Origin of the sequence: Halobacillus litoralis, from assembly GCF_009856355.1 — a bacterium.
Classification (GTDB): Bacteria; Bacillota; Bacilli; order Bacillales; family Halobacillaceae; genus Halobacillus; species Halobacillus litoralis_B.
The window spans coordinates 114,304-227,884 of sequence record NZ_WMEW01000002.1 but is presented as its reverse complement, the minus strand read 5'-3'; the positions used below and the strand labels follow the sequence as shown (position 1 = coordinate 227,884).

Below are 113,581 nucleotides of genomic sequence, written 5' to 3'. Positions count from 1 at the left end.
AAGCAGATTCTCGCTCTTACAACCAATGGAATTGATGAGATATTAGCGAAAAGAAGCAAGGAATTTAAAGCTTTGGATATTAATGTAGAAGACCTTTCCCTCAATGAATTTTTAAATCTTGTGATTGAAAAGCCGAAACTGCTGCGTCGTCCCATTCTCACTAATGGAGATAAACTGGTCGTAGGATATGATCCTGATGGGTTGCGTGGGATTACAGATAAGCGTATGGAATACACAGAAAAAATATCATAAATCGTCTTTATGGTGCACCTGAATGGAGGTGCATTTTTTATTTGTCCGGATATTGATAGGTGACGACATACTTATCTCCCGAATCATGGACAGTTAATATCCAGCTGCATTTCCACAGGAGATCTGACTCTTTCATACAGTCGGCCTCTGCCGTTCCGTTAGCTGTGTGGTAGGTATAAGGGAAGCCTGCTTCGCTTTGTGGTACTTCCGCAAGCTCCGAATCGATATGCTGACGGGCCCTCTCCAATAGGTGTTTTTTCATAATACCGAAGTGATGACTTTGAGTAAGCCGCTGTTGGTTTTCATAGGAAGCAGCCCCCCTGGATATAAGGAGAATGAACACGAGGGTAACCATCAACACCCATGGGAAAACCATGCCGCCATTATTGGTTGTAAGGGATATGAAGGATCTTTTCAAATGACGCACCATTCTTTAAACCCACCTTTACAGAAACGGTATAGTCCTGCTCGGTAAATGACAGGTATTTAACCTGCTGCAGAAGAATCTCGTATCCTCTTCCATTTACTGTACGTTTAACAGAGGAGTCATTTTTGGAGATTTCGATGGTCCGGTCATCCTTGTCTTTAACGACAAGGACATCCCGGCTGAAGGTATAGGCCTTGGATTGGCTGGCCTCCTCATAAAGCACATCAACAAACTGCTCTACAGCAAATCCATCCGAATAGGTATCCCCTCCTTTAATATATGGAAGTATGGGGCTTAGTAAGGCAGTGATGATTGTCAGGATCGTCAAGCTGAGGACAACTTCCGTAAATGTGTAGCCTTTATTCTGGCGGAACATCATAAAGGCAGAACTCATTCTCGCGTTCGTTTGGGTTTTTCCAATAGGCACAGCCTCTTCCACCCCCTTCCTCTGTGAAAATAAGTGTTACTGGAATCTGGTTTTGATAAATTTTTGTATAAGGGTAGGGGCGGTTCTCTTTGAGGTGCAGGTGATATTCATGGTATAAGAGGGAAACGGCTTTTCGTTCTATGGAGAGAGAGGTTCTTCCGTGTTCAAGCGAGATGAGGGCAGGGAAGAGCGTGAGGAGAAGTACCAGCAGGACGCTGAACGCTGTGACGGTCTCCAGAAAAGTAAAGCCGTTATAATTCCTCAATTCTCATCCTGCTCGTCCCAAAAGGAAACGTGATTTTATAGGTTACATCACGTGTGGACAGCCTCATTGTCCCTGCTTTTCTAATGGTGCCCTGCTGGTTAAAGTAAACGACGTGGGGGAGTGTGAGCATTTCAATCTTCCACCCTTCAGGGAGCGTTGTTTTTACGATGGTCTTTCTATGGAGGGAATCGTAAATGGAGTAGTACCCTTGATCGGCATTGAACCGGAGGGAATGGTAGGCATGATCATTCATGGATAAATGTTGGATGAGGAATACATCTTCCTTGAACTGTTCGATCACGTGTGTTTCCATCACACTCTCATAAGTGGATTGGTGGATCGGCGTCAGGCAGAGGATCAGCACAGACCAAGCGAGAAGGACGAGCAGAGTCTCCGATAATGTGAAGCCTTTATTCCCCTGCAGCTTCTACGACCTTCCCGTCTACAATGGTAAGGGATGTCCCATCCGGGCACTCTTTTGTCTTGATGTAATCACCGGATTCCAACTCGTCGATGGTCGGCACGGCGTTGTTTTCTACTTGGTAGGCTTCCAGCTGCGCTTCAACCGTTACTTTTAAGGCATCACATCCCTTATTTCTGATGTTTTCCGTGTTTTGAGACAGGTTGGGGATGGTGATGATCAGCAGGACAGATATGACGAGCAGGACAATCAGCATTTCAATCAGTGTGAAACCTTTTTCATTTTTCCACATAGGTCGATCTCCTTTGTTTAAAGTTGATTCATCCATTGATAAAGCGGGAGCATAATAGCGGCATAGACCATGACAATGACAAGAGCAATGCCGACAAAAAAGACAGGCTGGATCCATTGGATGGATTTTTGGATTTTCTCCTGCATCAGGGTCATGAGAAAATCCGAGAACATATCCAGTTCGTTCTTCAGAGCATGCCTGTCATTGGTATGATGGAATAGATCTGTCAGCTCTTTTCGTAGTAAACGGCATTGGTGCAGAGAGGAAGAAATCGTGCTCCCTTCAGAAAGATCCTGGAGAATGTTTGTACAGTAGAAAGACAGGACATCATCCTGTTTATGCTCCTTTAACAAGACGAGGGCATCCTTCAGGGGCAGCCCGGCCTGGAAGAGGGAGGAGAGGTGGGACGAAAATAGAAAAGAAAGCTTATAGGAATGATACATGCGAAGCGGAGGAAGCTTTTCGATCCACTGCATTCTCTTTTTCAGGGGAAGCCTTGGTATGGACAGAGACAGCCCTGCACCAATAACAAGGACGAATACAACCAGGATTCCCACGATGTTTATGCTGTGATTCAGGAGAAGCATCAAGGTAAGAGGCGAACTTTCATGATCGGCGAACAGAGTGGTGAAGTTGGGGATAATCGTCCGTTTCATGATGATGAACGTAAGAAGGAGGAACAGGAAGAGAAAAACAGGGTAGCGGACAGCGGATAGAAATTTCTCTTTGTATTCCTTTTTCATGAGGAGGAGTTCGCGGCACTGCTTGAACGCTTTTGGCAGGTCATCCTGATACTGGCTGAAGGCAAGGTACTGGGTGACGGTATTGGAAAAACGGGCCTTTTCCAAAGCCAGGCTTATGGTGTCACCTCCTTTCAGTACTTCAATCAATTCGTGGCTGACCGGTTTGAGGCGTGCGTCCCACCCTGTCATGGAAAGGGCTTCAAGCAGGGGGTAGCCTTTTTCAAGAATATGACTGACTCTGTGGAAGAAATCGATCTGGAGTTGTACGGAAAGGACCGGTGTTCGATTAATCGGCCATTTCTTCTTTAGAAATGAAGCCGAGCGCATACGCTTTCCTCCTTAATTGATGAAAAGTATAAATGGAAGCGGGGCGGCCTTTTAGAGCCAGGTGAAGCTGCTCTCCCTCCAGTGTTTCCAGGATAGCTGCCCGTTTAGGGAGGTGTTTTTTTCCATTGATGGAAACCAGCTGTTGAGAGGCGACAGCAACAAGGGTCTGTTCCATTTCCACTTGTTGAATGTTCATTTCCCTCAGTCTGTGAAGCGTTCCCTCAGCATTCTTAGCATGGATGGTACTGATTACGAGGTGGCCGCTTAAGGCGGCACGGAAGGCGAATTGAGCGGTGGCCTTATCACGGATCTCACCAACCATTAACAGATCAGGGTCATGTCTGAGGGCTGCTTTCAATCCTGTATCATACGTAATGCCTGCCCGCTCATTCACCTGAACCTGAATGAGGTTGTTGATGTTTTTTTCAATGGGGTCCTCAAGAGTTATGGCCTGATAGGAGCTCTGCATCGTCAGGGCCTGGAGGAGGGCGTATAAGGTCGTGGTCTTCCCGCTGCCTGTCGGTCCCGTGAATAAAATCATTCCGCTGCGATGATGTAGCCAACGTTTCAATTGTCTTCCCTGGTGGGTGAAAAGAAATAATTGTTCCAATGGGGTGTGATCCATCGGGTTGAGGATGCGGACGGCGAGACTTTCGGAGTCCTGAATGGGTAGGGTGGACAGGCGTAAATCGAAGAAACTGCTGCCTGAGCGGTGTTGGAATGTTCCGTTCTGAGGTCGTTTCTGCTCACCAATGTCCATGCCTGATGTAAACTTGAAGTAGGAGAGTGTTTTTTGGTACAAAGGCATAGGAAGACTGGAGTGGAAAATTCTTTCGCCGTGAATGCGGAAATAAATGGAGCAGGATTCGCGGTAGGGGGAAAAATGGATGTCAGAGGCGGACTGCTGAACGGCGGAGACGACAAGGTCATAGGCATAAGTAGCAATGGATTTCAAAGGGTTATCACCTCATTTATATCGTGTTTAAATAGAAGTATTCGACATAAAGTGAAATAATCCTGCATTGAATTGGAAAGGGGAATGAAAATGATTTATTTGATTGGTTTCATGGGGAGTGGGAAGTCGACAGTAGCATCTAAGCTTGCACAGAAACTCCAATGCTCCTACATAGAAATGGACGAAAGTATTGAAAAGCAGGAAGGACTGACGATTCCGGAAATGTTCACACAGCAAGGTGAAGACTATTTCAGAAAAAAGGAACGGGAATTTCTCCGTAATACGAAGGGGGAGGCCGTAGTTTCCACTGGAGGCGGTGTGATCTTATCCCCGGAAAACCGGGAGATTTTAAGACGGGGAACGGCCGTTTATCTGCATGCTGACTGGGAAACCATTGTCGACCGCTTGAAAAATGATACTTCCCGGCCGTTATGGTCAGGGGATGAAGCAGAGAAGAAGCAGCGTTTTGAAGACCGGCTCCCCCTCTATAAAGAAACGGCTCATCATGTTGTGGTGGTGGACGACAAAGCCCCGGCCGTCATTGCGGAAGAGATTGCGGCACGTCTAAAATCATAAATCCCCGGGCATACTAGTTGTAACTGATGCTTAAAAAGAGGGGATCTTATGAACCAGAATGACTATGTGAAGTTTCTGACTGAGGAAATGGTCAAGTACATGCAGTTGTCCAAAGAAGAAAAGAAACAGCGGAAGCAGGAAAAGCCTTCGCGGAAATCGTCCGTTTACTGGTTTGGGTTGATTCCTCTTGCCATCCGCATGTTTCGAAGAAAACGAAATATTTCCCATCATTAATGAAGCCGCTGATAATCAGCGGCTTTTCTGCTGGATCCAGGGATCACTCGTTTCCTTAGAAATGTAAAACAAACCGCCATTGACCACTTCAAGCTTGATGCTTGGCTTATAACGGATATCCATCTGGTCACGTTCCTTTGTGAATGATTCGAGGTCGATGTCCTCCGACTCATAAAAGGATTCAAGCAGCGCAGTTTCTCTCTGAAGATGCTGGTGGGATTCCACCGCCCATTGATTATTTTGTGAAGAAATATATGTCTCCACATGCTTTTCCATCCTTCTATACGCATGGTTCAATGATATGACAGGAGTCATGGGAAAGGTATAGTCGGATACAGTGTTTCCGAACGGAACCATTCCCAGTTTTTCCATCATCTTCAGCATCATCGTTCCATGAATCAGGTTTAAGCCGATGGATAGTGGTTCATCCCTCGCCTGTTTCCCGCGGTAATGAAGCAGAAAATTGACGACAAGCCATGGGCTTACAGCTGTATGCCCTGCATTTTCCGGAGGGATCTGCTCATACAGCCGTGCAGTCTTTCCTTTATTGATAGCGGTTTGATAAAGCGTATGCAGTTTTGGGGTTCCGGCATGCAGGTAAATGCCTTGTTTATGACTGCTGTCTGTCTGGGTGAAGGTGAGACGCATCGGATCACCTTGACGTTTCATTTTTTTCATATAGTGCCAGTAAAAAGGACGGTTCATGATTTCTTCATCCATGTCACTCGTCAACTGGACAGTAAAATGCGTCGGACCTTTTTCAAGGACCGGACAGCCGTAGGCAGCGAAAAAACGTTCGACAAATTCAGCATATGGGTGGAGGGGACTCAACTGGACTCTCTCCTTTCATTCACGGAATGTTCGACATAACTGACAAGGTTTTTCAGCTTAATATCCATCTCCCCCTGGCTTTCGGACTGTTTGACGATCGATTGAATCTGCTGCTCAAACGTACCACCGGGGATCTGCTCCAAAATGTGATCAAGATCGCCGACGGCATTTTTAAAGACTTCGATTTTTTCATAAAGCATGTGCATAATATGGTCCTCAATTGTGTTTTCCACAGCAAAATTGTAAATGTTCACATCATATTCCTGACCAAAACGGTGAATTCTTCCGATGCGCTGTTCCAGCCGCATCGGGTTCCAAGGCAGGTCATAGTTGATCATATGGTGGCAGAACTGGAGGTTGATGCCTTCTCCTCCGGCTTCTGTTGCGACCATCACCTGTGCTTTGTTCTGAAACAGCTGTTTCATCCAGTCGCGCTTACTCTTATTAAACTTTCCGCTGAATGGAACAGAGGTGATCCCGTGCTGCTGCAGGTACCACTGCAGGTAGAACTGGGTCGCGCGGTACTCGGTGAAAACAATGAACTTCTCCTCTTTCTCCTTGATTAAATCCACCATCCGCCCGGCTTTAACATGATGAGGCAGGCTGCCGAGTGCTTCGATAAACGAATCGTAGACCGCTTGTTTCTCCGGAGCCGCTTTCTTCTTCAATTGATTTAAAGACATGTAGCAGGCTTCCCGTGAAGAACATAATTCTTTAGCCAGGGTCAGCCATGTGAACGAAGGGTGATCGGCTTTCAACTGTTCAAGGGATTGGTAAAGTTCCGCTTCTTCTTTGGTAAAGGTCAGTCTTTCGTTCCTTACTTTACGTTTGGAAGAATCCAGTCCTGTGTCTTTTCTGCGGTTACGAATCATCAGTTGACCGACAAGGGAGTGAATGTGCTGAATATGGTCCTCATCCCGGGCCTGTTTTTGGTATTTCTTTTTAAAGTCTGTCAGATTTCCTAAATAACCCGGCTTCAGAATGGATACAAGGTTAAATAGATCACTAAGCTTATTCTGGATGGGTGTGGCCGTTAGAAGGAGGCAGTACGTCTTTTTTAAAGACTGGACAAACTGATAATTCTTCGTTTGGTGGTTTTTCAGCTTGTGAGCCTCATCAATGATGATGAAATCGTATTTCTGAGAAAGGATTTCCTCTCTGTGATGCTCTCTTTTAGCCATATCAATGGATGTGACCGCCACATCCCATTCTTTCCAAGACGCCTGCTTTTTTCTGGGTGAAGCAGCCTGGATATAGAATTTTTCGTTCAGTTCCTGAATCCACTGGTTCACGAGAGAAGCAGGCGTTAGAATGAGCACTTTGCTGGCACGGCCGCGGATCATGTATTCCTTCAAAATCAGTCCGGCTTCCAATGTCTTCCCGAGTCCGACTTCATCAGCCAGGATCGCCCGGCCGTTCATTTGGTGGACGACGGTTTCTGCCGCTTCAACCTGATGCTCCATAAAATTGACATGAGGGAGGTGCTCAAGAGCCAGCAGACCTCCGAAATCCGGCACGGTTTTGAATTGGGCGGCCTGGTAAGCCAGCTTAAACCCTTCCCAGGACGCCAGATGTTCCGATTGGTCAAGGTGGCTGGACAGAGAGTGAATGAACGTTTGATCTGGATGAATGGTGAACATGGATATAACCCTCCGCATTCCAATATTTTAAGATTGTGAATTGTTGTAGAATTTTCGTGTTCTTTGCCGGTCACGCATGATATAATGAACGGGAAAAGAAGTGTCATCCATACATTACACGATAGTATGCCCGGTAAAATCTAGGAAAATACAAACGCGAATGACTGTAGAGGGAGAGACCCTGACAAGGGCGCCGAAGGAGCAAGCAGGATTGTGAATCTCTCAGGCAAAAAGACCTCTGCAGGACGCAGCTCTGGAGAGCGTCTGCCTTCTAGGGGCGGATCACCCAAGAAGCAAACACCATCAAATGGTGTGAAACTTTCTGGTTCACGGACAGAGACTCCCGCTGATAGCGGAGGAGTCTCTTTTTTTATGGGCGGAATGACGTAAAGGAGTGGTTGAATTGACAGAACTGAAACGAACACCTTTATATTCTGAGTATGAAAAGCTTGGAGCGAAGACTATTGATTTTGGAGGATGGGACCTGCCGGTGCACTTCTCCGGTATTAAGGAAGAGCACGCAGCTACAAGAAATGCGGCGGGTCTATTCGATGTTTCCCATATGGGGGAAATCCTTGTCAAAGGTTCCGAGAGCCTGGCTTTTCTCCAGAAAATGCTTACAAATGATGCCTCAAAGCTTGAGCCGGGAAAAGCGCAGTACACGATTATGTGCTATGAAGACGGCGGGACAGTGGATGATTTAATCGTTTATCATCTTGAGGAAAACACGTATCTGTTAGTCGTCAATGCGGCGAACCGGGAAAAGGATTTTGAATGGCTGGAGCGTCATGCCGTCGGAGACGTTTCCGTTGAAGATGTTTCTGATGCCTATGTTCAACTGGCTGTCCAGGGCCCGGAAGCAGAAAAGGTTCTACAGAAACTTACAGATACCGATTTGTCTGCGATCAAGTTTTTCCGGTTTGAGCAGAACGTTTCCCTGGAAGGTGTTCAGGACAGCGCGATCGTCTCCCGGACAGGTTATACAGGCGAAGATGGTTTTGAAATTTATCTTCCTGCAGATTCAGGGCCGGAGCTCTGGCAGACTCTCTTAAAAGCGGGGGAGCCGGAGGGGCTGCGTCCGATTGGTCTCGGTGCAAGGGATACCCTTCGTTTTGAAGCGAATCTCGCCCTTTATGGTCAAGAGCTGAGCAGAGACATTACACCGATAGAAGCAGGGTTGAACTTTGCGGTCAAGATAAAGAAAGAAGAGGAGTTCATAGGAAAGGACGTCCTTACCAAACAGAAGAAAGAAGGACCTGAACGCAAGCTGGTCGGTATTGAAATGATAGATAAAGGCATTCCTCGTACCCATTATGAAGTATACAACGAAGATGAAAGGATTGGATTTGTCACAACAGGCACCCAGTCACCGACGTTGGGGAAAAATGTCGGACTTGCTCTTCTTAACCGTGCGTATGCAGAGGAAGGGACAGAAGTAACCGTTCAAGTACGGAAGAGACGCCTGAAGGCCAGAGTCGTCCCGACGCCTTTTTATAAAAGATAAATACCTGAGGGGGATGGAACAATGGAATTTCGATATTTGCCTATGACAGAAACAGATAAAAAAGAAATGCTTGAGACCATCGGTGTCCAAAAATCCGAGGAATTGTTTGCTGATATTCCTGAACGCGTACGGTTTCAAGGCGATTTGAATATTAAACCGCCGAAAAATGAATATCAGTTAATGAAAGAGCTGTCGGATATGGCAGGTCAAAACGTCAACCTTAAGTCGCATACGTCTTTTCTAGGAGCCGGGGTTTATGATCATTACATTCCTTCCATTGTAGATCACGTCATATCCAGGTCTGAATTTTATACCGCTTATACTCCCTATCAACCCGAGATATCCCAGGGAGAGCTGCAGGCCATCTTTGAATTTCAAACGATGATCTGTGAATTGACCGGCATGGATGTCGCCAATTCTTCTATGTATGATGGCGGAACAGCGCTGGCAGAGGCTGTTAACCTTGCAGCCGGACAGACGAAAAAGAAGAAGGTTCTTGTATCCAGGGCAGTGCACCCTGAATCTCTTGCGGTGATCCATTCCTACGCAAAGGGTCCTGGGGTGGAAATCATTGAAATCGATCATAAAGAGGGGCTGACGGACCTTGAACAGCTGGAACAACACCTCGATGAAGATACAGCCGGCGTTGTCGTTCAATATCCGAACTTCTTTGGCCAGGTGGAGCCGCTCGAATCCATCCGCAGCCTGGTGGACCAGCAGAAAAAAACGATGATGATTACTTCAAGCAACCCCCTTGCCCTCGGTTATTTAACACCTCCGGGCACATTTGGCGCTGATATCGTTGTCGGTGATGCTCAAGTGTTCGGTATCCCTGCCCAGTACGGGGGACCGCACTGCGGTTATTTTGCCACAACGAAAAAACTGATGAGAAAAGTGCCGGGCAGGCTTGTCGGTCAGACGGTGGATGAGGATGGACGGCGGGGCTTTGTCCTTACGCTCCAGGCTCGTGAGCAGCACATCCGTCGTGACAAGGCGACTTCCAACATCTGCTCCAACCAGGCATTGAATGCGCTGGCTGCTTCGGTCGCTTTGTCATCTATAGGGAAACAGGGATTGAAAAAGATGGCAGCGATGAATATTAAGAAGACGTTATACATGAAGCAGCAGCTTCAAGCACAAGGGATCGACGTTTTGTATAAGGGCGCCTTTTTCAATGAGCTTGTCATCCGTTTGAAGAAACCGGTGAAAGAAATAAATCAACGGCTTTTGGAGCAAGGCTTCATCGGTGGGTATGATCTTGGACGAACAGATGAACGGCTGTCCGACTGTATGCTGGTTGCTGTTACAGAAATAAGGACAAAAGAAGAAATCGACACCTTTGCAGGGGAAATGGGGGATTTGAATGGCTAATCAAGACTTTCCATTAATTTTTGAATTGAGTCAGGAAAGCCGGACAGGATTCAGTCTTCCTGAACTGGATGTGCCGGATACCGATATTGATGAGATGTTTGATGATGCATATGTGAGGCAGGATGCTCCTCATCTGCCGGAGGTTAGTGAGCTGCAGATTATGAGGCATTACACAGGCCTGTCCAAGCGTAACCACGGGGTGGACTCCGGTTTTTACCCTCTTGGGTCGTGTACGATGAAATACAACCCGAAAATGAATGAAGATGCAGCCCGGCTGGCCGGGTTCAGCCATATCCATCCTTATCAGCCTGAGGAAACGGTTCAGGGCGCCCTCCATCTCATGTATGATCTTCAGGAATCCCTGGCGGAAATTACCGGTATGGATACCGTAACGCTCCAACCAGCGGCAGGAGCTCACGGCGAATGGACAGGACTTATGATGATTCGTGCCTTCCATGAAGCGAATGGAGATGATCAGCGGACGAAGGTCATTGTTCCGGATTCTGCCCACGGTACAAACCCTGCTTCTGCCACGGTCGCCGGATTTGAAGCGGTCACGGTAAAATCAGACGCGAGGGGTCTCGTAGATCTTGAAGACCTCAAGCGCGTCGTAGACGACCAAACGGCCGCGCTTATGCTTACAAATCCGAACACACTCGGCCTCTTCGAGGAGGATATCGAGGAAATGGCGTCGATTGTTCATGAAGCGGGTGGCAGGCTGTACTATGACGGCGCTAACCTTAATGCCATTTTAGGATATGCAAGGCCGGGGGATATGGGCTTTGATGTCGTTCACTTGAACCTGCACAAGACCTTTACCGGCCCTCACGGCGGTGGAGGACCAGGCTCCGGCCCTGTTGGTGTCACCTCAGAGCTTGAGCCGTTTCTTCCAAAGCCGATTCTCACGAAAAGAGAAGGGCGCTGCCAGTTCGATGATGAACGTCCCCGTTCCATCGGGCGTGTGAAGCCTTATTACGGAAATTTCGGGATCAATGTCCGTGCTTACACGTACATCCGGACCATGGGGCCTGAAGGGTTGAAAAAAGTAAGTGAATACGCCGTTATGAATGCCAACTATATGATGCGCAGGCTGCAGGCAGCTTTCGATCTTCCTTTCGACAGGCACTGTAAGCACGAGTTTATCCTGTCCGGCCGGCGTCAGAAAAAACTCGGGGTGCGGACACTGGATATGGCCAAGCGTCTGCTTGACTTCGGTTATCATCCACCGACCATCTATTTCCCGATCAACGTGGAGGAAGCGTTGATGATTGAGCCGACGGAAACGGAGTCCAAGGAAACTCTGGATGATTTTATTGACCGCATGCTTCAAATAGCCAAGGAAGCAGAAGAAGAGCCGGAAACGGTTCAGGATGCTCCTCATACAACGATTGTGAGCCGTATGGATGAGACACAGGCGGCTCGGAAGCCTGTGCTGCGTCATCCGATGGAATAAAAAAAACCGGCCCTCTTCCGAGGGGCCGGTTTTCCTTGTTCATTGTTACTTCTTCGTCTTGATTTTACCGGTCCATTTCTTGAACCCGCCTTCAAGCATATTAAGATCATTGTACCCTTTTTTATGAAGGGTCATGGCCGCACGTGCAGAGCGCGCGCCGCTTTGGCAGTATAAGTAGACCGGCTTGTCCTTGCGGATTTCTACGAGCCGGTTGTTCAGCTGTGAGAGCGGAATATTTCTCGCCCCGAGGATATGACCCCCGTCAAATTCCTTTGGTTCGCGGACATCGATCAGCTGAGCCTTGCGGTAGCCCTGGCGGAATTCTTCTTCAGATATCGTGTTCAATATTTTTCTTGTCTTGAAGAATCTATACAAACCGAAAGCAATGAGCAGAACAAGTGCTCCGAGTAAGATCCATAATTCCATTATCGTTTCCCCCTTATTTTCTCTATTCTTTTATCTATTATAGAAGGGAAGAACGGGTATTTCAAAAAAATTTTTCTTTCGGCCCGAAAAAAATGCCGATCTGCAGGGGATTATATCGAATTCATAGATGCAAGACAGGAAAAATCGAAAAAAGTGGACATGAGAGACGCTTTTCTCTTAATCCCTGCTTTTTTCTAACCATATCTTAAGATTTTCTGATTGACAAAATTCAACACGTTCGTTCAATAACACAATATATGGTGATCGAATAATAAACAAACACAATATATTGATTAAAAATCCGCACATGTGGTATGTTACATATATCAAATCAGGAATTGGTTTTTTAAGATAAGGGAGAGATGCGAACATGCAGACAACAACTTCTAAAGATGTGCATACAAAAATCAACGTAGACCGGCTGAACGCCGATATCAGACAGTTCCCCCAGGTACACCCGGTTACGGATACGATGTCCATTACCCACAAGGGAGTATCGAGGCTGGTCATGCTGGACCGATATGCGTTTAAAGATACAGAAAAACTGACGTTGTCTGAAGGAGACTTTGTCGTACTTACAGTAAAGGACGATCCCAAGTTCCCGGCACGCGGCTTCGGTTTTATCCAATCCATTGACTGGCAGGCCCATGAGGCTTTTGTAAAAGTGGAAGATGAATTTGTGAATGTGCTCGACCGCGAGGAGGAAAGGGAGACCGGCGTTATCAAAAGGAATCTGGATACAATCGATAAGCCGATGGAAGTGTATTATGAACAAATTGCTTTAAGAAATGCGACCGGACTTTCAGAGGTTGAAACAGATCCGGAAAGACAGGCGCAGAGCTTTGAGGAATTTTATGAGGAACTATCCAGCCTGAACTTCATCCCTGCCGGCCGTGTCCTTTATGGGGCAGGGTCCAATACGGATGTCACGTACTTCAACTGTTATGTTATGCCCTATATCCAGGATTCACGGGAAGGGATTTCCGATCACCGGAAACAGGTTATGGAAATCATGTCCCGCGGCGGCGGCGTTGGTACGAACGGATCCACCCTGCGTCCGAGAAATACGCTTGCCCGCGGGGTAAACGGAAAGTCATCCGGTTCAGTTTCCTGGCTCGATGATATTGCGAAGCTGACTCATCTGGTCGAGCAGGGAGGATCCAGACGTGGTGCCCAGATGATTATGCTGGCAGACTGGCATCCGGACATACTTGAATTTATTATTTCCAAGATGCAGAACCCGCGCATCCTCCGCTTCCTGATCGAAAACACAGAAGACGAAACGATTAAACAGCTTGCCAAAGACAAGCTGAAATTCACGCCGCTGACCGAAGTGGAAAAGGACCTTTATCAGAGTGTCGTCAATTACAAACACATTCAAGGTCAGGGTGGTTTTACAGATCAAAGCGTGCAGGAAGCACAGGAAAAACTGGCTCTTGGAGGCACGTATACTGTTCATAACTCCGAGTTCCTGACAGGTGCCAACATTTCCGTCTGTATTACGAATGAGTTCATGGAAGCGGTGGAGAACGATGCAGAATACCAGCTCCGTTTCCCGGACGTGGAGAATTACACCGCAGAGGAAATGAACGCCTATAACGAAAAGTGGCAGGAAAGCGGCGATGTACGTGAATGGGAAAAACGCGGCTTCGGTGTCCGGACATACAAATCCGTTAAAGCGAAAGAGCTGTGGAATCTGATCAATGTCTGCGCTACCTATTCAGCAGAACCGGGCATTTTCTTCATTGATAATGCCAACGAAAAAACGAACGCCACTGCTTATGGACAGAAAGTTGTAGCGACCAACCCATGCGGGGAGCAGCCGCTTGCACCGTATTCCGTCTGTAACCTGGCAGCGGTCAACCTCGCGTCTGTAGCAGATAAGGAAAATAAGACCGTTGACTTTGAGAAGCTTACTCAAACGGTAAAACGCGGCGTCCGTATGCAGGATAACGTGATTGATGCGACCCCGTACTTCCTGGAAGAAAATAAAGTACAGGCTCTTGGTGAGCGTCGTGTCGGTTTGGGTGTCATGGGTCTTCACGATCTATTGATTTATTGTGAAACGACCTATGGTTCAGAAGAAGGCAACAAACTGGTGGATGAAATTTTTGAAACCATTGCAGTAACAGCTTACCGTGCATCCATCGAACTGGCGAAGGAAAAAGGGAGCTTCCCGTTCCTTGTAGGAGAGACGGATGAGGAAACACAACAGCTTCGTGAAAACTTCATTCAGACGGGATATATGAAACAGATGCCAGAAGACATCCGACAAGATATCCTGACCTATGGGATCCGTAACTCCCATCTCTTAACTGTAGCCCCTACAGGAAGTACAGGAACGATGGTTGGAGTTAGTACAGGACTGGAGCCATATTTCTCCTTCTCCTACTACCGCAGCGGTCGTTTAGGGAAGTTTATCGAAGTGAAGGCGGACATTCTGCAGGAGTATCTGGATGCTCATCCAGAGCAGGATCCTGAACAGCTTCCTGAATGGTTTGTAACGGCGATGACGATGTCTCCGGAAGCTCATGCGGATACGCAGTGCGTCATTCAACGCTGGGTGGACAGCAGTATTTCCAAAACGGTCAACGCACCGAAAGGATATACGGTTGAACAGGTGGAGAATGTTTATCAGCGCCTGTACCGCGGCGGAGCCAAAGGGGGTACGGTGTACGTGGATGGAAGCCGTGACAGCCAGGTGCTTACTTTGAAAGCGGAGGAAAATGCTTTTGATGGTGAGCAGACGGAACTGTTTGAAGAGGACAAGAGCCCCCGCGTTGTCCTTGTCGATACGGTGCATGAACTGGATAAGACGAACGTGACGATTGGTTCGGAAGTTGGTGACACCTGCCCGGTCTGCCGTCAGGGGACCGTAGAAGATATCGGCGGATGTAATACGTGTACCAACTGTAATGCCCAGTTGAAGTGCGGATTGTAATACATGAGAAAACCGGTCCTTCAGAATAGAAGGACCGGTTTTTTATGTTGGGCAGGACTGCTTGTATCGCATAAGAAACTAGTGTATCATTTTTTTATGTAGTCATCAGCATGATCACAAGCGTTACATCTACATAAAGACAGGGTATTGGGGGTTCAACATGCCAACACCAAGCATGGAAGATTATATTGAACAAATTTATATACTCATAGAAGAAAAGGGTTATGCCCGCGTCTCGGATATTGCTGAGAACCTGGATGTCCACCCCTCTTCCGTGACGAAGATGGTCCAGAAACTCGATCGCGATCAGTATTTGAATTATGAAAAATACAGAGGATTGATTCTGACCCCGAAAGGGAAAAAGATCGGGAAACGGCTGGTCTATCGTCACGAGCTTCTGGAACAGTTTCTAGAGCTGATCGGCGTGGATAAGGAAAATATTTATGAGGATGTCGAAGGTATTGAGCACCACATGAGCTGGAATTCCATCGACCGGATCGGCGACCTTGTCCAGTTCTTTCATGAGAATGAAGGATATGTCGAGGCCTTACGGGAAGTGCAGAAAAAAACGGAAGAACAGAATAACGAATAGAGAATAGAAGACACGGACGTCCGTGTCTTTTTTGTTTCCATGCTGTCCGCACGAAGGAAGGACGCGTGGAATTATTCCACAGCGTTCTATTTAGCTTTCCCCCTGTTTATAATGAATTAAAGTGGGGTGGAGCATGGTGAATGTAGATGGCGTATTCTCCGGTGGGGGGGTGAAAGCACTCGCCTTTATCGGAGCGGTCGAGGAACTGCAGAATCAAGGCTACGTTTTCCGCCGGGCAGCCGGGACTTCTGCGGGAGCGATTTTGGCTGCGTTAACAGCCTCCGGCTACACGGCGGAGGAAATCAAATCACGCCTGATGTCCATGTCGTTTGAAGAATTAATCCATATCCCTCTCACGGACCGCGTCTTCCCCTTCATGAAATGGTTGTTTCTGTATTACCGCCTCGGCCTTTACAATGGGGCTCAGATGGAAACCGTACTGGCACAGTGGCTGGAAGAAAAAGGGGTGCGGACGTTTGCAGATCTACGGCCGGGGTCGTTGAAAATTATCTGCTCGGATCTTACTTTAGGAAGAATTGTCGTTCTCCCGGATGATCTAAAGAGCACCTATGGCATTGACCCGGCAACGTTTTCCGTTGCGAAGGCTGTACGAATGAGTTCGAGTCTTCCTTATTTCTTCATTCCCGTGAAAATTCATGGGAAGCGTGGTAAATCGGTGATTGTCGATGGAGGGGTCTTAAGTAATTTTCCTTTATGGATATGGGAAAAGCAGGATGGATGCCGGAAGCGACCTGTCATCGGCTTGAAGTTAAGCGATGAACCGGATAAGCTTCCCGAACAGAAAATCAGAAACGCCATCCAAATGTTTCATGCCCTCTTCAAAACGATGCAGCGCGCACACGACTCCCGCTATATTTCCAAATCCATCAGTAAAGATATTCTCTTTATCCCCGTAAGCGGAATAGAAACGACCGATTTTCATATGACGCATGAAGAAAAAGAACATTTAATGAATTATGGGCGTCAGCATGCATTGGAATTTTTAAAAAGATGGACAAAATAAAATCGAGCCTTTAAAAAGAGGCTCGATTTTTGTCTTTGTTTTTATTTCCTTCAATGACCCGGAGTTGCGGCCCGTTTGTTCTTCTGCGGTTTTTGCGTGTAAACGGAGCTGATTTGACAGCTGTCTTGGCAGCGGGGCTTTTCTTAATAGCTGGAGCGGGCTGTTTGTATTTTTGTTTGGATTGTTTTACGGCCTGTTTGTACTTTTTCATTTCTGTGCGGTTGCCGGAGCCTCCACTAAATCCGCGGCCGCGGAGGAAGAAGTAGTAGATGGCTCCATACAGGATAGCCGCCATCCCGATCATAATCACTATGTTAATTAAGAAACCTGATGTATTGGTGAACAGCTGAACGCCTACGAAGAAAATGGCAAGCCCGATCAAAATGTACATGACTGGTGTCATCCAGTTACGCATGTAAATGTCCTCCCTTCTAGTATTGGTCACCTGCACGCCATCTTTAGTTATATATACCCTGGATTGTACACTTTTCAACATGTTCTGCGGCTGGTATGTGTTATTTAAAATTGTTTCCGTACTAGATTAATTTATACAGTATTTATACTCAAAGTTCAGGTGAAAGATTCGGGGTTACTTCTTTCTTTCCTTCTGACTGTCGCCTTTAAACTAGAAACCTCTAGACCTTTATTTTACAACAAATGGAGAAGAATCACTAGGTCTATTATGAATGCAGGCATGAAAAAATGCGGGTTGGTTAAAATGAGGACAGAGGTGATGGAGATGGCAGAACAAACAAAAGATCAACGGAAACAAGAGCCGAGGCAGAGTGTAGCCACCAAGGCGGCAGCTACAGGTTTTGCCGGCGGGCTTCTATGGAGTGCACTGGGGGCCGGAGCCTATTATTTTCATTTTTCGGAAGTCTCAGCAGCATCCTTTATATTCCGTTCCTTCTGGCAGACAGACTGGACAGGAACATGGCTTGCAGAAGTTCTATCGGTGCTGATTGTTGCACTTCTTTCGATCGGCACAGCGTTCGTGTACTACTTTACTCTAAGGTCAAGAAAAGGCATATGGCCCGGCGCGGTTTTCGGGCTGCTTCTTTGGGGTGTGGTCTATTTCGTATTGACACCTGTATTTCCGGCGATTCCCGGGTTCATGGAACTGAGCAGTGACACGTGGGTGACCACGGCCTGTTTGTTTATCTTATACGGTGTGTTTGTAGGGTATTCCATATCTTATGAGTATCATGAATTTAATCAAACAGCAGATTCTTATTCAAATAAGGAAGGAGTATGATAAAATTTAACTGTATGATCCTTTGGGGAACGGTGGGGATATGGAATGGAAAAAAAGAAGATTTATTTATTAAATGGACCGAACTTGAACCGTCTCGGTATCCGGGAGCCCGGTACATATGGCACCGGAACGCTTGAGGATGTGGTCACGCTCGTTTCAGAGACCGCGCAGAAAGCCGGCTTCGAGGTGGAAGCGTACCAATCCAATCATGAGGGCGATCTTGTGGACTGGATTCACCAGGCCGACGCATCTGCAGACGGGATCATCATGAACCCTGCTGCTTACACTCATACGAGTGTAGCCCTGCGGGATGCGGTGAGTTCCGTTTCCTTACCAGTCATAGAAATCCACATTTCCAACGTTCACGCGAGAGAAGCTTTTCGGCATACGTCGATGCTGGCTCCTGTATGCGCTGGACAGATTGTAGGATTTGGGATGGATGGATACCGTCTGGCGGTAGAAGGGTTGATTCATAAGCTGAATGAGAGAGGAGATCGATAAGATGACGAAATTGACAGGACTGCGTACAGCAGCTGCGACAAAGGAACTGGATGCACTATTGATCACCAGTGCGAAAAACCGACGCTACCTTTCCGGCTTTACAGGTTCTTCAGGAGCTCTGCTCATTACAGATCGTGATGCTTTTCTAATTACGGATTTCCGATATACCAAACAGGCGGCTGATCAGGCGGAAGGTTTTGATATCATCGAACATAAGCGTCCGCTTCACGAAGAGGCAGCGGCAAAAGCCAGAGAACTTGGATTGAAACGGATCGGCTTTGAAAAAGATCATGTTACATATTCATCCTACGAGCAGTACAAGCAGGCGATGGATGCTGAACTAGTGCCGACTTCAGGGCTCGTGGAAAAATTACGCTTGATTAAGACCGATGAGGAGATTAGTATATTAAAGGATGCTGTTAAGATTGCCGATGATGCTTTTGACCACATTCTAAGCTACATAAAACCAGGTGTGAAGGAAATTGATATTTCCAATGAACTGGAGTTTTTCATGAGGAAGCAGGGAGCCGTTTCCTCCAGCTTTGACATTATTGTAGCGTCCGGTTACCGTTCAGCCCTTCCGCACGGCACAGCTTCGGAAAAGGAGATTCAATCCGGTGAGCTTGTCACCATGGATTTCGGTGCTCTCTATAAAGGGTATTGTTCCGATATTACGAGGACGGTCGCTGTTGGTGAGATCAGTGATCAGTTGAAAGACATTTATGATACGGTTTTACAGGCGCAGTTAAGAGGTATGGAAGGTATTAAAGCAGGCATTACCGGTAAGGAAGCGGATGCTTTGACCCGTGACTATATAAAGGAAAAAGGATACGGGGACTATTTCGGACACTCCACAGGCCACGGCATCGGTCTTGATGTTCATGAAGGCCCGGGGCTTTCCTTCCGTTCTGATCAGACCATTCTGGAGGAAGGAATGGTCGTCACTGTGGAGCCGGGGATCTATGTTCCGGATGTCGGCGGCTGCCGTATTGAGGATGATACGATCGTAACGAAGACCGGAAACGAGCGTTTGAGTCAATCAACGAAAGAGCTAATTACTTTGTAAGGAAAGAAGGAGGAGCAACGTATGATTTCAGTAAACGATTTTCGTACAGGATTAACAATTGAAGTAGATGGTGGAATCTGGCAGGTTATGGATTTCCAACACGTAAAACCAGGGAAAGGTGCCGCTTTTGTACGTTCGAAGCTTCGTAACCTTCGTAACGGAAACATCCAGGAAAAAACGTTCCGCGGCGGAGAAAAAGTAGAACGTGCTCACATTGAAAACCGTAAAATGCAGTACCTTTACGCCAACGGTGACATGCACGCATTCATGGATATGGAAACGTATGAGCAGGTTGAGATTCCTTCTGCAACCATTCAGGAACAGCTGAATTACTTGAAGGAAAACATGGAAGTGCAGATTCAGTCTTATCAGGGAGAAACGATTGGCGTTGAGCTTCCGAAGAACGTTGAACTGAAAGTAACAGAAACAGAACCGGGAATCAAAGGTGATACGGCAAGCGGGGGTACGAAACCTGCGACGCTTGAAACAGGATTAACGGTTCAGGTGCCTTTCTTCATTAATGAAGGAGAAGTACTACTTATCAGCACAACAGACGGCAAGTATGTCTCCCGTGCGTAATGAAATAGGAAACCAGGCGTGTTCCCGAAAAGGGAGCACGCTTTTTTTATGTCCTCCTTCACCCTTGAGCGGTAGAGGAGCGCTCTAGTAGAACTCTAGTACGGGCTGATGTTCTTCTACTTTTATATGATTTCATCTGTCATAAGTATAGACGTTGGACATACATATGAAGTAAACCAAACAAAGGAGCAGAAGAGGGATGAAAGAGATTTTACGTCTGTTTCCGCCTTCGTTTCAGAAGGTTTTACTAGAGAAGGTGGGTTGGGGGAGGGTACAGGAAATCCGTTTAAGGGTGGAACGTCCTATAGAGGTGATCAGCAGTTCTGGTTATTCCGTTTTAGACTCTCTGCCGGTGACTGCGGATCATCTCTCCTACGTATTGAATCAAATCAGTCAATTCTCACTCTATCGATTCAAGGATGAGTTAAAAGAAGGGTTCATTACCATTGAAGGCGGTCACCGTGTAGGCCTCGCAGGTAAAGCGAATACACAGGAGGATAAAGTTGAAACGTTGAAGCATATCTCTTTTATGAACATCCGTGTCGCTCGATCGACGAAGGGGCAGGTATCCTCCCTGCTTCCCCACCTTTATGACGAAAAGGGCTGGAGGAGTGCCTTAATCATAGGGCCGCCCCATTCCGGTAAAACGACACTGCTTCGTGAGCTGGCGTCTGTGATTGGATCCCCCACCGGTTCATACCCTTCCTCCAAAGTTGCAGTCGTGGACGAACGGTCGGAAATAGCTGCCAGTTTACGGGGGGTTCCACAGCTGGATGTCGGCGCACGCACGGATGTGATGGATGCCTGTCCAAAAGCTGACGGCATGATGATGATGATCCGGTCTATGTCCCCGGATGTCTTAATTGTCGATGAAATCGGTGGGGAAAAGGATGCACGTGCTGTCCAGGAAGCTGTTTATACAGGAGTGAAGGTCATCTGCAGCATTCACGGTACCGGAGTTGAATCTGTGAGCCGGAGACCATCTGTTTCGGGACTCCTGCACGACCAGGTTTTTGAACGTTATATTAATCTCGAACGTCTATCTGCAGGGTCGGCCATTACATGGAAAGTGTATAACCATGTTGGACAAGTTCTTGGTGAAGGAGAAGGAGGGCGGATGGATGGAGTGGATGGGCGCCGTTATCATTCTAACCGTTACAACACTGGGCGGGTTTGAAATCGCATCAAGGTTCAAGAAAAGGCCTGGTCATATCAGGCAGTGGAAGAACGCACTCCAGCTGATTGAAGCGGAAATGGTTTATGGTCAATCTTCTCTCTGGGAGGTGTGTGACACCTTATCGAGGCATCTGCCCATGCCTGTGGCAGGATTTTTTGAGCAGCTGCAAAAGGAGCAGGATGGATGCCGGGAATTTGCTGTTTTATGGGAGTCCATGATGAAAAAACATTGGCCGTGGAATGCCATGGGTAAAACAGAACTGGAAATTCTGCTTCAGTTTGGCCGGACACTCGGTCAGCACGATCTCGAGCAGCAGCAGAAGCAGATTCAGTTGACGATCCACCATTTGGACAGAGTGCTTCAGGAAGCATTGGAAGTAGGAGAACAGTACCAGAAAATGGCCAGAGGAATGGGGGTTTTAAGCGGTCTTCTAGTCATCATTCTAATTATATAGAAGGGGGAAGGACCATTGTGCTCCAAGATGCTACAATCCTTTTTCAAATAGCGGGAGTAGGAATTATCGTTGCCATGATTCACAGTATTCTAAAACAAATGGGAAAGGAAGAGATCGCCCAGGCTGTCACATTGACAGGATTCATCATTGTTTTGTTTATCGTCCTGCACCGTCTGGCTGACTTGTTCCAACAGATTAAATCTGTGTTTCTCTACCAGGGATAGCTTTATGGATATTATCCAGGTTGTTTCGCTGGGGCTCATTGCGGCTATGCTGATCATTCTGCTGCAGGAACAGAAATCTTCGGCCGCTTTTCTTCTTCTCCTTTTTACCGTCATCATTATTTTCCTGACCGTTCTCGATCAGCTGACCTATGTATTCACACTGCTTTCCTATATGGCTGACCAGGCGCAGGTGGAACCGATGTATTTTAAAACGATATTAAAAATCATCGGTATTGCCTACATCGCTGAATTCGGTGCCCAGCTCATCCGGGATGCCGGTCTGAATGCTTTGGCATCGAAAGTGGAACTCGCCGGGAAATTATTCATTCTTATGCTTGCTATTCCAATTGTCACAGCTGTCATTGAAACCATACTTCAGTTTATACCCGGAGGTTAGGGAGGCGGGGAGCAGATGAAACGTCTATGGATGTGTCTGTGTGTGGGAATCATAGGTGGCTTTCTGTTTCCAGCGGCTTCTGCGGCATCTCCTGAAGCTCCGGAAACCACAGTGCCTCCTATGTCCGAATACATTTCAACCGACGATATGGAAGCAAATTGGGAGGAACTGCAGCACCAGTACGGGAACTATATGCCGACATTTCAACACGACAATTTCAAGGAGTTTATTCAGAAAGAAGGAGCGCTGGAGTCCTCCGACTGGTATTCGGGCATCGTGGAGTTCTTCTTTCATGAACTTCTCTTGAATGGCCGGCTGCTTTCCTCATTATTATTTTTAACATTATTCAGCACACTGCTTCAGTCTGTACAGTCCGCTTTTCAAAATTCAGTCGTTAGTAAAGCGGCCTACATGGTCGTCTATCTGGTCCTGCTTACCCTGGCATTGGAAAGCTTCCGGCAGGTGATCGTCTATACGCTGGATGCTGTGGAGCGGATGAGCAGCTTCATGATCGGTCTCATCCCTCTTCTTCTCGGAATAATGGCTTCGTTCAGTCATTTAATGTCCATTTCATTTTTCCATCCCATCATCATCGCTCTCGTCCAGTCCAGCGGCCTGCTGGTGAAATACCTGCTCATCCCATTGTTTACATCATCCGCCCTTTTATTGATTGTCGGCAGTCTGAATGAGGATTTTAAGGTGGATCACTTAGCGGAACTGCTCCGGAAGACGGGGATGGCTGTTATGGGGATTTTCCTTACCGTCTTCCTGGGTGTTATCTCCGTTCAGGGGACGGTCACAGCTGTTCAGGACGGGATAACGATGAAAACGGCCAGGTTTGTAACGGGGAATTTTGTTCCTGTGGTTGGTCGGTTGTTTACAGATGCGACCGACACCATATTAGGAGCCTCCCTTGTATTAAAAAACACGCTTGGAATAGCAGGGGTGGTCATCCTCCTTGGAATTGCCGTCTTTCCGTCGATCAAGGTTCTTGCGATTGCGATTATTTATAAACTGGCGGCTGCGCTCCTGCAGCCGCTTGGTGACGGCCCGGTCATCCAGGCGATGGACGTAGTCAGCCGTCACATCTTCTATATTTTTGCTGCTCTGCTTATGGTTTCCATGATGTTTTTCCTCGTCATAGTCATTATGGTGGCGGCCAGTAATATCACAATGATGATCAGATAAGGGGATACGATAATGGAATTATTTATCGACTGGATCACAAGGATCGTATTATTCCTTTTATTGGCGATGGTTGCTGATGCCCTGCTGCCATCCGGTGTCATGAAGAACTATGCCAGACTTGTCATGTCCATTTTACTGCTCCTCGTTTTTCTCGGCCCCCTGCTGCAGCTTTTGCAGATCGACCCTGAACGCCTTCTGAAGTCGGCTGATCAGAAGATGGAAGAGCAGTGGGATACCGGAAGTTTGGATGACACTATTGAATCTAAGAAAAATGAAATACTGCAGGGACAAGATGCATATAAATTAGAACAGGTTACCGAAGCTCTATCTGCTGAACTTGCACCTTCGTTGAAAGAAGAGAAGGATGTCACGCTTCAGGATACGGCGATGACTTTTACTGGACAGCCATACAGCATGGAAACACTTGAAAAAGTAACCCTGACGATATCACGAAGCCAGGAGATGGGGGAAGTTGAGAATGTCGATATTTCCTTTATGGATGAGCCCTCACCAGCGGTTTCTCAGGAAGAAGATACAGAACTGGTGAAGTGGGTGGGTACAAAACTGGACTTGAAACCTGAACAAATTGAAATCCACTGGGAGGATCAGGATGAATAAATGGTGGAATAAGATCACTCTGTCGTCCGATAAGGAAGGGAAGAAGGTGAATAAGACCAAGTATTTGATTGGTCTTGGAATGATAGGAGTTCTAATCATTCTGGTCAGCAGCTGGTTCCAGCCGGATGCAGAGCCCCGTACCCCTCCTACGACAGGGGATACGCAGGAACAGGCTGTTTCAGAAACTTCTCCATCTCCAGAACAGACCGATTCCATCACACAGCTGGAAGGAGAGTATGAAAAGCAGCTCAAGCCGCTCCTTGAAAACATCCAGGGAGTCAGTGCTGTCGATATTATGATTAACCTTTCATCCACGCACAAGAAGGAGTATGACAAAAACTTAATTATAGGCAAGCAGAACACAAAAGAATCCGATAAGAATGGAGGAGAAAGAGAGATTGAAGATTATACGAGAGAACAGCAGCTGGTTCTGGTCCGTCAAGGCGACCGCGAAGTTCCACTGCTTACTCAGACGTCCAAGCCTGAAGTGAGCGGTGTATTCGTAACCGCTAAGGGGGTTGATCAAATACAAGTAAAGGAATGGGTGGTTGAAGCTGTTTCCCGGGTGCTTGATGTACCGACACATAGAATATCAGTTCTGCCTAAACAATAAGGAGGGATTCCCTTGGTAAAAAAACAAACCGTTTGGCTTCTGACAATGTTGAGTCTTTTGATCGTGCTGAGTGTGTACTATATGACATCCCCGGATAACGGAGAGATGGCCTTCATTCAGGAAGAGGACTGGGCTGAAATGACGAGTGAAGAGGCAGAAGGGGAAAACATTGAAACTGCAGGCGACGGTACAGTGATTTCTCAAATTTCCACGGACGAATTATTTTCAGCGATTCGTCTGGATATGAAAAACCAGCGGGATCAGGTTCAGGAGCAGCTTTCCGAGATTGTAGCGTCCAGTGATTTCACGACGGAAGAGAAAAATGAAGCTTTAGAGAAAATGGAAACAATCAAAACCAATCAATCAAAAGAATCCATCATTGAAAATACGATTCTGGCAAGCGCTCAGTATGATGATGTGCTCGTCCGCGCTGAAGATGACGTTGTGCACGTAACGGTGAAAGCTCAGGAATTATCCAAGGAAGAAACGAACCAGATTATCCAGATGGTCTCTGATGAATTCGGACATAAGCAGGTTCAGGTTCAATTCCAGCCTGCAGGATGAAATACGTAAGCTGCCGTTTTAACGGCAGCTTTCAGTCTGTAGAAAAAAGTTCGTCCTATCCAGTTAGAGTGGTCCATTTGTCGTGTAGAGGGGGCACGTTCTGCTTATCGGCGGATGCTTGCCGCGGGCACGGCCTCAGCTGACTTGGTCAAGAAATCATTTGACCAAGTGGATCTTCGGCTCGCGCTGTTCCCGCAGGCGTCACCCCCGAACACTCCTCGTGCCGGTCCCTGTGGAAAACAACTTTACGCTGCGATAAAAGGAAAAGGTAGGCATAGCTCCTTCGCCGTTTCAAAAGAACATTACAGGCTGTATTACTCCCGCTTGCGTGGGAAAGATCCTATCCATGACCAAGTATGGATGCCCGCTCCTTTGGAGTCACTGAAAAAAGGTTTCTCTCCAAGCTGTAAGCTGCCGTTTTAACGGTGGCTTTTTTTGTGCGGTTAAAACTATTCCTGTATGGAAATAGTGGTGAATATAGAAATCCGGGGACCTATAGAACTGCCAAATGTTAACGATTGAGGCCTGTCTTTCTACCTTCTTTCGGGAGGTTCAGTTGCAGGAATGCAGGAATCTATAATAGAATGTTAAGAGGAGTTATTAGTACCAGTTATAAAGCAACTATACATAAAAGGGGTGCCAGCTATGTTAAAGGTACAGGAAATCAGAGAAATCATTAAGCTGATCGATCAGTCTTCGATTGATGAATTCAGCTATGAAGCAAACGGGACGAAAGTTTCAATGAAAAAACAGCAGGAGCAGGTCGTTACAGAACCCGTACAGCCGCAGCAGACCGTACAGGCGCAGCCGAAGCCGCAGGCTCAGGAGCCGGTGGAGAGCAGGGAAGCTGCTCAGGAGCCGGCTGCAGAGGAAGCACCGAAAGCAGAAGCTGCTTCCAGCGATTACGATGCTGAAATCAAATCTCCAATGGTTGGGACGTTCTATGTATCGCCATCACCGGAACAGGATGCCTATGTGAAAGTCGGCGATGATGTCAAAGAGGATTCCGTTGTATGTATCGTTGAAGCTATGAAGCTTTTCAATGAAATTGAAGCGGAAGTATCTGGTGAGGTCGTAGAAATTCTGGCAAAAGACGGGGAACTTGTCGAATATGGACAGCCGTTGTTCCGAGTGAAGTCTAAGTAAGCGGGGGATGAGACGTTGATTAAAAAAGTTTTGATAGCAAACAGAGGTGAGATTGCTGTCCGGATCATTCGCGCTTGTAAAGAGATGGGAATTGAGACGGTCGCCATTTACTCTGAAGCTGATAAAGAAGCCTTACACGTCCAGCTGGCAGATGAAGCCTATTGTGTTGGACCTACATTAAGTAAAGACAGTTACTTGAGCTATACCAATATTTTAAGTCTGGCTACGCTGACACAGACGGATGCGATCCACCCGGGATACGGGTTCCTTTCTGAAAACGCGGAGTTTGCTGAAATGTGTGAAGAATGCAACATCACCTTTATCGGACCGTCCGCTTACGCCATTCAAAAAATGGGTACGAAGGATGTTGCCAGAGAGACGATGAGAGAAGCAGGGGTTCCGGTTGTTCCCGGTTCTGCGGGAATCATCAAAGGTGAGGAAGAAGGATTGAAGGTGGCGGAGGAAATCGGCTATCCGGTCATCATCAAAGCTACAGCCGGCGGTGGAGGAAAAGGAATCCGCGTCGCCCGTAATGAAGAGGATTTGAAGACAGGGATCCGTATGACCCAGCAGGAAGCGGAAACAGCTTTCGGCAACCCTGGTGTTTATATCGAGAAATTCATTGAAGACTTCCGCCACGTAGAAATTCAGATCCTGGCTGATAACCATGGAAACGCTGTTCACCTGGGAGAGCGTGACTGCACCATTCAGCGGCGTCTGCAGAAGCTGATTGAAGAAACACCGTCTCCAGCTATTTCCGAAGAGATGAGGAAAAAGATGGGGGATGCGGCAGTTAAAGCAGCCCTTGCTGTTAATTATTCAGGAGCCGGTACGGTGGAGTTCATTTTCGATAAAGAAGCCAATTCCTTTTACTTTATGGAAATGAATACACGTATCCAAGTAGAGCATCCGGTGACGGAAATGGTGACAGGCGTGGATCTTATCAAAGAGATGCTGCTGATCGCCAACGATGAAAAGCTTTCGTTTAAACAGGAAGATATCGAATTTGAAGGCTGGTCCATTGAATGTCGGATCAACGCGGAGAACCCTTATAAAAACTTCATGCCTTCCGCAGGGAAAATTGATATGTACCTGCCGCCGGGAGGTCTCGGAGTGCGTGTGGATTCGGCAGCTTATCCGGGCTATTCCATCCCTCCTTATTACGATTCCATGGTGGCCAAGCTTATCACATACGGCCGTGACAGGGATGAAGCCATCCGCCGCATGAGACGTGCGCTGGATGAATTTGTTGTAGAGGGTGTCCATACAACGATTCCTTTCCACCAGCGTATGATGGAGCATGAGGTTTTTGTAAATGGCGATTTCAACACCAAATTCCTTGAGAAATATACGATTATGAAAGACGAAGCTTAAAAGGAGTGGTCATGAATGACTGATAAACAATTGTTGAATGTGACAGATGGATCGACATTAGGCAATATTGAGATTGCTCCTGAAGTTATTGAAGTCATTGCCGGCATAGCCGTATCTGAAGTAGCAGGGGTTGCTTCGATGCGGGGGAACTTTGCCTCCGGTGTAGCCGAACGTCTAGGCAAGAAAAACCACGGTAAGGGTGTCAAGGTAGAGTTGACGGAAAGCGGCATTTTGATTGATGCTTATGTCGTTATGGATTACGGCATCAGTATTCCGGATACAGCTCAGAAAATCCAGGACAATACCCGTCAGGCCTTGAAAAACATGACAGCTCTTGAAATCAGTGAAATCAATGTTCACATCGTCGGTATCCAAATGGATGGGACGAAAGAGGAAGAAAGCGAAACAGAAGCCTATTCATAGGAATCAGAAAGGGGGAACCCTTTCTGATTTTTCTTTTTGCAGTCAGGAGACAACAGGCTTTATATCCTTGTTATCATGGCTTTTATCCCACTAAAATGTTATGATTCTAACGGATATTACCTTAAAGGAGAATGAACATGAAACGACGCACAGCACGAGAAAAAGCATTTCAGGCGCTTTTTCAGACGATTACTGAGGATATTGATACAGACGAGGCCATTCAGCATGTGGTAGAGGATCCGGAGGTGGATCCATTCCTGAACGATCTGGTCCACGGAGTCATGGACTACCGGGATGATCTCGATCAGTGGATCGCCGGCCACTTGGATAACTGGACCTTCCCACGGCTTCCGAAAGTGGAGAAAACCGTTCTTCGTATGGCCGCATACGAAATGAAGCATAACGAAGATGTCCCGACACAAGTAGCTATTAATGAAGCCGTGGAACTTGCTAAAATCTTCGGAGAAGAAGATTCCGGGAAGTTCGTCAACGGCGTTTTATCCAAGATGATCTAACATTGAACAGGGGGAATCGGAGATGGTAGCAGAAGTTATTTATGGAAAGCAGTTAGCAGAAAATTTACGGGAAGAGATGAAGCAGGAGATCACCACTCTTCATGAAAAAGGTGTACACCCGAAGTTAGTTGTGGTCATTATCGGAGAGGATCCTGCATCTAAGTCTTATGTAAAAGGAAAGCAGCGGGCTTCTGAAAAAGTCGGAATGGATTCCGATCTTATTGAACTTCCTGAGGATACATCGGAGCAGGACCTTCTGGATTTAATCAGCCGGTTGAACCAGGATGATACGGTTCATGGTATTCTCGTGCAGCTTCCGGTTCCGGATCATATTTCCGACCAGAAAATAATTGAAGCGATCGACCCGAGCAAGGATGTCGATGGGTTTCATCCTGAAAATGTAGGCCGAATGCTGACAGGCCAGGATACCTTTTTCCCCTGCACGCCATACGGCATTATGGTGATGCTTGAACGTGCAGCTATTGATGTAGAAGGAAAACATGCAGTCATTGTAGGTCGTAGTAACCTCGTCGGAAAACCTGTAGGGCAGCTTCTTCTGAATAAAAATGCAACAGTGACCCACTGCCACTCCCGGACAAAGGATTTAAAATCCCATACAAAACAGGCCGACATCCTGATTGTAGCGGCAGGCAGGCCGGGGCTTGTAACCGGAGAGCATGTAAAGGAAGGGGCCGTCGTTATCGATGTTGGTGTCAACCGTGTAGACGGAAAGTTGACGGGCGATGTTGATTTTGAATCAGCTCAGGAGGTGGCCTCCCATATTACTCCTGTTCCAAAAGGGGTCGGTCCGATGACCATTACCATGCTTCTCCACAACACCATTAAGGCGGCGAAGCGTATTCACCGCGTGTAAGGAGGCGTTATCGTGCAGGACCAGTATTTAACGGTAACGGCATTAACCAAATATATTAAGCGGAAACTATCCGGCGATCCCCATCTGAAGACCGTGTGGCTGAGGGGGGAAATCTCCAACTTCAAACATCATTCAAGAGGGCATATGTATATGTCCCTGAAAGATGATCAGGCAAGAATTCAGGCCGTGATGTTTGCAGGAAGCAACCGCTCGTTGAAATTCATGCCTGAAAATGGGATGAATGTCCTTGTGAAAGGTGAAATCAACGTATATGAACCAATGGGCCAGTATCAGCTGTATATTAAGGAAATGCAGCCGGACGGAATTGGAGCTCTTTATTTTGCTTTCGAACAGCTGAAGGAAAAATTGGAGAAAGAAGGCTTGTTTGCGAAGGAACGTAAGAAAAAGCTTCCTACATATCCGAAACATATCGGCGTCATTACTTCTCCAACCGGCGCAGCTGTCAGGGACATCCTGACGACGATAAAGAGACGCTATCCGATCGTTCCGGTGTCCATCCTTCCCGTTCTCGTACAGGGGGAGCGCGCGGCAGCGTCGGTTTCAAATGCCATCCGGTACGCTAATGAGCATCTCGATTGTGATGTATTAATCGTGGGTCGAGGTGGAGGATCGATTGAAGATCTCTGGGGATTCAATGAAGAAATGGTCGCCCGGGCTATTGCAGAGTCGACCATTCCGATCATCTCAGCCGTCGGCCATGAAACAGATACAACCATCAGCGATTTTGCAGCCGATCTGAGAGCTCCAACACCTACAGGAGCCGCAGAGGTGGCCGTGCCTTCCATTCAAGAACTAAGGGAGCAGGTGCAGCAGTTCAGACAGAGGCTGATAAGATCAATGGATGGGCGACGGGCAGAATCGAGACAGAAACTGAACCGGTTGAAAAAATCCTACGCGTTTAAGTATCCGGAACAGCTGATGCGTCAGAAAGAACAGGATTTGGACCGGGTGCTGGAGCGTCTGTCGAGACAGATGAGCACGCAGCAGTCGAGCCGCCGGGAACAGCTCAACTATCTCATCAAACGTCTGGAACAGCAGGGACCGGATAAAAAAATCAAGGAAGGAACCGAAGCGCTTCAAAGGGAGACGAAACAGCTTCAGAAAGCATTCGATACCATCGTCTCCCGTAAGAAAGACCGTTTTCGTTCCACGCTTGATAAACTAACACTGCTTAACCCACTGGAAATTATGAAACGCGGCTATGCTATTCCTTTTGATGAGGAAGATCAGGTCATTAAAAAGACAAGTCAGGTGTCAGAGGGAAGCAGTCTTTCCCTTAAGATCCAGGACGGTCTGATTCAATGTCAGGTTACATCGGTGAAGGAGGATGAAAATGGAGGAAAATAAGCAGGAAATCAGTTTTGAAGAAGCTATGAATCAGCTTGAGGAAATTGTTGAGAAGCTTGAAACCGGCGAAGTTCCCCTTGAGAAAGCTATCCAGTACTACCAGGAGGGAATGAAGCTTTCGAAAGTATGCAGTGAAAAACTGGGAACAGTGGAAGAGCAGATGCAGCAGATCATGAATGAACATGGGAACTTTGAGCCATTCACTGTACAGGAGGAAGAGTAGCCTGTGGAGCTGAAAGCCTATTTATCAGATAAACAGTCATTCATTAATGAGCAGTTGAGGATGTATGTAAGGGACTATACTGTTCCTGGAAGACTGCAGGATTCCATTCTTTATTCAATAGAAGCGGGCGGCAAAAGACTGCGGCCGATTCTGCTCCTTGCAACAGCCGAAGCCTTTGGTGCCCCGTCAGAAAAAGGGGTGACAGCCGCTGCTGCCCTTGAAATGGTGCATACGTATTCCTTAATCCATGATGATCTGCCGGCTATGGATAATGATGATTACAGACGCGGGATGCCTACCAACCATAAGAAATTCGATGAAGCGACAGCCATCCTTGCCGGAGATGCCCTGCTTACGATGAGCACCCAGCTGATTGCTGAGGATCCGTCTCTTGAACAAACAGAGAAATTATTTCTCATTCAAGAACTGACAAAGGCGGCCGGTCCAAGGGGAATGGTTGAAGGCCAGATGCAGGATATGCTGAGTGAAGGAAAAGAAATTTCTCTCGAGGCCCTGGAGAATATTCATAAAAACAAGACGGGGCGGTTATTGGATTTTGCTATCTGCGCAGGGGCGAGGCTCGGAAATGCATCAGAAGAATCGATGGAGCAGATGAGTGAAATGGCAGAAGCTCTCGGTCTCATTTTCCAGATTCAGGACGACATCCTTGATGTTACCGGCGATGCAGAAGTGATCGGCAAACCTGTAGGCAGTGATGTGATCAATGATAAGAGTACCTATCCCGGTCTCCTTGGCCTGGATGGTGCGGTAAATCAGAAGAACGATTACGTCGGAACCGCACAGGCGGCACTGAAAGAAGCGGGTGTGGAAGGCACGGTTCTGTCACAACTTATTCACTATTTGAGCACACGTGATCATTGATCCAGTGGATTTCGATTGAGGTGTCTGCTGAAATATGATATATTATTTTTACAAAAGGAATGGTGCAGTATTCTAGTCGGTCCTCCGTTCCTGAAGGCGGGCCTAAAAATCCGCCAAAGGGCACATCGATGAAGTTCCTTGTGTCGGCTTGAGGCGCCCAGCCTTGGGTCGATGCTGGGAGTTAAGGTTGCAGGGCGATCCACAAAGGCATGTGGGCGTTGACCCTGCTTCCGCGGAGGCCCATTCTTGTAACGGTCTCTGAGCCAGATACCGTTATGAAATGGGGTATGAACCTGCAGCACATGGAGTAACATCTATGTGCGCAGCGTAGCCTGCCTTGAGTGGTTCTTGAGGGGATTACAGTCCATGAGCCCCTGTGACTACAGATGGCCACTGTGGTCCTGGGACGTAAGCTGTATGAAATCAGAACTGCAAAAGAGGCTAAGGAACGGTCAAAGGCTGTCGGGGAAATCCCCTAGACTGTTCTATGGACATGAAACGGGAATTATAGTGCGGACTAAGTGGCAATCTAGTCCAGTTATCGGAAACGAGGCTGAGTCGAGTTTAAAGGGGAACCGCCAGAGTGGTGACACTCGGTACTTGATTGGGAAAACCTACTAGACCTAAGCCGCAATTTTTACCCGTTTTGTGACCATTCCTTTCTTTTACATAAACAATTTATGATTATATATGGATATAGAGGTTAAGAATGGATAATAAATTAAAAAAAGCCGTAAATTTCAGTTTGAGCATCGCCGTTATCACATTTGTGTTAGCGGCTATTTTTTCAGTTATCTCATCTTCCGTTTTAAGTGGAGTCATGTGGATCATTGGACTAATCATTGTATTTATCATCGTATTTACCGGTGTAGTCTTTGATATGCTTGGTATAGCAGCTACAGCTGCTGAAGAGAAGCCTTTCCATGCAATGGCTTCGGAGAAGGTCCCGGGCTCCAAGGAGGCTATTGCGATTGTCAGAAATGCGGATCGATTCGCAAGTTTCTGTAACGACGTAATAGGGGATATATCTGGTATAGTTAGTGGTACGGCCTCCACTGTCGTCGTACTTCAGCTCGCTTCGAGTTTCGGGTACACAGAAGGGTCCGCCGTTCAGATTGGGATCAACGTGTTCCTTACCAGCATCGTGGCAGCTCTGACAGTGGGAGGAAAGGCACTTGGTAAATTCTTCGCCATCAATCATTCCACGCGGATCATCTTTTTTGCTGCCAGAGTGATTGCCTGGTTAGAAAACAAATTAAATGTAAGAATATTATCAAACATGATGTCGTCCACTAAAAAATCAAGATAAATACAAGGGGGTCCTTCAATGGATCTGAGCAGAATCAACGACCCTTCGTTATTGAAGGATATGAATACGAAACAATTGGAAGAATTTGCAGCAGAAGTAAGACAGTTTTTAATTGAGAATCTCGCCACTACAGGCGGCCACCTCGGTGCGAACCTTGGAGTTGTAGAGCTGACGCTGGCTCTCCATAAAGTATATAACAGTCCTGTGGACCGCTTCATATGGGATGTCGGCCACCAGTCGTATATCCATAAAATTCTGACCGGACGTGGAGGACAGTTTGATTCACTCCGTCAATATAAAGGATTGTGCGGGTTCCCGAAGCGGGATGAAAGTGAGCATGATGTATGGGAAACCGGACACAGTTCAACTTCATTATCCGCTGCCATGGGAATGGCGATTGCACGAGACCTGAAAAAACAGGACCATTCCATTCTGCCTGTCATTGGTGATGGAGCCCTGACCGGTGGTATGGCGCTGGAGGCTCTGAACCATATCGGGCATGAGAAAAAGAATGTAACCGTTATCTTGAACGATAACGAAATGTCGATTGCCAAAAACGTAGGAGCTCTCCACGGGGCTCTCGGGCGGATGAGAAGCGCCGGGAAGTATAATCGTGCCAAAGATGATCTGGAATGGCTGCTGAAGAAGATTCCGGCTGTCGGCGGGAAGATTGCCCAGGCGGCTGAACGCTTGAAAGACAGTATGAAGTACTTCGTCGTTCCGGGCATGTTTTTTGAAGAGCTCGGATTCACGTACTACGGCCCTGTGGATGGACATGACTTTGAAGACTTGATGGAAAACCTGAACTATGCCAGAAAGACAGACGGCCCGGTCATCGTACATGTGATGACGAAGAAAGGGAAGGGGTACCATCCGGCAGAAACTGATGTGAAGGATAAATGGCATGGTGTCGGCCCCTATAAGATTGAATCAGGAGAAAAAATTAAGCCTGTCAATGCCCCGCCCGCATGGAGCTCCGTCATCAGTGATGCTCTAATTAAAAAAGCACACGGAGATGAGCGCATTGTCGCTGTTACACCTGCGATGATCCTTGGATCCAAGCTTGAAAAGTTCGGTGAGGAATTCCCTGATCGTTTGTTTGATGTGGGAATTGCCGAACAGCATGCGACAACGATGTCCGCCGGTCTTGCGACTCAGGGGATGAAGCCGTTTCTGGCTATTTATTCCACATTCCTGCAGCGAGGTTACGATCAGGTCGTCCATGATGTAGCCCGTCAGAAATTGAATGTGACTTTTGGTATCGACCGTGCAGGGCTTGTCGGTGCTGATGGAGAAACCCACCAGGGCGTCTTTGATATTGCGTTCCTCAGGTCTGTTCCAAATATGATCATCAGCATGCCTAAAGATGAGAATGAAGCGCAGCACCTCGTCCATACAGCGGCAGAATACGATGAAGGACCATTTGCGATTCGTTACCCGCGCGGCAACGCGAAAGGGGTCGAAACGGATAAACAGATGAGGTCCATACCCGTGGGCAGCTGGGAAGTTCTGAAAGAAGGTACGGAAGCGGTTATTCTTACGTTCGGGACAACCATCGATATGGCGCTTGACGCAGCGGACCGTCTTGAAAAGGAAGGGCGCTCTGTACGGGTTGTGAATGCCCGCTACATCAAGCCGATGGACGAGTCTATGCTGCATGACATCATGAAGCAGGGCCTTCCGATTTTAACGGTAGAGGAAGCTGTTCTACAGGGTGGATTTGGCTCAGCGGTGCTTGAATTCGCAGAGGAAAACAGCTATACCTCCCAGTGGGTGCGGCGTATGGGAGTTCCTGATCGCTTCATCGAACACGGAAGCGTACCAAAACTCTGGGAAGAGATCGGCCTGACTCCGGATAACATGGTGAAACACTTAAAAGAATTGATACCAACAAAACAGCAGAGGGCATAAACGATATGGGCAGAAAAGTACGATTAGATGTATTACTTGTAGAAAAAGGGTATATAGAAACCCGGGAAAAAGCGAAACGAACCATCATGGCCGGTCTTGTATTTCATGAACAAGTCCGCCTCGATAAGCCCGGCTTGAAGGTGGAGGAGGACTTGGAACTGACGGTTAAAGGTCGTCCTATTCCTTATGTCAGCCGGGGCGGTTTGAAACTGGAAAAAGCGTTGAAGCACTTTGACCTTTCTGTTCAAGATAAGGTTATGATTGATATCGGATCTTCCACCGGAGGTTTTACGGACTGTGCGCTGCAGAACGGAGCGCGGCTGAGTTATGCTGTAGATGTGGGATATAATCAACTCGACTGGCGTCTCCGCAACCATGACCAGGTGGTTGTCATGGAGCGTACCAATTTCCGGTATGTGACCAAAGAGGATCTGACTCACGGACAGCCGCAGTTCGCTTCCATTGATGTCTCCTTCATTTCCCTCCGCATCATTCTGCCGGTCCTTGCTGAGATTCTGGAGCAGCAGGGGGATGTGGCGGCACTCATAAAACCACAGTTTGAAGCAGGCAGAGAACAAGTAGGGAAAAAGGGAATTGTGAGAGACCCCGCGATTCATAAAGAGGTTGTGAAAACAATTCTTGATTTTGCTTCCGATCACGGATATTCTGTTTATGGACTCACTTTTTCTCCGATTACCGGCGGGGATGGCAATATTGAATTCCTCGTCCACCTGCGGCTGGATCATGCCGGCAGCAATGGAGAACAGGTGGATATCGATGCTGTAGTCAACGAAGCGCATGAGGCGCACAGCAGAAACGCATAATGAATGTAAAAGGGCTTAGTACAGGCCCTTTTCTTATGGAAGGACTTGAAACGGAGGATGGTCATGAACAAAGGACAACGTCACATCAAAATCAGGGAACTGATCACAAACGACGATATTGAAACCCAGGATGAGCTGGTCGACCGATTGAAGGGTATGGGATACAATGTCACCCAGGCAACGGTATCCCGCGATATCAAAGAGCTGCATCTTGTAAAGGTGCCGATGATGGATGGCCGTTACAAATACAGTCTCCCTGCAGATCAGCGCTTCAATCCCTTTGAAAAGCTGAAACGGCTCATGATGGATGCCTTTGTCAGTATAGATCGGGCCGGACATTTTATTATTTTGAAAACCCTGCCGGGAAATGCCAATGCTGTTGGTGCTCTAGTGGATAATCTGGAATGGGATGAAATTATGGGGACCATCTGCGGAGATGATACCTGCTTAATTATCTGCCGCAGTGAAGAACATACGGAGTCAATTAGTGAGCAGCTGCTAAATATGCTATAACTGAGGTGGATGGTTTCATGCTAACAGAGTTGTCTATTCGTGATTTTGCAATCATTGATGAGATCTCAATCACGTTCAAAGAAGGTTTGACTGTACTGACCGGTGAAACGGGGGCTGGGAAATCCATCATTATTGATGCGATTCAGCTTCTTTCCGGCGGACGGGGATCCGTTGAATTTGTTCGTCATGGAACAAAAAAGGCCGAAATTGAAGGTTTATTTACAGTACAGCCGGATCATCCGATCTATAAGGTCGGGCAGGATTACGGTGTGGATATTGATCAGGACGGCATGGTGGTACTGGAGCGGACCATTACCCATCAGGGGAAAAGCATCTGCCGGGTGAATGGAAAGCTGGTTACACTCGGGATCATGAGGGAGTTCGGACATTCCTTAATAGACATTCACAGCCAGCATGAGACACAGTCGCTTATGGACCCTGACCGGCACGTTGAACTGCTTGATGTTTTTGCCGGGGAAGAGCTCCGATCTGTGCTGGATGAATATGAAAGCGTTTATGACAAATACAGGACAATGAAGAAGCGCTATAAAGAATTAAGTGAGAATGAACAGGAAATGGCTCAGCGGCTTGATCTGCTCGAATTTCAACTCCGAGAGCTTCAGGGAGCTGAAATGCAGCCGCTTGAAGATGATGAGCTTGCGGAAGAACGGAAGAAACTCATGAATTTCGAAAAGGTCTATCAAGGGATTCATGATGCTTATTACTCCTTGTACGGGGAGCAGCGTGGACTGGACTGGCTTAGTCATGCGATGACCTCTCTGGAAAGCACCTCGGATGTGGATGATAATCTGGCGAAATTATCTGAAGAGATGACTAACACTTATTATCTGATGGAAGAGATGACTTTTAAGCTGAGTAACCATATGGCTGAACTGGAGTTTGATCCTGAGCGTCTTAACCAGATTGAGTCCAGGCTGAACGAGCTGAACCGGTTGAAGAAGAAATACGGGGCGACAGTGGATGATATGCTTCAGTATGCTTCCCGGATCGAAGAGGAGATCGACGAAATCCGCAACAAGGATTCTCACCTGAGCAAGATGGAGAATGAAATTGCAGAATTGTCTCAGGACGCCCTTCTTGAGGCGCAGGGGATGCATGAAATTCGTGCGAAAGCTGCCGAACAGCTCGCCGAATTCATCCATGTAGAGCTGCGGGATCTTTATTTGGAGAAAGCAGCCTTTGCAGTCGATCTGCAGACGAAACCAGGCAGACAAGGCGATCCGGAGTTGGAAGGATCGCCTGTCCAGCTGCTTCCAAACGGCATTGATCTTGTGAAGTTTTTAATTACGACCAACCCGGGCGAACCGCTTAAAGAACTACATAAAGTAGCTTCCGGAGGAGAAATGTCCCGTATTATGCTGGCTTTAAAACGGATTTTCTCAAGACACCAGGGCATTACCAGTGTGATCTTTGATGAGGTGGACACAGGTGTCAGTGGAAGAGTGGCCCAGGCGATTGCCGAAAAAATTTACGGCATTTCCGAGGGTTCACAGGTGCTGTGTATTTCCCACCTTCCACAGGTTGCCGCTATGGCTGATACACATGTCCGGATAGAAAAACGTGTGGAGGATGAGCGGACATCGACCGCTGCCAAAGAGCTCTCACTCGATGAAAAAGCAGATGAAATCTCCCGCATGATTACGGGAGCTGAATTGACAGCTACAACCGTAGAGCACGCGAGGGAACTGCTGACTATGGCCGATAAACATAAAAGTAAATCATCTTGATCAACCTAAGCGCATGGACGAGTCCATGCGTTTTTATTTGTCTTATGTTTTCCATGAAAACACCTATCTATACAACGTTTACCTATACGTTGGAGAATGTTTCAAAGCAAGGCAAACGGTACTATAATTACTCAGATTATGCTCGTTTAAAAAGGATACAGGAAGACCACATTATAAGTAAGCCATTTAGTTGGTACTGGAGTACAAGGAGAGTGAACCCGTGAAAAAACAAGCACTTAACTATATATGTGGTTCTGTTCTCCTGCTGTTTATGCTTATTTTGCCCTTTTACGCCCCCGTACAGCACTATCTGTCCATACCGGCAGAAGTAAAAGTCAGCGCAAGCCACGATGAACATTCGGCAGATCAGGAAGCGTGGACGGCTTTTTCCTCCACGAATGATCACGAAGTGTTCTATGAGTTTGCAGGTGTCCCGGTTAAGAAAACAACCCTTGAGAAGGTCAGGGATATCCGGTTGATCCCCGGAGGTCAGTCGGTAGGTGTTGAGCTTCATACGAAAGGTGTCCTTGTCGTAGGTCACCACCTCGTGAACGGACAAGACGAGCAACGGACATCGCCCGGAGAGCAGGCGGAAATCCAAATAGGTGATATTCTGCTTGAAGGGAACGGAGAGGAAATCAACAGTATGGAGAAATTATCCTCCATCGTAAAGGAAACCGGGGAAAGGAAAGAATCCCTCGAACTGAAAATTAAACGGGGGAAGGAAATGACGACGGCAAGTCTGACCCCGTCCTATAATCCGAGGGAGAAGGAATATCAGATTGGTCTGTATATTCGTGACTCTGCGGCTGGAATCGGGACGATGACTTTTTATGATCCGGAAACCAAGAAGTATGGAGCCCTGGGTCATGTCATTTCCGATATGGATACGAAAAAACCGATTGAAATCCATGAAGGTACCATAGTCAAATCGCAGGTCACTTCCATTGAAAAAGGAGCGCAGGGTGTCCCCGGCGAGAAAAAAGCAAAGTTCTCCTTGAGAAACGACCGCCTGGGCATCATTACCAAAAACACGCCGTTCGGCATTTTTGGTACATTGGATGATGATATGACGAATGAAGAATATCCGGAAGGACTTCCCATTGGTTTCGCCGAACAGGTGGAAGAAGGGCCGGCTCAGATCATGACGGTTCTTGATGGGGAGAAAATGCAGACCTTCGATGTGGAAATCGTCAGTAATATGCCGAAGAAAGCAGCAGTGACAAAGGGCATGATTGTTAAGATCACTGATCCTGAACTCCTGGATAAAACAGGAGGAATCGTTCAGGGGATGAGTGGGAGCCCGATTATCCAGAATGGGAAAATCATCGGTGCTGTCACCCATGTATTCGTCAATGATCCGACAAGCGGATACGGCGTCCATATCGAGTGGATGCTGCAGGAAGCAGGCATTTCCCTCCATGAAGAAGAGAAGAAAGCAGGATAGGAGCTCAACAGGGGCTCCTTTTCTTTTTGTCGACAAATTTCGACATACACATGGGCAGTTATGTCGAATACATACGAAAAATCGAGTAATTTTAAGCATTTGCCAGATATTCTCTCATTTATTATATTTTTTGTTATAATAAAAAGGGAAGTATCTTATGCCTGTCGAATACGTGTATTACGGAAATAAAGAGGACTACTCTCTTAAGGAGGAAAAAGGAATGGAAAAGATTCAAGTTTGTTTGGCTGATGATAACAGAGAGCTGGTAAAGCTTCTTGAAGAGTATTTTGAAGACACTCACGATATAGAAGTGGTCGGTACTTCGTACAACGGAAAAGATTGTCTGCAAATGGTCGAAGAGAAGAAGCCGGACGTGCTGATATTGGATATCATTATGCCACATCTCGACGGTCTTGCTGTATTGAACAAGCTGAGGGAGATGGACAAGCATCCCGAGGTGATCATGTTAACAGCGTTCGGACAGGAAGAAGTGACGAAAAAAGCCGTCGAACTTGGAGCGGCTTACTTTATGATGAAGCCTTTCGATCTTGACCACCTTGGAGAGCAGGTCCGTCAGATTAAACATGCGGGCGATCCAATCAACCGCGCCCTTGGCAGCAGTTATACCTCAACAAGATCGAAAAAACCGGATCTGGATACAAGCATCACCCATATCATTCATGAAGTAGGAGTGCCCGCTCATATTAAGGGCTATCAGTATCTCCGCGAAGCCATTACAATGGTCTATAAAGATTTGGAACTGCTCGGATCTATTACGAAGGTCCTTTATCCGGATATCGCCACAAAATATAATACGACCGCTTCCCGCGTCGAAAGAGCTATCCGTCACGCCATTGAAGTAGCCTGGAACCGGGGCAATATCGATGCCATTTCCTCCTTGTTCGGCTACACGATTTCCAACACGAAAGCAAAACCCACGAACAGCGAATTCATCGCGATGGTGGCTGATCGTCTCCGCCTGGAGCATCGGGCAAGCTGATCCATTCAAAAAAGCACGTATGTGTTCTCACATACGTGCTTTTTTATGTCATTAACTGTTTAATTTGTCCAGCAAGCTCTGCGTTATCGTAAACGCCTGCGTCAATGGAGCGGATTTCCTCCATTAAAAAGTCCTGGGCTTCCTTATCTACAAAGGCAAGGCCGTCAAGGTTAATCAGCCGGTAACTGAAAGGAAGGTCCAAATACTGAATAATGACATATCTGTGTCCTTGATCAAAATAGCTGCAAAGGACAGATATCTCGCTGTTTTCTGGATAATATCGTGTGCCGCCGAACCCGTCATTCATCAAAACCATCAGATCACCCTTCCTCCTAGTATCCATAATATAGGATAATGAACAAATATGTAACAGATTTATAAGGAAATTGTAAAAAACTTGTAGAAATTTAAGAGAAAAAGTTTTTTAAAAAATTTTGATAAATCTGTTCATCTTTCCGCCCCACTTGTGTTACAATTCTTAATTATTAATTACTTTGGTACTCTAATGAGGTGTTGTACATATGAAGGTCGTAAAATTTGGCGGCAGCTCCGTTGCCGATGCAGGACAGCTCGAAAAAGTGAAGAATATTGTTACAGCTGAAGAAGAACGGCGTGTCGTCGTCGTTTCCGCACCAGGAAAGCGATACAGCGGCGATCAGAAAGTAACGGATCTACTCATAAAGCTGGGGGAATCGATCCATAATGGAGAGGTCGACCATGATGTTTACAAAATGATCATCGATCGTTTCCAATCCATGGTTGATGAGTTGAATCTTCCGCTGGATGTATTGGAAGAAGTGAGAAAACGTTTGGAATTCTCTATGGAACAGGTGCAGAAGAAGGAAGCCAAAGCGATCGACTCTTTGAAATCTTGCGGGGAGGACGGATCTGCATTAATTTTAAGTGCCTATTTAAGGCAGGAAGGATATGAATCCTCTTATGTAAACCCGAAGGAAGCAGGTATCCTCGTCCGTGATGAACCAGGCGGCGCCCTTGTGCTCGAGGAAAGCTTCGAAAAGTTATACCGATTAAGAGAGCGTCAGGAGATTCTTGTTATTCCTGGATTTTTCGGCTATACGCCGGAAGGAACTCTCGTGACATTCTCCAGGGGAGGATCGGACATTACCGGATCTATTGTTGCTGCAGGACTGCAGGCAGAGCTGTATGAGAATTTCACGGACGTGGATTCGGTCTATTGTGTCAACCCAATGTTTGTGGATCAGCCGAAGGAACTGACATCCCTGACCTACAGGGAGATGCGTGAATTATCTTATGCCGGTTTTTCTGTTTTTCATGATGAGGCGCTTATTCCAGCATTTAAAGCTAAAATACCCGTCTGTATTAAGAACACGAATAACCCTTCAGCTCCTGGAACGATGATTACAGCCGATCTCCCTGACCGTGAATCTCATGTTGTGGGGATTGCCAGTGACAAAGGGTTTCTCAACTTGTATGTCAGCAAATATTTAATGAACAGGGAGCTTGGCTTCGGCCGGAAACTGCTGCAGATTTTGGAAGATGAAGGTGTTTCATTCGAGCACGCTCCTTCTGGAATCGATGACATGTCTGTCGTGCTGAGAGATCATCAGCTTCCACCGGAGAAAGAGGAGGTCGTTGTCCGGAGGATTAAGGAAGAGTTGAAGGTGGACACCATTATCATTGAACGGGATATGGCGATGATTATGATTGTGGGAGAAGGCATGAACCAGACGATCGGAATAGCCAGTCAGGCCGCTTGTGCCTTCAGAGAGGCTGATGTCAACATTGAGATGATCAACCAGGGATCTTCGGAGGTTTCCATGATGTTCGGAGTGAAGACCGAGGGACTGGCCGATGCTGTTCAGTCGTTATATCACACGTTTTTTGAATGAAATATAATAAAGACGAAGCCCTTATAATCAGGGCTTCGTCTTTTTTTGTCCATCTAATTGTCTATATAAATCATGCAATGTTTGTATACCGTGGTGTTCAGTTTTCTCCAACAGGAAACGGAACAATTCAGCGGTCATAATGGCATCATTCAAGGCATGGTGACGATCCCTCTTCTCGATACCGACATGCTTCAGTAATGGGTCGAGCTGATGCCTGACGTGAGGGAGGAGCCATTGGGCCATCACCTGGGAATCAATAACGTGGGGATCATATTCCGGAAGCTTCCAGCGCTTCAGCATCGTTTTAAGGAAACGCATATCAAATTTGGCTGGATGTGCGACTAAAACAGAACCTTCGCTGAATTCCATGAAGTTCTGAAATCCTTCGATAAAAGGGCTCGCGTTTTTCAACTGATCCTTGGTCAGCCCTGTTAACCGCAGAGTTTGTCTATTTACAGGACGGATCGGACGGATCACTTGATAAAACGTCTTCCGGTGACAGGCATTCAATCCATTCAGGCGGATGGCTCCGATCGATATGATTTCATGCCCGATTTCAGGCAGAAACCCTGTCGTCTCTAAATCGAAGATCGTAAAATCCAGAGAGGAGAGCGGCTTTTCCTTGAAGCATGCTTCTTTGTCCGCCTCATTCAGCCTTTGTTCCAGCTGGTGATACGTATTCCACTTTAAATAGGGTTTAATTTTGTAATAATATAAAGGTTTTTCAAAAAGCAGATACTTAATGATCTGTAAGTCAACAGGTAACATCAAACCACCCGATTTCGGTTATAACTCAGTTCAAGCACCTGCTGCAGCCGCTTGGCGATAATAAGCGCTTCTCTCAGAGAGCGGCGTTCTTCCTTCTTTAATGGAGTGAGCTTCAGGTCATTGGATAAGGTGTCCCCTTCCTCCAATTGATCAAGGTTGGACTGCAGGCGGAAAAGCATCAGCCTGTGAAGGGCTGTTTTGGCATTTTCCACGTCCCTGGGGTGGAAACGTTCATGTTCGGCCAGGGCTTCCAGGCGGTTGACTGTATTTATTTCTTCAATTCCATACTTCATACTGTAAATACGTATGGCGTTCACAATCTGCATGATCGCCGATTTCTTAATATTCAAGGTCCGTTTTTTACCGATACCTGAAATTCTGCCGAAGGGCTGGACGGGCACGCGGAACCGGAGGGTATCCTTCATCAGGAGCTGATGCAGGTTCAAGGATTTCTGAACTTTTTTGGTCACGTATTTTTTTAAATCATACGCCAGGGAGTAATCCCCGCTGATCGGTCTGAAATCCATGAAGATGGTAAAGTCGCGGATTTCTTCTGCATCCATCTTGGAGATCCATTGATCAATGTCGGCGTGCCATTCACTCGTTTGTTTTCTCCATTTTTCCTCTTTGGCCATAATCCCCCCTGTGCAGTAGGGGTATCCGCATTCATTAAGCATATCGTTGATCTTCTTGGAAAAAATGGAGAAGTAAGCATCGATTTTCTTTTTGTGCCTGGACTTGTCGTAATCCGCCATAATCATTGCATTATCCTGATCCGTGGAAAAGGCCTGTTCTTTCCGTCCTTCACTTCCGAGAACGAGAAAACAATAATTGACCGGCGGGGCTCCGTAGCCTTCGCGGATCATTTCATCCTCCGCAATCTGGACAATCTGCTTATGAATCCGGTCGTTATAGTTCGTCATTAATTCCGCGATATCATAAGCGAGCATTTTATCTTTAATCAAACTGCGGACGAACTGCTGAAATCGTTCATTGTAAATCGGGGACAGGGGCTTGACTGCCTCCACACTTGCGGCGTTGGATATTTTGTAGGTGAGATCAAAATAAACGGAATTTTTAATGGTGAAAAACGATGACTGCCTTAAAATGCCGACGACCTTGTCCTTATGGAGGACAGGGATGATTTCCGTCGGATGGTGTTTCAAATAACTAAGGGCGTCATAGATGAATTCCTGTTCACTAATCTCATACGCTTCTTCTGACATATAGGCCCGGACAGGGTTATTGTGGTCGTTTTCGAAGTAGGCCTTCAAAATTTCGCTGTATCCGATCATTCCGAGCATCGACCTTGTATCCTCACTCACGATAAGGGCTTCGATTTTCTGCTGCTGCAGCATCCGGGCAGCTTTTTCTATGGAAGCCTGAGGATGGATGAAAGTGGGAGGTTCCATATAGGCGTCTGCTCTTTTCTTATACAACTCACGGTCATCCTCCTCATCTGTAGAGGAGCTTTTATATTTGACCTCGTCATACAAGCTTTTCATCAGATGGCTGATCCCGTCCATAACCACCTTGGAAAACTGAGTATTGTTTGACATGATTTTCAGGAAGGATTCGCGTTCAAAACAGATGGTCTGTATCGGCTCAAGAGCCTGTACGGAGAACCTCATTTCTCCGCTGGTCAATAAAATCATGACTCCGATTAAGTCACCGGGATAATAAAAGCGGACAGATAACTGCCGTCCATTGGAACGGTGCATAATGTTTTTGGCAAGGCCGGAGATCATGAAGTGGATATCGATGGAATCATCTTCCTGGTCTTCATGGATGATAAATTCATTGGTACTGTATTCCTTTACGGAAGCTTTTCCAAAAACGTCCTGGAATTCCTCCTCAGACAACAGGTCAAACGGGTACTGCTGCCTGAATAATTCAAACTCTGTCACAGAGCAAAACTCCTTCATTCTGGATAGTTGGTTTGTTTGAACCTTCCTTTAGTCAAGTTCCTTTTTCTGTCCCGGTGGAGAATGAAGCCTCCAATGAACGCAAGTCCGCCTGCGAAAAATAGAACACCAGCCAGACCCTGGACGGCAATATGGAAATAAAGATCATGGAATTCTCCGAACAGAGCATCACGGATTAATTTTATGCCGTAGACGGCGACCAAACCCGGAGTAACTAATAGCAGTAGTGCTATGAGGCGCATGGGCATCGCTCCTTTTTATAGTCCAACCCCAGTATATCAAATGGGGAGGGAAGTGGGAACAATCCCATGCTTGCTAAAATATGCAGATTGGTATACGATGAAATTACGCAAAATATTGCAGGGTGTGGTGAAATGAAAAGAGTATTGATTGTCGGAGCTGGCAAAGGCGGCGCGGCACTGTTGAAACTGCTCAGTCAAGTGGACCGGATGCAGGTAGTGGCTGTGACAGACATCAATTCGGACGCCCCTGGTCTTGCTCTTGCTGAATCCTACGGAATTCCAGCGGGCCGGTACTGGGAGGATTGGATACATAAAGAGATTGATATCGTCATTGAAGCGACTGGACAGGAACGTGTATTTCAGTCGATCCGGGAGAGGAGAGACGAAGGCACGGTCGTTATTCCTGGGTCGGTGGCTTATGTGACAGCTGAACTTCTTGAGGAGAAGGAAGCCCTCGTTCAGGAATTGAAAAGACAGACAGATAACCAGCATTTTATTTTAAACAGCATTCACGACGGTATGATTGTTGTGGATAACAGGGAGAACATTACATTCATCAACCCCAGTGCTGCCCGGATACTCGGCAGAAGTCATCAGGAAGTTCTCCATCGTCCTGTTCAAGAGATCATCCCGGCCTCCAGGCTGCCTTACACCATGGCGTCAAAACACGAGGAAGTGAACAAAAAGCTGGAACTCGTAAACGGAAAAACGGTTGTAACGACAAGAATTCCAATGATCGACGAGGATGGGAGCGTCATCGGCGCCTATGCAGTTTTCAAGGATATTACAGAGGTGGTTCACCTGGCCGAGGAAGTTACCGATCTCAAAGAAGTAAAAACGATGCTGGAAGCTATCATACAATCGTCTGATGAGGCGATTTCTGTTGTAGATGAGAATGGAAGCGGTTTAATGGTAAATCCTGCATACACAAGGATTACCGGCCTGGCTGAAGAGGACATCGTAGGGAAGCCTGCGACTGTGGATATTTCAGAAGGGGAAAGTATGCATATGAAAGTCCTGCGAACCCGCAGGCCGGTGCGGGGCGTACGGATGAAGGTGGGACCTGCCAGGAAAGATGTCCTCGTCAATGTCGCTCCGGTCATTGTCGATGGGAAGTTAAAAGGGAGTGTCGGGGTTCTGCATGATGTGTCGGAAATAAAATCACTGACGAGTGAATTGAAGAGGGCCCGGCAGATCATCAGAAGTCTTGAAGCAAAATATACGTTTGATGACATTATCGGTGATTCCCCTGAAATGACCCTGGCGCTTGAACAGGCCAAAGTAGGTGCGAGGACACCGGCATCGGTGCTTCTGCGTGGGGAATCCGGTACAGGGAAGGAACTGTTTGCCCATGCCATTCATAACGAAAGCGGCCGACGTCATAATAAGTTTATCCGTGTGAATTGTGCAGCGATCGCTGAATCCCTGCTTGAAAGTGAGCTGTTCGGGTATGAAGACGGTGCATTCTCCGGAGCCCGCCGCGGTGGAAAAAAAGGATTGTTTGAGGAAGCGGACAATGGCAGCATTTTTCTGGATGAGATTGGGGAGTTAACCCTTCCGATGCAGGCGAAACTTTTGCGTGTACTGCAGGAAAATGAAATGATTCGTGTGGGCGGTACTAAACCCGTTCATATTGATGTGCGCGTAATCGCAGCTACAAATATTAATCTGGAAAAAGCGATTATGAACAAAAATTTCAGAGAAGACTTGTATTACCGGCTTAACCGGCTTCCCATTTATATTCCTCCCCTGCGGGAGAGGGTCGGGGATATACATCTGCTGACCTCCCATCTGATTCAGAAGCTCAATGAGGATTATGGGCGCAACGTAACGTCCCTTGATGATGAAGCCTATCAGCATCTGAAGGACTATCCGTGGCCTGGAAACGTAAGGGAGCTTGAGAACATTATCGGAAGAGCGATGATTTATATGGAACATACGGAAGAGATCATCAAGCCTGAACACCTGCCCAGTCTGAAAAGACAGGAGGGCTCCGTGGATCCCGGCCGGTCTGCCCCTGAGTGGGCGGGAGAGACCCTGCAGAGGGCTGTGGATGATTATGAAAAGAAACTCCTCGCTGAAGCCTATCGATCCCACGGATTTAATAAGACCAAAACAGCGAAGGCTCTGGGGATTTCTATTAGAAACCTTTATTATAAGCTTGAAAAGTATGGGTTGGACAAAAAAAGCATGCAATATTTTTCATAATGCAAGGTTCTGCATATGACTGAAAGCCTTGAGAGGCTTTTCAGAGTGGATCAAGGTTCTGGCATGAATGTTGCATAGATGAGGTTAGGGATGAGGTGAAGCTGTGAAATCATTAGATGAACTGGTAGAAGCAATTGACCGAACCAATAGACAAACAGTGGCTGTAGCACAGGCTGCTGATCTTGAAGTATTAAAAGCAGTGAAAATGGCGCTGGATCAGAAGCTGGCTCGTTTCGTCCTGACAGGTGAAGAATCTGCTCTGAAAAAGTGTGCGGCCGACGCCGGATTATCGCTGGATCATTCAGATATCCATTGGAAACGGGCGGAGGCGGGAGAAAGCGCCCGCCTGGCTGTACAAGCTGTAGCTGAAGGAGAAGCGGATGTCCTGATGAAAGGGCATGTGGACACGAAGACGCTGCTTCAAGCTGTGCTCCATAAGGAATACGGCCTGAAAAAAAGAAAGGTCCTTTCCCATGTAGCTTTATTTGAAATTCCTGGAAGGGACCAATTGATATACTTAACGGATGCGGCTATGAACATACAGCCGACTCTGGAAGAAAAAGTGGAAATTGTTCATAACGCGGTGGAAGTGGCGCGAAAAGCAGGTTGGGATAATCCGAAGGTGGCTGCGCTGGCGGCTGTAGAGGCTGTCAACCCGAAGATGCCGGCATCTACAGATGCAGCCCTGCTGGCCCAGATGAACCGGCGCGGTCAAATCCGTGGCTGTGTCATTGATGGCCCCCTCGCTTTTGACAATGCGGTTGATAGAGAAGCAGCCGAACATAAGAATATTCAGTCGGAAGTAGCCGGGCAGGCGGATATCCTTGTTGTACCTACAATCGAGACGGCTAATGCGCTGTATAAATCATTTGTTTATTTTGCCCATGCCAAAGTGGCAGGGGTGATCAGTGGAGCGGCCGCTCCGATTGTCTTAACTTCAAGGGCTGATGATGCCCAAAGCAAAATTTATTCGCTGGCTTTAGCATTAAAGGCCAGTCAATCTTAGGAGGAATACAAAATGGAAATTTTCAGCTATATGCAGGAATACGATTACGAGCAGTTGTTGTTTTGTCAGGATGAGCAGTCTGGTTTGAAAGCGATCATCGCAGTACATGATACGACCCTTGGACCTGCCCTCGGAGGCACGCGTATGTGGACGTATGCATCAGAAGACGATGCCGTTGAAGATGCCCTTCGTCTTGCCAAAGGGATGACCTATAAAAATGCAGCAGCGGGACTCAATCTTGGCGGAGGAAAAACGGTGATTATCGGCGATCCGAAAAAGGATAAAAATGAGGAAATGTTCCGTGCCTTCGGCCGTTATATTCAAGGGTTGAATGGAAGATACATTACAGCCGAAGACGTTGGAACAACGGTGCAGGATATGGATTTGATTCATGAGGAAACCGATTATGTCACAGGGATTTCCCCTGCCTTCGGTTCTTCCGGCAACCCTTCCCCAGTAACAGCCTACGGCGTATACCGCGGAATGAAGGCGGCCGCTAAGGAAGGCTTTGGATCGGATTCTCTGGAAGGCAGAACGGTTGCTGTACAGGGTGTTGGAAACGTAGCCTTTACCTTGTGCCGTCATCTCCATGAAGAAGGCGCAAATCTGATTGTGACCGATATTAATAAAGAAGCGGTCCAGCGTGCTGTGGAGGAATTTGGAGCGAAAGCTGTAGAGACAGACGAAATTTACAGCGTGGACTGTGATATTTATGCGCCGTGTGCGCTGGGTGCGACCATCAATGATGAAACGATTCCACAGTTGAAAGCAAAAGTCATTGCCGGTGCAGCCAACAACCAGTTAAAGGAAACTAAACACGGCGATATCCTTCATGAAAAAGGTATTGTATATACACCGGATTATGTCATTAATGCCGGCGGGGTAATCAATGTTGCTGATGAACTTCACGGATATAACAAAGATCGTGCAATGAAACGCGTCGAAACGATCTATGATAACGTATCCCGTGTATTTGAAATATCCCGTCGTGATAATATTCCGACGTACCTGGCAGCCGATCGTATGGCGGAAGAACGCATTGAGCGTATGCGTCGTTCCCGCAGCCAATTCCTGCAGAACGGCCAGCATATCCTGAGCAGAAGACAGAACGGATAACGGAGGTCTATGTTGTGCACACTCATCGAATCCTGGTTATAAACCCCGGTTCCACGTCAACGAAGATCGGTGTGTTTGATGACCTGGAAGCCGTCTTTGAAAAAACAATCCGCCACAGCGGAGAAGAAATCAATCAGTATAAACGCATTATCGACCAGTATGATTTCCGAAAGCAGGTCATCCTTGATGTCCTCGATCAGGAAGGGATCAATATAAGCAAGCTGAGTGCCGTCTGCGGAAGAGGCGGCCTCCTTCGTCCGATTGAGGGCGGCACATACGAAGTCAATGCCGCCATGCTTGAAGATTTGAAAAACGGCTATAATGGAGAACATGCCTCCAACCTTGGCGGCATCATCGCCTATGAAATCGCACGCGGACTGAATATAGGAGCCTATATCGTCGATCCGGTTGTGGTTGATGAACTTCAAGAGCTTGCCCGTGTTTCGGGTGTGCCGGAAATCCCGCGGAAAAGTATTTTTCATGCCTTGAACCAGAAGGCGGTGGCCCGCCGGGCGGCAGCAGATCTGGAGATGGAGTACCCGGATGCCCGGCTGATTGTCGCTCATATGGGTGGAGGGATTACTGTTGGTGCTCATATTGGAGGCCGGGTGGTTGATGTCAATAACGGCCTTCACGGCGATGGTCCTTTTTCACCTGAAAGAGCCGGTACCGTGCCGGCGGGAGACCTTGTATCCATGTGCTTCTCGGGGCAGTATTACCGTGATGAAGTTATGAAGAAGCTTGTTGGACAGGGCGGGCTTATGGCTTATCTGGATACCAATGATGCCAGGGAAGTCGAAAGCATGATCGCCCATGGCGACAGAAAAGCAGAAGTCGTTTTCAATGCCATGGCTTATCAAATAGCCAAAGAAATAGGAAGCATGAGCGCGGTAATGGAAGGCCGGGTGGATGCCGTTGCATTGACAGGCGGACTGGCTTATGGAAAAGCCTTCATTGAAGAGATTTCCAAACGGGTCCATTGGATTGCTGATGTTCTCGTTTATCCGGGAGAAAATGAGCTGGAGGCCTTGAATGAAGGAACACTGCGCGTGCTGAACCATAAAGAGATCCCTAAGCAGTATCCGAATTTTCAGGAATAAAAAGGAGCGGTAACAATGGCAGAGGAGTATGATTTAGTTGTTCTTGGAGGCGGGACGGGAGGATACGTAGCCGCTATCCGGGCTTCAAGGCTCGGCTTGAAAACAGCGATTGTGGAAAAGCGTGAACTGGGCGGAACCTGTCTGCATAGAGGCTGCATTCCATCCAAAGCATTATTGAGAAGTGCAGAGGTCTTCAAACAAACGAAAGAAGCAGACAGCTACGGCATTACCGTCGAAAACCCTGTGTTGAACTTCCAGAAGGTCCAGGAACGCAAGCAGTCGATTGTGGACACATTACATAAAGGTGTTCAAGGTTTGATGAAAAAAGGGAAGATTGATGTTTATGAGGGTTTTGGCCGGATCCTCGGCCCGTCCATCTTTTCACCAACGGCTGGTACCATCTCTGTAGAAATGAATAACGGAGAAGAAAACGAGATGCTCATTCCGAAAAACGTGCTCATAGCTACGGGGTCCAGTCCAAAAAGCCTGCCCGGTCTTGAAGTGGATGGAGAGTTTGTCATGACTTCAGATGAAGCGCTGAATATGGAAGAGCTGCCGGCTTCCATCATTATCGTCGGCGGCGGGGTGATCGGAATAGAGTGGGCTTCCATGCTTGCGGACTTCGGTGTGGACGTAACTGTTCTTGAATATCTTCCCCACATCCTTCCGACAGAGGATGAGGATATTTCCAGGGAAATGAAAAAACAGATGAAGAAAAAAGGTGTGGACGTTGTCACCAGTGCCAAGGTTCTTTCCGACACGCTTGAGACAGGTGAAGGCGTTACGATCCAGGCGGAAGTAGATGGGGAAAAAGTAACCTATCAGGCGGAGAAAATGCTTGTGTCTGTCGGGCGCGCAGCTAATGTGACCAACATCGGTTTGGAAAATACCGATATACAAGTAGAGAACGGCTTTATACAAACGAATGACTATTATCAAACAAAAGAAAGTCATATATACGCCATCGGTGATGTGATCGGCGGCATGCAGCTCGCGCACGTAGCCTCCCATGAAGGGATGACGGCGGTCGAGCACATGACAGATAAGCAGCCGCATCCTTTGAATCCCGAACAGATTCCGAGCTGTATTTATTCCAGCCCGGAGGCGTCCAGCGTTGGGCTGACAGAAGCACAGGCAAAGGAAAAAGGGTATAACATTAAAGTCGGTAAGTTTCCGTTCCAGGCCATCGGCAAGGCGCTCGTGCATGGGGAGACGGACGGATTTGTAAAAATCATCGCCGATAAAGAGACAGACGATCTGCTGGGTGTGCATATGATCGGCCCTCATGTGACCGACATGATTTCAGAAGCAGGGCTGGCCAAAGTTCTGGATGCAACCCCTTGGGAGATTGCTGAAACCATCCATCCTCACCCAACCCTCGCCGAGGCTGTTGGAGAAGCAGCCATGGCCGTTGATGGGAACCAGATCCACGGATAAGAACAAAGGAGGGAAACTCATGGCTGAAAACCGCCATAAAGATTTAGGATTAACGGACGACCAGGTGCTGGATATGTTCCGCACCATGCTGTTAGCTAGAAGAATTGACGAACGGATGTGGCTTTTGAACCGCGCAGGGAAGATCCCATTCGTGATTTCCTGTCAAGGACAGGAAGCTGCCCAGGTAGGCGCTTCGTATGCGCTTGATCGGGACAAGGATTATGCGCTGCCGTACTACCGTGACATGGGGGTTGTGCTCTCGTTCGGCATGACGGCACAGGATTTAATGCTGTCAGGGTTCGCGAAAGCAGAAGATCCAAACTCCGGCGGACGACAGATGCCGGGCCACTTCGGCCAGAAGGAAAACCGCATCGTTACAGGGTCTTCCCCGGTAACCACCCAGGTGCCTCACGCGGTAGGGATCGCCCTGGCAGGTAAGATGAAGAAGAAGGACTTTGTTTCTCTCGTTACTTTCGGAGAAGGTTCTTCCAACCAGGGGGATTTCCACGAAGGAGCCAACTTTGCAGGGGTTCATAAACTGCCTGTCATCTTCATGGTTGAAAACAATAAATACGCGATCTCTGTCCCTGTTTCAAAGCAGCTGGCTTGTGAAAAGGTATCAGATCGGGCGATCGGCTACGGCATGCCTGGATATACCGTCGATGGGAATGACCCCCTTGCTGTATATGAAGCTGTGAAAGCAGCGGCAGACCGTGGTCGCAATGGGGAAGGTCCGACATTGATTGAGACAGTTTCCTACCGTCTGACACCGCACTCCAGTGATGATGATGACCGCGTATATCGTGAGCGTGACGAAGTAGATGAAGCGAAGAAGAAAGATTCCATCGTTACCTTTGCCAACTATCTCCGCGAACAGGGGATTTTGACCGAAGAGAAGGAAACAGAGCTGAATGACGAAATCAATCAAATCGTCAATGAAGCCACCGACTATGCTGAAAACGCGGCTTATGCCGAGCCAGAATCAGCAATGAAATACGTGTACGAAGAGTAAGGAGGGGGCACGATTATGGCAGTCATTTCGTATATTCAAGCTGTCACCCAGGCACTTCGCGAAGAAATGCAGCGGGATGAAAAAGTATTTGTACTAGGAGAGGACGTCGGTAAACGCGGAGGCGTTTTCCGTGCAACGGACGGACTTTATGATGAATTCGGAGAAGATCGTGTACTGGATACACCTCTTGCGGAGTCTGCGATTGCGGGTGTCGGCATAGGAGCTGCTATGTATGGCATGCGTCCGGTAGCTGAAATGCAGTTTGCTGATTTCATTATGCCGGCGGTCAACCAGATTATTTCGGAAGCAGCGAAGATCCGCTACCGTTCCAACAACGACTGGAGTGCGCCCATCACCATACGTGCACCTTATGGCGGCGGTGTCCACGGGGCTCTCTACCACTCCCAGTCTGTCGAAGCAGTTTTCGCCAATCAACCAGGTCTGAAGATTGTCATGCCATCCACGCCTTACGATGTGAAAGGTCTGCTCAAAGCGTCCATTCGTGATAACGACCCGGTTCTTTTCTTTGAGCACAAACGAGCCTACCGCTTAATTAAAGGGGAAGTGCCGGAAGAAGATTACACGCTGCCGATTGGAAAAGCAGACGTCAAGCGGGAAGGTTCCGATATTACGGTCATTACGTATGGATTGTGTGTGCACTTTGCTCTCCAGGCCGCAGAAAAGCTGGCGGAAGAAGGAATTGATGCCCACATTCTTGACCTTCGGACGGTTTACCCGTTAGATAAAGAAGGGATTATTGAAGCTGCTTCCAAAACAGGAAAGGTGCTGCTCGTCACAGAGGATAATAAAGAAGGCGGCATTATTTCAGAGGTTTCTGCTATCGTCAGCGAAAACTGCCTGTTTGATCTGGACGCACCTGTGCAGCGCCTGGCAGGACCAGACATCCCGTCTATGCCGTATGCACCGACAATGGAGAAGCATTTCATGATGAATCCTGATAAAGTCGAAAAAGCGATGCGTGATCTCGCAGAATTTTAAAGAAGGAGGCGTTCGTCGTGGGCGTAGAAAAAATCAATATGCCTCAACTCGGAGAGAGTGTAACGGAGGGGACCATCAGTACGTGGCTGGTCCAGCCGGGAGATAAAGTAAACAAATATGATCCAATTGCTGAAGTAATGACAGATAAAGTGAACGCGGAAGTTCCTTCTTCCTTTACAGGAGTGATCAAGGATCTAGTGGCTTCTGAGGGTGACACTATCGAAGTCGGGGAACTGATGTGTCATATTGAAATTGAAGGATCAGGTTCTGCTGAGGAGCCGTCAGCAGCGGAACAGAAGGAGGAGACGCCTTCAGAGACGTCTTCCAAAGAGCAAAAATCGACGCCTGCCCCATCGGCTGGGAAAGAGCAGAAGCAGAAGAAACGTTATTCACCGGCTGTGATGACCCTTGCTCAGGACAATGATATTGATTTAAACCAGGTGGAAGGGACAGGTCGTGGCGGCCGGATTACCCGCAAAGACATCGAAAAAGTGATTGAGAGCGGAACGATTCCTAAAGCTGAAGACCGTCCTCAGGCGGAAGAGGCAGCACCGGCTGCTGCACCGTCTGCGCCTGAGGCGGCAGCTCAGCCGTCTCCATCTGTTCCTGATGTTCAGGCTGGAGAAGGGGACGTTGAAATTCCTGTCACCGGCGTCCGCAAAGCTATTGCTGCCAATATGGTGAAGTCTAAAACCGAAATTCCACATGCATGGATGATGGTTGAAGTAGATGTGACGAATCTGGTGGAACTGCGTAATGCGAAGAAAAATCAGTTCAAGAAGCAGGAAGGCTTCAGTCTGACGTACTTTGCTTTCTTCGTAAAAGCGGTGGCACAGGCGTTGAAGGAATATCCGCAGCTTAATAGTACCTGGGCCGGTGATAAGATCATTCAGCGCAAAGCGGTTAATTTAAACATCGCGGTAGCTAAAGAAGACCAATTGTTTGTGCCGGTCATTAAAAATGCTGACGAAAAGAGTATCAAAGGCATCGCCCGTGACATCACAGAACTGGCCGGGAAAGCCCGTGACGGGAAACTAACCTCCAAGGATATGGAAGGCGGAACCTTTACGGTCAACAATACCGGGTCGTTCGGATCCGTCCAGTCCATGGGCGTGATCAATCATCCGCAGGCGGCCATTCTACAGGTGGAATCCATTGTGAAAAAGCCGGTCTATCAAAATGGCATGTTCGGAGCGCGGGATATGGTCAACCTCTGCCTGTCTCTGGATCATCGTGTACTTGACGGCCTTGTTGCCGGTAATTTCCTTGCCCGTGTGAAGGAAATTCTGGAGAAAATGAGTGAAGACAATACTTCCGTTTATTAAAGATGACTGCGGCTTAAGCGGCCGCTTACAGGCTGCCGGGAACGTGTTTCCGGCAGCCTGATTTTTTGCTGGGGAAAGGAAGCCTTATCGCTTTTTTGGAATCATTGAAGCTCATATAAACACCAAAGAAACGGCGAGATAATTGAAAGCGTTCTGTTATCTTGGTAAAATGTTCATAGTATTTATAAAAAGGGGCCATGTCTAATGGATTTTAATATTTTTATGAACGATGTCGTTACAAAAGCACGTGAAGAAATTACGCAGGCAGGATACACTGAGCTTACTTCCCCTGAAGAAGTGGATCAGGCGCTTACTCAGGAAGGAACCACTCTTGTCATGGTCAATTCCGTATGTGGGTGTGCTGGAGGCATTGCCCGTCCAGCCGCTGCCCATGCCATTCATTACGATAAACGCCCGGACCGTCTGGTAACAGTGTTTGCCGGTCAGGACCGTGAAGCGACAAACCGTGCGCGCGAGTATTTCGAAGGGTACCCGCCGTCTTCCCCTTCCTTCGCTCTTTTGAAGGATGGTAAAATCCAGACGATGGTGGAACGTCATGATATCGAGGGCTTCGAACCGATGGAAGTGATCGGGAAGCTTCAGCGCAGTTTTGAAGAATACTGTGAAGAGGTATAATAAAGAGAAGGCTGGGATCTTTGTGATGAGCAAAGGTCCTTTTGCTTTTCTGACCGACCTGTAGCAAGCATTAGGAAGAGAAAGGATTAGACAGACATTGAAGATAGGATACCGTACCATTAAAACGGCATTAGGAACCCCGTTTGCCATCTGGGTGGCTCAAATGCTGCAGCTGGACAACTTTGCATCGGCTGGGATTTTAACGATCCTGTGCATCCAGATTACGAGGAAGCGGTCATTTTTAAGTGCATGGCACCGTTTTTCAGCCTGTATTGTAGCTATGGCTTTTTCCTACACATTTTTTGAGCTGATTGGATATAACCCGCTCGCCATCGGGATCATGCTGTTCGCCTTTATCCCTGTGACCGTCTGGCTGAACATTACACCTGGAATTGTGACGAGTTCGGTCATCATTCTCCATCTTTACGGCTCAGGCAATATCGGCTGGGATATTATTTTGAACGAAGTGGTCCTGATCACTGTTGGGATCGGTACAGCCTTGCTGCTGAACTTTTATATGCCGAGTCTGGAAAATAAACTTGGGGAATACCGCTCCCAGGTAGAGCGTAATTTCTCCCTGATTATGAAAGAACTGGCAACGTTCTTAAGAGATGGGGACAATGATTGGACAGGACGGGAGCTTACAGACACAGCGGAGCTGCTCGAAAAAGCAAAATCGTTGTCCTACAGGGATGTTGAAAATCATCTGCTGCGTACTCATAACCATTTTTACCATTACTTTCATATGCGTACCAAACAGTTTGAACTGTTGGAACGGATGCTTCCGCTTGTCAGCCGGATTTCTGCGTCGAATATGCACAGTTCGAAAATCGCTGATTTCTTTGACGACTTAGCGGAGGGGATCCACCCTGGAAACACAGCCGTCATCTATCTGCAGCGGTTCAAGGAGATGAAGGAGGAGTTCAGAGAGGATGAACTCCCGCAGACACGTGAGGAATTTGAGATGCGGGCCAGCCTGTTTCACCTTCTCAATGAAATTGAAGAATACTTAATCATCAAACGCTCCTTTAAAAAGAGTGACGTATAAGGCTCGTTACGGAGGGGAAACTTGGACTAAAAAGAGGGATGTTCATGACAGCCTTTTTCATTGTCCTTGCAGCTGTGCAGCTGCTACTGCCAACAGCCGATGAGCCCGTCATCCTTGTAAACAAAGCCGTGCACGAACTGGTCGTTTATGAGGACGGCGAGCAGATGTTCCAGGCCCCGGCGGCCATTGGGAAAACCGATGAACTCACACCGGAAGGGTTGTTCCAAGTCAAAGTGAAAGCCGTAGATCCATACTATAGAAAAACCAATATCCCAGGGGGTGTGCCGGAGAATCCTTTGGGAAGCCGGTGGATCGGTTTTGATGCAGAAGGAACAGACGGCCGGATTTACGGCATTCACGGCACCAACCAGCCGGAATCAATCGGCACCTCTGCTTCGGCCGGATGTATAAGATTGCAGAATGTCGATGTTGAAGCCTTATATGCGATGGTCGAGAAAGACACGGACGTGTGGATTGTCGATCAGCCTGACGTATCAATGGAAGATTTATATGAACACTGGCTGAAAAAGAAATGGCAGCAGTTTTTGAATTAAAAAAGCCGGGAAGGGTGGAGAACCACCTTTCCCGGCTTTTTCTTTTTATAGGAAGAAGCTCGCTCCCGCCAGTACAGTAGAGAGAACCATTGAGAGAATCATAATATAAATAACAATTTTCATGCGGCGTTCCCGCTTTGAGCGTCTTTTCGTTTCAGCCAAGGTTGGTAACCTCCTTCTCAGTCGTTCCTGTTCAATATTTTACCGAAAAAAAAGAAAATGGACAAGGGCACGTTTGGATTCACATTTTGTCGTGAATTATGTTAATTTTTAGATAGGTAAGCGCTTTATTTCTGGTATGCTAGAAGAGAATAGATGAAAGAGGAGGCATTTCCAATGACCCTGTCATCCAATGGACAACATTCCAAGCAGGAATGGGAGAAGAATGTAGAAAAAACCATGAAGCGTTTTCCTGAGCGCAGCCGGTCTTTTCATACGAGCTCGGATATTCCTGTGGACCGTCTCTATACACCGGAGCCGTTAAGCGAAGATTACATAAACCAAATCGGTTTTCCAGGACAGTATCCATATACACGGGGCATCCAGCCGACCATGTACCGGTCCCGTTACTGGACGATGCGCCAGTATGCAGGTTTTGGTTCAGCAGAAGAGACGAATGAGCGCTTCCGCTATCTGCTTAAGCAGGGGCAGACCGGATTATCCGTCGCCTTTGATCTGCCGACACAGATCGGCTACGACTCAGACGACCCTATGGCTGAAGGGGAAGTCGGTAAAGTCGGAGTAGCGATTGACTCCCTGAAAGATATGGAGCAGCTGTTCCGTGAAATTCCACTGGATCAAGTGAGTACATCCATGACCATAAACGCCCCGGCGAGCATCCTCCTTGCGATGTATATCGCCGTTGGAGAAAACCAGGGAGTGGCAAAGGAAAAGCTGACCGGCACTATTCAAAACGATATTTTGAAGGAGTACATTGCACGGGGAACGTATATCTATCCTCCGAAACCATCCATGCGCCTGATTACGGATATATTTGCCTACTGTCAGGAGCACCTGCCTAAATTCAACACCATCAGCATATCCGGCTACCATATTCGTGAAGCTGGATCGACAGCTGTGCAGGAAGTCGCTTTTACGATTGCCAATGGGATGGCCTATGTTGATGCAGCGATTGAGGCAGGATTGAAAGTGGATCAGTTCGCTCCCCGCCTGGCCTTTTTCTTTAATGCTCATAACCAGTTCTTTGAAGAAGCAGCGAAATTCAGGGCAGCCCGGCGGATGTGGGCAAAAATCATGAAAGAGCATTACAAAGCGGAGGATCCAAAAAGCTGGAAAATGCGATTCCATACGCAGACAGGTGGAAGCACACTTACAGCTCAGCAGCCGGATAACAACATCGTCCGGGTAACGATGCAGGCGCTGGCCGCCGTTTTAGGAGGGACACAGAGCCTTCATACGAACTCCCGGGATGAGGCGTTGGCGCTTCCGACAGAAGATTCTGCGAGGATCGCTCTGCGGACACAGCAGATCATCGCCAATGAGAGCGGCGTCGCTGACACGATCGACCCGCTGGCCGGATCCTACTATGTCGAATCGTTAACCGATCAGATTGAAAAAGAAGCCGGGGCATACCTGGATCGCATCAGTGAATTCGGAGGAGCCGTCCAGGCTGTAGAAGAGGGATACATGCAGCGGGAGATCCACCAGGCTGCCTATGAGGCACAGAAACGTATTGAATCCAAGGAGGATATCGTCGTTGGCATGAACGAATACCAGCTTGACGAAGAAATTCACGCGGACCTTTTGAAAGTGGATGAAGCTCTCGAACGGGGACAGATTGAAAAAACACAGCAGGTGAGAGAGGAGCGGAATCAGGAAGAAGTGGATCGCTGCCTGCAGGAGCTTCGCGAAGCGGCAGCGGGACAGGACAATGTGATGCCTCCTATCGTCAAGGCCGTCCAGGCTTACGCCACGGTCGGGGAAATCGCCAACATCCTGCGTGATGAGTTCGGTGAATATACAGCGATGTAGAAAGGGATGAGTCAGTATGAAGCCAATTCGAGTACTAATAGCTAAGCCGGGGTTGGATGGCCATGACCGCGGCGCTTTAATCATCGCCCAGGCTCTCCGTGACCACGGTATGGAAGTCATTTATACAGGCCTCAGGCAGTCAGCAGTCCAGATCGCAAGGGCCGCGGTGCAGGAGGATGTGGATGTAGTTGGTTTATCCTCGTTATCCGGAGCACATAAGTCCTTGTTTCCAAAAGTAGTGGAAGCATTGAAGAAGGAGGGTGCCGATGACATCCCGGTCATTGGAGGCGGGGTGATTCCGGCTGAGGATATTCCTTATCTGGAAGAAAAAGGGGTGCACAAGATTTTTACGAGCGGCTCGCCGACGGATGCGATTGCTGTCTATATTAAACAGCTGATTCATGAGGAAACCATCAGCGCTCCAAAAAAAATCGCCCACATCGGAATCGCTGTGGAAAGTATTGATGCAGCGCTTCCCTTTTACCAGCACACGCTCGGTATGGAGATTGAAGCTGTAGAGGACGTGGAATCCGAGCATGTGCGCGCTGCTTTTTTAAGAATTGGTGAAACGAAGCTGGAGCTTTTGGAACCACTGAATGAAACCTCCGCGATCGCTTCCTTTTTGGAAAAGAGAGGCAGCGGCATCCATCATATCGCCCTGGAAGTCGATGACCTGCATAAACGTCTGCAGCAATACAGGGAACAGGGCATCCGAATGATTCATGAGGAACCTAAAACCGGTGCGCATCAAGCACAAATTGCTTTTATGCATCCAAAAGCCTCCGGTGGTGTCCTTTATGAACTGTGGCAGTCCGGGAAGGAGGAGTAGGTATGGATATTTTTGATAAAATCAATGAACTCTATGACAAACGCAGAGAAGTGGAACTCGGCGGCGGGGATGAACGAATCGATAAACAGCATGAAAAAGGGAAATGGACGGCACGGGAACGGATTGATCATCTCCTTGATGAGGATAGTTTCATTGAATTGAACCCTTTTATTGAACACCGCCATGATGCCTTTGGGATGGATGGGAAGAGTGCTCCCGGAGAAGGGGTGGTCACAGGATACGGAAAAATTGAAGGAAGAAGTGTGTATCTGTTTGCCCAGGACTTCACGGTTTACGGCGGAGCTCTGGGAGAGATGCATGCAAAGAAAATCGCCGCCGTCATGGATCTGGCTGCTAAAAATGGAACACCTTTCATAGGATTGAATGACTCTGGAGGAGCGAGGATTCAGGAAGGGGTTTCGTCTCTGGATGGGTACGGGCAGGTGTTTTACCGCAACTCGATTTATTCAGGAGTCATCCCCCAGATTTCGGTCATTATGGGGCCGTGTGCGGGGGGAGCCGTTTATTCACCGGCGATTACCGACTTCGTCATCATGGTGGAAAAGACGTCACAGATGTTCATTACGGGTCCAAAAGTGATTGAAACTGTAACAGGGGAGCAGATATCCGCAGAGGATCTTGGAGGCGCCGGTGTTCATAATACCCTCAGCGGAAATGCCCATATGAAAACGAAGGACGAAGCGGAAGCCCTCGATGCTGTTCGAAGACTCATCAGCTATCTTCCTCAGAATAATGAAGAGAAAACACCAAGGGTCCAGGAAGGACCTTCGGAGCATTTTCGTCCTGACCTGACGGATAAGATTCCTTTCGATCCTATCCGCCCCTATGATGTCCGCGTCATTATCGACGAAGTGGTGGACGAGTTGTCTTTCTTTGAAATTCAAAAAGACTTTGCTAAAAACATTGTCGTTGGTTTTGCCCGTATGGATGGCCGGGCGGTCGGGCTCGTCTGTAATCAGCCGAAGTATATGGCCGGAGGACTGGATATCGATTCCAGTGACAAAGCCGCAAGATTTATCCGCACGTGCGATTCCTTTAATATTCCAATTATTACGTTTGAGGATGTTACCGGATTTTTTCCGGGTATTAAGCAGGAACACGGGGGAATCATACGACACGGAGCGAAAATCCTTTATGCTTATTCGGAGGCCACCGTCCCCAAACTTACAGTCATTACAAGAAAAGCGTATGGAGGAGCCTATGTAGCGTTGAACAGTAAATCCATAGGAGCAGATCTTGTTTATGCCTGGCCGAATGCTGAAATTGCAGTCATGGGTCCTGAAGGGGCAGCCAATATCATTTTTGCCAAGGAAATCAAGGAAAGCTCACAGCCTGAAGAAACGAGGCAGAACAAGATCAATGAATACCGCGAACGCTTTGCAAACCCGTATGTCGCTGCAGGCCTCGGGATGATTGATGATGTTATCGACCCGCGGGAAACACGGAGCACACTTGTGAAGGCTTTAGATATGCTGCAGAACAAGCAGGAACAACGCCCTTATAAAAAGCATGGAAATATTCCTCTTTAATTGACATGATTCTTTCGTTCCGCTAACGTACAAAGAGGAATGTGGTTACATATGAAGGAGGAAACATCCATGGCAGAAATCAACAAACAACGCTTGCTGGACGAGTTTTTAGAACTCGTACAAATTGACTCAGAAACAACTCAGGAGGCGGAAATTTCTAAAGTATTGAAGCAGAAGTTTAGCGACCTTGGACTTGAAGTATTGGAAGATGAGGCTGCTTCTGTTACAGGCCACGGAGCCAACAATTTGATCTGCAATCTAAAAGGATCGAAAGAAGGAGCCGATACCATTTATTTCACGTCCCATATGGATACCGTTGTGCCTGGTAACGGCGTCAACCCTTCTATTGAAGACGGGTATGTTGTTACAGATGGTACGACGATTCTTGGTGCGGATGATAAAGCCGGAATTGCAGCGATTCTTGAGGGGATCCGCTCACTAAAAGAGAACAATGTAGAGCACGGCGATATCCAATTCGTCATTACGGTTGGCGAGGAGAGCGGCCTTGTAGGTGCGAAAGCTCTCGACAGTTCTCTTTTGAAAGCGAAATACGGCTATGCCATCGATAGTGACGGACAGGTGGGAAACATTGTGGTAGCTGCTCCTACCCAGGCGAAAATCAATGCGGTAGTCAAAGGCCGCACGGCTCATGCCGGTGTAGCTCCTGAAAAAGGGGTCTCCGCCATCACGCTTGCGTCACGGGCGATCGCTAAAATGCCGCTGGGCCGCATTGACGAGGAAACCACAGCGAATATCGGCCGCTTCGAAGGCGGACAGAAAACCAATATCGTTTGTGATCATGTGGAAGTTCTGGCAGAGGCCCGTTCTCTTGACCCTGCGAAAATGGAAGAGCAGGTCGAGAAAATGAAAAAGGCCTTTTATGAAACAGCGGAAGAAATGGGTGGAGAAGTGGACCTGGATATTCAGGTGATGTATCCGGGCTATAAACAGGAGGCCGGTGACGAGGTGGTCGAAGTCGCTCGTTCAGCAGCCAAGCGGATCGGACGGGAAAGTGAACTGCTCCGCAGCGGTGGAGGCAGTGATGCCAACGTAATTGCCGGACATGGAGTCCCGACGGTTAACTTGAGTGTCGGTTATGAGGAGATTCATACGACCAACGAGCGTATTCCTGTTGCTGAGCTTGAGAAGATCGCTGAGTTTATTGCAGCGATTGCCGAAGAAGCAGCGTTATAATAACAGCATAGAGGCAGAGGAAAAAGATTCTGCTTTCGTTCAACCCCCGTACGGTGAATGCTGTACAGGGGTTGTTTTATTTCCCATTGAGAAATCCTTGTCTTTGCAGCTTTTTATGTATAAACAGTCTGCTCTATTCATTACGTATTTTATGCTATAATGGAAGAACAAACGTTCTATTGGAGGAAAGTAGTATGGCTTCAAAGTGGTATCCAAAAAAAGGACGGGTCATTTTTCACGTGGATATGAACAGCTTTTATGCCTCAGTGGAAGCTGCTTTTGATCCCAGCTTAAAAGGGAAGCCTCTTGCTATTGCAGGCAATCCGGAAGAACGCCGCGGGATTATCGTCACGAGCAGCTATGAAGCAAGGAAATACGGAGTGAAAACTACGATGCCGCTCGGCGAAGCCCGGCGGCTTTGTCCGGATTTAATTGTTATGCGGCCGAATTTCGAACGCTACCGTACGGCTTCTAAAGAGATGTTCAAAATCCTTGCCGACGTAACTTCCCTTGTCCAGCCTGTATCCATTGATGAGGGATACATGGATATAACGGATTGTGCGGATCAAGGCACGCCTCCTGAGCTTGCTGAACGCATTCAGCATCGAATTTCCGAGGAGCTTGATCTTCCGTGCAGTATTGGGATAGCTCCGAATAAATTTCTGGCAAAGATGGCTTCGGATATGAAAAAACCAATGGGGATTACCATTTTAAGAAAAAGAGACCTCGACCGGACACTTTGGCCCCTTCCGATTGAAGAGATGCACGGAGTAGGGACTAAAACCGCGGAGAAGTTAAGAAAGATTGGAATTGAAACGATCGGAGGGCTGGCTTCCCATTCCGTCACAGAATTGAAAGGGCTCCTTGGTATCAATGGAGAGCGTCTGCAGAACAGGGCCAACGGAATGGATGACAGACCTGTCGATCCTGAAGCTGTTCACGAATTCAAAAGCATCGGTACTTCGACGACCCTTCCTCATGACACGACGGATGAGGATGAAATACAAACCGTCCTCCGCCGTCTTTCCAATAAGGTTGCCGCCCGGATGAGCGGTAAAAAGGTCCTTGCGCGGAACGTGCAGCTGACGATCCGGTATCATGACAGAAAAACGGTGACAAGAAGCCGGCAGCTCCACGAGTTTGTCAGCAAACCGGATGAATTGTTCCAGCACAGCATCCAGCTTTTTGACCAGCACTGGAACCAGGATCCTGTCCGCCTTCTTGGTGTAACTGCCGGGGACCTTGCAGAAAAATCCGAAGTCACCCAGCAGCTGGACTTGTTCAATTATCAGCAGTATGCCAGCAAGGAAAAGCTTTATAAAACCATTGATACGCTGACAGAAAAATACGGAAAAAATCCTTTTCACACCTTGGAGATTCCTGATCAAACCAAGGTATCCACCAGCTTTCAAAAAGACTTTCTCGACGATTATAAAAAGTGATTCCCAGGCATGACTCCTCCTTTTTGTTTCATACTAAACAGGAAGGGAGGCAGGAAAAATGGGTAGAGATCGACAAGAAAAGAAATTGAAGAAGTCCGGAAAGGTTCAGTCCGACCGTGATCAGAGCCTCAGTTATCCGGGGGCGACGACGATGGAGGGGCCGGAGCCTGCTCGAAAACGCAGATAAGGAGGCGGTTTCTAATGGGTGGACGCCGCATGGGACCCAAACAACAAACAAGGCCGGACATTCCTCTTGGTCCGGACCAGGCATATGGCGAAAAGGCACAGGGCTCTCACAAAGCCAAGCAGGCCCGTCATTCCCGTCAAAAACAGAAAACGTCTCACGATATGTAATGAAAAGCAGCCGGAAACGGCTGCTTTTTCCATCCTTTGTTGTTCATAAGTTCAAGTTCCGGGGGGATTCTATAAGTGAGGAGGTTGAGAACTATGCCGGAACGAATAGTCGCTGTAAAAAAGAACGGGCAGGGAAGCATTGTTGAGATGCAGCTGGCATCAGGACGTGTGGTTGATTATAAACAGGCACACGAAATGGCGCGCAGCGGTGAACTGGAAAACGTGAACCTGATTCGTGGCAAGGATGGGGAAGACCATCTGCGCAGTGAGCCGGATGGCATACAATCCAACAACCTGGACAACCTTCCCTCATTCTAATGAAAGCCGGACAGAGCCTTTGACGCTCTGTCCGGCTTTTTCTTGTATCCTTGATGTTAACTTCTGAGTACAGGTGCTCCAATAACAAAAGCAGACGGATGTGATAAAAAATGAAATATAAACATATAAATATTTCAAAAGTAGTTGACTTTTTTTAGGGGTGTTGTAAACTGAAAATGAAATATTAAACTTAAATCATTACAAAACTTTCTAATGGGGATGATGATATGGCGATCTTCGCAGAAAAAGTAACGAAAACGTATCAAAGCGGAGAGGTGACCGTTAAAGCGCTGCGTGAGGCGGGTCTGACTGTACCGGACAACAAGATTGTCACCATCCTTGGACCATCCGGATCAGGTAAGTCCACGCTGTTGAATGTGATCGGCGGCATCGACCGCTATGATGAAGGACGGATTGAAGTCGACGGTCAGGCGCTTGATCTCTTGAAGGACAGACAGCTTACGGAGTACCGGAGAAATAAGATCGGGTTTATTTTTCAGCAGTATAACCTTATTCCTACGCTGACTGTGGAGGAAAACGTAGAGGTCGGGCGGGAGCTGAGCAGTGATCCTTTTCCTATGGAGGATATACTGGGGAAAGTAGGCATGTTCGATAAAAAAGATAAATTTCCTTTTCAATTGAGTGGTGGGGAGCAGCAGCGGGTGGCCGTAGCCCGTGCGTTAATTAAAAATCCGGACATCCTTTTATGTGATGAGCCGACAGGAGCATTGGATGAAGAGACGGGCAAAAATATCTTGAAACTCTTGAAGTATGTGAATGATACGTACGGAACGACTATTTTGATCATCACTCATAACCAGGGGATTGGAGAAATGGCCCATCAGGTGATCCGGATGAGCAGCGGGGAAATCGTAGAGACGTATGAAAACGAGACACTGGTGGACCCTGAGCAGGTGACGTGGTCATGATCTTAAAAAAATCGATGATCCGGACATTGAAAGAGAATAAATTTCAATATGCAGGAGTCATTCTTCTTCTTCTGCTGGCCGTCACTTTATATGTTTCCCTGTCGATGGCCGTGACGACGCTGGAAGAGCGGAATGCCCGGTTTACCGAAGACTATAAGCAGGAGACCCTGCATTTCGTCCCATCTGAGCGTATAGACGCCTCAAAGCTTGAAGAGTGGGAGGAAACGTTTGATATTACGCTGGAAACCAGGTCCTATTATGACGCTGATCTCGATGGATCCGTGCTCAGGGTCTTTTCACAGACGGAGGAGATTAACCGCCCCTATATAGCAGAAGGATCAAATCCTGAAGACGATGGGGAAATCGCTGTCTCTTCTGTGTTTGCTGAAAAAAATGACCTCCATATCGGGGATACGCTGGAGATCAGCGGAGAGCCGGTGGAAGTGACAGGATTTGTCTATCTTCCTGATTATATCTACATGCTTGAACAAATGACGGATCTGATCAGCGATGCGGAGAAGTTCGGAATCGCGACAGCTTCCGATCGTACGATGGATCAATGGGCTGACCAGTCTCAAATTGAAATCACAGGGTGGTCCAGGGATGGAGAGGTTCCGGAAGGTTTCATGGAGGCTGTCCGTACGGAGACGACCATCCTCCAATTTGTAGAAGCCGGTGACAACCCGAGGATTCAGTTCGTCGATACAGAAATTGAAGGCGCCAAAAGCATGAACAATACACTCCCGCTTTTCATCCTGGCTCTTGCTACAGCAATGGTTCTGCTTTTGATGAGGCGCAGAATTGATATGCAGCGAAAGGAAATCGGGACGTTACTGGCGCTGGGATTCCGCAGGAACGAGCTGCTTCGGCACTATCTTGGCTATGCCTGGGTGATAGGGCTTAGTGGGACGGTTCTTGGGCTTGCAGCGGGGGCCGGGTTATCGGTTCCCCTATCCGATCTTTACGCAAACTATTTTAACCTGCCGGCTTTATCCATGTTTGATTTTAATCCGATGGTGCTCGTGATTGCGTTCATTCTCCCACTTGTTCTTATGCTCTCTGTGTCAGCGTGGGGGATTCACCGGGCCTTGAAGGTCGAGCCTCTGACCCTTCTGCGTCCGAAAGAGGTGACGGTGGGTAAAAAATCCTGGCTGGAACGCCTGCCGCTGCTGAACAGAGGGACATTCATTCATAGGTTCCGGCTGCGTCTCCTGATAAGAAACAAAGCAAGAAGTCTCTATATATTCCTTGGTGTCATGTTTTCAACCGTTCTACTGATGTTTGGCTTCATTACCTTCAACAGTATGGATAAGCTTGTTGAAACAACGTATGAGGACATCATGACCTATGACTATGCGGTTTATTACCAATCCTTAAATACGGAAAACCCTGAGGAAGGGTCTGATCCTTTTACAAGGAGTGAAGTAAAGGTAAAAGGAAACGATACGAAACTAACCGGATATGGGATTGAAACGGACACGCCTTATCTCAACCTTCTTGCTGAAGGAGAGAAACTCAACCCTGAATTGGAAGAAGGCGTTGTCTTGAGTACTCCGGCTGCGGCGGTGCTCGATGCTGCGGAAGGGGAGGATATTACGTTGACCAACTCCTTGAATGATAAGGAAATGACTGTCCAGGTAGCAGGTGTGGCTGACGTGTACATCGGCAGTCAAATTTACCTGCCCCGCGAGGACTTTAATGAATTTCTCGGCTATCCTAACGAATCCTACAGCGCCGTCTGGCAGACAGAAAAGCCCGAACGAGGGGAGAGCGTCTACCAAATCGAAGATAAACAGAAAGTGATCGACAGCTTTGAAGCAACATCCGGGGCTACACGATCAGCCGTTATCGGAATGGCTGTATTCGCTGTTGTGATTAGTGTAATTGTCCTCACGCTTCTGACTCATTTGATTGTCGAAGAGAATTCTCCTTCCATTTCCTTGTTTAAGGTCATGGGGTATCATAACCATGAAGTATCAAAGCTTGTCCTCAGTGTTTATACGCCTGTGGTCATTCTTTCTTATTTCATTTCCATACCACTCGCAGGCTTAACCCTTGGGCAGTTGATGAACTCTCTCGTGGAGCAGACCGGGTTCATTCTTCCTACTGATGTATCCTGGTGGATGGCAGGAACAGGGTTCATCGTCATTATGCTGACCTATGCCCTGTCCCTGGCCCTATCAAAACGGAAGTTGAAACAAGTGTCTCTGCAGGAAGCTCTGAAAAAACAACAGGATTAAAAAGAAGAAAAAACACGCAGGGATATCGAGGCCGCTGTGAAACTTCTTCCAATCAAGAGAAGTGGTTTGGGTGGTTGTTGACTCTCACGAATGATGCCTGCCGTGGGCACGGCCTCAGCTGACTTGGTCTAGAAGATTATTGGACGGAGTGGATCTTCGGCTCCTCAACGCTGTCCCATCAAAAAAGAGTGGTTTACTTTGATCAATCAAAGAAAACCACTCTTTTTTTCTATAAAGAAAAGAATACATAAGACACGGATAGGAGCCTGCCTCATTTTCGGGTCTCGAAGGCATGGCCTTCAAGGCGTCATTGTGATTTTTACAGCGAATGTGAAACGAATGAAGGAATGGAAGGGGAAAGACTGCTGAAAATAGAAAAAAGCGGACGGCATGGATCATATATTCCATGCCGTCCGCTTTTTTAAACGTTACCTTTCATAAATCCTCATTTTTCAGTGGCCTCGGGATATCCTGCGTGTTTATCTCTTAACCGAAGATCCGCTTCATAATGGCCAGCCCGAGGGATGAGCCGGGGTATCGGAAGCTCTGGTCAAATTTAGTCGTCTGTTTCGTAATGCTCTTTTGATGCGTAAAGGTGTCAAAGCTCGCCTGTCCATGGTAATGTCCCATGCCGCTCTCACCGACGCCTCCAAAGGGCAGGTGTGGGTTGATGATATGAAATAGAGTGTCATTGATACATCCGCCACCGAATGAAATGCGGTTGAGCACCTGCTGCTGTTCGATCTCATTTTCTCCGAAGTAGTAAAGGGCCAGTGGTTTTGGACGATCATTCACCTGTTCAATCACTTCATCCAGTTGATCATAAGTGAGAACAGGGAGGATCGGGCCGAAAATCTCATCCTGCATTACAGGATCCGACCATGTGACCTGATCAAGGATGGTGGGAGCGATCTTTTCCTGTCGTTCATCGACAGCACCTCCGGCCACTGTCGTACCAGATGTAAGGTATTGGGAAAGTCTCTCAAAGTGGGAGGCATTTACGATTTTCGTATAGTCCGGGTTTTTGAGAGGATTTTCTCCGTAAAACTCCTGAATGTACTTCTTCATCGAACGGATCAAATCAGCCTTTACTTCATGATGAACGTACACATAGTCGGGAGCGATGCAGGTTTGGCCTGCGTTGGTGAATTTCCCCCACACAATCCGTTTGGCAGCCAGATCCACAGAAGCATCTTTGTGGACGATGGTCGGACTCTTCCCGCCAAGCTCAAGGGTGACAGGGATCAGCCGTTTACTCGCTTTTTCCATAATGATTTTCCCTACAGGGACACTTCCTGTGAAAAAGATGTAATCCAGCGGCTGATCCAACAGCTCCTGTGTTACTTCCTTATCTCCTTCCACAACGGTGATATAAGAAGAGGGGAAATACTGCTCCACCATTTTTTTCAGCACCCAGGAAACGGTCGGTGTCAGCTCGGAAGGCTTAAGGATTACTGTATTTCCGGCCGCGATGGCTCCGATAACCGGGGCGAGGGCAAGCTGAACCGGGTAATTCCACGGAGCAATGACCAGGACGGTTCCGAAGGGTTCCTTCTTAATGTAATTTTTTGAGCCGGTATGGGTAAGAGGAGCCTTCACCTTCGTCGGCTGCATCCAGCTTTTCAACTGTTTGAGGTGATGGTCAATCTCACTTTTCAGAAAAGCAATCTCTGAGGCATAGGCTTCATATTCTGATTTGTTTAAATCAAACTTTAATGCATTTAAAATTGGTTTTTCAAACGTGGTGAGCATCTGCTTCATCTTCTGGAGCTGCTCCTTACGGAAAGCATAGCTTCTCGTATGACCTTCCTTGAACCATGATTTTTGTGCTTGTACAACGGTATGCATCTTTCAGCCTCCTCCATGGTTTCTGGGAATATAGTGCTGATAAAAATCTTTGGAAATGGTCGTGTTGGGGAAGATGTCCCGGGCTTCAGCCAGAAGCTGCTGCACAGCTTTCCCCTGGTACCTGGATGATATGTGATTGAGAATCAGCTCTTTTACACCGGCTTCTTTAGCGAGAGAAGCGGCCTGTTTCACGGTGGAGTGGAAATAATTATAGGCCATTTCCTCTTGATCACTGGCAAACGTAGCTTCGTGAACGAGGACATCAAAACCCTTTAAGGTGTCTGCAAGCTCCGGGAGACAGCGGGTATCACCAAGAACAGCCACTTTTCGTCCTTTTTTGGGAGGACCGGTAACATCTTCTCTTCGAATGATCCGCCCGTCCTCCAGTTCTGTTTCCGGACGGCTTTTAATCTGCTGGTAAAGGGGACCGGGCTGGATGCCCAGTTCCTGCAGTCTGGAAGGGAGCAGTTCACCAAGCTGGTCTTTTTCCTTGAGAAGATAACCGAAGCTTTCCAGTCCATGTTCCAGCCGGACAGCTTCTACGATGAACTGCTTGTCTTCAAATAACAGTCCTTCTTCAACCTCTTCGACATACAGAGGATAGCGCAGGTGTGTTCCGCTCAATCTGAGACTGATGTCGATGTATTCTTTTAAGCCGCGGGGACCGTAAACGGTTACAGGGCTCTCGCCGCCCTGGAAGGACCGGCTGCTTAATAAGCCGGGCAGTCCATATATATGGTCGCCGTGCAGATGGGTAATGAAAATGGCTTCGATTCTTCGAGGCCTTATTGTTGTATTCAGGATCTGCTGCTGGGTGCCTTCCCCGCAGTCAAAGACCCATGTGGTTCCACGTTCTTCAAGCATCCGTAAAACGAGCGAAGAGACATTCCGCTCTTTTGATGGGACTCCGGATCCTGTCCCTAGAAAAAATAGTTCCATAGCAACACACTCCTACTTTCTACATCATACCATCCGCAGAAGGAGAACTCACTTCATAAGCTGCAAAAAAAACTGCCGGATCCTGATCCGGCAGCTGAACGGTTTCTTTTACCATGCTCTTGTATACGGCCTTGGGCCTTCTAACGAATAACCGAGGTCATCCGCCGCCTGTTTCGGCCAGTAAGGGTTCCTTAAAAAGGCACGGGCGATGAAAATCAAGTCTGCCCGTTCGTTCTGTAGAATTTCCTCCGCCTGTGTTCCGGTCGTAATCAATCCAACAGCTCCGGCTGCCACATCTGCTCCGTGCTTAATCTGCTCTGCAAACGTCACCTGATAGCCGGGATAAGACTCAATGGATGCAGGAACGACTCCACCGGAGCTGACATCGATGAGATCGACTCCCTGCGCTTTCATAAGGGTTGAAAAATAAATCAAATCATCCATAGTATTTCCTTCTTCATGATATTCTTCGCCGGATATACGGACAAACAACGGCCCGGACCAGACCTCTTTGACAGCTTCAATGACTTCATGAAGGAAGAGATATCGATTTTCGCGGCTGCCGCCGTATTGATCGGTGCGGAAGTTGGTCAGCGGCGACAAAAATTGGTTGATCAAATAGCCGTGGGCGCCGTGCAGTTCGATGATATCGAAACCGGCTTTTTCTGCCCGCACAGCCGCTTGACGGAAGGCTTCAATGGTCTCTTTAATTTTTTTCCCGGACATTTCCACGGGTTCTTTCATGGAAGTGTTGAATGCTTTTGCGCTCGGAGCAAAAATCTCTCCCTGCAGGTTGGCTTTCCTGCCGGCATGAGCGAGCTGAATGGCGGAGGCAGCTCCGTGGCGGTGAATACCTTCATTAACTCTCTTCAGTCCGTCCAGGTGGGCATCTTCCCAGATTCCAAGATCCTCGTGGGAAATTCTTCCTTCCGGGAGAACAGAAGCGGCCTCAGTCATGACTAAACCGGCCTGGCCGGCGGCGCGGCTTTCGTAATGGGCGAGGTGGAATGGCTGTACTTTTCCATCCTGTTCATGAGAGGAGTACATACACATCGGGGACATGACAATTCGGTTTTTTAACGTGACGTTTCTTATTGTAAAGGGTTGGAATAATTTATGTTTCAATCAGAATCCTCCTTGGTGTCCCGGAAATCCTGCTTTAGTTCACGCAGCGAATACCGGTTCCCCCGCCACTCGATTCCTCCCCGCAGCCAGGTCAGGATGAGGGCCCGCGCAAGCATGAATAGAAACAGCGCGGCGGAAACCGGTAGGGCGGCGGCCAGCCACAGCGGATAGGTTGTAAAAGCCCGGGTCGATAAGATATATAAACAAAATAACAAAAGGACATTGATGAAGCTAATGATCTGCACGGAGGGATCGGAATGGAACAAAAGAAAAAAAGGCAGGATCTGGGATACGAAGACACCGAATAGAGCAGAAATGGAAAGCAGGAACGAATAATTCAGCCCGGCAAAGGCGTTTTTCTCAAAGCCCCTCAAGGCAGAGGAGAGGTTGGGATACCATTCAACAGAGAGGTGCTGTTTAGCGGATACGAACATTTGAGAGAAACGTCCTTCTTTCATGCGCTGGCCGAGAGCCAGGTCGTCATCCGCTCTCATCTTCATCTTTTCGTGGCCGCCCATGTGTTGATAAGCTTTCGTGCGGATGAGCTGGAAGGCGCCAATGCCCATTCCTTTGTTGGAAGACGGGTCATTGGCTGTCCACGGCCGCTTCAAATAGCTGAAACCGAATAAAAAAAAGGAAATCAAACCTTTTAAAAGCAAGGAACGGGCTTGAAGGTCAGGGGCCGCTGTTAAATAGTCGAGCTTGTGCTTCTCCATCAATTTCATCGCATAACGGAGGGTATCCCCATGAAAATGGATATCCGCATCCGTAAATAAAAGATAATCCCCGGCCGCTTTCGAAGATCCAAGGTACAGGGCATGGTTTTTACCGAGCCATCCCTCCGGAAGTTCGGTCACGTGAACAGGGACGATCTGTGGATGGCAGGCAGCCGCCTCGTTAATCAGGGCTCCCGTCCTGTCACCGGAGCGGTCGTTGACGACGATAATTTCGTCAGGGGATTTGGTTTGGTGAATGAGAGACTCCAGCGTCTGGGTAATGGTTGTTTCCTCATCCTTCGCAGCGATAATAACGGAAATATACTCCTCCGAATCCGATAATCCGGCTGAAGACAGAGAGGGGATTTTCCGTATCCCTGTCATAAAATCGATGAGGAAAACCATCCATACAACCGTTGTTAAAAGATAGATCCAGAACAGCATTACCGGACACTCCGTTCATGGTAGAGGTCTCTGTATTCGAGAGCAAGGTGCGGCACATCGGTGAAGATGCCGTTGACACCAAGCTTATAGCATTTTTTCATGAGAGCCGGACGGTTGACGGTGTATATACGCAGGGCCAGTTTTTCCTTAGCTGCCTGTTTAACGAGGCGTTTATCCAACAGGCGGTGTTTCACATGCAGGGCGTTTGCCTGCAGGGATTTCGCATAGTGAGGAAGACGACGCATTTTGGTAGAGGTGAGAAAGGCGGTCTCTATGGACGGATTGATTTTTTTCATCCGTTCAATCGAATCAGAATTGAAGCTTGATATAACGGTCCGTTCCAGGACGTGATACCGCTTTAAGGAGTCGTAAACGATGCGTTCAATGTTCTTGTATTCAATGACATTCGTTTTTAATTCCACATTCAGAAACATCGGCTGGTCCCGGAACCAGCGGAGGAACTCATCTAATGATATAATGGATGTGTCAGAAAATTCCGGCGAGAACCAGCTTCCAGCATCAAGGAGGCGGAGTTCCGCATATGTATAATCTTGTACGAACCCGGTTCCGTTCGTCGTACGTCTCAGGTTTTCATCATGAATCAGTACGGGAACCTGATCTTTAGTCAGCTGGACGTCTGTTTCAATGCCGTCTGCTCCAGCCTGGCGGGCCAGCTCAAAAGCGGGCATCGTGTTTTCCGGAGCCAGTTTACTTGCTCCTCTGTGGGCATAAACCAATGTTTTTACCAAGGGGATCACCTCTTCCGAGTGGGCTCTATGAGTCTGATTGTGTTTGATATTCTGTGAAAAGTCAACAAGGAGTGTGGAATGATGAAGGTATGGCAGACGAAAGAACAATTGACGGATCTGCTCTGTTCGCTGGTGGAGTATCCGAGTATTACAAACAGCGATGAAGAGATCGCCATCATTGAATACTTATATTATATTTTGGAGGACAGGGATTATTATAAAAAGCATCCTGATCATCTTCAACGGCATCCCCTCGATGATGGCCGTCAGCTCCTGACCGCGCTTGTGAAAAACGGGGAGGCGGCGGAGACGATCGTTCTGCTCGCCCATGTTGATGTCGTTGGTGTCGAGGATTACGGTTCGTATCAGAATCTGGCGTTTTATCCGCGGGAGTTAACGCAGGAACTACATAAAAACAGCAGCGATCTGCCAAAGGAAGCATTGAAGGACCTGGAATCCGGAGACTGGCTTTTCGGGCGCGGTACAATGGATATGAAAGCCGGTCTTACCGTTCATTTGTCTCTTCTGGAAAAAGCGATGAGCGGTGAATTCGAAGGGAATCTGCTGCTCGTAGCTGTTCCTGACGAGGAAGTGAACTCAGAAGGGATGCTGGCTGCGCTGCCGGCTTTAAGGGAAATCAAAGAACAAAAAGGTCTCGTTTATAAGACCGCTTTGAACGGTGAGCCGATGTTCAGTAAGTACCCGGGGGATCCGGCCTACTATTTATACACCGGCTCTATAGGAAAAGCACTGCCCGGTTTCTTATGTTATGGGAAGGAAACCCACGCTGGAGAACCCTTCGGCGGGTTGAACGCCAATTTAATGGTCAGCTATCTGGCTCAGGAAATGGAGCTGAACGAAGCTTTTATCGAAAAAGTGGGGGAGGAGCGGACACCGCCGCCGATCAGCCTGATGCAGCGGGACTTGAAATTTGAATATTCCGTGCAGACACCACAGGCAGCTGTGGCTATGTACAATGTCCTGTATATGAAGCAGACGATCAAGGAGTTGAATGAAAAACTGCTGCTGGCTGCCCAGCGTGCAAAGGCTAAGATTATCAATCATTATCATCACCAGGCTTCGTACTATTTAGAAGGCACACAGACGTCCGCGTTTCATCCGGATATCACCATCCTTACCTATGACCAGCTCTACAAAGAAGCGGTCGAGAGGTACGGGGAGATGGAAGTGGAACGACGTCAGAACCGGCTTGTTAAACTGCGGGATCAGGGAGACCGTGATTTTTCAACGACCCTCGTGCAGAGTCTGGCCTCCCTCTGCAAGGATATCAGCCCGATGATTGTTCTTTTTTACAGTCCACCGTTCTACCCGGCCGTTTCCTCCCATCACGATCCGATGATCCAGCATGGAGCGGAGACAGCTGTGGATTATGCGCGTTCACAGTACGGGGAAGATCTTGAAGTTGTCGAGTATTTTACTGGACTGTCAGATTTGAGTTTCATCGGCCCGACATCCGCCCGATCGTCCCTCACGGACTTGACGAAGCAGATGCCGATTCACGGAAATGGTTTTGAATGGCCGGCCGAGGACATGGAATCGATTACAATGCCGATTATTAATGTTGGTCCTTTAGGGAGGGATCCACACCAGTGGACAGAGCGGCTGGAATTGACCTACAGTTTTGAAAAGCTGCCGAAGATCGCAGCCGAAACGATCCACCAACTCTTTAAAGCTTGAAATATGTAACAGAAGCCTGGAATGATTTTTATTCCAGGCTTCTGTTTTTGAAAAGGGGAAAACCAGGGGGAGGTTCTATAGACATAAAAAAGCTTGTAGAAAAACACGAGGTTTCTCTACAAGCTGAAAGTTCAGAATGGAAAATCATTCGGTATCTTTAATCATCCATTGTATTCGAATCCTGCACCAGGCCCAATAGGAAGACCGGTCATCATCCAGATGAGGAGCATAATCATCCAGATGATGAAGAAGGCAATGGAGTAAGGGAGCATGGCGGATATCAATGTACCAATCCCCACTTTTTTATCGTATTTCTGTGCAAAGGCGATCACAATCGCAAAGTACGGCATCAACGGTGAAATGACGTTCGTCGTTGAATCAGCAATCCGATAGGCCAGAGTAGTCAGTTCCGGTGAATATCCGAGCTGCATCATGAGTGGGACGAAGACAGGAGCCATAATCGCCCATTTGGCTGAAGAACTTCCGATAAACAGGTTGATGAAACCAGCGACAAAAATGAACGCAATGATCAACCCGATGCCTGTAAAGCCGAGATTATCAAGGAATTCCGCGCCACTGACGGCAATGACTTTACCAAGGTTGGTATGATTGAAGTAGGCAACAAACTGTCCTGCCGTAAAGGCAAGAACAATGTACATACCCATGGAAGCCATCGTATCGGACATCTGTCCGGCAACATCTTTATCGCTTTTAATTTCCTTCGTTACTTTTCCGTAAATAAACCCTGGAACAAAGAACAAAATCAAGATAACAGGAACAAGGCTGTGGAAAAATGGTGAAGCGAGAAAGTCATCCGGGTTCCGCAGCGGCCCCCACTCCGGAACAACAAGAAGAGCCATAAGCCCGATCGTAACGATAAAGCTGATCAAGGCTCCTTTCATTCCTTTTTTCTCAATGGCTGTTAAATAGTTGACCTCTTCCTTTACGCCGCCCTTATACGTGCCAAGGCGCGGCTCAACGATTTTATCCGTCACAATGGTACCGACGATCGTTAAGACAAATACAGAGACAATCATGAAGTAATAGTTCATCGTATACAAAATGGTATCTGCATACTCAGGATCAATGGTTGCTGCTGCCTGAATGGTTAAATCACCAAGCAGTGGATCCAGTGCTGTCAGCAGCAGGTTGGCACTAAACCCGGCAGATACACCGGCAAAGGCCGCCGCCAGTCCAGCGAGCGGGTGTCTGCCGAGTCCGGCAAACAATACAGCACCAAGCGGAGTCAGTACGACATACCCGGCGTCTGCGGCCATACTGGACATAATCCCTCCGAATACGAGGGAAGCTGTCATTAAAGAGCGTGGTACAGAAGTAACCAGGCCCCGGAGCATCGCGCTGATTAACCCGGACCTCTCAGCGATCCCGATACCAAGCATTGTGACCAGTACGGTTCCGAGCGGTGCGAACCCTACAAAGTTCTCAACCATACTTTCAAACATATATTTAATGCCTTCACTGGAAAGCAGATTGACCACCTGCAGGGTTTCACCTGAAGCGGGATCTTCCACTTCAACACCTGCTATGGACGCTATCCAGGAAGCAATGACGACAAGCAGCGCAAAAACAGCAAATAATGTAACAGGGTGGGGAAGTTTGTTCCCGACACGTTCCACGCCGTCAAGCAGGCGTATCGTCAGCCCTTTCTTCTCCTGTTTTTCCATGATTTTCCTCCTTACAACTTTTCAAAAGATCTTACTTTTACTTAGACGCGTTAAAGTATAATGAATTGTAAGATTTTTTTGAAGGGTATTTGAAAAAGTGTTACTAGAAAGAGTATTACGAATTATAGGATATTTAAACGTCCATAGGCGGGAAATGATTAGTGAAACGTGGTACAATGAAAGAAATGAATGTTCATTCAGTTTGGAGGAAGGGTATGAAAACGTTGAAAGATACTATTACTCAAATTACAATGCCGACGCCCTATGCGGTCGGAGACGTCCATACGTACCTGTTGAAAGGGGACCGCCTTACCCTTGTGGATGCCGGTGTGCGTACCGAAGATGCCTGGAAGGCACTTGTCGAACAACTGAACCATATTGGTTACCACCCGGAAGATATTGAACAGGTGATTCTCACGCACCACCACCCGGATCATATGGGGCTTGTGGATCGTTTCCCACGTGTAGAGACGATCGCCGGGCACCCGAAGTTGAAGCCCTGGCTGGAAAGGGATGATCGTTTTTTTGAACAGTATGAAGCCTTCTTTAAGTGGATGTATAAAGAAGCAGGGGTCCCCGAACGCTTTGATTCCCTTTTGAAAGGACTGAAAAAACCTCTTAAATGGACGGCAGAGGGAAAAATGACGCACCTGCTTGAAGAAGGGGATGCTCTTCCGGGGCATGAGGAATGGCGGGTGATTGAAACCCCTGGTCATGCACAGAACCACCTCTCTTTTTTCAGAAAAGAGGATGGGGCACTGATTGGAGGAGACCACCTGCTCGCCCATATCTCGTCCAATCCTCTGCTCGAACCTGCTTACAGCCCCAATGAAGAACGGCCGAAGCCGCTTCTGCAGTACAGGGACTCTATGGAGAAACTGCTCCCTCTGGACATAGATACGGTCTACCCCGGCCATGGAAAAGTATTCGGTGATGTCCATGCTCTTATCCAAACACGTCTGAAAAAGCAGGAACAGCGTGCCGGGAAAGTTTATCAGATGTTCAAGGATGGGCCGCTGCGTGCTTACGACGTATGCGAGCGTCTGTTTCCCAAGCATGTAGAATCCCAGCTCGGGCTGACAATGTCGGAGACCGTCGGCCAGCTGGATTATTTGGAGTCGATAAATCGTCTGAAAACGTCTATCATAGAAGGGGAGAAATTTTACGAAATGAACGGGTGATGACATGAATGAACGATTAAAGGGAAAGAAAATTCTGATTACCGGGGCCTCCAGCGGAATTGGGCAGTTTCTTGCCATCCACGCAGCAGCAGAAGGAGCTGTCCCGATTTTAACGGCGAGATCAGAGGATAAACTGAAGTTGATGAGTGAAACGATTGAGAGTACTTTCGGCATCTCCTGCCCCTGGTATAAAGCGGATTTGTCCAATGATGCGGAATGGAAGGATACGATTGATAGAATCTGCTATGAGCAGGGGTCTGTCGATGCATTGATTAACAATGCAGGAGTGGCGGTGTTCGATTACGTGGCTGATTCAAACTGGCAGGATATTGACCGGATGGTGTCGGTCAATGTGACGTCGTTGTTCCGTGCCACGCATCAACTGCTGCCTCACCTGCTCCAAAACGGAGAAGGGCATATAGTGAATATTGCCTCCCAGGCCGGAAAGATGGCAACACCGAAATCTGCTGTCTATGCAGCTACGAAGCATGCCGTGCTCGGATTTACCAATGCACTCCGGATGGAAGTGGAACCGCTGGGGCTTCACGTAACGAGCGTCAACCTCGGCCCTGTCCGCACGAACTTTTTTAAGCAGGCGGACCCGAGTGGAAATTATGAAAAAGCTGTAGACAAAATGATGCTGGACCCGAATAAGGTGGCAAGAGTCGTCATCAGCCGCTTATTTACGAAACAGCGGGAGATCAATCTGCCATCCTGGATGAATTCAGGAAGCAAGGTGTATGCCATGGCTCCCTCTGCTGTGGAAAAAATCATGCATAAGCAGTTTAAGAAAAAATAATTTTTCTCTTCCCTCCGGGCCTGCTGTCCGGGGGTTTTTTCATGCTTGAAAGCAGTGTGACAGGAATTGGAACTTGCAAACGCGAACATATATTCGCATACTAGTAGTAAAAACTAAAGGAGGAGGGACATGAGCCAACCGAGTATGGACTACAGCCGTTATCCGGACCGTGGAATCCTCTGTGTAGATATGAAAAGTTTTTACGCCAGCTGTGCGGCTATTGACCGCGGTCTTGACCCTTTAACCTGTCCGCTCGCTGTCGTGGCGGATATGAACCGGAGAGGCAGCGTCGTTCTTGCAGCTACACCCGCCATGAAGCAGAAGTACGGCATCCGCACGGGAAGCCGTCTATTTGAAATCCCATCTTCCCCGGACATTGTGATTGTGTCTGCCCAGATGAGGAAATATTTAGAGGTGTCGACACAAGTCACCCACCTCTTTCATAAATTCGTCCCGAAAGAGAAGATTCATACGTACAGTGTGGACGAAAGCTTTTTGGAGGTGGGATGGAACAAAGGGAAGTTCGGCAGTCCCGAGCAGACTGCTCAGATGATTATTGATGAGCTGAAAGAAACGTTCCACCTCGATGCGGCCATCGGAATCGGACCGAACATGCTGTTATCGAAGCTGTGTCTTGATTTAGAAGCGAAGAAGAAGGGTGTGGCGCGCTGGACGTTTGAAAATTTCCGGGAAAAACTGTGGCCTGTAGCTCCCTTGTCGGAAATGTGGGGGATCGGGCCGCGTATGGAGCACCGGTTGAACCGGATGGGGATCTGGTCTGTCGGGCAGCTGGCCCGATTCCCACTGGAGCGTCTGGAAAAAGCGTTTGGTGTGATGGGCAATCAGCTTTATTACCATGCGAACGGGATCGATTTATCCGACCCGGGAGCCCCGATCATCCATGGGCAGGTCAGCTATGGAAAAAGTCAGATCCTGCTCAGGGACTATCCGGAGGAAGTGAAGTATGTCATTTTAGAAATGTGCGAGGAAGTTGCACGTCGTGCGCGTCGAAAAGGACACGCCGGCCGTACAATTTCCCTCGGCATCGGCTACAGTAAAAGGGAGGACGGCAGCGGTTTTCACCGGTCTGTATCCATCAATCAGCCGACAAGTATTACGATGGACATTTATCACGCCTGTTTGACTTTGTTCCACCGCTTTTATAACGGAGGAGTCGTCCGCCGGATATCCATTTCGCTCGGGAATATCACTGAGGACGCCAGTGTTCAGCTGGACTTGTTTGATCAAGGAAGGGATAAAAAACGCGATCTCGGGTATGTCATGGATGAGATCCGGGAACGGTTCGGTCAGGATATGCTGCTTCGGGCGGTTTCCTGGACCGACGCCGGCACAGCTCGACATCGCAGCCGTCTAGTTGGCGGTCATTTTGCCGAATAAAATCAAAACGATTGTTCTTTGCAAAAGGATTTTTTACAATAGAGGGACAGGAGGGATGAATAATGAAATTACGCATCACAGATGAAGCCAAACAACAGCTTGAGCAGATACAGGAAGCCGGCCGGCCGATCCTCCGCCTCTTTTATGATACCGAAGGGTGTGGCTGCGGAGTGAACGGACTCCCGACCATCCGTCTGGAGCATGAAGAACGGACGACGGATGAGCGAGTGGAAAATGAGGATTACCCGGTCATTATTGACAACCAGCAGGCCATTTTCTTTAAAAAGGATATGAAGCTTGATTTTGTCCGTGGAACCTTCCGTCTTTCCAGCCCTGATGGTATCCTGAATCCAATCATCCCGATCAAAGACGTGAAAGAAGGAGCGACGATATGAGTAAGAAAAAACTGGAAGAAGGCTCGCTTGGTTCCCAGCTGAACGCCGATGTTTTATCCAAACTCAAGTCGAAGCAGAATGAATGGAAGCAGCAGGCAGCGGAGCGGGAAGCGCAGGAAAAACAGCGCCGGATGGAAGAGAGGAAGCGCCGGGAAGCCAACAAGAGTTTTGAAGAGCTTCTTAATGAGAGTGAACTCGATTGGAAAACTTTCAAAAAATAAGCACTCCCCTGAGGGGTGCTTATTTTTTCAGTCTGTAGAAAAAGTTCGTCTTATCCAGTTAGAGTCGTCCGTATGTCATGTTGAGAGGGCACGTTCCGCTTATCGATGGCTGCTTGCCACGGGCACGGCCTCAGCTGACTTGGTCAAGAAAACCATTTGACCAAGTGGATCTTCGGCTCGCGCTGTTTCCGCAGGCGTCACCACCGAACGCTCCTCGTGCCGGTGCCTGTGGGAAGGCAGCTTTACGCTGTGATGATAGAGAAAGGTTGGCATAGCTCCTTCGCCGTTTCGAAAGAACAGTCCAAGCTGCGTCACTGCCGCCTGCCTGGGGAAAATCCTATCCATGATTAAGTATTGGTGATTGCTCCTTTGGAGTCACTGGAAAACGCATGTTTTTCCAGACGGATCGGGGCCCTGTGATTCCGGCAGTAAAGGAGGAATCACTTCTACGGCAGAGACTAATTTATTTGTTGATGTTTTCATTGTAACATGAATGACTATTCATTCATGTTACAATAGGGACAGAATCCATAGAAGGAGTGGTTCGTATGTTTCAGGTCTATGAGAAAGAGAAAGTCACGTGTGTAGAGATGGTCGTCCCTCATATGGGTCCTGTGTTTGCGTATTATGTGGATGGTATGATCGTGGATACAGGGACCCGCCATTTTGAACATGAACTCCTTTCATTTTATGAAAGCATTTCGATAGAATTGGCAGCTCTGACACACAGCCATGAAGATCATACAGGAACAGCATCCTGGCTGGAGGAGCACGGGGATACGCCGATTTACGTTCATCCATCCGGGATCGATACGTGTATGACGTTTGCTCCTTATCCGGAATATCGGAGGAAGACGTGGGGCCTGCGCGATGCTTTTCACCCGGTTCCGTACCCTAAGCATCTTTCCTCCCTGCGCATGGACTGGGAAGTGATTGAAACCCCCGGACATGCTGAGGATCATGTGTCGCTGTTCAATAAAGACCGTGGCCTTTTATTTTCAGGAGACTTGTTCGTACGGCCGAAAACCAAGGTGATCATGCGTGATGAATCCATCCCCGGGATTATGAATTCCATTCAAAAACTGCTGACGTACGACTTTGGACCGATGTTTTGTGGGCATGCCGGATACATAGCGGACGGCCGCAGCCGGATGGAAGAGAAGCTGGATCATCTCCAATATCTCTATGGAGAAGTTAAGCATCTTCATGAATCAGGGCTGTCCAATCGAGCCATCCAGGAGAAGCTGTTCCCGAAGGCCTACCCGATCATTTCTTATTCTGATGGAGAATGGGATTCCTTTCACATCATTACGTCTATTGTCGATGACGTGAAAGCCCGTGTGTAAAGGGCGGAAAACGGTGCTTCGGTCCAATGGGTCTGGAAAATACTCCTTTTTGCAGGATATGTGCAGGTCGCGTTCCGCTTATTGGTGGCTGCTTGCCGCGGGCACGGCCTCCGCTGACTTGGACAGGAAGAACACATGCCCTAGTGGATCTCCGGCTTGTGCTGTTCCCGCAGGCGTCACCACCGAACGCTCCTTGTGACCATCCCAAGTGATGGCGTGAAGAATGGAAGGAAAGGGTGCAGGAGAGTTTTTCGGTTTCTGGGAAGATAGGGGAATATAAAGTTCATCTACAAAAAGACCGCTGCGGGGACGTGGCCACTGAAAAACTCCTTTTCCTATCAAGAGAAGTGGTTAAAGGTTGTTGTTGATTCTCACGAATCGCTTGTCGATGGATGCTTGCCGCGGGCACGGCCTCAGCTAACTTGGTCAAGAAGATCACTTGACCAAGTGGATCTTCGGCTCGCGCTGTTCCCGCAGGCGTCACCATCGAACGCTCATCGTGGAATCAACGGTGGCCTATCTAAAAAGAGTGATTTTCTTTGAAGCGAAGAATAGTGAATTAAAGCATAGACACGGATATGAGGTTGTTTCATCTTCGGGTCTCGAAGGTGAAAATAGAAGAAAAGCGGATTGCATGGAATATTTTATCCATACAATCCGCTTTTTTGAATTCTACCTTTCACAAATCCTCAGTTTTTCAGTGGCCTCGCGGGGACAGCGGTCTTTTTGTTATGTTTTGGAGAGTTCGTTTGATACAGCTTGTCCTGCTTTTTTGAGGAGTTTCTCCCACCTTTCTTGATCAGCCAGGAGCTGATTGGTTTTCTCACCGACGATGGAGAGGGCTTACCTTTTTGATGTTATACGTACGGAGATGCTGATGGGTCAATAGAGAACTTGTCCTGCAAAGATATGAATATTGATTAAGAATAAAAATTTATTGTTTTTCGATAAATATATCGATAAAATAGAAAACAAGAATGGGGGGAGGAAAGTGAAAAAAGGATCGACGATATTTTTAACGGCTGTTCTTTATGTGCTGGGACTGGGAGTGCTGGTTTTATGCGTGTTTCTGCTTCCTTGGACAGAAGGGGGAGCAAGGGGGATGTGGGGTTCGCATTATCCTGTGGTGATCGGGATGTATGCAGCGGCTGTTCCTTTTTTCACTGCCTTATACGAGGCCCTCCGCCTGCTGCGGCTGATTGAAAAAGAAGCGGCATTTTCCGAGGCGTCGGTACACTCATTAGCCAAAATCAAGCGGAGTGCTTTTGCGGTCAGTGCGATCTATGTGCTGGTGTTTCCGTTCTTTTACAGAGCAGGGGAAGTGGATGATGCTCCTGGATTGATTGCCGCCGGCCTTGCCTTCATGGCAGCGTCCTTTGTCATAGGCGTTTTCGCTGCGGTCCTGCAGGCCCTGCTGAAGCAGGCACTTGAAATGAAAAAAGAAAATGATCTGACGGTGTGAGGTGATGAGATGGCGGTGAAGGTTCATATAGATGTGATGCTTGCGAAAAGGAAGATGAGTGTGACAGAACTGGCGGATAAAGTGGGGATAACGTTGGCCAACCTTTCCATTTTGAAAAATGGAAAAGCGAAGGCCGTCCGTTTTTCCACCCTGGAAGCCATTTGTAAAGCCTTGGACTGCCAGCCTGGTGATTTGTTGGAGTATGTAGAGGATGAACGTGATGAAACATAGATGTTTTCATAAGGTGTCAGACGCTGTGCAGCAGCTTTTTCACTTTGGCTGGCAGCAGGCACTATCATGCATATTTCCGGTTATAATATTTGCGGCGCTTGCAGTTACGCAGGTATTCCCGCTGCCTGTTCTTCCACGTTATGACTGGCTGTTGATCTTCTTCTTACTGATGCAGTGGCTGATGCTTCGGTCCGGTCTTGAAACAAAAGATGAACTGAAGGTGATCACGCTTTTTCACGTCATCGGTCTGGCACTGGAAATCTTTAAAGTGCACATGGGTTCGTGGTCATATCCGGAGCCCGGATACAGTAAGGTCTGGGGAGTCCCGTTGTACAGCGGATTTATGTATGCCAGTGTAGCCAGTTATCTGTGTCAGGCTTGGAGGAGACTGGACGTACAGTTGGTTCACTGGCCTTCCTCCCTTTTGGCCGGAGGTTTGGCAGGGGTGGTTTACCTCAATTTCTTCTTTCATCACTTCTGGATTGATATCCGCTGGTGGCTCGCATCCCTTGTCGTTCTCCTGTTTATTCGGACACGGGTAACTTATATTGTTCATGGGCGGGAATATTCAATGCCGCTTGTTCTGTCCTTTGTCCTGATCGGCTTTTTTATCTGGATTGCTGAAAACATTGCAACATTTTTCGGTGCGTGGCAGTATCCGGGCCAGCAGGAATCCTGGAGGGTTGTTCACGTGGGGAAGATAAGCTCCTGGCTGCTGCTTGTAATTGTCAGTTTTCTTATTGTTGCTCTCTTGAAGCATGTTAAGGGAAAGCGTTCAGGAACAGGTGAGGAGAAGGAAACAGAGGCTGTATGAGCAAAAAAGAGGAAGCTTCATATTCAGGCTTCCTCTTTTGGCTGTAGAAAAAGCCTGTGTTAACCAGTTTGAGTTGTCCATTAGTCGTGTAAAGGGTCACATCCGCTTATCGGTGGATGAATGCAGCGGGCACGCCCTCCGTAGGTTCGCAGGTTCAAAAGAACGGCATGGGCTGTGCTGTGGCCGCTTGCGTGGAAAAGAAAAAGGATAAGAACAGGCGCTGAGGACGGCTGCCTGCTGGAATATGAAAAAGAACTTCCAAGGAGCGATACCCCTTCCACTCCTGCGGAAGAACGAGTGGTCCGAGATCGCCGAGCGTGGGTTTTGCGAGGAAGCTCGGGCGCTCGTCCGCGGAAAGGGAAGGGGCTTACGCTCCCGGCGGTAATAAAGAAAAAAGCTTGTAAAGAAACAGGGGTTTCTTTACAAGCTGAAGAGGAAGCCTGATATTCAGGCTTCCTCTTTTTTATGGTCTGCGGTTTCAATGAGCTTTTGTACCGTTTCTTTTGCTCCTGCTGTCCCTCGTTCGTAAATATCAAGGGAATAGGTCACCATTAAGCCTTCGTGAAGAATAAACAATTGTTCTGCTATTGGATCGGGATTTTCCAGCTGCAGTTGTTCCAAAAGGGAGACAAACAATTCCTTCAGCCACTTTTTCTCTTCAATAATCACCTTTCGGCCTGGATGGGTTTCTTCAGAAAGTTCAGCCAGCGCATTCACGAAAGCGCAGCCTCTTTTGTTCCGTGTGCTCATCCAGTTTTCAAGGGCATCGAAAATACGCAGGATTTTATCCAGCGGCTGATCGTCCGGAACTTCGTCCATGCTGGAGAACAGGTGCTCTCTCCACTTTTGATCCCGCTCTTCCAAGTACGCCACAATAAGCTGGTCTTTAGATCCGAATCGGTCATACAGGGTCTTCTTGGTTACACCAGCTTCACTTGCGATTGTTTCCACACCTACAGCATGGATGCCTTTGGAATAAAACAGCTCTGAAGCGGTATCCAGAATCCGCCGGGCCGCCGGTGTCATTTTTGTCGTTTCACCCACGCACGCCACCTCCATCTATCTGGTTGTACGGATCGGTCTCACAAGGACCGGCTTCTGCTTTTTGAATGACCCATACACCTAGGAAACATATTATCATTCCTGAGATGGTTAAGAAACCAATTGTATCTCCAAACATAAAATAAGCCCAGATCATCGTCACTGGTGGTGTTAAATACAGGAGACTGCTGACTCGTGTGACACTGCCGATTTTTAAGTTCAACCAGTAAAAGCCGTATCCTCCAATCGTGGACAAACCGGCGACCCAGCCAATGGCGAACCAGAAATCAAAGGCAGCCGGGGGTGCAGCCTTGTCTGATGCTATTCCAACAGCTGTAAAGAAAACAGCAGTCACGGCTGTTTGAATCGGGAGCGCATCCATTAATGACAAGGGGTGTTTGATCGTTTTTTCAAATAATGTTGCGATAACAAGAGCAATCATAGCTGCAAATGACAATCCATATGCCCATAGCGGTACGTCTGACGTTTTCCCAAGATCACCGTAAACGACGAACAGTACGCCTGTGATACCGATGAATAACCCGATCCACTGTTTACGGGATGTCACTTCCTTTAAAACAGGTCCCGCGAGCAGAGCTGCTGCTATAGGCTGCAGCGTCGTTATTAAATTAGAAGTCCCCGCTGAAACCCCCTGTTCAACGGAAAGGAATACACAGTATAAGTATCCTCCCTGAGCCAGCAGACCGATCAACACTTGAGTCATCACACTTTTAGGACTCAAACGGGTGCGCCGCTTCCATAACCACCAGATTCCTAAAATAGCAGCAGCCGTTATAAAACGCCACATCAACACCGTCATAGAAGCTGCCTCATCGGTCCCGAGCCTCGCTCCGATAAACCCTGAGCTCCACATAATTATAAATCCTGTTGCGGCCAGTACGTTCAATTTTTTATTCATGAAGCATCACCCTTCTGAAAGTAAACCGATCGGTATATTCTTATTCAATATAACCATACCGGTCGGTTTACCGTCAAGGGGAATAAAAAAGTAAATGATGGCGCGATTTTCCAAAAAACGAAACATATGCAGAGGGAGATCCGTAGAACAGGGAGGAAGTGAAAGAGGAGGAGAAAACATGGTCGCAGCCTACACGTACAGCAGCACCTTAAGAAAGAAAAAAGCGGCCCGGGCCGCTTTTGTCCTCATTGTCTGCAGCGTTGTGACAGTGGTAACCGCACTCCTGACGGGGAACCGTTCTCTCCTTTACACGCTCCCTGCAGGTGTCCTCATCAGTGGGGGAGCGGTCTGGTATGTGCTGACTATGAAAACACGTACCTATACATTCGTGCGTAAGAATGGATTAACGATCCATAGAGGACTGGGAGGCGGATATCTCGACCTGCCATTTAATGACATCATTAGAATAACAAAAGTAAAGGATGTCTTGATTATAAAAAGGAAATCGGACCACTCAAAAGAACTTTATATGGGGTACTTATCGGTGGAAGACCAACAGTCTCTGTTCTCGGAAATTGAAAAGCACTGGGGCAGGTCCATCCAATAGAAAAGGGGGAAAACGAATGACGAACATTCGAAAGCACAACGAAAAAGCCTGGGATCGAAAAGTCAAGGATCATGCCCGCTATACGAGAGCGGTCGATGCAGAAGTCATTCAGAAGGCTTCTGCTGGTGATTGGGCAGTCGGGGTAACTGCGGGAAGGAAGGTGCCTGGACATTGGTTTCCGAAGTCTGTCAGTGCATTGAAAGTGCTGTGTCTGGCTGCTGGTGGCGGACAGCAGGGACCAGTACTCGCAGCCGCCGGAGCTGACGTCACGGTTTTCGATTTATCCGCAGCCCAATTGGAACAGGATAGAAAGGTAAGTGAAAGGGAAGGGCTTTCCCTTAGAATCGTTCAAGGGGACATGACTGACTTGTCCGTTTTTGAAGATGAAACCTTTGATATCATTGTTCACCCGGTCTCCAACGTATTTGTGGAAAATGTCCGGCCGGTATGGAAAGAAGCTTCCCGGGTATTGAAAAGAAAAGGTACGTTGATTGCCGGATTTATGAACCCGGTTCTTTACCTGTTTGATGACCAGAAAGAAGAGGAAGGAAAGCTTGACGTGGCTCATACGATTCCCTATTCAGGACTGGAAGATGCTTTTGAAGAGAACGAGGCTGTAGAGTTTGGACACACGCTTGAAGATCAGATTCAAGGACAGATTGAAGCCGGACTGATGATTACCGGTTTTTACGAAGATGATTTTGGAAACGGGCGGACAATCGACAAGTACATAAAGACGATGGTTGCGACAAGGGCGGTGAAAGCCTGAAAGGTGTGGGGGTTGTGATCACATAAAAACCGTTCAGCTCCATTTATGAAGCTGGACGGTTTTTTGTGCAGCGCTCTATGAAAAAAACGTTTGTTTCGCTTGAATAGCTGCCTGGATTTCCTCAAGAGACCGGCAGCAGGGACCTTCGATGTCTCCTGAAAATTTTTCCGGCTTTTTTTTCAGCAGACGAAGCACATGACAATCGGTAAACCAGTCTCCTTCTTCCGCAGAAGGATGGACCCAGTCATCCCAGGCCATTGACAGGGCCGGACTGAAAAGTTTGTTTCTCCCAAATCCTCTGCATGGACTTGGAGAAGGTACAGGTGTTGAACCATCCCCTTCCATAAAGAATAACTCGGGCCAGTAATCAGCTCTTGAGCCGGTATGAGGCCGGGATTCCGCCCATAGAATGATGGATTCAAGCCGGGACTCTATGGAATAGAGCAGGTCATAGAGGGAACGTCCCAAGGAGACGCGTTTATTTACGGAAGTGAAATGGTGGACCGTTCCACCTGTCAGTTTTATTCGTTTTTGCACAGGCGTCAGGTAAGGGAAAAGGATATGGTTCATGGACAGCAGTTCCTGAAGCTTGAACATCATTTTATCCATTACTGTCTGCATATAAAGGGAGTTGTTAAGAACACGATTTTCGATATAATGCTGTTCATTGACAATCAGGGCTTTAGTGATTTCTTCGCTGCGGCCGCTTTCCCAAAAACGCTCCCAAAAGGGACGCATGAAGGCAGATACATGAAGAAAGGGTAAGAGGTGCCAAAGAGGTGCCCCCTGTTTCCTGCTGTATTCATAGAGAAGCAGTTGAGGGTAGGCATCCTGAAAGATGAGCCAGTTGCCGCGTTCCAGAAATACATAGAAATCAACCGCTTCTTTTGCTGTCAGCAGCTTAGGAAGATAAGACCCCTTCAAATCGGTCATATTCCATCCGGCATTTCTTGAAACTAAATGGGCAAGCAGAGCCCAATGGATTTCGGGGTGGATGAGAAAGAAATCCATATAGGCTTTCGTACGGGTAACATTGTTCCGGTTGGCTTTTTTGGTCTTATTTTTAATGTCCTCCAGCATTCTTTCCTCTTCTTTATGAATCGGCGGTGTGTCACCTGGTTTTAAGGCGTTTTTTAACTGCTTTTTTAATACCCCTGCATCAGACCGGAATTTCACCGTACCCCCCCTCCCATATGCAAATCTATTTTCAGGTTTTCATGATTTTTCTAGTGTATGCAGGAATTTAAACCGTATGTAAAACAAGGAAGGAATATCGCTGTATCTCAACGAATTCTTCTAAAATAAGGGAATGGAAGGGGGAAGTTTGTCCGATAGCCGATGATATAAAAAAGGAGGAAATCCTATTGCTGCAGCGGATCATGTGGGATCATCTTGACGCCGCCGGATCGGAATATGTAACCATTAACGGACGGCCGGACGGCATGGAAGTGAACGGAACCGTTTTGTTGATCAGTGACAACAGTCCCCACCGGGTGTCTTATGTTTTAAGACTCGGCCCTGATTGGAAAACAAAAAAGCTGAAGGTTTTCATCAATGAGGAAAAAGACCCTTTTGTCATTGAAACTGTTAAAGAGGACAAGTGGTGGGTGGACGGCCGTTACGTGGAAGCGCTGGATGGAGCGTCTAATATTGACTTGTCCCTCACCCCTTTAACCAATTCGCTTCCAATCAACCGGGTTTCATGGATGATAGGAGAGAAAAGGACATTTAAAATGGTTTCTGTGCAGCCGCTAAGTCGTGAAGTCATGCCGATCCTGCAGACGTACACGTATTTAGGGGACTCTGATGGCTGCCGGATCTTTCAGTACAGGTGCCGAAATTTTGAAACCGCGCTGGTCGTAGACCAAAACGGGTGGGTTGTCGAGTATCCGGGCTTTTTTTACCGTCAGGGACATTCAGCTTATACAGGCGTATTTAATGGATCACCGGTATTTCTGGCTTCGGAAGGAAAATCAGGTGGAAAGCTTCCAACCTGACCGAAGCTTGTCGAGAAAGAATAAACGGCCGGTTGAAGAAATTTCCCCGGCTATTATTGTAAGCGCTTAAATGAGGAGGGTGTAGGCATGCATGTACCTTTAGTCTTAACAGATTTCCTTGATCGTGCAGTAGAATTATATGGAGAAAAGACAGCCATCATAGATGACACATTTTCATTAACCTACAATCAGTTGAATCACAGGGTCAACAGGCTTTCCCGAGGCCTGCAGTCCCTTGGCGTTGGGAAAGGGGACAAAGTGGCATATCTGGCCCCCAATTCAACAGAAATGCTGGAAGGGTTCTACGGAGTCTTTCAGCTTGGAGCTGTCATGACACCTTTGAATACCCGGTTACAGCCGGAAGATTATCAGTTTATTTTGACACATAGTGAAAGTAAAGTTCTGCTTGTAGATGCAGCGCTGTATCCTTTAGTGGAAAACATTGTCGATGATCTCCCGTTCCTGGAGCACGTGATTGTTCATGGAGATCCTTCTGACCAGGGCTATGAACAATGGCTTCACTCCTTTTCCCGAGATCCATTTTCAAGAGTCGAAGTAGAGGAAACGGACCCTGCTTCCTTGTTGTATACGAGCGGAACGACGGGGGATCCCAAAGGCGTTATCCTGAGCCACCGATCAAACTATCTGCATGCTCTATCCTCGATGCATCATTTACGTGTGTCGGATCAGGATACGCTGCTTCATGTACTTCCGATGTTCCATGTGAACGGATGGGGATCTCCGTTTTACTACACAGCAAATGGAGCGACCCAGGTGATGCTTCGAAAAACCGAACCATCCGTCATCATTGATAAGGTGGAGAAGCATCAGGTGAGTGTATTACATATGGCTCCCACGGTGTTGAACATGGTGATCGAGGCATATGAATCCGCCGGTCCACAGATTCATCAGGATGTACGCGTCGTTATTGCAGGGTCGGCTCCTCCTCCGGCTTTTGTGAGGAAAGTGGAAGAGGATCTCGGCTGGACGTTCATTCAAGTGTACGGCATGACTGAAATCTCGCCACTGATTACGATATCTGAGCTCAAGTCTATGGATGTGGATAAAGAGGCGGAAGAACGCTGTCGTTTGAAGGCGAAAGCAGGGTATAGTATGATAGGCAGCCGGGTCAAAGTTGTGGATGAACAGGGCAGCCATGTTCCACATGATGGAAAGACCATCGGTGAAATAATTACCCGGTCCAATAATGTCATGGATGGTTATTACAAAAATGAAGAAGCAACGGCAGCTGCCATTCGTGATGGGTGGCTGTATACGGGAGATATGGCTGTTGTGGATGAACTGGGCTATATTGAAATCGTAGACAGAAAAAAGGATGTCATCATCAGCGGTGGGGAAAACATCTCTTCCATCGAAGTGGAAGGAACGCTGTACGACCATCCATCCATATTGGAAGCCGCTGTCGTAGCGGTTCCCCATGAAAAATGGGGGGAGGTTCCGCACGCGAGTATTGTTCTCAGAGAAGGCGAAAGTCTCACAGAAGAAGAAGTGGTCCGTTTCTGCCGCGAAAAACTCGCTCATTTCAAAGTACCGAAGAGCATTTCCTTTATCGAAGAATTACCGAAGACTGCATCCGGGAAAATCCAAAAAGTGGCGATCCGGAGGGAATTCTGGAAAGGCCGCAGCCGGATGGTTCATTAATCAGAACCTCCCCGTTGAGACGGGGAGGTTTTCTGCGTTGACAATTATACCAACGGGGGTATAAAATGATGTTAGAAAATGAAGTGAAAAGGAGGGACGAAGCATGATGGTGGTGATAAGCGTTTTAATCATGTCTGCTTTATACCACATCCTCTATCGGATATGGCCGGCCCGGTCGGTTTATAAAGTCCCTGTGACACCCCATCAATCTTTCACAGGCAGAGCAGTGGTGGACACAAGGGATTACCAGATTTCCTATAAGGATCCGTATCCTCAGGCGTACTGCCTGCCTCTGGCCTATTTAAAACGGCACGCCGGCGAACTGCCGGATCTGCCGCTCCTGTTGGTCTCCACGAACGAGATTGAGAAAAATATGGCAGCAAAAGTCCTTAGAAAAAAAGGATTTACGGTTGAAGGATACGCTCTTGCCGGCGAATGTGAGGAGTGTCCGAAGGTTCCATGTATGGCAGGCTCTTGATTGTCTGCTTCCCGTTTATCTGAATCCCTCCAGGGTCCAAGACCTTTATGGAATGAAACAAAGGCGCTTTCTTTTTCAGTCACTCCGGCTGGGAAAGAAGCGTCTTTTTATAGAGGGGCAAAGGTCAGATGTTCCATCCATAGGCGATGATCTTCGTGAATTCGACAGCCGAATTCGGTGTCAGCTTCCCCGGATTCAGGAGGAGTGTACAGCCGGTAACGAGCGCCGTGGCCCCTTTCCTGGACAGAATAAACATCGGGAAATTTCATGGGACAATTCCTGCTGCGACACCAATCGGCTTTATCATTTACGACTGGGGACTGCAGAATGTCCCTAAGATGCAGCTTTTTCATGGACGGAAGAACAGCCTGCATCCCGTTTAGAACTCCGATCACATAAGTCTGACGATGGCATCGCACAAGGGTACAAGGATTGGAAATCTTCTATTCGTGGAGGACTTCAGCCGGAAGTTGTAACTGAAGCTGTCAATTGCGCATATCAGCAGCCATCGTCTGTACCGATTCGTGAAATTGACCTGGCACCGACAAAACAGCGGAATTAAGCAGAAAAAAACATAGATTGAAACGCCCCCCTCATCCTTTACGTATGGAATAGAAGAAGGTGAACAGGGAGGGGTGTCCAATGATTCAACTCATGGTCTTACTAGCCGCAGGTGCCGGCTTTTACATGTTATTTAACCGGCTTATGGGGTACCGGAAGGGGCATATCCAAATGGATTTGGATGACCGGTATGTTGATTTCAATCAATATATCAAGGCTGTTCTGGCTGAACTGAAGAGCCGGGGCTTTGAAGCATTTTATGAAGGAAATGGTGTGTTTACAATCAATGGAAGCCGCTATGTCTTTATTGAACGGAATGTTTCCATGGGAGGCGTTCCTCTTCAGCGGACCATTTTAAAACCGGATCAATAAGCGGAAGAGCTCTCTCCATAGAAGGGAGCTTTTTCTATGGAATAAGATGACTTACGCTCTGCACACTAATGGAAAAAGGAAATGGTGGCAGAGATGAAAATCGCGTCAGGGTTTGCTGCTTTTATTCTGCTTATTGGAAGTTTTTCTCCACTCCCAACGGATGCTCATCCCCGGCATTATTATGAAGAAAAAGGGACGGCGATATGGGAAGTGCCGACAGAGACCAAATGGGTGGCCGTCACCTTCGATGATGGACCGAGTGGTACGTATACACCCGAAATTATGGAAGTATTAAAGAAACACGGGGCAAAAGGGACGTTCTTTGTCGTCGGATCGCGGGCGCAGAAACATCCGGATTTGATCAGGGAAATGGTGGAGGAAGGCCATGAAATTGCCAACCATACGTACCATCATCCCAGCTTTACTGGAATATCGAAACAAGAAATCGTAAAGGAAATAGGGTTTACGGCAGAAGTCATCAAGGAGATTACAGGCGAACCTCCTACATTGTTCCGACCACCCGGAGGAGTATACAACGACATTATTGTTGACACCGCCAGTGAGGAGGGCTATATGGTTGTCATGTGGTCCTGGCACCAGGATACCAAAGACTGGCAGAGCCCTGGAGTGAATCGGATTGTAGATACAGTTCTCCAGCATTCAAAAAACGGGGATATCATTCTTTTTCATGATTTCGGAGGAAACAGATCTCAGACGGTTCAGGCATTGAACCGCATTCTTCCCGTTTTAAAAGAAGATGGCTTTCAATTTGTAACGGTATCAGAATTGATTGAAAAGCACCCGAAATATAAGATCATTGATGACTTTTCCGGTTAGAAAAGAAACGGAGAGGTCGCAGAGGCTGTCCGGGACGTGTCCTGGACAGCCTTATTTACGATGTTTCACCCCCTGCCCATGGCGGATGGATAGACGGGGAAACGGAGCACAGCCTATCAAGTTGCAGCTTGATAAATCCCTCCCCGGATATTTTTTTGAAAAATGTGAAGAATCCTCACATAAACAATTGTTTTAACATTTTGACTTTGTTACAGTAGTATATATCACATGATGTTAAGAAATCTAACATGGAGGGGTAAGTCATGGAAGCCACGTTTTTAATGAACAATCTATGGATTGTTGTCTGTACGATTCTTGTTTTATTGATGCAGGGAGGTTTTATCCTTTTGGAGGCAGGGTCGACACGTATGAAAAACGCCGGCCACATTGCAGGGAAAACCGTCTTTACAGTAGGAATTGTTTCCTTGGTTTTCTGGGCCGTGGGATATGGACTGATTTATGGTGAGGGGAATGCCTTTGTAGGCTTATCCCAGTTCTTTTACGGGGATGCAGAAACAATGGGCGGAGGACTCGCGGGGTCGGTTGATTTTATGTTCCAGCTGGCATTCGCAGCTATTGCCATGACCATTGCTTTCGGTGGCTTTGCTGAACGGGCGAAGCTGATGGGGTACGTTATATTTGCGGTCTTATTTTCTATACTTATCTACCCGGTCATTGCTCATTGGATCTGGGGAGGCGGCTGGCTTGCGGAGCACGGGAAACAGGACTTCGCCGGTTCCACTGTTGTTCACCTGACAGGTGCAATGGCGGCCCTGGCAGCTACCATGATCTTAAAACCGCGGATTGGTAAATACAATAAAGACGGTACATCGAACGAGATTGCCGGTCATAACCAGGTATTCACAGCTCTCGGTGTGCTTATTCTCTGGGTAGGCTGGTTTGGTTTTAATGCGGGGAGTACTTTTGGTGTCGCGGATGCCTTTTTCGGTTATGTCGCTTTAAATACTCAGCTGGCAGCAGGCGCGGGGGCTGTAGGGGCGATGCTTATGGTCTGGGCCGTAACAGGGAAAGCAGATGTACCGACAACGCTGAACGGAGCTTTGGCGGGTCTGGTAGCCATTACAGCCTCCTGTGCCTTCGTTGCTCCGTGGGCGGCTGTTTTGATCGGCTTAATCGGAGGAGCGTTCGTCTTTTTCAGTATGAGGTTCTTTGATAAACGGAGAATCGACGACCCTATTTTTGCTCTTTCCGTTCACGGCACGGTGGGGATTTGGGGTACGTTGTCCAACGGGTTGTTTGCAACGCCGGAACTTGCTGTTGTCGGTCGTCCCGGACTTTTCTACGGCGGGGGATTTGAACAGCTGGGCGTCCAGATTCTGGGGGTCGTGAGTTCTGGTCTCTATGCGTTTATTGTTTCCTTCATCATCTTGAAGGTCATGGATAAGGCGATGGGGGGGCTCCGTGTTTCTGAAGAAGAAGAGATTATGGGTCTTGATATCAGTGAACATGGAGGCTATGGGTATCCTGAGAACCTGACACCACCGAAGTCGAATTCAGGGGCTTAAATGGAGATAAAGGGTGGCGTTGATATGCACGAAAGCTATCAAGAGCTGCGTACATGGCGGGAGAAGGTGATGCCCGGCCTGATACCGGATCCTGAACAATTGAATGTGTGTCATGATCAGCTCATCTCCCGGACGATAAGGCTTGCAGAGGAACGGGTGGAGATGGAGCAGGGAAAGCCGCCTGCTCCGTTTGCTTTTTATCTGATGGGGAGCGCGGGACGTTGTGAACAGTCCATTTGGAGTGATCAGGACCACGGTCTTATTTTTGAAGGAGGAAGAGCTGATCAGGATTATTTTCTCTCCCTTGGTGCTGAAATCAAACGCGGTCTTGCCGCTGTCGGCTATGAAGAATGTGAAGGAGATGTCATGTCCTCCAATCCAGTCTGGTGTCAGCCCAAAGAGGAAATGAAGCAGCAGGTATCAGGATGGCTTCAGCAGGAGGACTGGCAGGCTCTGCGTCATATACAGATCTTCTTCGATTCACGAGTTCTCGCTGGTGGAAAAGATATGCTGCAACCTGTGAAAAATGGGATTTTCACCACATTACATGAGCAGCCTCACCTGTATCAAAGATTTGTTGAGAACGTGAAGTATATGAAAAAAGGGAAGGGAGTATTCGGTCAGCTGCTTCCGGAACAAAAAGGAAGCAGACAGGGCAGCGTGGATCTTAAACAGACCATTTACTTTCCGTTTGTCAATGCAGCGAGGCTGTTGGCTTTTTATAAACAACTGTATGTCCCATCAACTCTGTCAAGGTATGCCGATTTGGAGGAGGATTTTCCGGAGCTTCGTTTTTATAAACAGCAGTTCCGTGAATTTCTTCAGTTCCGGCTCCATAAGGCGGGGGAGTCGGATGGGTATGGCGGGGTGCACTATGTTCCTGTCCATTCTCTGATAACGGAAGAAAAAAAGCAGCTGAAATCCTGGATGAAATACGGTCATCAAGCTTTTGAGTATGCCAGAACGGTTTTATCTAAAGAGGGAGTGCTATGAATCCATTTACTCAATTTGTAAAAGATCTCTCCGGCCGGCTCGGAAGCGGCTTTTCATCCCTGGATCAAAGCAGTGCTTCCAACCAGGCTTATATTAGAAATCTGGAGCGCGAAATCAAGGAAAAAAATGTGCTGGATCTGCCGCTTGCTGATCTTCCCGTAGTCGTCTTTGATTTGGAAACGACCGGCTTTCACCCTTATCAAGGAGACCGTATTCTCTCAATAGGGGCTGTGAAAATCAGAGGGTTGCAGATAGAAAAGGAGTCCTTCTATTCGCTCGTCCAGTGCCGTGCTTCCATTTCTGATGAGGTCACCCGCCTCACAGGAATTACAAAGGAAATGACAGAGAAAGCTCCGCCGCTGGAGGAAGTCCTGCACGATTTTTACAGGTATATCCAAAGTGATGTCTTAGTTGCCCATCACGCCGGACATGAGCGTAAATTTATGAACCACGCGGCGTGGACGGAAATGAAGCGGAAATTCCGGCACCGGCTCCTTGATACGACTTTTCTTACCAAAGTGAATCGTCCCAACCAGGATCTGAATTCCCTTGATGAGTGCTGTGCGGCGTATGAAGTATCGATTGATCACCGGCATCATGCTCTATCTGATGCCAAGGCTGCAGCAGCTTTATGGATTCAGGGGGTCAAGGAAGCGCGGGAGAACGGGTACCTGACGCTTGGAGAAGTCTATACAAAACTCGCTTCTTTTAAATGAAGCACTCCTGTCGAAAGCAGGAGTGCTTTTTTATTGTGTAAGTAACTTAATGGCCCTGAATCATTTAGAAAAAAATGAAAAAAACGACCTCCTGTTGTAAAATTCAGACTATTATGTATAATGTGAGACACAATACAGGCAGGAGGAATAGCAGTGGCAGTAGATATGACGGATCTCATACAAGAATTGAAGCATGTGCTTCAGGAACACCAACTTTCAACAAATCCAACGATCCTTGATCATCACAGCAGGGATGAGTCCTATCATCAACCGGCAGGACCGGAGGTGGTTGTCTTTCCTGAGACAACGGAGGAGGTTCAGGCCGTTGTAAAAGCAGCGGATGCCTTAGGGATCCCAATCGTTCCGTTTGGTCTGGGGACAAGCCTTGAGGGTCACGTTATTCCATATGAGCGGGGGATAACGATTGATTTTTCACAAATGAACAAAATCCTTGAAGTGAGGGATAAAGATTTTCTGGTGAAAGTCCAGCCGGGTGTAACCAGATCTCAATTAAACAAGGAATTAAAAAAATACGGTTTGTTCTTCACGGTAGATCCCGGTGCAGATGCCACCCTTGGAGGGATGGCAGCGACCAATGCCAGTGGGACAACATCGGTCAAATATGGCGTCATGAAAGATCAGGTACATGACCTGGAGGTGGTCACACCTGATGGAAGCTGTATACATACAGGGAGTATGGCGAGGAAGTCATCCTCCGGTTATCATTTGAACAGTCTTTATGTCGGTTCAGAGGGAACACTCGGATGCATAACGGAATTGACCCTCAGAGTCTATGGCATTCCTGAGCACATTACTGCGGGAAGGGCGGTTTTTCCTTCCGTCAATGATGCCGTGGAGGCTGTGGTGTCCATCCTGCAGGCAGGTGTTCCTATTGCAAGAGTGGAGCTCGTGGACGACCGTTCGATTCAGCAGGTGAACCAATTCAACAACACCACGTATGAAGAAAAGCCGACGTTATTCCTGGAGTTTCATGGAAATGAATCCGGGCTTTCACAAGATGTCGATTTTGTGAAGGCCATTGTACAGGAGCATCAATGTCAGGGCATCCTTTTCGAAAAGGACAATGCCGCTCGGGTGAAGCTGTGGGAAGCGCGGCATCAGCTGGCTTATGCTTATATCCACAGCTTTCCCGGCAGGAAGCTGATGGTGACGGATGTGTGCGTTCCGATTTCTGAACTGGCTGGAGCTGTCAATCACGCCCGTGGTGTCATTGGAGAACTTGGACTACATGCGGGGATTCTGGGCCATGTGGGGGACGGGAATTACCATGCGCTTCTGATGCTGGACCCGGATCATCCGGAGGAAGCCGCAAAGGCGGGGCAGTTGAATGAAGCTATTGTAGAATATGCACTTGCATGTGGCGGAACATCGACGGGCGAACATGGGGTTGGACGAGGAAAGATGAAATACCAGAAGCAGGAACACGGGGCCGCCCTGGACGTTATGGAGAAAATTAAACAGGCCCTCGATCCAAAAGGAATCATGAATCCGGATAAACTCGTGCCAACAAGGAGGACAAACAAATGAAGATGTTTGAATCTATCAGTCATATAGCTGGAAGGTACTTTGCTTTCTGGGTGGTGGGGGCTGCTCTGATCGCCTTTTTCCTCCCCTCGACTTTCCTAGGGCTCGGAGCGTACATCACCATCCTTCTGGGGGTGGTCATGTTCGGAATGGGACTTACCCTGAAACCGGTGGATTTTAAGATGGTTGTACAAAAACCGCTTCCAGTCATCATAGGGGTGTTGTCTCAATTTTTAATCATGCCCCTGGCTGCTTTCGCCATTGCTTATTTGTTGAATCTTCCGGCAGAGCTTGCGGCAGGACTTGTGCTGCTCGGTTCAGTGCCCGGAGGGACGTCTTCAAATGTCATGGTGTTTCTTGCCAGAGGGAATCTGGCTTTGTCAGTAGCTATGACATCGTTGTCGACCCTTCTTGCTCCTGTTTTCACACCATTAATTCTTTTGGCCCTGGCTGGGCAGTGGCTGCCTGTGGACCCGGTATCCATGTTTGTTTCGATCGTTCAGGTCATTATTGTTCCGATTGCCCTCGGAGTAGGTGTACGTAAGCTCGCCCCGGCGGCTGTCGATAAAGGCACGTCCATCATTCCGCTGATCTCTGTTCTGGCTATCATCATTATTGTTATGGCTGTCGTGGCTGCGAACGTAGACAGCATCGTCAGCTCCGGCGTGATGGTTTTTGCTGCGGTTATGCTTCATAACCTTTTCGGTTTGTCTCTAGGTTATGGGACAGCTAAAGTAATGAAGCTGGATGAGAGCAAGCGCCGGGCGATTTCCATTGAAGTAGGGATGCAGAACTCCGGTCTTGGTGTAGCTCTTGCTACGGCTCACTTCGGCCCCCTGGCTGCGCTGCCAAACGTTCTTGCTGCGGTATGGCACAATATTTCAGGTCCTATACTTGCAACCTTTTGGTCGAAGAGACCCGTAGAAAAAGAAGAGAAAGGTCCTGTACCTCAAGACACGTGGGTGGAGGATATAAAACAAACCGGATTATAAATTCTGTAAGATGTGAAACTTTTTTCCATTCTTTTCCGTATACAGGGACATAACGGAGGAGGATGAATGTGAAGCACGATAAAATTGATAGGCGCAGAAGAAGGGAGCGCGGCTCAGCTTTTTTTGATATCTTCACAGAATGTATTTGCTGGCTGCCTGAGGTGGTTTTCGGTATCGGGCGCCTGCTTCTCTGGCTGTTAGAATGTATAGGAAGGCTGTGCAGAGGTGTGTTTGACCTTTCTTAGAATAAAGGGGCGTACACCTTTTGTATACACCTGACAGCGTGGTATCCAGTATTGGAACGAAGAAAGAGGGGGCTTTATGAAAAAAATAGCGGCAGGCGTCTGTTTGTTTCTTGTTGTTCTGGTTTCAGGAGTCGTTTTTTATTCTTTATGGGACAATCCGGAGGTGAACGCTGTGACTGAGTATGAAGAACAAGAAGTCGAGAGGATTGAAATTGAGGTGACTTCCATGGATGTGGATATTCAGACTGCCTCTGTCCCCCGCGTTGAAATGAGGGCAGAGGGAAAGACCGACCAGCCCCTTTTTACGTATCATTACTCTGAGGGAGCACTGCATATTGAAGAAGTGGAACGAAAAGGGATCCGCCTGCTTCCATTTTCCCCGTTTAAAGATGCTTCTTTGAGCATCGTGCTTCCTGAGAAGAAATATGAGGATCTAACCATGCAGGCATCGTCCGGAGACATTCGTATTGAGGGAATGGCAGCAGCGTCTTTAGATATCAAGACTTCGTCGGGATCGGTGGACATGGTGAATAATGAGGTTCAGAAGACGCTGGCGATTGAAACATCCAGCGGAGATATTACTGGAGAAGCTGTTACAGCAGGAGTACGTACATACATAACGAAAAGCGGGTCCGTTACGGAAGAGGGGGCTGATGGAGGGGAAACAATGGTCACCACTGCCTCCGGAGATCTGTCATTGACCGGCATGCAGGCTCACACAGGTTTGGAAGTGGAAACGAACAGCGGAGATGTGCAGGTGAATTTTGCATCGTCCTCTCTTGAAGATGGAACGGTCTCATTTATGAGCCGGTCAGGGGAAGCCGTTGTAAACTGGGACGGTTTGTTGTATGAAGAGAAAAAGGAGCATGCATTTAAAGCTGTGCTTAGGAATGGGGATGAAGGGAACGTGATACGGATTGAGACACAGTCCGGAGATCTGCATTTAAATAAGAGGTGAGAGGGGGGACACCCACCCTCTCCTGCTTAAAATTGATTGGCACCCGGCCCCGATTTGGGGCGGTTTTTATTCGTACGATGTCCTGTCTCTTCTTCCACCGGCAGGCTTTCCTTTGGTGTTTGATTGTTTGTTTTGGCGGCGTTCATTTGTGATGTGCGCTTACCCATATAAGATCCCTCCTTATACATCCTTCCTAGTCTTTGGAGGAAGAAGGGATGTTAATACAGTAAAATATGACATAAATAAAGAGCGTCCCGGCAGGACGCTCTTTATTTATGCGTTCATAATTTCTGATATGATTTCGTAGGAACGGAGGCGTTTGTCGTGATCATAAATTTGAGAAATGATCATCATTTCGTCAGCTTCTGTTTCCTTCTGGAATTGTTCCAGTTTGGCTTTTACGGTTTCCTTACTACCAATGATTGAAGAACCGAGCTGCTGCATGAGTGCCAATTTTTCCCGTGGTGTCCATACGTCCTCCATGTTTTCAACTGGAGGCTGAAGCAGCATGTTCGTATTACGGACGAGGTTCAGGAACTGCTGATGCAGAGAAGTTGCCAGGTATTCTGCTTCTTCATCTGTATCGGCGGCGATCACGTTAACACCAACCATCACATAAGGCTCATCCAATACATCGGAGGGGTGGAACTGCTGTCTGTATAATCGCAGAGCTCCTTCGGTATTGTTGGGAGAGAAATGGCTGGCGAATGAGAACGGCAGCCCCAGCCGTCCGGCCAGCTGGGCACTGAATCCGCTGGAACCAAGAAGCCAGATCGGCACATTCAGCCCTTCCCCCGGGACTGCATGAATCCGGTTTTCCCCGGCAAAGTAACCTCTTAATTCTTCCACCTGCTCAGGAAATTCGTTTGGATCACTATCCAGATTTCTTCTTAAAGCACCAGCTGTCAGTTGATCTGTCCCAGGTGCCCGGCCGAGGCCTAGATCAACGCGGCCGGGAAATAAAGTTTCCAGCGTACCAAACTGTTCAGCAACGACGAGGGGCGCATGATTGGGAAGCATAACCCCGCCTGATCCGACACGGATGGAATCTGTATGATGCAGTACGTGGCTGATGGCTATCGAAGTCGCCGAGCTTGCGATGAACGGCATGTTATGGTGTTCCGCTAACCAGTATCTGTTAAAGCCCCAACGCTCAGCATGCTGTGCCAGATCTACAGTATTTTTAAAGGAATCAGCGGGCGTGCTGCCTTCTGTTACGGGAGCAAGGTCTAAAACGCTGTATTTCGTTTGTGAGAGTGTTTTTTCAGTCATATCCTGTCCTCATTTCTTTGTAAAATCCTATGGTTATCTTATCAATTTTGTTTCGAGACTCAAAATATTTTGTCTGGGCCTGTAACCTTTTCACGCTTTTTTCCAAAGAGACCCAGTCCTGTTCCTTCATATCCCGTGTTGGAATGGACACACTAAGGAACCACAGAGGAATCTGGTTAGTTCTTTTTAGAGGAAAGGAAGGGTATCGGTGAGAACGGCGGTTTTCTGGATGAATGAGAGCCTTCTTATACTATTTCTCAGTCTTGCCGTTGCTTATACCGTAAGCAGTGAGGCTACGGATCTGGAGGGGGACGGCAGATTCAAACTTGTTCTGCTTCCAGACACTCAATTGTATTCAGATGAGTTTCCAGATAGGTTTCATGCCCAGACCCAGTGGCTGGCGGATAACTTCCAAAGAGAAGATATCCGCTTTGCAGCCCATCTAGGAGACGTGGTGGATAAAAATCAAAAACATCAATGGGAAAATGCGGACAAAGCGGTTGCCAGGATGGATGAAGCTGGTGTGCCTTATGGAATAGCAATGGGAAACCACGACATGGGTGGAAAAGCGGCTCATTTTAAAAAGCACTTCGGCAGCGGGCGGATGAAGGGGCTTCCGGGTTATGGTGGACACTCTCGAAATGAATTGAACTCCTACTATACGTTTTCGGCAGAAGGCAGAGATTTTCTACTCCTTTTTTTAAATATTGATCTGCCTGGAGAAGACCTTGCCTGGGCACAGCGTGTTCTCGATGAACACCCGGACACACCGGTCATCGTTGTCACTCATCTGCTTATGGATACGAAAGGCCGGCTTTCTGAGAAACCTTATGTAAGAAAATCCAAAGGCAATTCCCCGTCTTTCATCTATAACGAATGGATTGCTAAGAATAGTCAGATTTTCATGACCGTCAACGGTCATTACAGCGGAACGTACCGCACGATTCGTAAAAATGAGGCAGGGCTGCCGGTCCATCAATATACAGCTGATTACCAAGGGTATCCGAATGGAGGAGAGGGGTTTTTGAGGATCATTGAATTCGACTTGAACAAAAATACGCTGACCCACCGAACGTATTCTCCTTATTTAGATGAGGAGATGATCGGGGAACAGCATAATTTTACAGAGTATGTGGATTTTGAGAAGCGGTGGAATCTTGAAATTCCTAATCAGCCATATGAATAAACAACAGCCGCCGGCAGAAAAAGTCTGCCGGCGGCTGTTTTCAGGCTCCTTCCTGCCATACAGCTTCTGTTTTTTTCTCCGCCGGTCTGCGGGTCCTATGGAAAATGATGTTCAGCCCGATAGCTGTAAGGCTTCCCGCAACAATGCCGTTGCTCGTTAAAATCTGTACACTGTTGGGAAGCTGCGCGAATAGTTCCGGCGCTACGGTTACACCAAGCCCCATGCCGATGGAGCAGGCAACAATCATCGAGTTCTCAGGTGAAGCGGCAGCTTCTTTGCTCAACATTTTGATCCCCTGGGCGATGACCATACCAAACATTGCCAGCATTGCTCCACCCAGAACAGGTGTCGGGATGATCGTGGTTAAAGCAGCGGCCTTAGGAAGCAGGCCGAGTCCAAGCAGCAGACCACCCATAATAAAGATGACCTTCCTTGATTTCACACCGGTCATGTTCATGAGACCGACATTTTGAGAAAAAGCGGTATAAGGAAAGGCGTTGAAAAAGCCTCCAAGAAGAATGGCGATGCCTTCAGCTCGGTATCCATTTCTCAAGTCTTGTTCCTCAATTTCCTGATCGGAGAGATCTCCGATGGCAAAATAAACGCCGGTCGATTCAACCAGCGAGACCATTGCAACAAGAATCATCGTCAAAATGGCCGACCAGTGAAACGTGGGGACACCGAAATACAGTGGTTCAATAATGTGGAAGAAGGAGGCTTCCGTAACGGCCGATGTGTCGACCCGGCCGAAAAAGAAGGCCGTCACTGTCCCTGCGGCAATTCCTAAAAGAATGGAGATCGACTGGAAAAATCCACGTGTGAAACGGTACAGAAGGATAATGCCTCCAAGGGTACCGAAAGCCAGCGACAAATGAAATAGAGAACCGAAGTCTTCGGCTCCCTGTCCACCGCCCATGTTCTGTACAGCGACTGGAATCAAGGTAATTCCTATGATGGTAACGACAGAACCGGTTACAACCGGAGGAAAGAATCGGACAAGCTTACTGAAAAAGCGGCTGATCACAAGGACGAAAAGGCCTGATACAAGTATGGCACCGTAAATCGCAGTCACTCCGTATTCGCTTCCAATAGCAATCATTGGACCGACAGCTGTAAAGGTACAGCCGAGGACAACAGGAAGGCCGATTCCGAAATAGTTATTTTTAACAACCTGAAGGATAGTTGCTGCGCCACACATGAAAATATCTACGGCTACTAAATACGTCAATTGTGTAGAGCTTAATCCGAGCGAACTGCCTACAATCAATGGAACGAGAATCGCCCCTGCGTACATCGCAAGCAGATGCTGGATGGCTAAGGTGAATGATTTCACTGGGCACCCACCTTTTCAGCAAATTGGACACGGCCGCTGTTCAAAGAAGCCACACGGGCCAAAGATTCAACTCGTACCCCTTTGTTTTTTAATAGATTTCCGCCTTCCTGAAAGGCTTTTTCAATAAGAATACCGATTCCTTCAAGAGAAGCTCCTGCTTGTTCAACGATATGCAGGAGACCGAGAGCTGCCTGTCCGTTTGCTAAAAAATCATCGAGGATCAGGACGTGGTCACCGGCTTCTATAAATTCGTGGGAGACAGCAATTTCATTCGATTGTTCTTTTGTAAAGGAGTAGACTTCTGATGTATATAATTGATCATTCAGCGTCAATGATTTCCGTTTTCTCGCAAAGACAACAGGAACCTGCAGGTGAAGACCCGTCATTTGAGCAGGAGCAATCCCGGATGATTCGAGCGTAAGGATTTTCGTAATGCCTGATCCAGAGAACCGTTCAGCAAATTCAAGGCCGATATTGTCCATTAATACAGGATCGATTTGATGATTGATAAAGGCATCCACTTTCAAAACAGATGTGGAGAGTACACGTCCTTCTTCCATGATTTTTCTTTCCAATAGTTCCATAGGATTCCCACCTTGATGATGAATTACATTGGATGTTTCATAAAAAAATGCGTGTCGTCCACCTCTCAAACTCATGAGAAGCCGGACGACACGCACAGCTGGCATCGTAAGGAGAAGAATCCTTCCCTTAGGATTCTTCGTCTGTCAGGCTTTTCATAGTCGGTTCATTTACGGCAAACCGGTAGAAACTTGCAGGCCTTATCCCTGCTATTATATGAAAATATCCGAATGTTATTGGTATTGTAACATATAAATGTTCGATATCAAGAGCTCATGACAGATATTCGAAGAAGATATGGAATTATTGAAAGAAATCATCCGGCTACTGTGCCCGCTTCTTCATTCCGGCCGGCTTGGCTGCAGCTTTTTTCAATTCCCTGATTTCGCGGTTGGCCTCTTTGAAGAAGGATCCACCCATAAGTAAAATAACGACAGAGAATGGGAAGGCGGCAATGATCAGGACGTTCTGCAGTCCTTGTGTGCCTCCGAAATAAACGATAGTGGCAGCCATACCTGTCAGGGCCAGCCCCCACAAAATTTTAACGGTACCATTGGGGTTTAGTGATCCTTTGGTGGAAAGCATCCCTAATACGAACGTAGCGGAGTCCGCAGATGTAATAAAGAATATTGCAATGACGAAAATCGTAATGAAGGACATGAGTGTGCCAAGCGGATAATAATCCAGTGTCGCAAACGTGGCGGTTTCAATCGGGAATTCTGAAATGGCTTCGATTCCCCGCTGCTGCAGATCGATGGCTGCAGTTCCGAATACTGCAAAGAAGACGAAGCAGACGAGAGATGGAACCACGAGAACACCGGTCATGAATTCTTTGATTGTCCTTCCGCGGGAAATCCTTGCAATGAAGATACCGACGAAAGGTGACCAGGATATCCACCATGCCCAGTAAAAAATGGTCCACGAGTTGATCCACGATCTGCTTTCCTCATTAAGAGGGGCAATGCGGAGACTCATATCGAAAAAGTTGGTCACGTAGTTTCCAAGGGACTGTGTAAACATATTCAATGTCAGTACGGAAGGTCCCACGATAAACAAAAGAATCATCAAAGCAAATCCGAGAAAGAGGTTCGTATTACTCAAGTATTTGATTCCCTTGCTGATGCCGGACCAGGCGGATGCGATAAAGAGCACCATGGAAACGACGAGTATAATAAACTGGGTGGTGAAGTTGCTGGGAACGCCAAATAAGTAGCCCAGTCCTTCGTTGATCTGGGCAGAACCGAACCCTAGTGTCGCGGCTACACCAACGACGGTGGCCACGACGGCAAGTACATCAATCAGCCTGCCCGGCAGGCCGCCCATCGCTTTTTTGCCGAATAAGGGAATTAAAGTGGCGCTGATCAATCCGGGGTAACCTTTGTGGAATTTAAAGTAGGCAAGTACAAGAGCGACGAGGGCATAAATCGCCCACGCATGGATTCCCCAGTGGAAGAAGGAATACTGCATAGCGTCCTTGATCGCCTGCTCACTTCCCTCAGGGGCTATAGGACTGCTTTTGAACGCGTGGGAAGCAGGTTCTGCTGTCGTCCAAAAGACGACGCCCATCCCCATTCCTGCGCTGAACAGCATGGCAAACCATGTAGGCAGGGAGAATTCAGGCTTCTCGTCCTGTTTACCAAGCTTCAGGTTCTTGAACCTGGAGAATACTAAGTAAATACAGAAAATCAACATCGCTAAAACGATGATCAGGTAGTACCATCCAAACGTGTTTGAAATATCGGCCGTAATTTCGGCAGTGACAGTCTGAAGCTGATCAGGGCTGATTGCGCCCCAGAGCACGAACAAGGCACAGATGGTTAACCCATACCAGAAAACGGGAGTTACATTCTTCATTTTTTCACCTCATATGTAATAATAAAAAGCGGGTGTTGATTCTTTTCCTTACCCTTTAAGTCTACATTGAAATCCTGTTTTTGTTAAATTTGTTACAAGATGTAGAAATATGTAGAGGAGGCAGGCGTATGGAGCCGCAGATCGTTCAGCTTGGAAACATGTACCTTATGGGTGAAAGCAGGCGCATGACGTTGACCGGTGATAAGACCGTGGAGTTGTGGAAAAGCTTCAAACCTAAGGTGAAAACGATTCAAGGGCAGAAGGATGGGTACTTTTATAACTTATCCATTTATCCGGAAAGTTTTGATCTGAACACGTTCACCTCTGATACGCGTTTCATCCGATGGGCAGCTGTTCACGTTCATGCTGATGAAGAACTTCCGGAAGGTTTGGAGAGCTTCCTGTTACATGGGGGGCTGTACGCTGTTTTTATTCATAAAGGGCCGGCGCACACCTTTGTCCAAACCCTTGATAAGATTTTTAATGAGTGGCTTCCGAACTCTTCCTATGAACTGGATGGGCGGCCCCATTTCGAGAGAATGGGGCCGGATTACCGGGTGGATGATCTAAACGCTGAAGAGGAAGTCTGGGTGCCGATTAAATAAAAAAGGTCAATGCCGGCTGCGGCATTGACCTTTTTTATACTTTTTCTAATTCATTACCCTCTGCAAGAACTTCGGATTTATCGGGGTAGCAGTTCTCGATGTGTTGTTCCCCCCAAGCACAGAGCATATCCAGAGCGGGCTTTAAGGACCAGCCGTAGTCCGTTAGTTTGTACACGACTTTCGGTGGAACCTGGTTGAAAACGACACGGTCCAGCACCCCGTCCTGCTCAAGCTCCCTGAGCTGCTGGGTAAGCATTTTCTGAGTGATTCCCGGCATGAGACGCTTCAATTCACTCGTTCGTAATTCATTTTTTATCAAATGACACAAAATAACGACTTTCCACTTCCCGCCGATAACTTCGAGAGCTGCCTCAACGGGGATGTTGTATTTTTTCATCATGGTCCACTCCTTCATGATTTACGTTCCTTATGAATGGAAGACACGTCTGTTATTCTTTTCAGCGCTTTAAAAATTTATCATATCTTTATGGAATATTCCATCGTTATGACTTCCTTTTTCGGTGTCCATAAAAAAAGTGGAGCGATATGGCTGCGGTGTAATCCTTTGGTGGCGCAAATGTTACTAAAAAGTACCTACGTGACTTTAAAGTACGTACTTCCTAAACCGTTCAATTCATAGCATAATCATTTTTGTCCCAGAGGAGGGGCCGGTATCAAAGAGGTCCATGAGTACTCGGGGCGGGCTTTTCATCAAATGGATAAGTCTGGAAATGGTAAGGGGCGCCACTACTTTTCCGGACGCACAGAAAGAAAAAGGAGGACTTCTTCATGAGTTCATATGCTGAAACCATGGATCAAACAAAAACAAAAGGAGGCACTCCTGCGCTGCTGGCATTAGCCATTAGTGCCTTCGGTATTGGAACGACGGAATTTGTACCTGTAGGTTTATTATCGTCCATTGCGGATGATTTATCGATATCCATTACACTGGCAGGGCTTTTGATTTCCGGCTATGCCCTTGGTGTAGCCGTTGGTGCGCCCGTGTTAACGGCTCTGACGAGTAAAATGAGTCGTAAATCGCTCTTATTGTCGCTGATGGTCTTATTTATTGCCGGAAACGCGGTGGCTGCGATGTCGACCAGTTTTGGAATGCTGCTGGCGGCCCGCTTCATTACTGCTTTCTCTCATGGAATCTTTTTTTCCATCGGTTCAACGATAGCCGCTGATCTTGTGCCTGAACATAAACGGGCCAGTGCCATCGCTTTTATGTTTACGGGACTGACCGTTGCTACAGTGACAGGCGTTCCGCTGGGGACATTCATAGGACAGGCTTTTGGCTGGAGAGCCACCTTCTGGGGTGTTGCTCTGCTTGGTGTAGTTGGTATCATCGCCAGTTCGATTCTAGTCCCGGGAAATTTGAAAGAAGCACCGCCTGCCAAATTCAGTGAACAAATGAAAATCCTGAAAAACGGAAAACTCATGCTGGCTTTCCTGATCACAGCCCTTGGGTATGGAGGGACCTTTGTCGCTTTCACATATTTGACTCCTTTACTTGAAGATGTAACAGGATTCAGCTCCAAGTGGGTGAGCATCATTCTGCTTGTTTATGGTGTTGCTGTAGCGATCGGTAACGTTGCAGGCGGGAAGGCTTCCAACCAAAACCCTCTCCGGGCGTTATTCTGGATGTTTGTGCTTCAATCGGTCATCTTGGTTGGGTTGACATTTGCCGCCCCTTTCAAGGTTGCGGGGCTTATCGCTATCTTCCTTATGGGACTGTTTGCTTTTATGAATGTTCCGGGACTTCAGGTGCTCGTCGTCAATCTGGCTGAAAAATACGTCCCGTCTGCCGTCAATGTCGCATCTGCGCTGAATATTGCCGCCTTTAATGTAGGAATTGCCATCGGTTCCTTTGTCGGAGGAATCATCGTAGAAGGGATCGGTCTTATTCACACCCCATGGATTGGTGCGATCATGGTTGCCGGGGCTGTATTCTTAACAGGTTTCTTGAGAAAAGTAGAACAGTAACAATGTTTGGGTTCTCTTTTTTCCGGTAATGAGTTTCGAGCAGATGAAAAGAAGCAAACAATGAAGAGGAGGAAATGATTATGAAAACCAATACGAAAACATTGAATAACGGATTGGAAATGCCGGAAATCGGCTATGGAGTCTTCCGTGTCGACGAAGGGGAAGCTCTTGAGGAAGCCGTCGTTACAGCCATTAAGGAAGGCTACCGAAGCATCGATACCGCTGCCATTTATGGAAATGAACGAAGTGTAGGAAATGGAATTAGGAAGGCTGTGGATGAAGGTCTTGTAGGACGCGAGGATCTATTCGTGACTTCCAAAGTGTGGAATGACGGCCTCGATTATCAAGGGACCATCAGCGCTTATGAAGAAAGTTTAGAGAAACTGGGACTGGACTATCTGGATCTTTACTTGATTCACTGGCCGGGGAATAAGAAATATGAGCAGCCATGGAAAGCTATGGAAGCCCTCTATCAAGAAGGCCGTGTAAAATCCATCGGCGTCAGTAACTTCCAAGTGCACCATTTGGATGATCTGTTGTCCTATGCTGAGGTCAAGCCTGTCATCAATCAAGTCGAGTTTCACCCGAAATTGACGCAGCAGGACGTTCGTGAATACTGTAAAAACCATGATATTCAAATTGAGGCATGGTCTCCATTGATGAATGCGGACCTTTTGGATCATCAGGTTATCCAAAAGCTGGCGGAGCGTCACGGGAAGTCACCGGCTCAGATTATTCTCCGCTGGGATATCCAGCATGGTGTCGTGACCATTCCGAAATCCATGACGCCTTCCCGAATTAAAGATAATATCAATATCTATGATTTTGAGTTAACGGATGAAGAGATGAAGGAACTGGATGCGCTCAATGAAAATGCCCGCAGCGGTCCACATCCGGATGAATTCGATTTCTAATCAGACAGTGAAAGGACAGGGATCCCCCTGTCCTTTTCTGTATTTACAACTGTTTATTGTACTTTGGATCTGATGATTTTCTTCCCGCTCCGTCGATATAGTAGGTTTCTTTCAACCGGTTGGTGTCCTCGTCCTGAGACTCCTGCGTCATCCGTTTCCTTCTTTTTCGATCAAAATAAATAGACAGGGCAATAACGACAGCCAGCATACCGAACAGCAGCCACAGCATAATCATCCTCCTCGGGATTTTTTGACTTGTATTCTTCTATTCCCGCTTTTCAGGAGGGCTAGTGCTGTCTGACAGGAAACAGGGCATCCGGCCCATAATTTGTAAAAAAACGCAGTGGTTGTCATTTGTTTGATACACAGGCTACAACGAATGAACCGAATTCCTTAGTTTTTGAAAAGCAGCCGCGGTTTGTGCTCCTAAGACAGCGTTTGATTTAATTAAAGCGATGTTGGCCTGCAGACTTTTTCCTTCTGTCGCTTTGTGAATATATTCAAGGAGAAAAGGAGTGACTTCTTTCTGTTTAACCTTCTGTTTATCTGCCTCTTGTAAAGCTTCTTCAATTGTTTGGTTCATGTAGGCCTCTTCCAATGCACTGTGCTCAGGGATCGGATTAGCAATAACAAGGCCTCCATCAAGACCGAGTGACCATTTAGTATCGATCACAGCGGCGATTTCCTCCGGATCATTGACTTTATAGTTGGAGGAGAAAGCACTAGATCTTGTAAAGAAGGCGGGAAGGTGGTCGGTTTGATAGCTTAATACAGGGACCCCTTTGGTTTCCAGGTATTCCATCGTCAAACCGAGATCGAGAATGGACTTGGCTCCGGCACATATGACGGCAACATTTGTCCGGCCCAGTTCCTCAAGGTCGGCTGAAATATCCATCGTGGACTCGGCTCCACGGTGGACACCTCCAATGCCGCCGGTCACAAAGATGGGAATACCGGCAAGACCGGCACAGAACATGGTCCCTGCCACCGTTGTCGCACCCGTTTTACCAGAAGCAGCAAGATAGGCGATATCTTTGCGGGAAGCCTTGATCACCTCTTTTTCAGAAGCCAGTCTTGTTAATTCCTCTTTCGTGAGCCCGATTTTAATTTTTCCATCCATAATGGCGGTGGTCGCCGGTACCGCACCATGCTCCCGTATGATGGCCGCTACTTCCTCCGCCGTCCGTAAATTATCAGGGTAGGGCATTCCGTGAGAAATGATTGTCGATTCAAGGGCAACCACAGGGAGATGTTCAGCCAGAGCGTAAGCTACTTCTTCTGTCATGTCTACAAAAGGGTTCATACCAATTCCTCCACATCCTGAGTCAGCAGGGATGGAGTCAAATCCTGCCGGACCGTATAAGGGGACTGGATGCATTTCACCGCATTCATCATCCCCGTTTTCATAACTTCCCGGAGCTCCATGCCCTCCATCCATCCGTATAAAACACCGGAGCAGAACGCATCTCCGGCACCGGTTACATCGTTGACATCCCCTGTTGAAAAAGAAGGGAAATGATGGATGCCGCCTTCAATTTCTCCAACGACAACCCCGTCTTTTCCGGAGGTGATGGTCACTTTTTCAATGCCC

At 47.7% G+C, this 113,581-nt stretch carries 120 protein-coding genes and 3 riboswitches (2 of these 123 running past the window's edge); of the genes, 85 read left to right on the top strand and 35 right to left on the bottom strand.

Annotation, left to right across the window (positions count from 1 at the left end; genetic code table 11):
• Positions 1-252, top strand: the 3' portion of a protein-coding gene (locus GLV97_RS04945; RefSeq protein WP_160836117.1) for a Spx/MgsR family RNA polymerase-binding regulatory protein. Its footprint begins 132 nt before the window's first position; 252 of the gene's 384 nt are visible here — the last part of the coding sequence; its start codon lies off the left edge, out of view; it ends in the stop codon at positions 250-252.
• A 37-nt stretch (positions 253-289) separates the two neighbouring features.
• On the opposite strand, the gene GLV97_RS04940 is transcribed toward GLV97_RS04945, so the two are convergent.
• From GLV97_RS04940 to comGA, 6 genes are all read right to left on the bottom strand, one after another.
• Positions 290-682 (bottom strand): hypothetical protein, encoded by a 393-nt coding sequence (locus GLV97_RS04940; protein ID WP_160889167.1) that lies wholly within the window; start codon positions 680-682, stop codon positions 290-292.
• Positions 636-1,106: a competence type IV pilus minor pilin ComGF gene (locus GLV97_RS04935; protein ID WP_160889166.1), complete on the bottom strand. Its 471-nt coding sequence runs from the start codon at positions 1,104-1,106 to the stop codon at positions 636-638. Before GLV97_RS04935 ends, GLV97_RS04940 begins: the two co-directional genes overlap by 47 nt.
• A 251-nt stretch (positions 1,107-1,357) precedes the next feature.
• Positions 1,358-1,735, bottom strand: coding sequence for a competence protein ComG (locus tag GLV97_RS04930; protein ID WP_337194079.1), 378 nt, complete (start codon positions 1,733-1,735; stop codon positions 1,358-1,360).
• 46 nt (positions 1,736-1,781) lie between these two features.
• Positions 1,782-2,084, bottom strand: a complete 303-nt coding sequence (comGC, locus tag GLV97_RS04925) for a competence type IV pilus major pilin ComGC (RefSeq protein WP_160889164.1) — start codon at positions 2,082-2,084, stop codon at positions 1,782-1,784.
• Positions 2,085-2,101: 17 nt separating this feature from the next.
• Positions 2,102-3,154, bottom strand: coding sequence for a type II secretion system F family protein (locus GLV97_RS04920; RefSeq protein WP_160836112.1), 1,053 nt, complete (start codon positions 3,152-3,154; stop codon positions 2,102-2,104).
• On the bottom strand, positions 3,114-4,109 hold the full coding sequence (gene comGA, locus GLV97_RS04915) for a competence type IV pilus ATPase ComGA (RefSeq protein WP_160889163.1): 996 nt from the start codon (positions 4,107-4,109) through the stop codon (positions 3,114-3,116). Before comGA ends, GLV97_RS04920 begins: the two co-directional genes overlap by 41 nt.
• 90 nt (positions 4,110-4,199) lie before the next feature.
• Between comGA and GLV97_RS04910 the strand changes: the two genes are divergently transcribed.
• The gene (locus GLV97_RS04910) at positions 4,200-4,685 is read left to right on the top strand and encodes a shikimate kinase (RefSeq protein WP_160889162.1); all 486 of its coding nucleotides are present in this window, start codon (positions 4,200-4,202) and stop codon (positions 4,683-4,685) included.
• A gap of 48 nt (positions 4,686-4,733) precedes the next feature.
• The gene (locus tag GLV97_RS04905) at positions 4,734-4,919 is read left to right on the top strand and encodes a YqzE family protein (protein WP_160889161.1); all 186 of its coding nucleotides are present in this window, start codon (positions 4,734-4,736) and stop codon (positions 4,917-4,919) included.
• A gap of 15 nt (positions 4,920-4,934) precedes the next feature.
• Here the strand turns inward: GLV97_RS04905 and GLV97_RS04900 are convergent, their stop codons facing one another.
• Together GLV97_RS04900 and GLV97_RS04895 are read right to left on the bottom strand one after the other, a co-directional pair.
• Entirely contained in the window at positions 4,935-5,750 is an 816-nt protein-coding gene (locus GLV97_RS04900; RefSeq protein WP_160889160.1) for a YqhG family protein, read from the bottom strand.
• Positions 5,747-7,390, bottom strand: coding sequence for a DEAD/DEAH box helicase (locus tag GLV97_RS04895; RefSeq protein WP_160889159.1), 1,644 nt, complete (start codon positions 7,388-7,390; stop codon positions 5,747-5,749). The genes GLV97_RS04900 and GLV97_RS04895 overlap by 4 nt, the downstream gene beginning before the upstream one ends.
• Positions 7,391-7,550: 160 nt before the next feature.
• A riboswitch (glycine riboswitch) is annotated at positions 7,551-7,638 on the top strand.
• A gap of 3 nt (positions 7,639-7,641) precedes the next feature.
• Positions 7,642-7,729, top strand: a riboswitch (glycine riboswitch).
• A 64-nt stretch (positions 7,730-7,793) separates the two neighbouring features.
• Here GLV97_RS04895 and gcvT point away from each other — a divergent pair.
• From gcvT to gcvPB, 3 genes are read left to right on the top strand one after another with little or no spacing between them, the layout of a single operon-like run.
• Entirely contained in the window at positions 7,794-8,894 is a 1,101-nt protein-coding gene (gcvT, locus tag GLV97_RS04890) for a glycine cleavage system aminomethyltransferase GcvT (protein WP_160836106.1), read from the top strand.
• A 21-nt stretch (positions 8,895-8,915) separates the two neighbouring features.
• Positions 8,916-10,265: an aminomethyl-transferring glycine dehydrogenase subunit GcvPA gene (gene gcvPA / locus GLV97_RS04885; protein ID WP_160889158.1), complete on the top strand. Its 1,350-nt coding sequence runs from the start codon at positions 8,916-8,918 to the stop codon at positions 10,263-10,265.
• Positions 10,258-11,718: an aminomethyl-transferring glycine dehydrogenase subunit GcvPB gene (gcvPB, locus tag GLV97_RS04880; protein ID WP_160836104.1), complete on the top strand. Its 1,461-nt coding sequence runs from the start codon at positions 10,258-10,260 to the stop codon at positions 11,716-11,718. The genes gcvPA and gcvPB overlap by 8 nt, the downstream gene beginning before the upstream one ends.
• A 45-nt stretch (positions 11,719-11,763) precedes the next feature.
• Here the strand turns inward: gcvPB and GLV97_RS04875 are convergent, their stop codons facing one another.
• Positions 11,764-12,144 (bottom strand): rhodanese-like domain-containing protein, encoded by a 381-nt coding sequence (locus GLV97_RS04875; protein ID WP_027955421.1) that lies wholly within the window; start codon positions 12,142-12,144, stop codon positions 11,764-11,766.
• Between the two features lie 370 nt (positions 12,145-12,514).
• Between GLV97_RS04875 and GLV97_RS04870 the strand changes: the two genes are divergently transcribed.
• From GLV97_RS04870 to GLV97_RS04860, 3 genes are all read left to right on the top strand, one after another.
• Entirely contained in the window at positions 12,515-15,085 is a 2,571-nt protein-coding gene (locus GLV97_RS04870) for a vitamin B12-dependent ribonucleotide reductase (RefSeq protein WP_160840612.1), read from the top strand.
• A 160-nt stretch (positions 15,086-15,245) separates the two neighbouring features.
• A complete protein-coding gene (mntR, locus tag GLV97_RS04865) occupies positions 15,246-15,677 on the top strand; it encodes a transcriptional regulator MntR (RefSeq protein WP_160836102.1) in 432 nt (143 codons plus the stop codon).
• Between the two features lie 133 nt (positions 15,678-15,810).
• The gene (locus GLV97_RS04860; RefSeq protein WP_202409595.1) at positions 15,811-16,701 is read left to right on the top strand and encodes a patatin-like phospholipase family protein; all 891 of its coding nucleotides are present in this window, start codon (positions 15,811-15,813) and stop codon (positions 16,699-16,701) included.
• A gap of 10 nt (positions 16,702-16,711) precedes the next feature.
• Here GLV97_RS04860 and GLV97_RS04855 read toward each other — a convergent pair whose 3' ends face one another.
• Positions 16,712-17,116: an SA1362 family protein gene (locus tag GLV97_RS04855; RefSeq protein ID WP_160840610.1), complete on the bottom strand. Its 405-nt coding sequence runs from the start codon at positions 17,114-17,116 to the stop codon at positions 16,712-16,714.
• 324 nt (positions 17,117-17,440) lie between these two features.
• On the opposite strand from GLV97_RS04855, the gene GLV97_RS04850 reads away from it, so the two are divergent.
• From GLV97_RS04850 to spo0A, 27 genes are all read left to right on the top strand, one after another.
• Positions 17,441-17,956, top strand: coding sequence for a YqhR family membrane protein (locus GLV97_RS04850; protein ID WP_160836100.1), 516 nt, complete (start codon positions 17,441-17,443; stop codon positions 17,954-17,956).
• Positions 17,957-18,001: 45 nt separating this feature from the next.
• Positions 18,002-18,457, top strand: coding sequence for a type II 3-dehydroquinate dehydratase (gene aroQ, locus GLV97_RS04845; RefSeq protein WP_160840609.1), 456 nt, complete (start codon positions 18,002-18,004; stop codon positions 18,455-18,457).
• A gap of 1 nt (position 18,458) precedes the next feature.
• Entirely contained in the window at positions 18,459-19,523 is a 1,065-nt protein-coding gene (locus tag GLV97_RS04840) for a M24 family metallopeptidase (protein WP_160840608.1), read from the top strand.
• A 21-nt stretch (positions 19,524-19,544) separates the two neighbouring features.
• The gene (gene efp, locus GLV97_RS04835) at positions 19,545-20,102 is read left to right on the top strand and encodes an elongation factor P (RefSeq protein WP_160836097.1); all 558 of its coding nucleotides are present in this window, start codon (positions 19,545-19,547) and stop codon (positions 20,100-20,102) included.
• Between the two features lie 199 nt (positions 20,103-20,301).
• On the top strand, positions 20,302-21,279 hold the full coding sequence (gene spoIIIAA, locus GLV97_RS04830; RefSeq protein WP_160836096.1) for a stage III sporulation protein AA: 978 nt from the start codon (positions 20,302-20,304) through the stop codon (positions 21,277-21,279).
• Positions 21,224-21,733, top strand: coding sequence for a stage III sporulation protein SpoIIIAB (spoIIIAB, locus tag GLV97_RS04825; protein WP_160836095.1), 510 nt, complete (start codon positions 21,224-21,226; stop codon positions 21,731-21,733). Before spoIIIAA ends, spoIIIAB begins: the two co-directional genes overlap by 56 nt.
• Before the next feature lie 17 nt (positions 21,734-21,750).
• The gene (spoIIIAC, locus tag GLV97_RS04820; protein ID WP_008637060.1) at positions 21,751-21,957 is read left to right on the top strand and encodes a stage III sporulation protein AC; all 207 of its coding nucleotides are present in this window, start codon (positions 21,751-21,753) and stop codon (positions 21,955-21,957) included.
• A gap of 4 nt (positions 21,958-21,961) precedes the next feature.
• On the top strand, positions 21,962-22,354 hold the full coding sequence (spoIIIAD, locus tag GLV97_RS04815; RefSeq protein WP_160836094.1) for a stage III sporulation protein AD: 393 nt from the start codon (positions 21,962-21,964) through the stop codon (positions 22,352-22,354).
• A 15-nt stretch (positions 22,355-22,369) separates the two neighbouring features.
• Positions 22,370-23,542: a stage III sporulation protein AE gene (gene spoIIIAE, locus GLV97_RS04810; RefSeq protein WP_160840604.1), complete on the top strand. Its 1,173-nt coding sequence runs from the start codon at positions 22,370-22,372 to the stop codon at positions 23,540-23,542.
• Positions 23,543-23,554: 12 nt separating this feature from the next.
• Positions 23,555-24,160 (top strand): stage III sporulation protein AF, encoded by a 606-nt coding sequence (gene spoIIIAF / locus GLV97_RS04805; RefSeq protein WP_160836092.1) that lies wholly within the window; start codon positions 23,555-23,557, stop codon positions 24,158-24,160.
• Entirely contained in the window at positions 24,153-24,773 is a 621-nt protein-coding gene (gene spoIIIAG / locus GLV97_RS04800; RefSeq protein WP_160836091.1) for a stage III sporulation protein AG, read from the top strand. The genes spoIIIAF and spoIIIAG overlap by 8 nt, the downstream gene beginning before the upstream one ends.
• A 12-nt stretch (positions 24,774-24,785) precedes the next feature.
• Positions 24,786-25,337, top strand: coding sequence for a SpoIIIAH-like family protein (locus GLV97_RS04795; protein WP_160836090.1), 552 nt, complete (start codon positions 24,786-24,788; stop codon positions 25,335-25,337).
• Between the two features lie 645 nt (positions 25,338-25,982).
• The gene (accB, locus tag GLV97_RS04790) at positions 25,983-26,483 is read left to right on the top strand and encodes an acetyl-CoA carboxylase biotin carboxyl carrier protein (RefSeq protein WP_160889157.1); all 501 of its coding nucleotides are present in this window, start codon (positions 25,983-25,985) and stop codon (positions 26,481-26,483) included.
• A gap of 15 nt (positions 26,484-26,498) precedes the next feature.
• The gene (accC, locus tag GLV97_RS04785; RefSeq protein ID WP_160836088.1) at positions 26,499-27,857 is read left to right on the top strand and encodes an acetyl-CoA carboxylase biotin carboxylase subunit; all 1,359 of its coding nucleotides are present in this window, start codon (positions 26,499-26,501) and stop codon (positions 27,855-27,857) included.
• Positions 27,858-27,872: 15 nt separating this feature from the next.
• Positions 27,873-28,280 carry an Asp23/Gls24 family envelope stress response protein gene (locus tag GLV97_RS04780; protein ID WP_160836087.1) on the top strand — a complete coding sequence of 136 codons (408 nt, stop codon included), beginning with the start codon at positions 27,873-27,875 and terminating at the stop codon, positions 28,278-28,280.
• A gap of 137 nt (positions 28,281-28,417) precedes the next feature.
• Complete coding sequence (gene nusB, locus GLV97_RS04775; RefSeq protein ID WP_160840601.1) at positions 28,418-28,795, top strand: transcription antitermination factor NusB; 378 nt, start codon at positions 28,418-28,420, stop codon at positions 28,793-28,795.
• Positions 28,796-28,817: 22 nt separating this feature from the next.
• On the top strand, positions 28,818-29,669 hold the full coding sequence (gene folD, locus GLV97_RS04770; RefSeq protein ID WP_160889156.1) for a bifunctional methylenetetrahydrofolate dehydrogenase/methenyltetrahydrofolate cyclohydrolase FolD: 852 nt from the start codon (positions 28,818-28,820) through the stop codon (positions 29,667-29,669).
• A gap of 12 nt (positions 29,670-29,681) precedes the next feature.
• Complete coding sequence (gene xseA / locus GLV97_RS04765) at positions 29,682-31,037, top strand: exodeoxyribonuclease VII large subunit (RefSeq protein ID WP_160889155.1); 1,356 nt, start codon at positions 29,682-29,684, stop codon at positions 31,035-31,037.
• Complete coding sequence (locus tag GLV97_RS04760; RefSeq protein WP_027955442.1) at positions 31,024-31,260, top strand: exodeoxyribonuclease VII small subunit; 237 nt, start codon at positions 31,024-31,026, stop codon at positions 31,258-31,260. The genes xseA and GLV97_RS04760 overlap by 14 nt, the downstream gene beginning before the upstream one ends.
• A gap of 9 nt (positions 31,261-31,269) precedes the next feature.
• On the top strand, positions 31,270-32,142 hold the full coding sequence (locus GLV97_RS04755) for a polyprenyl synthetase family protein (RefSeq protein WP_237416843.1): 873 nt from the start codon (positions 31,270-31,272) through the stop codon (positions 32,140-32,142).
• Between the two features lie 709 nt (positions 32,143-32,851).
• Positions 32,852-33,451, top strand: coding sequence for a hypothetical protein (locus GLV97_RS04750; RefSeq protein WP_160836083.1), 600 nt, complete (start codon positions 32,852-32,854; stop codon positions 33,449-33,451).
• An 18-nt stretch (positions 33,452-33,469) separates the two neighbouring features.
• A complete protein-coding gene (gene dxs / locus GLV97_RS04745; protein ID WP_160836082.1) occupies positions 33,470-35,362 on the top strand; it encodes a 1-deoxy-D-xylulose-5-phosphate synthase in 1,893 nt (630 codons plus the stop codon).
• A gap of 5 nt (positions 35,363-35,367) precedes the next feature.
• The gene (locus GLV97_RS04740; RefSeq protein ID WP_160836081.1) at positions 35,368-36,186 is read left to right on the top strand and encodes a TlyA family RNA methyltransferase; all 819 of its coding nucleotides are present in this window, start codon (positions 35,368-35,370) and stop codon (positions 36,184-36,186) included.
• Positions 36,187-36,249: 63 nt separating this feature from the next.
• Positions 36,250-36,699, top strand: coding sequence for a transcriptional regulator AhrC/ArgR (gene ahrC, locus GLV97_RS04735; protein ID WP_160836080.1), 450 nt, complete (start codon positions 36,250-36,252; stop codon positions 36,697-36,699).
• A gap of 17 nt (positions 36,700-36,716) precedes the next feature.
• Positions 36,717-38,447: a DNA repair protein RecN gene (gene recN, locus GLV97_RS04730; protein ID WP_160836079.1), complete on the top strand. Its 1,731-nt coding sequence runs from the start codon at positions 36,717-36,719 to the stop codon at positions 38,445-38,447.
• Positions 38,448-38,667: 220 nt separating this feature from the next.
• Entirely contained in the window at positions 38,668-39,894 is a 1,227-nt protein-coding gene (gene spoIVB / locus GLV97_RS04725; RefSeq protein WP_160889154.1) for a SpoIVB peptidase, read from the top strand.
• A 220-nt stretch (positions 39,895-40,114) separates the two neighbouring features.
• Positions 40,115-40,894, top strand: a complete 780-nt coding sequence (gene spo0A, locus GLV97_RS04720) for a sporulation transcription factor Spo0A (protein WP_160836077.1) — start codon at positions 40,115-40,117, stop codon at positions 40,892-40,894.
• Positions 40,895-40,937: 43 nt separating this feature from the next.
• Here the strand turns inward: spo0A and GLV97_RS04715 are convergent, their stop codons facing one another.
• A complete protein-coding gene (locus GLV97_RS04715; RefSeq protein WP_160836076.1) occupies positions 40,938-41,210 on the bottom strand; it encodes a hypothetical protein in 273 nt (90 codons plus the stop codon).
• Between the two features lie 205 nt (positions 41,211-41,415).
• On the opposite strand from GLV97_RS04715, the gene GLV97_RS04710 reads away from it, so the two are divergent.
• The gene (locus GLV97_RS04710) at positions 41,416-42,765 is read left to right on the top strand and encodes an aspartate kinase (RefSeq protein WP_160889153.1); all 1,350 of its coding nucleotides are present in this window, start codon (positions 41,416-41,418) and stop codon (positions 42,763-42,765) included.
• 27 nt (positions 42,766-42,792) lie between these two features.
• Here GLV97_RS04710 and GLV97_RS04705 read toward each other — a convergent pair whose 3' ends face one another.
• Genes GLV97_RS04705 through GLV97_RS04695 form a run of 3 tightly spaced genes read right to left on the bottom strand, consistent with a single transcriptional unit; the run spans position 42,793 to position 45,700 of the window.
• Positions 42,793-43,533 carry a 3'-5' exonuclease gene (locus GLV97_RS04705; RefSeq protein ID WP_160889152.1) on the bottom strand — a complete coding sequence of 247 codons (741 nt, stop codon included), beginning with the start codon at positions 43,531-43,533 and terminating at the stop codon, positions 42,793-42,795.
• Positions 43,533-45,440, bottom strand: a complete 1,908-nt coding sequence (locus tag GLV97_RS04700; RefSeq protein ID WP_160836074.1) for a DUF294 nucleotidyltransferase-like domain-containing protein — start codon at positions 45,438-45,440, stop codon at positions 43,533-43,535. Before GLV97_RS04700 ends, GLV97_RS04705 begins: the two co-directional genes overlap by 1 nt.
• 14 nt (positions 45,441-45,454) lie before the next feature.
• Positions 45,455-45,700, bottom strand: coding sequence for a DUF2627 domain-containing protein (locus GLV97_RS04695; RefSeq protein ID WP_160836073.1), 246 nt, complete (start codon positions 45,698-45,700; stop codon positions 45,455-45,457).
• A 132-nt stretch (positions 45,701-45,832) separates the two neighbouring features.
• Between GLV97_RS04695 and GLV97_RS04690 the strand changes: the two genes are divergently transcribed.
• The 11 genes from GLV97_RS04690 to GLV97_RS04640 all read left to right on the top strand — a co-directional run bounded on the left by GLV97_RS04690 (position 45,833) and on the right by GLV97_RS04640 (position 58,141).
• Positions 45,833-47,908 (top strand): sigma 54-interacting transcriptional regulator, encoded by a 2,076-nt coding sequence (locus GLV97_RS04690; RefSeq protein ID WP_160889151.1) that lies wholly within the window; start codon positions 45,833-45,835, stop codon positions 47,906-47,908.
• A gap of 103 nt (positions 47,909-48,011) precedes the next feature.
• Positions 48,012-48,914 carry a phosphate butyryltransferase gene (gene yqiS / locus GLV97_RS04685; RefSeq protein WP_160836071.1) on the top strand — a complete coding sequence of 301 codons (903 nt, stop codon included), beginning with the start codon at positions 48,012-48,014 and terminating at the stop codon, positions 48,912-48,914.
• Between the two features lie 12 nt (positions 48,915-48,926).
• Entirely contained in the window at positions 48,927-50,030 is a 1,104-nt protein-coding gene (gene bcd, locus GLV97_RS04680; protein ID WP_160836070.1) for a branched-chain amino acid dehydrogenase, read from the top strand.
• A gap of 14 nt (positions 50,031-50,044) precedes the next feature.
• On the top strand, positions 50,045-51,130 hold the full coding sequence (gene buk / locus GLV97_RS04675; RefSeq protein WP_160836069.1) for a butyrate kinase: 1,086 nt from the start codon (positions 50,045-50,047) through the stop codon (positions 51,128-51,130).
• A 15-nt stretch (positions 51,131-51,145) separates the two neighbouring features.
• Entirely contained in the window at positions 51,146-52,567 is a 1,422-nt protein-coding gene (gene lpdA, locus GLV97_RS04670; protein WP_160840589.1) for a dihydrolipoyl dehydrogenase, read from the top strand.
• A 19-nt stretch (positions 52,568-52,586) separates the two neighbouring features.
• Positions 52,587-53,579: a thiamine pyrophosphate-dependent dehydrogenase E1 component subunit alpha gene (locus tag GLV97_RS04665; RefSeq protein ID WP_160889150.1), complete on the top strand. Its 993-nt coding sequence runs from the start codon at positions 52,587-52,589 to the stop codon at positions 53,577-53,579.
• A gap of 15 nt (positions 53,580-53,594) precedes the next feature.
• Positions 53,595-54,578: an alpha-ketoacid dehydrogenase subunit beta gene (locus tag GLV97_RS04660; protein WP_160836066.1), complete on the top strand. Its 984-nt coding sequence runs from the start codon at positions 53,595-53,597 to the stop codon at positions 54,576-54,578.
• Positions 54,579-54,595: 17 nt separating this feature from the next.
• On the top strand, positions 54,596-55,903 hold the full coding sequence (locus tag GLV97_RS04655) for a 2-oxo acid dehydrogenase subunit E2 (RefSeq protein ID WP_160889149.1): 1,308 nt from the start codon (positions 54,596-54,598) through the stop codon (positions 55,901-55,903).
• 204 nt (positions 55,904-56,107) lie between these two features.
• Positions 56,108-56,539, top strand: a complete 432-nt coding sequence (locus GLV97_RS04650; RefSeq protein ID WP_027955465.1) for a BrxA/BrxB family bacilliredoxin — start codon at positions 56,108-56,110, stop codon at positions 56,537-56,539.
• A 97-nt stretch (positions 56,540-56,636) separates the two neighbouring features.
• The gene (locus GLV97_RS04645; RefSeq protein ID WP_160889148.1) at positions 56,637-57,587 is read left to right on the top strand and encodes an aromatic acid exporter family protein; all 951 of its coding nucleotides are present in this window, start codon (positions 56,637-56,639) and stop codon (positions 57,585-57,587) included.
• Positions 57,588-57,625: 38 nt separating this feature from the next.
• Positions 57,626-58,141, top strand: coding sequence for a L,D-transpeptidase (locus GLV97_RS04640; RefSeq protein WP_160840585.1), 516 nt, complete (start codon positions 57,626-57,628; stop codon positions 58,139-58,141).
• A gap of 45 nt (positions 58,142-58,186) precedes the next feature.
• On the opposite strand, the gene prli42 is transcribed toward GLV97_RS04640, so the two are convergent.
• The gene (gene prli42, locus GLV97_RS04635) at positions 58,187-58,303 is read right to left on the bottom strand and encodes a stressosome-associated protein Prli42 (RefSeq protein ID WP_224872079.1); all 117 of its coding nucleotides are present in this window, start codon (positions 58,301-58,303) and stop codon (positions 58,187-58,189) included.
• A 174-nt stretch (positions 58,304-58,477) separates the two neighbouring features.
• Here prli42 and GLV97_RS04630 point away from each other — a divergent pair, with 174 nt between their 5' ends.
• The 10 genes from GLV97_RS04630 (at position 58,478) to GLV97_RS04585 (ending at position 68,989) form a co-directional block, all read left to right on the top strand.
• Positions 58,478-60,133, top strand: coding sequence for an acyl-CoA mutase large subunit family protein (locus tag GLV97_RS04630; protein WP_160889147.1), 1,656 nt, complete (start codon positions 58,478-58,480; stop codon positions 60,131-60,133).
• A gap of 16 nt (positions 60,134-60,149) precedes the next feature.
• Positions 60,150-60,962, top strand: a complete 813-nt coding sequence (gene mce / locus GLV97_RS04625) for a methylmalonyl-CoA epimerase (protein ID WP_160836061.1) — start codon at positions 60,150-60,152, stop codon at positions 60,960-60,962.
• Positions 60,963-60,964: 2 nt separating this feature from the next.
• The gene (locus GLV97_RS04620) at positions 60,965-62,512 is read left to right on the top strand and encodes an acyl-CoA carboxylase subunit beta (protein WP_160889146.1); all 1,548 of its coding nucleotides are present in this window, start codon (positions 60,965-60,967) and stop codon (positions 62,510-62,512) included.
• A 69-nt stretch (positions 62,513-62,581) separates the two neighbouring features.
• Positions 62,582-63,706: a M20/M25/M40 family metallo-hydrolase gene (locus GLV97_RS04615; protein ID WP_160836059.1), complete on the top strand. Its 1,125-nt coding sequence runs from the start codon at positions 62,582-62,584 to the stop codon at positions 63,704-63,706.
• A gap of 194 nt (positions 63,707-63,900) precedes the next feature.
• Complete coding sequence (locus GLV97_RS04610; protein ID WP_160836058.1) at positions 63,901-65,148, top strand: DNA polymerase IV; 1,248 nt, start codon at positions 63,901-63,903, stop codon at positions 65,146-65,148.
• A gap of 58 nt (positions 65,149-65,206) precedes the next feature.
• Positions 65,207-65,335, top strand: coding sequence for a YpzI family protein (locus tag GLV97_RS04605; RefSeq protein WP_160836057.1), 129 nt, complete (start codon positions 65,207-65,209; stop codon positions 65,333-65,335).
• 14 nt (positions 65,336-65,349) lie between these two features.
• A complete protein-coding gene (locus GLV97_RS04600; RefSeq protein WP_027955473.1) occupies positions 65,350-65,502 on the top strand; it encodes a small acid-soluble spore protein P in 153 nt (50 codons plus the stop codon).
• A gap of 93 nt (positions 65,503-65,595) precedes the next feature.
• Positions 65,596-65,820, top strand: coding sequence for a DUF3892 domain-containing protein (locus GLV97_RS04595; RefSeq protein ID WP_202410579.1), 225 nt, complete (start codon positions 65,596-65,598; stop codon positions 65,818-65,820).
• A 227-nt stretch (positions 65,821-66,047) separates the two neighbouring features.
• Positions 66,048-66,749 carry an ABC transporter ATP-binding protein gene (locus tag GLV97_RS04590; protein WP_160836055.1) on the top strand — a complete coding sequence of 234 codons (702 nt, stop codon included), beginning with the start codon at positions 66,048-66,050 and terminating at the stop codon, positions 66,747-66,749.
• Positions 66,746-68,989 (top strand): ABC transporter permease, encoded by a 2,244-nt coding sequence (locus GLV97_RS04585; protein WP_160836054.1) that lies wholly within the window; start codon positions 66,746-66,748, stop codon positions 68,987-68,989. The genes GLV97_RS04590 and GLV97_RS04585 overlap by 4 nt, the downstream gene beginning before the upstream one ends.
• Positions 68,990-69,475: 486 nt before the next feature.
• On the opposite strand, the gene GLV97_RS04580 is transcribed toward GLV97_RS04585, so the two are convergent.
• The 5 genes from GLV97_RS04580 to GLV97_RS04560 all read right to left on the bottom strand — a co-directional run bounded on the left by GLV97_RS04580 (position 69,476) and on the right by GLV97_RS04560 (position 74,810).
• Positions 69,476-70,837 (bottom strand): aldehyde dehydrogenase, encoded by a 1,362-nt coding sequence (locus GLV97_RS04580; RefSeq protein WP_160836053.1) that lies wholly within the window; start codon positions 70,835-70,837, stop codon positions 69,476-69,478.
• 3 nt (positions 70,838-70,840) lie between these two features.
• Complete coding sequence (gene rnz / locus GLV97_RS04575; protein ID WP_160836052.1) at positions 70,841-71,776, bottom strand: ribonuclease Z; 936 nt, start codon at positions 71,774-71,776, stop codon at positions 70,841-70,843.
• Positions 71,777-71,884: 108 nt separating this feature from the next.
• On the bottom strand, positions 71,885-72,901 hold the full coding sequence (gene namA, locus GLV97_RS04570) for an NADPH dehydrogenase NamA (protein ID WP_160889145.1): 1,017 nt from the start codon (positions 72,899-72,901) through the stop codon (positions 71,885-71,887).
• Positions 72,898-74,061 carry a glycosyltransferase gene (locus GLV97_RS04565; RefSeq protein WP_160836050.1) on the bottom strand — a complete coding sequence of 388 codons (1,164 nt, stop codon included), beginning with the start codon at positions 74,059-74,061 and terminating at the stop codon, positions 72,898-72,900. The genes namA and GLV97_RS04565 overlap by 4 nt, the downstream gene beginning before the upstream one ends.
• The gene (locus GLV97_RS04560) at positions 74,061-74,810 is read right to left on the bottom strand and encodes a glycerophosphodiester phosphodiesterase (RefSeq protein WP_160836049.1); all 750 of its coding nucleotides are present in this window, start codon (positions 74,808-74,810) and stop codon (positions 74,061-74,063) included. The genes GLV97_RS04565 and GLV97_RS04560 overlap by 1 nt, the downstream gene beginning before the upstream one ends.
• 81 nt (positions 74,811-74,891) lie before the next feature.
• Between GLV97_RS04560 and GLV97_RS04555 the strand changes: the two genes are divergently transcribed.
• A complete protein-coding gene (locus GLV97_RS04555; protein WP_160889280.1) occupies positions 74,892-76,508 on the top strand; it encodes a M20/M25/M40 family metallo-hydrolase in 1,617 nt (538 codons plus the stop codon).
• Between the two features lie 161 nt (positions 76,509-76,669).
• Here GLV97_RS04555 and GLV97_RS04550 read toward each other — a convergent pair whose 3' ends face one another.
• A complete protein-coding gene (locus GLV97_RS04550; protein WP_160889144.1) occupies positions 76,670-78,193 on the bottom strand; it encodes an AbgT family transporter in 1,524 nt (507 codons plus the stop codon).
• 215 nt (positions 78,194-78,408) lie between these two features.
• On the opposite strand from GLV97_RS04550, the gene GLV97_RS04545 reads away from it, so the two are divergent.
• The 6 genes from GLV97_RS04545 to GLV97_RS04520 all read left to right on the top strand — a co-directional run bounded on the left by GLV97_RS04545 (position 78,409) and on the right by GLV97_RS04520 (position 83,533).
• Positions 78,409-79,374 carry an MBL fold metallo-hydrolase gene (locus tag GLV97_RS04545; RefSeq protein WP_160889143.1) on the top strand — a complete coding sequence of 322 codons (966 nt, stop codon included), beginning with the start codon at positions 78,409-78,411 and terminating at the stop codon, positions 79,372-79,374.
• 4 nt (positions 79,375-79,378) lie between these two features.
• The gene (locus GLV97_RS04540; RefSeq protein ID WP_160889142.1) at positions 79,379-80,173 is read left to right on the top strand and encodes an SDR family NAD(P)-dependent oxidoreductase; all 795 of its coding nucleotides are present in this window, start codon (positions 79,379-79,381) and stop codon (positions 80,171-80,173) included.
• Between the two features lie 129 nt (positions 80,174-80,302).
• A complete protein-coding gene (locus GLV97_RS04535) occupies positions 80,303-81,571 on the top strand; it encodes a DNA polymerase thumb domain-containing protein (RefSeq protein ID WP_237418574.1) in 1,269 nt (422 codons plus the stop codon).
• A 62-nt stretch (positions 81,572-81,633) separates the two neighbouring features.
• Positions 81,634-81,966 (top strand): iron-sulfur cluster biosynthesis family protein, encoded by a 333-nt coding sequence (locus tag GLV97_RS04530; RefSeq protein WP_160836044.1) that lies wholly within the window; start codon positions 81,634-81,636, stop codon positions 81,964-81,966.
• Positions 81,963-82,187, top strand: coding sequence for a YqkE family protein (locus GLV97_RS04525; protein ID WP_160836043.1), 225 nt, complete (start codon positions 81,963-81,965; stop codon positions 82,185-82,187). Before GLV97_RS04530 ends, GLV97_RS04525 begins: the two co-directional genes overlap by 4 nt.
• A 548-nt stretch (positions 82,188-82,735) precedes the next feature.
• Positions 82,736-83,533 carry an MBL fold metallo-hydrolase gene (locus GLV97_RS04520; RefSeq protein WP_160889141.1) on the top strand — a complete coding sequence of 266 codons (798 nt, stop codon included), beginning with the start codon at positions 82,736-82,738 and terminating at the stop codon, positions 83,531-83,533.
• 283 nt (positions 83,534-83,816) lie between these two features.
• Here GLV97_RS04520 and GLV97_RS04515 read toward each other — a convergent pair whose 3' ends face one another.
• Complete coding sequence (locus GLV97_RS04515; RefSeq protein WP_160889140.1) at positions 83,817-84,020, bottom strand: hypothetical protein; 204 nt, start codon at positions 84,018-84,020, stop codon at positions 83,817-83,819.
• Positions 84,021-84,524: 504 nt separating this feature from the next.
• On the opposite strand from GLV97_RS04515, the gene GLV97_RS04510 reads away from it, so the two are divergent.
• From GLV97_RS04510 to GLV97_RS04500, 3 genes are read left to right on the top strand one after another with little or no spacing between them, the layout of a single operon-like run.
• Complete coding sequence (locus GLV97_RS04510) at positions 84,525-84,995, top strand: DUF2975 domain-containing protein (RefSeq protein WP_160836041.1); 471 nt, start codon at positions 84,525-84,527, stop codon at positions 84,993-84,995.
• Between the two features lie 9 nt (positions 84,996-85,004).
• Complete coding sequence (locus GLV97_RS04505; RefSeq protein ID WP_160840561.1) at positions 85,005-85,226, top strand: helix-turn-helix domain-containing protein; 222 nt, start codon at positions 85,005-85,007, stop codon at positions 85,224-85,226.
• Positions 85,216-86,040 (top strand): DUF817 domain-containing protein, encoded by an 825-nt coding sequence (locus GLV97_RS04500; RefSeq protein WP_202410578.1) that lies wholly within the window; start codon positions 85,216-85,218, stop codon positions 86,038-86,040. The genes GLV97_RS04505 and GLV97_RS04500 overlap by 11 nt, the downstream gene beginning before the upstream one ends.
• Before the next feature lie 447 nt (positions 86,041-86,487).
• Here GLV97_RS04500 and GLV97_RS04495 read toward each other — a convergent pair whose 3' ends face one another.
• Complete coding sequence (locus tag GLV97_RS04495; RefSeq protein ID WP_202409590.1) at positions 86,488-87,084, bottom strand: TetR family transcriptional regulator; 597 nt, start codon at positions 87,082-87,084, stop codon at positions 86,488-86,490.
• Positions 87,077-88,000 carry a DMT family transporter gene (locus GLV97_RS04490; RefSeq protein WP_160889138.1) on the bottom strand — a complete coding sequence of 308 codons (924 nt, stop codon included), beginning with the start codon at positions 87,998-88,000 and terminating at the stop codon, positions 87,077-87,079. The genes GLV97_RS04495 and GLV97_RS04490 overlap by 8 nt, the downstream gene beginning before the upstream one ends.
• Positions 88,001-88,178: 178 nt before the next feature.
• Between GLV97_RS04490 and GLV97_RS04485 the strand changes: the two genes are divergently transcribed.
• Entirely contained in the window at positions 88,179-88,607 is a 429-nt protein-coding gene (locus tag GLV97_RS04485) for a hypothetical protein (RefSeq protein ID WP_160889137.1), read from the top strand.
• 16 nt (positions 88,608-88,623) lie between these two features.
• The gene (locus tag GLV97_RS04480; RefSeq protein ID WP_160836036.1) at positions 88,624-89,376 is read left to right on the top strand and encodes a class I SAM-dependent methyltransferase; all 753 of its coding nucleotides are present in this window, start codon (positions 88,624-88,626) and stop codon (positions 89,374-89,376) included.
• 75 nt (positions 89,377-89,451) lie between these two features.
• Here GLV97_RS04480 and GLV97_RS04475 read toward each other — a convergent pair whose 3' ends face one another.
• The gene (locus tag GLV97_RS04475; protein WP_337192705.1) at positions 89,452-90,552 is read right to left on the bottom strand and encodes a DUF2515 family protein; all 1,101 of its coding nucleotides are present in this window, start codon (positions 90,550-90,552) and stop codon (positions 89,452-89,454) included.
• Positions 90,553-90,740: 188 nt separating this feature from the next.
• Between GLV97_RS04475 and GLV97_RS04470 the strand changes: the two genes are divergently transcribed.
• From GLV97_RS04470 to GLV97_RS04460, 3 genes are all read left to right on the top strand, one after another.
• Positions 90,741-91,373 carry a putative glycolipid-binding domain-containing protein gene (locus GLV97_RS04470; protein WP_160836035.1) on the top strand — a complete coding sequence of 211 codons (633 nt, stop codon included), beginning with the start codon at positions 90,741-90,743 and terminating at the stop codon, positions 91,371-91,373.
• Between the two features lie 87 nt (positions 91,374-91,460).
• Positions 91,461-93,035 carry a long-chain-fatty-acid--CoA ligase gene (locus tag GLV97_RS04465; protein WP_160836034.1) on the top strand — a complete coding sequence of 525 codons (1,575 nt, stop codon included), beginning with the start codon at positions 91,461-91,463 and terminating at the stop codon, positions 93,033-93,035.
• Between the two features lie 103 nt (positions 93,036-93,138).
• Positions 93,139-93,513, top strand: a complete 375-nt coding sequence (locus GLV97_RS04460; protein ID WP_160836033.1) for a hypothetical protein — start codon at positions 93,139-93,141, stop codon at positions 93,511-93,513.
• Between the two features lie 124 nt (positions 93,514-93,637).
• On the opposite strand, the gene GLV97_RS04455 is transcribed toward GLV97_RS04460, so the two are convergent.
• A complete protein-coding gene (locus GLV97_RS04455) occupies positions 93,638-93,769 on the bottom strand; it encodes a hypothetical protein (RefSeq protein WP_337194078.1) in 132 nt (43 codons plus the stop codon).
• Between the two features lie 386 nt (positions 93,770-94,155).
• Here GLV97_RS04455 and GLV97_RS04450 point away from each other — a divergent pair, with 386 nt between their 5' ends.
• From GLV97_RS04450 to GLV97_RS04415, 8 genes are all read left to right on the top strand, one after another.
• Positions 94,156-94,446, top strand: coding sequence for a hypothetical protein (locus GLV97_RS04450; protein ID WP_237418573.1), 291 nt, complete (start codon positions 94,156-94,158; stop codon positions 94,444-94,446).
• 93 nt (positions 94,447-94,539) lie between these two features.
• A complete protein-coding gene (locus GLV97_RS04445) occupies positions 94,540-95,283 on the top strand; it encodes a polysaccharide deacetylase family protein (RefSeq protein WP_160889136.1) in 744 nt (247 codons plus the stop codon).
• A 263-nt stretch (positions 95,284-95,546) separates the two neighbouring features.
• Entirely contained in the window at positions 95,547-96,809 is a 1,263-nt protein-coding gene (locus GLV97_RS04440) for an ammonium transporter (protein WP_160836031.1), read from the top strand.
• A gap of 24 nt (positions 96,810-96,833) precedes the next feature.
• Complete coding sequence (locus tag GLV97_RS04435; RefSeq protein WP_160889135.1) at positions 96,834-97,802, top strand: DUF294 nucleotidyltransferase-like domain-containing protein; 969 nt, start codon at positions 96,834-96,836, stop codon at positions 97,800-97,802.
• The gene (locus tag GLV97_RS04430) at positions 97,799-98,518 is read left to right on the top strand and encodes an exonuclease domain-containing protein (protein WP_160836029.1); all 720 of its coding nucleotides are present in this window, start codon (positions 97,799-97,801) and stop codon (positions 98,516-98,518) included. The genes GLV97_RS04435 and GLV97_RS04430 overlap by 4 nt, the downstream gene beginning before the upstream one ends.
• A 153-nt stretch (positions 98,519-98,671) precedes the next feature.
• Positions 98,672-100,066, top strand: coding sequence for an FAD-binding oxidoreductase (locus GLV97_RS04425; protein ID WP_423784960.1), 1,395 nt, complete (start codon positions 98,672-98,674; stop codon positions 100,064-100,066).
• Positions 100,063-101,055: a bile acid:sodium symporter family protein gene (locus GLV97_RS04420; RefSeq protein WP_160836028.1), complete on the top strand. Its 993-nt coding sequence runs from the start codon at positions 100,063-100,065 to the stop codon at positions 101,053-101,055. Before GLV97_RS04425 ends, GLV97_RS04420 begins: the two co-directional genes overlap by 4 nt.
• A gap of 321 nt (positions 101,056-101,376) precedes the next feature.
• Positions 101,377-102,258 carry a DUF4097 family beta strand repeat-containing protein gene (locus GLV97_RS04415; RefSeq protein WP_160889134.1) on the top strand — a complete coding sequence of 294 codons (882 nt, stop codon included), beginning with the start codon at positions 101,377-101,379 and terminating at the stop codon, positions 102,256-102,258.
• Between the two features lie 26 nt (positions 102,259-102,284).
• Here GLV97_RS04415 and GLV97_RS19760 read toward each other — a convergent pair whose 3' ends face one another.
• Both GLV97_RS19760 and GLV97_RS04410 read right to left on the bottom strand, forming a co-directional pair.
• Complete coding sequence (locus GLV97_RS19760) at positions 102,285-102,425, bottom strand: hypothetical protein (RefSeq protein ID WP_202410577.1); 141 nt, start codon at positions 102,423-102,425, stop codon at positions 102,285-102,287.
• Between the two features lie 106 nt (positions 102,426-102,531).
• Positions 102,532-103,530 carry an LLM class flavin-dependent oxidoreductase gene (locus GLV97_RS04410; RefSeq protein ID WP_160889133.1) on the bottom strand — a complete coding sequence of 333 codons (999 nt, stop codon included), beginning with the start codon at positions 103,528-103,530 and terminating at the stop codon, positions 102,532-102,534.
• A 208-nt stretch (positions 103,531-103,738) separates the two neighbouring features.
• Between GLV97_RS04410 and GLV97_RS04405 the strand changes: the two genes are divergently transcribed.
• Complete coding sequence (locus GLV97_RS04405; protein WP_160889132.1) at positions 103,739-104,716, top strand: metallophosphoesterase; 978 nt, start codon at positions 103,739-103,741, stop codon at positions 104,714-104,716.
• 40 nt (positions 104,717-104,756) lie between these two features.
• Here GLV97_RS04405 and GLV97_RS04400 read toward each other — a convergent pair whose 3' ends face one another.
• The 3 genes from GLV97_RS04400 to GLV97_RS04390 all read right to left on the bottom strand — a co-directional run bounded on the left by GLV97_RS04400 (position 104,757) and on the right by GLV97_RS04390 (position 108,485).
• Positions 104,757-106,049 (bottom strand): solute carrier family 23 protein, encoded by a 1,293-nt coding sequence (locus GLV97_RS04400; protein ID WP_160836024.1) that lies wholly within the window; start codon positions 106,047-106,049, stop codon positions 104,757-104,759.
• Entirely contained in the window at positions 106,046-106,633 is a 588-nt protein-coding gene (locus GLV97_RS04395) for a xanthine phosphoribosyltransferase (RefSeq protein ID WP_160889131.1), read from the bottom strand. The genes GLV97_RS04400 and GLV97_RS04395 overlap by 4 nt, the downstream gene beginning before the upstream one ends.
• A gap of 136 nt (positions 106,634-106,769) precedes the next feature.
• A riboswitch (purine riboswitch) is annotated at positions 106,770-106,871 on the bottom strand.
• Between the two features lie 84 nt (positions 106,872-106,955).
• Entirely contained in the window at positions 106,956-108,485 is a 1,530-nt protein-coding gene (locus GLV97_RS04390; RefSeq protein ID WP_160889130.1) for a BCCT family transporter, read from the bottom strand.
• Positions 108,486-108,613: 128 nt separating this feature from the next.
• On the opposite strand from GLV97_RS04390, the gene GLV97_RS04385 reads away from it, so the two are divergent.
• Positions 108,614-109,090 carry a GyrI-like domain-containing protein gene (locus GLV97_RS04385; RefSeq protein ID WP_160889129.1) on the top strand — a complete coding sequence of 159 codons (477 nt, stop codon included), beginning with the start codon at positions 108,614-108,616 and terminating at the stop codon, positions 109,088-109,090.
• 34 nt (positions 109,091-109,124) lie between these two features.
• On the opposite strand, the gene GLV97_RS04380 is transcribed toward GLV97_RS04385, so the two are convergent.
• On the bottom strand, positions 109,125-109,487 hold the full coding sequence (locus tag GLV97_RS04380) for a winged helix-turn-helix transcriptional regulator (RefSeq protein WP_160840533.1): 363 nt from the start codon (positions 109,485-109,487) through the stop codon (positions 109,125-109,127).
• Between the two features lie 392 nt (positions 109,488-109,879).
• On the opposite strand from GLV97_RS04380, the gene GLV97_RS04375 reads away from it, so the two are divergent.
• Together GLV97_RS04375 and GLV97_RS04370 are read left to right on the top strand one after the other, a co-directional pair.
• A complete protein-coding gene (locus GLV97_RS04375) occupies positions 109,880-111,076 on the top strand; it encodes an MFS transporter (RefSeq protein WP_160889128.1) in 1,197 nt (398 codons plus the stop codon).
• Positions 111,077-111,150: 74 nt separating this feature from the next.
• Positions 111,151-111,990, top strand: coding sequence for an aldo/keto reductase (locus GLV97_RS04370; RefSeq protein ID WP_373562354.1), 840 nt, complete (start codon positions 111,151-111,153; stop codon positions 111,988-111,990).
• A gap of 43 nt (positions 111,991-112,033) precedes the next feature.
• Here the strand turns inward: GLV97_RS04370 and GLV97_RS04365 are convergent, their stop codons facing one another.
• The 3 genes from GLV97_RS04365 to GLV97_RS04355 form a co-directional block, all read right to left on the bottom strand.
• Positions 112,034-112,219 (bottom strand): hypothetical protein, encoded by a 186-nt coding sequence (locus GLV97_RS04365; protein WP_160836017.1) that lies wholly within the window; start codon positions 112,217-112,219, stop codon positions 112,034-112,036.
• A 141-nt stretch (positions 112,220-112,360) separates the two neighbouring features.
• Positions 112,361-113,293, bottom strand: coding sequence for a pseudouridine-5'-phosphate glycosidase (locus GLV97_RS04360; protein ID WP_160889127.1), 933 nt, complete (start codon positions 113,291-113,293; stop codon positions 112,361-112,363).
• Positions 113,290-113,581, bottom strand: partial view of a PfkB family carbohydrate kinase gene (locus GLV97_RS04355; RefSeq protein ID WP_160889126.1) — the 3' end only. Its footprint extends 815 nt past the window's final position; the window shows 292 of its 1,107 coding nt (coding positions 816-1,107); its start codon lies off the right edge, out of view; it ends in the stop codon at positions 113,290-113,292. The genes GLV97_RS04360 and GLV97_RS04355 overlap by 4 nt, the downstream gene beginning before the upstream one ends.

What these genes read in the sequence shown, in the direction of transcription:
- GLV97_RS04940 (WP_160889167.1), bottom strand. Translation starts at nt 682, where the DNA reads ATGGTGCGTCATTTGAAAAGATCCTTCATATCCCTTACAACCAATAAT.
- comGC (WP_160889164.1), bottom strand. Translation starts at nt 2,084, where the DNA reads ATGTGGAAAAATGAAAAAGGTTTCACACTGATTGAAATGCTGATTGTC.
- GLV97_RS04920 (WP_160836112.1), bottom strand. Translation starts at nt 3,154, where the DNA reads ATGCGCTCGGCTTCATTTCTAAAGAAGAAATGGCCGATTAATCGAACA.
- GLV97_RS04910 (WP_160889162.1), top strand. Translation starts at nt 4,200, where the DNA reads ATGATTTATTTGATTGGTTTCATGGGGAGTGGGAAGTCGACAGTAGCA.
- GLV97_RS04905 (WP_160889161.1), top strand. Translation starts at nt 4,734, where the DNA reads ATGAACCAGAATGACTATGTGAAGTTTCTGACTGAGGAAATGGTCAAG.
- GLV97_RS04895 (WP_160889159.1), bottom strand. Translation starts at nt 7,390, where the DNA reads ATGTTCACCATTCATCCAGATCAAACGTTCATTCACTCTCTGTCCAGC.
- gcvPA (WP_160889158.1), top strand. Translation starts at nt 8,916, where the DNA reads ATGGAATTTCGATATTTGCCTATGACAGAAACAGATAAAAAAGAAATG.
- gcvPB (WP_160836104.1), top strand. Translation starts at nt 10,258, where the DNA reads ATGGCTAATCAAGACTTTCCATTAATTTTTGAATTGAGTCAGGAAAGC.
- GLV97_RS04875 (WP_027955421.1), bottom strand. Translation starts at nt 12,144, where the DNA reads ATGGAATTATGGATCTTACTCGGAGCACTTGTTCTGCTCATTGCTTTC.
- GLV97_RS04870 (WP_160840612.1), top strand. Translation starts at nt 12,515, where the DNA reads ATGCAGACAACAACTTCTAAAGATGTGCATACAAAAATCAACGTAGAC.
- mntR (WP_160836102.1), top strand. Translation starts at nt 15,246, where the DNA reads ATGCCAACACCAAGCATGGAAGATTATATTGAACAAATTTATATACTC.
- GLV97_RS04860 (WP_202409595.1), top strand. Translation starts at nt 15,811, where the DNA reads ATGGTGAATGTAGATGGCGTATTCTCCGGTGGGGGGGTGAAAGCACTC.
- GLV97_RS04855 (WP_160840610.1), bottom strand. Translation starts at nt 17,116, where the DNA reads ATGCGTAACTGGATGACACCAGTCATGTACATTTTGATCGGGCTTGCC.
- GLV97_RS04850 (WP_160836100.1), top strand. Translation starts at nt 17,441, where the DNA reads ATGGCAGAACAAACAAAAGATCAACGGAAACAAGAGCCGAGGCAGAGT.
- aroQ (WP_160840609.1), top strand. Translation starts at nt 18,002, where the DNA reads ATGGAAAAAAAGAAGATTTATTTATTAAATGGACCGAACTTGAACCGT.
- GLV97_RS04840 (WP_160840608.1), top strand. Translation starts at nt 18,459, where the DNA reads ATGACGAAATTGACAGGACTGCGTACAGCAGCTGCGACAAAGGAACTG.
- efp (WP_160836097.1), top strand. Translation starts at nt 19,545, where the DNA reads ATGATTTCAGTAAACGATTTTCGTACAGGATTAACAATTGAAGTAGAT.
- spoIIIAA (WP_160836096.1), top strand. Translation starts at nt 20,302, where the DNA reads ATGAAAGAGATTTTACGTCTGTTTCCGCCTTCGTTTCAGAAGGTTTTA.
- spoIIIAB (WP_160836095.1), top strand. Translation starts at nt 21,224, where the DNA reads ATGGAGTGGATGGGCGCCGTTATCATTCTAACCGTTACAACACTGGGC.
- spoIIIAD (WP_160836094.1), top strand. Translation starts at nt 21,962, where the DNA reads ATGGATATTATCCAGGTTGTTTCGCTGGGGCTCATTGCGGCTATGCTG.
- spoIIIAE (WP_160840604.1), top strand. Translation starts at nt 22,370, where the DNA reads ATGAAACGTCTATGGATGTGTCTGTGTGTGGGAATCATAGGTGGCTTT.
- spoIIIAF (WP_160836092.1), top strand. Translation starts at nt 23,555, where the DNA reads ATGGAATTATTTATCGACTGGATCACAAGGATCGTATTATTCCTTTTA.
- spoIIIAG (WP_160836091.1), top strand. Translation starts at nt 24,153, where the DNA reads ATGAATAAATGGTGGAATAAGATCACTCTGTCGTCCGATAAGGAAGGG.
- accB (WP_160889157.1), top strand. Translation starts at nt 25,983, where the DNA reads ATGTTAAAGGTACAGGAAATCAGAGAAATCATTAAGCTGATCGATCAG.
- GLV97_RS04780 (WP_160836087.1), top strand. Translation starts at nt 27,873, where the DNA reads ATGACTGATAAACAATTGTTGAATGTGACAGATGGATCGACATTAGGC.
- nusB (WP_160840601.1), top strand. Translation starts at nt 28,418, where the DNA reads ATGAAACGACGCACAGCACGAGAAAAAGCATTTCAGGCGCTTTTTCAG.
- folD (WP_160889156.1), top strand. Translation starts at nt 28,818, where the DNA reads ATGGTAGCAGAAGTTATTTATGGAAAGCAGTTAGCAGAAAATTTACGG.
- GLV97_RS04760 (WP_027955442.1), top strand. Translation starts at nt 31,024, where the DNA reads ATGGAGGAAAATAAGCAGGAAATCAGTTTTGAAGAAGCTATGAATCAG.
- GLV97_RS04750 (WP_160836083.1), top strand. Translation starts at nt 32,852, where the DNA reads ATGGATAATAAATTAAAAAAAGCCGTAAATTTCAGTTTGAGCATCGCC.
- dxs (WP_160836082.1), top strand. Translation starts at nt 33,470, where the DNA reads ATGGATCTGAGCAGAATCAACGACCCTTCGTTATTGAAGGATATGAAT.
- GLV97_RS04740 (WP_160836081.1), top strand. Translation starts at nt 35,368, where the DNA reads ATGGGCAGAAAAGTACGATTAGATGTATTACTTGTAGAAAAAGGGTAT.
- ahrC (WP_160836080.1), top strand. Translation starts at nt 36,250, where the DNA reads ATGAACAAAGGACAACGTCACATCAAAATCAGGGAACTGATCACAAAC.
- recN (WP_160836079.1), top strand. Translation starts at nt 36,717, where the DNA reads ATGCTAACAGAGTTGTCTATTCGTGATTTTGCAATCATTGATGAGATC.
- spo0A (WP_160836077.1), top strand. Translation starts at nt 40,115, where the DNA reads ATGGAAAAGATTCAAGTTTGTTTGGCTGATGATAACAGAGAGCTGGTA.
- GLV97_RS04715 (WP_160836076.1), bottom strand. Translation starts at nt 41,210, where the DNA reads ATGGTTTTGATGAATGACGGGTTCGGCGGCACACGATATTATCCAGAA.
- GLV97_RS04710 (WP_160889153.1), top strand. Translation starts at nt 41,416, where the DNA reads ATGAAGGTCGTAAAATTTGGCGGCAGCTCCGTTGCCGATGCAGGACAG.
- GLV97_RS04705 (WP_160889152.1), bottom strand. Translation starts at nt 43,533, where the DNA reads ATGTTACCTGTTGACTTACAGATCATTAAGTATCTGCTTTTTGAAAAA.
- GLV97_RS04695 (WP_160836073.1), bottom strand. Translation starts at nt 45,700, where the DNA reads ATGCGCCTCATAGCACTACTGCTATTAGTTACTCCGGGTTTGGTCGCC.
- GLV97_RS04690 (WP_160889151.1), top strand. Translation starts at nt 45,833, where the DNA reads ATGAAAAGAGTATTGATTGTCGGAGCTGGCAAAGGCGGCGCGGCACTG.
- bcd (WP_160836070.1), top strand. Translation starts at nt 48,927, where the DNA reads ATGGAAATTTTCAGCTATATGCAGGAATACGATTACGAGCAGTTGTTG.
- lpdA (WP_160840589.1), top strand. Translation starts at nt 51,146, where the DNA reads ATGGCAGAGGAGTATGATTTAGTTGTTCTTGGAGGCGGGACGGGAGGA.
- GLV97_RS04665 (WP_160889150.1), top strand. Translation starts at nt 52,587, where the DNA reads ATGGCTGAAAACCGCCATAAAGATTTAGGATTAACGGACGACCAGGTG.
- GLV97_RS04660 (WP_160836066.1), top strand. Translation starts at nt 53,595, where the DNA reads ATGGCAGTCATTTCGTATATTCAAGCTGTCACCCAGGCACTTCGCGAA.
- GLV97_RS04650 (WP_027955465.1), top strand. Translation starts at nt 56,108, where the DNA reads ATGGATTTTAATATTTTTATGAACGATGTCGTTACAAAAGCACGTGAA.
- GLV97_RS04640 (WP_160840585.1), top strand. Translation starts at nt 57,626, where the DNA reads ATGTTCATGACAGCCTTTTTCATTGTCCTTGCAGCTGTGCAGCTGCTA.
- GLV97_RS04630 (WP_160889147.1), top strand. Translation starts at nt 58,478, where the DNA reads ATGACCCTGTCATCCAATGGACAACATTCCAAGCAGGAATGGGAGAAG.
- mce (WP_160836061.1), top strand. Translation starts at nt 60,150, where the DNA reads ATGAAGCCAATTCGAGTACTAATAGCTAAGCCGGGGTTGGATGGCCAT.
- GLV97_RS04620 (WP_160889146.1), top strand. Translation starts at nt 60,965, where the DNA reads ATGGATATTTTTGATAAAATCAATGAACTCTATGACAAACGCAGAGAA.
- GLV97_RS04615 (WP_160836059.1), top strand. Translation starts at nt 62,582, where the DNA reads ATGGCAGAAATCAACAAACAACGCTTGCTGGACGAGTTTTTAGAACTC.
- GLV97_RS04610 (WP_160836058.1), top strand. Translation starts at nt 63,901, where the DNA reads ATGGCTTCAAAGTGGTATCCAAAAAAAGGACGGGTCATTTTTCACGTG.
- GLV97_RS04605 (WP_160836057.1), top strand. Translation starts at nt 65,207, where the DNA reads ATGGGTAGAGATCGACAAGAAAAGAAATTGAAGAAGTCCGGAAAGGTT.
- GLV97_RS04600 (WP_027955473.1), top strand. Translation starts at nt 65,350, where the DNA reads ATGGGTGGACGCCGCATGGGACCCAAACAACAAACAAGGCCGGACATT.
- GLV97_RS04595 (WP_202410579.1), top strand. Translation starts at nt 65,596, where the DNA reads ATGCCGGAACGAATAGTCGCTGTAAAAAAGAACGGGCAGGGAAGCATT.
- GLV97_RS04590 (WP_160836055.1), top strand. Translation starts at nt 66,048, where the DNA reads ATGGCGATCTTCGCAGAAAAAGTAACGAAAACGTATCAAAGCGGAGAG.
- GLV97_RS04585 (WP_160836054.1), top strand. Translation starts at nt 66,746, where the DNA reads ATGATCTTAAAAAAATCGATGATCCGGACATTGAAAGAGAATAAATTT.
- GLV97_RS04580 (WP_160836053.1), bottom strand. Translation starts at nt 70,837, where the DNA reads ATGCATACCGTTGTACAAGCACAAAAATCATGGTTCAAGGAAGGTCAT.
- rnz (WP_160836052.1), bottom strand. Translation starts at nt 71,776, where the DNA reads ATGGAACTATTTTTTCTAGGGACAGGATCCGGAGTCCCATCAAAAGAG.
- GLV97_RS04565 (WP_160836050.1), bottom strand. Translation starts at nt 74,061, where the DNA reads ATGCTGTTCTGGATCTATCTTTTAACAACGGTTGTATGGATGGTTTTC.
- GLV97_RS04555 (WP_160889280.1), top strand. Translation starts at nt 74,892, where the DNA reads ATGAAGGTATGGCAGACGAAAGAACAATTGACGGATCTGCTCTGTTCG.
- GLV97_RS04550 (WP_160889144.1), bottom strand. Translation starts at nt 78,193, where the DNA reads ATGGAAAAACAGGAGAAGAAAGGGCTGACGATACGCCTGCTTGACGGC.
- GLV97_RS04545 (WP_160889143.1), top strand. Translation starts at nt 78,409, where the DNA reads ATGAAAACGTTGAAAGATACTATTACTCAAATTACAATGCCGACGCCC.
- GLV97_RS04540 (WP_160889142.1), top strand. Translation starts at nt 79,379, where the DNA reads ATGAATGAACGATTAAAGGGAAAGAAAATTCTGATTACCGGGGCCTCC.
- GLV97_RS04535 (WP_237418574.1), top strand. Translation starts at nt 80,303, where the DNA reads ATGAGCCAACCGAGTATGGACTACAGCCGTTATCCGGACCGTGGAATC.
- GLV97_RS04530 (WP_160836044.1), top strand. Translation starts at nt 81,634, where the DNA reads ATGAAATTACGCATCACAGATGAAGCCAAACAACAGCTTGAGCAGATA.
- GLV97_RS04525 (WP_160836043.1), top strand. Translation starts at nt 81,963, where the DNA reads ATGAGTAAGAAAAAACTGGAAGAAGGCTCGCTTGGTTCCCAGCTGAAC.
- GLV97_RS04520 (WP_160889141.1), top strand. Translation starts at nt 82,736, where the DNA reads ATGTTTCAGGTCTATGAGAAAGAGAAAGTCACGTGTGTAGAGATGGTC.
- GLV97_RS04515 (WP_160889140.1), bottom strand. Translation starts at nt 84,020, where the DNA reads ATGGTGACGCCTGCGGGAACAGCGCGAGCCGAAGATCCACTTGGTCAA.
- GLV97_RS04505 (WP_160840561.1), top strand. Translation starts at nt 85,005, where the DNA reads ATGGCGGTGAAGGTTCATATAGATGTGATGCTTGCGAAAAGGAAGATG.
- GLV97_RS04500 (WP_202410578.1), top strand. Translation starts at nt 85,216, where the DNA reads ATGAAACATAGATGTTTTCATAAGGTGTCAGACGCTGTGCAGCAGCTT.
- GLV97_RS04490 (WP_160889138.1), bottom strand. Translation starts at nt 88,000, where the DNA reads ATGAATAAAAAATTGAACGTACTGGCCGCAACAGGATTTATAATTATG.
- GLV97_RS04485 (WP_160889137.1), top strand. Translation starts at nt 88,179, where the DNA reads ATGGTCGCAGCCTACACGTACAGCAGCACCTTAAGAAAGAAAAAAGCG.
- GLV97_RS04480 (WP_160836036.1), top strand. Translation starts at nt 88,624, where the DNA reads ATGACGAACATTCGAAAGCACAACGAAAAAGCCTGGGATCGAAAAGTC.
- GLV97_RS04465 (WP_160836034.1), top strand. Translation starts at nt 91,461, where the DNA reads ATGCATGTACCTTTAGTCTTAACAGATTTCCTTGATCGTGCAGTAGAA.
- GLV97_RS04460 (WP_160836033.1), top strand. Translation starts at nt 93,139, where the DNA reads ATGATGGTGGTGATAAGCGTTTTAATCATGTCTGCTTTATACCACATC.
- GLV97_RS04455 (WP_337194078.1), bottom strand. Translation starts at nt 93,769, where the DNA reads ATGTTTATTCTGTCCAGGAAAGGGGCCACGGCGCTCGTTACCGGCTGT.
- GLV97_RS04450 (WP_237418573.1), top strand. Translation starts at nt 94,156, where the DNA reads ATGATTCAACTCATGGTCTTACTAGCCGCAGGTGCCGGCTTTTACATG.
- GLV97_RS04445 (WP_160889136.1), top strand. Translation starts at nt 94,540, where the DNA reads ATGAAAATCGCGTCAGGGTTTGCTGCTTTTATTCTGCTTATTGGAAGT.
- GLV97_RS04440 (WP_160836031.1), top strand. Translation starts at nt 95,547, where the DNA reads ATGGAAGCCACGTTTTTAATGAACAATCTATGGATTGTTGTCTGTACG.
- GLV97_RS04435 (WP_160889135.1), top strand. Translation starts at nt 96,834, where the DNA reads ATGCACGAAAGCTATCAAGAGCTGCGTACATGGCGGGAGAAGGTGATG.
- GLV97_RS04430 (WP_160836029.1), top strand. Translation starts at nt 97,799, where the DNA reads ATGAATCCATTTACTCAATTTGTAAAAGATCTCTCCGGCCGGCTCGGA.
- GLV97_RS04420 (WP_160836028.1), top strand. Translation starts at nt 100,063, where the DNA reads ATGAAGATGTTTGAATCTATCAGTCATATAGCTGGAAGGTACTTTGCT.
- GLV97_RS04415 (WP_160889134.1), top strand. Translation starts at nt 101,377, where the DNA reads ATGAAAAAAATAGCGGCAGGCGTCTGTTTGTTTCTTGTTGTTCTGGTT.
- GLV97_RS19760 (WP_202410577.1), bottom strand. Translation starts at nt 102,425, where the DNA reads ATGGGTAAGCGCACATCACAAATGAACGCCGCCAAAACAAACAATCAA.
- GLV97_RS04410 (WP_160889133.1), bottom strand. Translation starts at nt 103,530, where the DNA reads ATGACTGAAAAAACACTCTCACAAACGAAATACAGCGTTTTAGACCTT.
- GLV97_RS04395 (WP_160889131.1), bottom strand. Translation starts at nt 106,633, where the DNA reads ATGGAACTATTGGAAAGAAAAATCATGGAAGAAGGACGTGTACTCTCC.
- GLV97_RS04390 (WP_160889130.1), bottom strand. Translation starts at nt 108,485, where the DNA reads ATGAAGAATGTAACTCCCGTTTTCTGGTATGGGTTAACCATCTGTGCC.
- GLV97_RS04385 (WP_160889129.1), top strand. Translation starts at nt 108,614, where the DNA reads ATGGAGCCGCAGATCGTTCAGCTTGGAAACATGTACCTTATGGGTGAA.
- GLV97_RS04380 (WP_160840533.1), bottom strand. Translation starts at nt 109,487, where the DNA reads ATGAAAAAATACAACATCCCCGTTGAGGCAGCTCTCGAAGTTATCGGC.
- GLV97_RS04375 (WP_160889128.1), top strand. Translation starts at nt 109,880, where the DNA reads ATGAGTTCATATGCTGAAACCATGGATCAAACAAAAACAAAAGGAGGC.
- GLV97_RS04370 (WP_373562354.1), top strand. Translation starts at nt 111,151, where the DNA reads ATGATTATGAAAACCAATACGAAAACATTGAATAACGGATTGGAAATG.
- GLV97_RS04365 (WP_160836017.1), bottom strand. Translation starts at nt 112,219, where the DNA reads ATGCTGTGGCTGCTGTTCGGTATGCTGGCTGTCGTTATTGCCCTGTCT.
- GLV97_RS04360 (WP_160889127.1), bottom strand. Translation starts at nt 113,293, where the DNA reads ATGAACCCTTTTGTAGACATGACAGAAGAAGTAGCTTACGCTCTGGCT.